Annotated in this window: 100 protein-coding genes, 2 tRNA genes and 1 riboswitch (2 of these 103 cut by a window edge); of the genes, 58 read left to right on the plus strand and 44 right to left on the minus strand. The window is 70.4% G+C overall.

What is annotated here, in order from left to right; translation table 11 throughout:
- Window positions 1-13 carry the end of a bifunctional DNA primase/polymerase gene (locus EV562_RS29665; protein ID WP_133889934.1) on the plus strand. It extends 914 nt beyond the left edge of the window, so 13 of the gene's 927 nt are visible here — the last part of the coding sequence; its start codon lies beyond the left edge, outside the window; its stop codon occupies window positions 11-13.
- A 203-nt stretch (window positions 14-216) separates the two neighbouring features.
- The gene (locus EV562_RS29670; protein ID WP_133890061.1) at window positions 217-660 is read left to right on the plus strand and encodes a hypothetical protein; all 444 of its coding nucleotides are present in this window, start codon (window positions 217-219) and stop codon (window positions 658-660) included.
- Window positions 661-1,072: 412 nt separating this feature from the next.
- On the opposite strand, the gene EV562_RS29675 is transcribed toward EV562_RS29670, so the two are convergent.
- Together EV562_RS29675 and EV562_RS29680 are read right to left on the minus strand one after the other, a co-directional pair.
- Window positions 1,073-1,159 (minus strand) — tRNA-Ser (locus EV562_RS29675).
- 63 nt (window positions 1,160-1,222) lie between these two features.
- Entirely contained in the window at window positions 1,223-1,813 is a 591-nt protein-coding gene (locus EV562_RS29680) for a TetR/AcrR family transcriptional regulator (protein ID WP_133889935.1), read from the minus strand.
- A gap of 70 nt (window positions 1,814-1,883) precedes the next feature.
- On the opposite strand from EV562_RS29680, the gene EV562_RS29685 reads away from it, so the two are divergent.
- Complete coding sequence (locus EV562_RS29685; RefSeq protein ID WP_166662061.1) at window positions 1,884-2,777, plus strand: NADP-dependent oxidoreductase; 894 nt, start codon at window positions 1,884-1,886, stop codon at window positions 2,775-2,777.
- Window positions 2,778-3,029: 252 nt separating this feature from the next.
- Here EV562_RS29685 and EV562_RS29690 read toward each other — a convergent pair whose 3' ends face one another.
- Entirely contained in the window at window positions 3,030-4,556 is a 1,527-nt protein-coding gene (locus tag EV562_RS29690) for a trypsin-like peptidase domain-containing protein (RefSeq protein ID WP_133889936.1), read from the minus strand.
- 263 nt (window positions 4,557-4,819) lie between these two features.
- On the opposite strand from EV562_RS29690, the gene EV562_RS29695 reads away from it, so the two are divergent.
- The 3 genes from EV562_RS29695 to EV562_RS29705 all read left to right on the plus strand — a co-directional run bounded on the left by EV562_RS29695 (window position 4,820) and on the right by EV562_RS29705 (window position 7,714).
- Window positions 4,820-5,647: a glycerophosphodiester phosphodiesterase gene (locus EV562_RS29695; protein ID WP_133889937.1), complete on the plus strand. Its 828-nt coding sequence runs from the start codon at window positions 4,820-4,822 to the stop codon at window positions 5,645-5,647.
- A 127-nt stretch (window positions 5,648-5,774) separates the two neighbouring features.
- On the plus strand, window positions 5,775-6,413 hold the full coding sequence (locus tag EV562_RS29700; RefSeq protein ID WP_133889938.1) for an ATP-binding protein: 639 nt from the start codon (window positions 5,775-5,777) through the stop codon (window positions 6,411-6,413).
- 335 nt (window positions 6,414-6,748) lie between these two features.
- Window positions 6,749-7,714, plus strand: a complete 966-nt coding sequence (locus tag EV562_RS29705) for a DUF5926 family protein (RefSeq protein WP_133889939.1) — start codon at window positions 6,749-6,751, stop codon at window positions 7,712-7,714.
- 244 nt (window positions 7,715-7,958) lie between these two features.
- Here EV562_RS29705 and EV562_RS29710 read toward each other — a convergent pair whose 3' ends face one another.
- Window positions 7,959-8,798, minus strand: a complete 840-nt coding sequence (locus tag EV562_RS29710) for a hypothetical protein (protein ID WP_243860249.1) — start codon at window positions 8,796-8,798, stop codon at window positions 7,959-7,961.
- 56 nt (window positions 8,799-8,854) lie between these two features.
- Entirely contained in the window at window positions 8,855-9,520 is a 666-nt protein-coding gene (locus tag EV562_RS29715; RefSeq protein WP_133889940.1) for a bifunctional DNA primase/polymerase, read from the minus strand.
- Window positions 9,521-10,176: 656 nt separating this feature from the next.
- Here EV562_RS29715 and EV562_RS29720 point away from each other — a divergent pair.
- Window positions 10,177-11,613 carry a PP2C family protein-serine/threonine phosphatase gene (locus EV562_RS29720; protein WP_133889941.1) on the plus strand — a complete coding sequence of 479 codons (1,437 nt, stop codon included), beginning with the start codon at window positions 10,177-10,179 and terminating at the stop codon, window positions 11,611-11,613.
- A 143-nt stretch (window positions 11,614-11,756) separates the two neighbouring features.
- Complete coding sequence (locus EV562_RS29725) at window positions 11,757-13,232, plus strand: aminopeptidase P family protein (RefSeq protein ID WP_133889942.1); 1,476 nt, start codon at window positions 11,757-11,759, stop codon at window positions 13,230-13,232.
- 101 nt (window positions 13,233-13,333) lie between these two features.
- Here EV562_RS29725 and EV562_RS29730 read toward each other — a convergent pair whose 3' ends face one another.
- A complete protein-coding gene (locus EV562_RS29730; RefSeq protein WP_133889943.1) occupies window positions 13,334-13,798 on the minus strand; it encodes an ATP-binding protein in 465 nt (154 codons plus the stop codon).
- Window positions 13,799-14,038: 240 nt separating this feature from the next.
- Between EV562_RS29730 and EV562_RS29740 the strand changes: the two genes are divergently transcribed.
- The 9 genes from EV562_RS29740 to EV562_RS29780 all read left to right on the plus strand — a co-directional run bounded on the left by EV562_RS29740 (window position 14,039) and on the right by EV562_RS29780 (window position 24,213).
- The gene (locus EV562_RS29740) at window positions 14,039-14,881 is read left to right on the plus strand and encodes a hypothetical protein (RefSeq protein ID WP_133889944.1); all 843 of its coding nucleotides are present in this window, start codon (window positions 14,039-14,041) and stop codon (window positions 14,879-14,881) included.
- Between the two features lie 128 nt (window positions 14,882-15,009).
- The gene (locus EV562_RS29745) at window positions 15,010-15,771 is read left to right on the plus strand and encodes a YcnI family protein (RefSeq protein ID WP_133889945.1); all 762 of its coding nucleotides are present in this window, start codon (window positions 15,010-15,012) and stop codon (window positions 15,769-15,771) included.
- Between the two features lie 134 nt (window positions 15,772-15,905).
- Window positions 15,906-16,556 carry an SCO family protein gene (locus tag EV562_RS29750; protein ID WP_133889946.1) on the plus strand — a complete coding sequence of 217 codons (651 nt, stop codon included), beginning with the start codon at window positions 15,906-15,908 and terminating at the stop codon, window positions 16,554-16,556.
- Window positions 16,553-17,074 (plus strand): copper chaperone PCu(A)C, encoded by a 522-nt coding sequence (locus EV562_RS29755; RefSeq protein WP_133889947.1) that lies wholly within the window; start codon window positions 16,553-16,555, stop codon window positions 17,072-17,074. Before EV562_RS29750 ends, EV562_RS29755 begins: the two co-directional genes overlap by 4 nt.
- 13 nt (window positions 17,075-17,087) lie before the next feature.
- Window positions 17,088-19,226, plus strand: coding sequence for a copper resistance protein CopC (locus tag EV562_RS29760; RefSeq protein ID WP_133889948.1), 2,139 nt, complete (start codon window positions 17,088-17,090; stop codon window positions 19,224-19,226).
- 8 nt (window positions 19,227-19,234) lie between these two features.
- The gene (gene efeB / locus EV562_RS29765) at window positions 19,235-20,575 is read left to right on the plus strand and encodes an iron uptake transporter deferrochelatase/peroxidase subunit (protein ID WP_133889949.1); all 1,341 of its coding nucleotides are present in this window, start codon (window positions 19,235-19,237) and stop codon (window positions 20,573-20,575) included.
- Between the two features lie 80 nt (window positions 20,576-20,655).
- Window positions 20,656-21,588, plus strand: coding sequence for a prephenate dehydratase (gene pheA / locus EV562_RS29770; protein ID WP_133889950.1), 933 nt, complete (start codon window positions 20,656-20,658; stop codon window positions 21,586-21,588).
- Window positions 21,589-22,096: 508 nt separating this feature from the next.
- Window positions 22,097-23,374 (plus strand): serine--tRNA ligase, encoded by a 1,278-nt coding sequence (serS, locus tag EV562_RS29775; protein WP_133889951.1) that lies wholly within the window; start codon window positions 22,097-22,099, stop codon window positions 23,372-23,374.
- Entirely contained in the window at window positions 23,371-24,213 is an 843-nt protein-coding gene (locus EV562_RS29780) for an HAD family hydrolase (RefSeq protein ID WP_133889952.1), read from the plus strand. Before serS ends, EV562_RS29780 begins: the two co-directional genes overlap by 4 nt.
- 333 nt (window positions 24,214-24,546) lie before the next feature.
- Here EV562_RS29780 and EV562_RS29785 read toward each other — a convergent pair whose 3' ends face one another.
- From EV562_RS29785 to EV562_RS29800, 4 genes are read right to left on the minus strand one after another with little or no spacing between them, the layout of a single operon-like run.
- The gene (locus tag EV562_RS29785) at window positions 24,547-25,266 is read right to left on the minus strand and encodes an ABC transporter permease (protein WP_133889953.1); all 720 of its coding nucleotides are present in this window, start codon (window positions 25,264-25,266) and stop codon (window positions 24,547-24,549) included.
- Window positions 25,267-25,277: 11 nt separating this feature from the next.
- Window positions 25,278-26,189: an ABC transporter ATP-binding protein gene (locus tag EV562_RS29790; RefSeq protein WP_133889954.1), complete on the minus strand. Its 912-nt coding sequence runs from the start codon at window positions 26,187-26,189 to the stop codon at window positions 25,278-25,280.
- Window positions 26,186-27,094 carry an ABC transporter permease gene (locus EV562_RS29795; RefSeq protein WP_133889955.1) on the minus strand — a complete coding sequence of 303 codons (909 nt, stop codon included), beginning with the start codon at window positions 27,092-27,094 and terminating at the stop codon, window positions 26,186-26,188. Before EV562_RS29795 ends, EV562_RS29790 begins: the two co-directional genes overlap by 4 nt.
- A complete protein-coding gene (locus EV562_RS29800) occupies window positions 27,084-28,046 on the minus strand; it encodes an ABC transporter ATP-binding protein (protein ID WP_133889956.1) in 963 nt (320 codons plus the stop codon). Before EV562_RS29800 ends, EV562_RS29795 begins: the two co-directional genes overlap by 11 nt.
- 398 nt (window positions 28,047-28,444) lie before the next feature.
- Here EV562_RS29800 and EV562_RS29805 point away from each other — a divergent pair, with 398 nt between their 5' ends.
- From EV562_RS29805 to EV562_RS29825, 5 genes are all read left to right on the plus strand, one after another.
- Window positions 28,445-30,202 carry an SDR family oxidoreductase gene (locus EV562_RS29805; RefSeq protein ID WP_133889957.1) on the plus strand — a complete coding sequence of 586 codons (1,758 nt, stop codon included), beginning with the start codon at window positions 28,445-28,447 and terminating at the stop codon, window positions 30,200-30,202.
- A gap of 111 nt (window positions 30,203-30,313) precedes the next feature.
- Complete coding sequence (locus EV562_RS29810; protein ID WP_133889958.1) at window positions 30,314-30,901, plus strand: RNA 2'-phosphotransferase; 588 nt, start codon at window positions 30,314-30,316, stop codon at window positions 30,899-30,901.
- A gap of 6 nt (window positions 30,902-30,907) precedes the next feature.
- Window positions 30,908-31,366, plus strand: coding sequence for a hypothetical protein (locus EV562_RS29815; RefSeq protein ID WP_133889959.1), 459 nt, complete (start codon window positions 30,908-30,910; stop codon window positions 31,364-31,366).
- A 52-nt stretch (window positions 31,367-31,418) separates the two neighbouring features.
- Window positions 31,419-32,324 carry an LLM class flavin-dependent oxidoreductase gene (locus EV562_RS29820; RefSeq protein WP_133889960.1) on the plus strand — a complete coding sequence of 302 codons (906 nt, stop codon included), beginning with the start codon at window positions 31,419-31,421 and terminating at the stop codon, window positions 32,322-32,324.
- A gap of 75 nt (window positions 32,325-32,399) precedes the next feature.
- Window positions 32,400-33,287, plus strand: coding sequence for an HAD family hydrolase (locus EV562_RS29825; protein ID WP_166662063.1), 888 nt, complete (start codon window positions 32,400-32,402; stop codon window positions 33,285-33,287).
- Window positions 33,288-33,315: 28 nt separating this feature from the next.
- Here EV562_RS29825 and EV562_RS29830 read toward each other — a convergent pair whose 3' ends face one another.
- The 5 genes from EV562_RS29830 to EV562_RS29850 all read right to left on the minus strand — a co-directional run bounded on the left by EV562_RS29830 (window position 33,316) and on the right by EV562_RS29850 (window position 42,341).
- On the minus strand, window positions 33,316-34,368 hold the full coding sequence (locus EV562_RS29830; protein WP_133889962.1) for a M23 family metallopeptidase: 1,053 nt from the start codon (window positions 34,366-34,368) through the stop codon (window positions 33,316-33,318).
- Window positions 34,369-34,489: 121 nt separating this feature from the next.
- The gene (locus tag EV562_RS29835; protein WP_133889963.1) at window positions 34,490-36,172 is read right to left on the minus strand and encodes a GAF domain-containing protein; all 1,683 of its coding nucleotides are present in this window, start codon (window positions 36,170-36,172) and stop codon (window positions 34,490-34,492) included.
- A gap of 76 nt (window positions 36,173-36,248) precedes the next feature.
- A complete protein-coding gene (gene cydD / locus EV562_RS29840; RefSeq protein ID WP_133889964.1) occupies window positions 36,249-39,752 on the minus strand; it encodes a thiol reductant ABC exporter subunit CydD in 3,504 nt (1,167 codons plus the stop codon).
- Between the two features lie 58 nt (window positions 39,753-39,810).
- Window positions 39,811-40,815, minus strand: coding sequence for a cytochrome d ubiquinol oxidase subunit II (gene cydB, locus EV562_RS29845; protein ID WP_133889965.1), 1,005 nt, complete (start codon window positions 40,813-40,815; stop codon window positions 39,811-39,813).
- Window positions 40,816-40,835: 20 nt separating this feature from the next.
- On the minus strand, window positions 40,836-42,341 hold the full coding sequence (locus EV562_RS29850; RefSeq protein ID WP_133889966.1) for a cytochrome ubiquinol oxidase subunit I: 1,506 nt from the start codon (window positions 42,339-42,341) through the stop codon (window positions 40,836-40,838).
- A gap of 211 nt (window positions 42,342-42,552) precedes the next feature.
- On the opposite strand from EV562_RS29850, the gene EV562_RS29855 reads away from it, so the two are divergent.
- Window positions 42,553-42,927, plus strand: a complete 375-nt coding sequence (locus tag EV562_RS29855) for a cyclophilin-like fold protein (protein WP_133889967.1) — start codon at window positions 42,553-42,555, stop codon at window positions 42,925-42,927.
- An 18-nt stretch (window positions 42,928-42,945) separates the two neighbouring features.
- On the opposite strand, the gene hisC is transcribed toward EV562_RS29855, so the two are convergent.
- Window positions 42,946-44,025: a histidinol-phosphate transaminase gene (gene hisC, locus EV562_RS29860; RefSeq protein WP_133889968.1), complete on the minus strand. Its 1,080-nt coding sequence runs from the start codon at window positions 44,023-44,025 to the stop codon at window positions 42,946-42,948.
- A gap of 421 nt (window positions 44,026-44,446) precedes the next feature.
- Between hisC and EV562_RS29865 the strand changes: the two genes are divergently transcribed.
- From EV562_RS29865 to EV562_RS29875, 3 genes are all read left to right on the plus strand, one after another.
- Window positions 44,447-45,559, plus strand: coding sequence for a LacI family DNA-binding transcriptional regulator (locus EV562_RS29865; protein WP_133889969.1), 1,113 nt, complete (start codon window positions 44,447-44,449; stop codon window positions 45,557-45,559).
- 660 nt (window positions 45,560-46,219) lie between these two features.
- On the plus strand, window positions 46,220-47,326 hold the full coding sequence (sppA, locus tag EV562_RS29870; RefSeq protein WP_133889970.1) for a Ser/Thr/Tyr protein phosphatase SppA: 1,107 nt from the start codon (window positions 46,220-46,222) through the stop codon (window positions 47,324-47,326).
- Window positions 47,327-47,508: 182 nt separating this feature from the next.
- Entirely contained in the window at window positions 47,509-48,378 is an 870-nt protein-coding gene (locus EV562_RS29875; protein WP_133889971.1) for a hypothetical protein, read from the plus strand.
- A 24-nt stretch (window positions 48,379-48,402) separates the two neighbouring features.
- On the opposite strand, the gene EV562_RS29880 is transcribed toward EV562_RS29875, so the two are convergent.
- On the minus strand, window positions 48,403-49,896 hold the full coding sequence (locus EV562_RS29880; RefSeq protein ID WP_133889972.1) for a VWA domain-containing protein: 1,494 nt from the start codon (window positions 49,894-49,896) through the stop codon (window positions 48,403-48,405).
- Between the two features lie 78 nt (window positions 49,897-49,974).
- On the minus strand, window positions 49,975-51,801 hold the full coding sequence (gene thiC / locus EV562_RS29885; protein WP_133889973.1) for a phosphomethylpyrimidine synthase ThiC: 1,827 nt from the start codon (window positions 51,799-51,801) through the stop codon (window positions 49,975-49,977).
- A riboswitch (TPP riboswitch) is annotated at window positions 51,794-51,983 on the minus strand. (Overlaps the previous gene by 8 nt.)
- 71 nt (window positions 51,984-52,054) lie before the next feature.
- Between thiC and EV562_RS29890 the strand changes: the two genes are divergently transcribed.
- Entirely contained in the window at window positions 52,055-53,596 is a 1,542-nt protein-coding gene (locus EV562_RS29890; RefSeq protein ID WP_133889974.1) for a YibE/F family protein, read from the plus strand.
- A 48-nt stretch (window positions 53,597-53,644) separates the two neighbouring features.
- Here EV562_RS29890 and EV562_RS29895 read toward each other — a convergent pair whose 3' ends face one another.
- The 4 genes from EV562_RS29895 to EV562_RS29910 all read right to left on the minus strand — a co-directional run bounded on the left by EV562_RS29895 (window position 53,645) and on the right by EV562_RS29910 (window position 55,899).
- Window positions 53,645-54,082: an SsgA family sporulation/cell division regulator gene (locus tag EV562_RS29895; protein ID WP_133889975.1), complete on the minus strand. Its 438-nt coding sequence runs from the start codon at window positions 54,080-54,082 to the stop codon at window positions 53,645-53,647.
- A 101-nt stretch (window positions 54,083-54,183) separates the two neighbouring features.
- Window positions 54,184-54,921, minus strand: coding sequence for a helix-turn-helix domain-containing protein (locus tag EV562_RS29900; protein WP_279588519.1), 738 nt, complete (start codon window positions 54,919-54,921; stop codon window positions 54,184-54,186).
- A 306-nt stretch (window positions 54,922-55,227) separates the two neighbouring features.
- The gene (locus tag EV562_RS29905) at window positions 55,228-55,440 is read right to left on the minus strand and encodes a DUF5326 family protein (RefSeq protein ID WP_133889977.1); all 213 of its coding nucleotides are present in this window, start codon (window positions 55,438-55,440) and stop codon (window positions 55,228-55,230) included.
- A 141-nt stretch (window positions 55,441-55,581) separates the two neighbouring features.
- Window positions 55,582-55,899 (minus strand): cupin domain-containing protein, encoded by a 318-nt coding sequence (locus EV562_RS29910; RefSeq protein WP_043382483.1) that lies wholly within the window; start codon window positions 55,897-55,899, stop codon window positions 55,582-55,584.
- 59 nt (window positions 55,900-55,958) lie between these two features.
- On the opposite strand from EV562_RS29910, the gene EV562_RS29915 reads away from it, so the two are divergent.
- The 5 genes from EV562_RS29915 (at window position 55,959) to EV562_RS29935 (ending at window position 59,722) form a co-directional block, all read left to right on the plus strand.
- Complete coding sequence (locus EV562_RS29915; protein WP_133889978.1) at window positions 55,959-56,336, plus strand: phage holin family protein; 378 nt, start codon at window positions 55,959-55,961, stop codon at window positions 56,334-56,336.
- A gap of 5 nt (window positions 56,337-56,341) precedes the next feature.
- On the plus strand, window positions 56,342-56,836 hold the full coding sequence (locus EV562_RS29920) for a low molecular weight protein-tyrosine-phosphatase (protein WP_133889979.1): 495 nt from the start codon (window positions 56,342-56,344) through the stop codon (window positions 56,834-56,836).
- Window positions 56,833-58,011 carry a cystathionine gamma-lyase gene (locus EV562_RS29925; protein ID WP_133889980.1) on the plus strand — a complete coding sequence of 393 codons (1,179 nt, stop codon included), beginning with the start codon at window positions 56,833-56,835 and terminating at the stop codon, window positions 58,009-58,011. Before EV562_RS29920 ends, EV562_RS29925 begins: the two co-directional genes overlap by 4 nt.
- A 278-nt stretch (window positions 58,012-58,289) precedes the next feature.
- A complete protein-coding gene (locus EV562_RS29930; RefSeq protein ID WP_133889981.1) occupies window positions 58,290-58,772 on the plus strand; it encodes an NUDIX hydrolase in 483 nt (160 codons plus the stop codon).
- An 83-nt stretch (window positions 58,773-58,855) separates the two neighbouring features.
- Window positions 58,856-59,722, plus strand: a complete 867-nt coding sequence (locus EV562_RS29935; RefSeq protein WP_133889982.1) for a GNAT family N-acetyltransferase — start codon at window positions 58,856-58,858, stop codon at window positions 59,720-59,722.
- 87 nt (window positions 59,723-59,809) lie between these two features.
- Here the strand turns inward: EV562_RS29935 and EV562_RS29940 are convergent, their stop codons facing one another.
- Both EV562_RS29940 and EV562_RS29945 read right to left on the minus strand, forming a co-directional pair.
- Window positions 59,810-60,229 (minus strand): heme-binding protein, encoded by a 420-nt coding sequence (locus tag EV562_RS29940; RefSeq protein WP_133889983.1) that lies wholly within the window; start codon window positions 60,227-60,229, stop codon window positions 59,810-59,812.
- A 122-nt stretch (window positions 60,230-60,351) separates the two neighbouring features.
- A complete protein-coding gene (locus EV562_RS29945; RefSeq protein ID WP_133889984.1) occupies window positions 60,352-61,563 on the minus strand; it encodes an MFS transporter in 1,212 nt (403 codons plus the stop codon).
- A gap of 140 nt (window positions 61,564-61,703) precedes the next feature.
- On the opposite strand from EV562_RS29945, the gene EV562_RS29950 reads away from it, so the two are divergent.
- Window positions 61,704-62,168 carry a MarR family transcriptional regulator gene (locus EV562_RS29950; protein ID WP_133889985.1) on the plus strand — a complete coding sequence of 155 codons (465 nt, stop codon included), beginning with the start codon at window positions 61,704-61,706 and terminating at the stop codon, window positions 62,166-62,168.
- Between the two features lie 20 nt (window positions 62,169-62,188).
- On the plus strand, window positions 62,189-62,641 hold the full coding sequence (locus EV562_RS29955) for a GNAT family N-acetyltransferase (protein WP_133889986.1): 453 nt from the start codon (window positions 62,189-62,191) through the stop codon (window positions 62,639-62,641).
- Between the two features lie 80 nt (window positions 62,642-62,721).
- Here the strand turns inward: EV562_RS29955 and EV562_RS29960 are convergent, their stop codons facing one another.
- On the minus strand, window positions 62,722-64,107 hold the full coding sequence (locus EV562_RS29960) for a serine hydrolase domain-containing protein (protein ID WP_133889987.1): 1,386 nt from the start codon (window positions 64,105-64,107) through the stop codon (window positions 62,722-62,724).
- Window positions 64,108-64,309: 202 nt separating this feature from the next.
- On the minus strand, window positions 64,310-65,788 hold the full coding sequence (gene dnaB, locus EV562_RS29965) for a replicative DNA helicase (protein ID WP_133889988.1): 1,479 nt from the start codon (window positions 65,786-65,788) through the stop codon (window positions 64,310-64,312).
- 459 nt (window positions 65,789-66,247) lie between these two features.
- On the opposite strand from dnaB, the gene EV562_RS29970 reads away from it, so the two are divergent.
- Window positions 66,248-67,585 (plus strand): MATE family efflux transporter, encoded by a 1,338-nt coding sequence (locus EV562_RS29970; protein WP_133889989.1) that lies wholly within the window; start codon window positions 66,248-66,250, stop codon window positions 67,583-67,585.
- Between the two features lie 118 nt (window positions 67,586-67,703).
- Here the strand turns inward: EV562_RS29970 and rplI are convergent, their stop codons facing one another.
- The 4 genes from rplI to rpsF all read right to left on the minus strand — a co-directional run bounded on the left by rplI (window position 67,704) and on the right by rpsF (window position 69,415).
- Window positions 67,704-68,150, minus strand: coding sequence for a 50S ribosomal protein L9 (gene rplI / locus EV562_RS29975; RefSeq protein ID WP_003975023.1), 447 nt, complete (start codon window positions 68,148-68,150; stop codon window positions 67,704-67,706).
- An 18-nt stretch (window positions 68,151-68,168) separates the two neighbouring features.
- Complete coding sequence (rpsR, locus tag EV562_RS29980; RefSeq protein WP_003949403.1) at window positions 68,169-68,405, minus strand: 30S ribosomal protein S18; 237 nt, start codon at window positions 68,403-68,405, stop codon at window positions 68,169-68,171.
- Between the two features lie 42 nt (window positions 68,406-68,447).
- Window positions 68,448-69,044, minus strand: coding sequence for a single-stranded DNA-binding protein (locus tag EV562_RS29985; RefSeq protein WP_133889990.1), 597 nt, complete (start codon window positions 69,042-69,044; stop codon window positions 68,448-68,450).
- Window positions 69,045-69,124: 80 nt separating this feature from the next.
- The gene (gene rpsF, locus EV562_RS29990) at window positions 69,125-69,415 is read right to left on the minus strand and encodes a 30S ribosomal protein S6 (RefSeq protein ID WP_019324683.1); all 291 of its coding nucleotides are present in this window, start codon (window positions 69,413-69,415) and stop codon (window positions 69,125-69,127) included.
- Between the two features lie 276 nt (window positions 69,416-69,691).
- On the opposite strand from rpsF, the gene EV562_RS29995 reads away from it, so the two are divergent.
- The 3 genes from EV562_RS29995 (at window position 69,692) to EV562_RS30005 (ending at window position 72,347) form a co-directional block, all read left to right on the plus strand.
- Window positions 69,692-69,997, plus strand: coding sequence for a hypothetical protein (locus EV562_RS29995; protein WP_133889991.1), 306 nt, complete (start codon window positions 69,692-69,694; stop codon window positions 69,995-69,997).
- Window positions 69,998-70,133: 136 nt separating this feature from the next.
- Window positions 70,134-71,255, plus strand: coding sequence for a peptidoglycan bridge formation glycyltransferase FemX (femX, locus tag EV562_RS30000; RefSeq protein ID WP_003975027.1), 1,122 nt, complete (start codon window positions 70,134-70,136; stop codon window positions 71,253-71,255).
- A gap of 60 nt (window positions 71,256-71,315) precedes the next feature.
- Window positions 71,316-72,347, plus strand: coding sequence for an alanine racemase (locus EV562_RS30005; RefSeq protein ID WP_030180845.1), 1,032 nt, complete (start codon window positions 71,316-71,318; stop codon window positions 72,345-72,347).
- Between the two features lie 74 nt (window positions 72,348-72,421).
- On the opposite strand, the gene EV562_RS30010 is transcribed toward EV562_RS30005, so the two are convergent.
- Window positions 72,422-73,930: a glycosyltransferase 87 family protein gene (locus EV562_RS30010; RefSeq protein ID WP_133889992.1), complete on the minus strand. Its 1,509-nt coding sequence runs from the start codon at window positions 73,928-73,930 to the stop codon at window positions 72,422-72,424.
- Window positions 73,931-74,051: 121 nt separating this feature from the next.
- On the minus strand, window positions 74,052-76,439 hold the full coding sequence (locus EV562_RS30015; RefSeq protein ID WP_133889993.1) for a transglycosylase domain-containing protein: 2,388 nt from the start codon (window positions 76,437-76,439) through the stop codon (window positions 74,052-74,054).
- A gap of 664 nt (window positions 76,440-77,103) precedes the next feature.
- Between EV562_RS30015 and EV562_RS30020 the strand changes: the two genes are divergently transcribed.
- The 4 genes from EV562_RS30020 to EV562_RS30035 all read left to right on the plus strand — a co-directional run bounded on the left by EV562_RS30020 (window position 77,104) and on the right by EV562_RS30035 (window position 80,890).
- Entirely contained in the window at window positions 77,104-77,781 is a 678-nt protein-coding gene (locus EV562_RS30020) for a PadR family transcriptional regulator (protein WP_133889994.1), read from the plus strand.
- A 44-nt stretch (window positions 77,782-77,825) separates the two neighbouring features.
- Entirely contained in the window at window positions 77,826-78,908 is a 1,083-nt protein-coding gene (locus EV562_RS30025; protein ID WP_133889995.1) for an inositol-3-phosphate synthase, read from the plus strand.
- 79 nt (window positions 78,909-78,987) lie between these two features.
- The gene (locus tag EV562_RS30030; protein WP_133889996.1) at window positions 78,988-80,265 is read left to right on the plus strand and encodes an MFS transporter; all 1,278 of its coding nucleotides are present in this window, start codon (window positions 78,988-78,990) and stop codon (window positions 80,263-80,265) included.
- Between the two features lie 31 nt (window positions 80,266-80,296).
- Window positions 80,297-80,890 carry a hypothetical protein gene (locus EV562_RS30035; RefSeq protein ID WP_133889997.1) on the plus strand — a complete coding sequence of 198 codons (594 nt, stop codon included), beginning with the start codon at window positions 80,297-80,299 and terminating at the stop codon, window positions 80,888-80,890.
- Window positions 80,891-80,987: 97 nt separating this feature from the next.
- Here the strand turns inward: EV562_RS30035 and EV562_RS30040 are convergent, their stop codons facing one another.
- Window positions 80,988-82,439: a CCA tRNA nucleotidyltransferase gene (locus EV562_RS30040; RefSeq protein WP_133889998.1), complete on the minus strand. Its 1,452-nt coding sequence runs from the start codon at window positions 82,437-82,439 to the stop codon at window positions 80,988-80,990.
- Window positions 82,440-82,664: 225 nt separating this feature from the next.
- Between EV562_RS30040 and EV562_RS30045 the strand changes: the two genes are divergently transcribed.
- From EV562_RS30045 to trxA, 7 genes are all read left to right on the plus strand, one after another.
- Window positions 82,665-85,079, plus strand: coding sequence for a DUF6049 family protein (locus tag EV562_RS30045; RefSeq protein ID WP_133889999.1), 2,415 nt, complete (start codon window positions 82,665-82,667; stop codon window positions 85,077-85,079).
- 44 nt (window positions 85,080-85,123) lie between these two features.
- A complete protein-coding gene (gene murJ / locus EV562_RS30050; RefSeq protein WP_133890000.1) occupies window positions 85,124-87,562 on the plus strand; it encodes a murein biosynthesis integral membrane protein MurJ in 2,439 nt (812 codons plus the stop codon).
- 138 nt (window positions 87,563-87,700) lie between these two features.
- Window positions 87,701-89,392, plus strand: a complete 1,692-nt coding sequence (locus tag EV562_RS30055) for a protein kinase family protein (RefSeq protein WP_133890001.1) — start codon at window positions 87,701-87,703, stop codon at window positions 89,390-89,392.
- Between the two features lie 28 nt (window positions 89,393-89,420).
- On the plus strand, window positions 89,421-90,146 hold the full coding sequence (gene sigM / locus EV562_RS30060; protein ID WP_133890002.1) for an RNA polymerase sigma factor SigM: 726 nt from the start codon (window positions 89,421-89,423) through the stop codon (window positions 90,144-90,146).
- A gap of 17 nt (window positions 90,147-90,163) precedes the next feature.
- Complete coding sequence (locus EV562_RS30065; RefSeq protein ID WP_133890063.1) at window positions 90,164-91,009, plus strand: zf-HC2 domain-containing protein; 846 nt, start codon at window positions 90,164-90,166, stop codon at window positions 91,007-91,009.
- Window positions 91,010-91,168: 159 nt separating this feature from the next.
- The gene (gene trxB / locus EV562_RS30070) at window positions 91,169-92,137 is read left to right on the plus strand and encodes a thioredoxin-disulfide reductase (RefSeq protein WP_133890003.1); all 969 of its coding nucleotides are present in this window, start codon (window positions 91,169-91,171) and stop codon (window positions 92,135-92,137) included.
- A gap of 38 nt (window positions 92,138-92,175) precedes the next feature.
- The gene (gene trxA / locus EV562_RS30075; RefSeq protein ID WP_003975042.1) at window positions 92,176-92,508 is read left to right on the plus strand and encodes a thioredoxin; all 333 of its coding nucleotides are present in this window, start codon (window positions 92,176-92,178) and stop codon (window positions 92,506-92,508) included.
- An 88-nt stretch (window positions 92,509-92,596) separates the two neighbouring features.
- On the opposite strand, the gene EV562_RS30080 is transcribed toward trxA, so the two are convergent.
- The 9 genes from EV562_RS30080 to rpmH all read right to left on the minus strand — a co-directional run bounded on the left by EV562_RS30080 (window position 92,597) and on the right by rpmH (window position 99,582).
- The gene (locus tag EV562_RS30080; RefSeq protein WP_133890004.1) at window positions 92,597-93,214 is read right to left on the minus strand and encodes a GNAT family N-acetyltransferase; all 618 of its coding nucleotides are present in this window, start codon (window positions 93,212-93,214) and stop codon (window positions 92,597-92,599) included.
- 326 nt (window positions 93,215-93,540) lie between these two features.
- Window positions 93,541-94,641: a ParB/RepB/Spo0J family partition protein gene (locus EV562_RS30085; protein ID WP_133890005.1), complete on the minus strand. Its 1,101-nt coding sequence runs from the start codon at window positions 94,639-94,641 to the stop codon at window positions 93,541-93,543.
- Window positions 94,638-95,711 (minus strand): ParA family protein, encoded by a 1,074-nt coding sequence (locus tag EV562_RS30090; protein ID WP_166662072.1) that lies wholly within the window; start codon window positions 95,709-95,711, stop codon window positions 94,638-94,640. Before EV562_RS30090 ends, EV562_RS30085 begins: the two co-directional genes overlap by 4 nt.
- 284 nt (window positions 95,712-95,995) lie before the next feature.
- Window positions 95,996-96,715 carry a 16S rRNA (guanine(527)-N(7))-methyltransferase RsmG gene (gene rsmG / locus EV562_RS30095; protein ID WP_133890006.1) on the minus strand — a complete coding sequence of 240 codons (720 nt, stop codon included), beginning with the start codon at window positions 96,713-96,715 and terminating at the stop codon, window positions 95,996-95,998.
- Window positions 96,716-96,845: 130 nt separating this feature from the next.
- Window positions 96,846-97,358 (minus strand): R3H domain-containing nucleic acid-binding protein, encoded by a 513-nt coding sequence (locus tag EV562_RS30100; protein WP_133890007.1) that lies wholly within the window; start codon window positions 97,356-97,358, stop codon window positions 96,846-96,848.
- Window positions 97,359-97,372: 14 nt separating this feature from the next.
- On the minus strand, window positions 97,373-98,677 hold the full coding sequence (yidC, locus tag EV562_RS30105) for a membrane protein insertase YidC (RefSeq protein WP_133890008.1): 1,305 nt from the start codon (window positions 98,675-98,677) through the stop codon (window positions 97,373-97,375).
- A 3-nt stretch (window positions 98,678-98,680) separates the two neighbouring features.
- Entirely contained in the window at window positions 98,681-99,055 is a 375-nt protein-coding gene (gene yidD, locus EV562_RS30110; RefSeq protein WP_133890009.1) for a membrane protein insertion efficiency factor YidD, read from the minus strand.
- Window positions 99,052-99,423, minus strand: a complete 372-nt coding sequence (gene rnpA / locus EV562_RS30115) for a ribonuclease P protein component (RefSeq protein WP_037922188.1) — start codon at window positions 99,421-99,423, stop codon at window positions 99,052-99,054. Before rnpA ends, yidD begins: the two co-directional genes overlap by 4 nt.
- A 21-nt stretch (window positions 99,424-99,444) precedes the next feature.
- Window positions 99,445-99,582, minus strand: a complete 138-nt coding sequence (gene rpmH / locus EV562_RS30120) for a 50S ribosomal protein L34 (protein ID WP_003975051.1) — start codon at window positions 99,580-99,582, stop codon at window positions 99,445-99,447.
- Window positions 99,583-99,959: 377 nt separating this feature from the next.
- Between rpmH and dnaA the strand changes: the two genes are divergently transcribed.
- The 9 genes from dnaA (at window position 99,960) to EV562_RS30170 (ending at window position 112,902) form a co-directional block, all read left to right on the plus strand.
- Window positions 99,960-101,951 (plus strand): chromosomal replication initiator protein DnaA, encoded by a 1,992-nt coding sequence (dnaA, locus tag EV562_RS30125; RefSeq protein WP_133890010.1) that lies wholly within the window; start codon window positions 99,960-99,962, stop codon window positions 101,949-101,951.
- 905 nt (window positions 101,952-102,856) lie between these two features.
- Window positions 102,857-103,987, plus strand: coding sequence for a DNA polymerase III subunit beta (gene dnaN, locus EV562_RS30135; protein ID WP_003975054.1), 1,131 nt, complete (start codon window positions 102,857-102,859; stop codon window positions 103,985-103,987).
- A gap of 208 nt (window positions 103,988-104,195) precedes the next feature.
- Entirely contained in the window at window positions 104,196-105,071 is an 876-nt protein-coding gene (gnd, locus tag EV562_RS30140) for a phosphogluconate dehydrogenase (NAD(+)-dependent, decarboxylating) (RefSeq protein WP_133890011.1), read from the plus strand.
- Between the two features lie 58 nt (window positions 105,072-105,129).
- Window positions 105,130-106,251, plus strand: a complete 1,122-nt coding sequence (gene recF, locus EV562_RS30145; RefSeq protein WP_133890012.1) for a DNA replication/repair protein RecF — start codon at window positions 105,130-105,132, stop codon at window positions 106,249-106,251.
- The gene (locus tag EV562_RS30150) at window positions 106,248-106,838 is read left to right on the plus strand and encodes a DUF721 domain-containing protein (RefSeq protein ID WP_133890013.1); all 591 of its coding nucleotides are present in this window, start codon (window positions 106,248-106,250) and stop codon (window positions 106,836-106,838) included. Before recF ends, EV562_RS30150 begins: the two co-directional genes overlap by 4 nt.
- A 434-nt stretch (window positions 106,839-107,272) precedes the next feature.
- Window positions 107,273-109,333, plus strand: coding sequence for a DNA topoisomerase (ATP-hydrolyzing) subunit B (gene gyrB / locus EV562_RS30155; protein ID WP_208298453.1), 2,061 nt, complete (start codon window positions 107,273-107,275; stop codon window positions 109,331-109,333).
- A gap of 42 nt (window positions 109,334-109,375) precedes the next feature.
- Window positions 109,376-111,970 carry a DNA gyrase subunit A gene (gyrA, locus tag EV562_RS30160; protein ID WP_133890015.1) on the plus strand — a complete coding sequence of 865 codons (2,595 nt, stop codon included), beginning with the start codon at window positions 109,376-109,378 and terminating at the stop codon, window positions 111,968-111,970.
- An 18-nt stretch (window positions 111,971-111,988) separates the two neighbouring features.
- Window positions 111,989-112,714, plus strand: coding sequence for a DUF3566 domain-containing protein (locus EV562_RS30165; protein WP_166662066.1), 726 nt, complete (start codon window positions 111,989-111,991; stop codon window positions 112,712-112,714).
- A gap of 111 nt (window positions 112,715-112,825) precedes the next feature.
- A tRNA-Ile gene (locus EV562_RS30170) sits at window positions 112,826-112,902 on the plus strand.
- A gap of 63 nt (window positions 112,903-112,965) precedes the next feature.
- Here EV562_RS30170 and EV562_RS30175 read toward each other — a convergent pair.
- Both EV562_RS30175 and EV562_RS30180 read right to left on the minus strand, forming a co-directional pair.
- On the minus strand, window positions 112,966-113,385 hold the full coding sequence (locus EV562_RS30175) for a hypothetical protein (RefSeq protein WP_133890017.1): 420 nt from the start codon (window positions 113,383-113,385) through the stop codon (window positions 112,966-112,968).
- A gap of 306 nt (window positions 113,386-113,691) precedes the next feature.
- Window positions 113,692-115,343 carry the final stretch of a hypothetical protein gene (locus EV562_RS30180; RefSeq protein WP_133890018.1) on the minus strand. The gene runs 2,551 nt beyond the window's last position, so the window shows 1,652 of its 4,203 coding nt (coding positions 2,552-4,203); its start codon lies beyond the right edge, outside the window — the gene reads right to left on this strand; its stop codon occupies window positions 113,692-113,694.

Below are 115,343 nucleotides of genomic sequence, written 5' to 3' on the forward strand. Positions count from 1 at the left end.
CCACCACCCCTGACACCTCCCTGACGGGGCGCCGTTTCCGGCCACCCTCACGCACCCTCCCCCCTCCACACCCCTCCACGCGGCCCTCCCCGCGGCACGACCGGAAAGCCCCCGATGCACGACCGCCCCCACCAGCACTCCTACGACCGCCGGCTCGACCGGCCCCAGGCGGCCCGGCCCCACAACCGCCTCAGCGACCGTTTCCGCGAGCCGGCCATGTCGCTGGCCAGGATCGTCCTGACCTCCGGTCGCAGCGTCGACCTGGCCGAACTGCGCCTCACGGCCACCTACGGCGGCGGCATGCCGGAGGGCTACCCGTGCCGCCCCGTCAACGACCTGCGCATCGCGGAACTCCTGCGCACCGCCGCCCGGATGTCCCCACCCACACCGGTGCACCTGGTCCCGCCCCCGCGCGCGTACCCGGACCAGTACGCGGGCGCCTTCGGCCCCGTCGAGACACTCCCGCGCGTGGCCTGCGTGGGCCGCTTCTCCTCCGCGCCCGTGACCCCGGCCAGCGACCCGTTCGCCTACCGCTCCGCCCTGACCGTCATCTGGTTCCAGCCCACGCCCCGCGCCCCCGACGCGTACGACTCGGACCCGGCCCTGCGGGACGTCGACTGGTCGTCCCTGGCACGGGACTACGCACTCAGGGAGCCGTAGCCGGTCCGCCCCGCGCGGCCGACGAGTCCGCGCCCGCGCGGGAGTCCGTACCACAGAACGACGACGACCCCGGACCATCGTGCCTGGTCAGGGGCCGCTCAAGAGAAAAGGGCCCCCACCAGGACCGCGCCGTAGTGCACGCATTGGTGCCATCGCTTGCAGTAGCGCTTCGCCCGCCACCTGGAACGCCGCGTGAATTGCCTGTCGCACCACACGCACTTACGGGTCTTCCGGTCCCCCATGCTCACGACCCTACCGATCGATCTCAACGCTGCCGCGGCATGTCCCAGCCGTGCCCTCGCCGTGCCCGCGACCGGGCCCGGACGTCGCGGGGAGCAGCGGGTGTTCGGCGGTCAGCGCGCACGGCGACGGCCCCCGACCGTAACGCCTGGTCAGGGGCCGTCAACAACTGCGGTGGGTGTGGGATTTGAACCCACGGTGACATCGCTGCCACGACGGTTTTCAAGACCGTTCCCTTAGGCCGCTCGGGCAACCCACCCCTGCACCGTCCCGCCCGGGACGGAGCGGGTACAGCCTACCGGCACGGTTCGTCGTGCGGGGCTCACGTGTGGCGGGGAGGGCGGGCTGCCTGCCAGGCGGCCTCGATCATCGGGAAGATCTCGTCCAGGGCGGCCTCCGGATCGGGCGCCTCGCGGGCCAGTGAGTAGGCGTCGACCGCGAAGCGCGCGAGGGTGCGGGCGGCGGTTTCGCTGCGGGTCAGGCCGGGCTCGGCGGCGATGGCGCGGGCCAGGGCGTCCGCATGGCGCAGGCGCATCGACTCGTCGTACCTGCGCAGGGCGTCGGACGCGTCGATCATGCGCCAGACGGGAGCGGCGCTGTCCGCGGTGCAGTGCCGCACCAGGGCCAGGATCTCGCGGCGCAGCGCGGGGACGATCGGCTCGTCCGGCGCCCGGTCGGTGACCGCACGGGTGAGGCGTTGCTCGAAGTCCTCGTCCTGCTCGAAGACCAGGGCCTCCTTCGAGGCGAAGTGGGAGAAGACCGTGGTGACGGCCACGTCGGCCTCGGCGGCCACGTCGCGGATGCCCACCGCCTCGTATCCGCGCTCCAGGAAGAGCCGGAGCGCGGTGTCGGCGATCTTCTGGCGGGTCGCGGCCTTCTTGCGCTCACGACGTCCGGACTGCTGCACGGTCATGACGGAAGGCTAGCAGGTACGAGATTGAAGTTGTTAGGAAACACTAACGGTTAGTGCTACGGTCGGCCGCATGAAGAAAGTGAGCTTCGCCGAGTTCGGCGGTCCCGATGTCCTGCGCCTCGTCGACGCCGAGGAGCCCCACGCGGGGCCCGGCCGCATACGCATCGCCGTGCGGGCAGCCGGCGTGAATCCCGTCGACTGGCGGATCAGGGAAGGGCAGGTGCTGGGGGCCCATCCGGTCACGCTGCCCTCGGGGGTCGGGCTCGACGCCGCCGGGATCGTGGACGAGGTCGGAGAGGGGGTCGAGGACGTCGAGGTCGGTGACCGGGTGTTCGGCGAGGGCACCGACACCTACGCCGAGTTCGCCGTGCTCGGGGCCTGGGCCCGGATGCCCGAGGGCCTGACGTTCGAAGAGGCGGCCGGGTACCCGTCGGTGATGGAGACCGCGCTGCGCGTCGTCCGGGAAGTCGGGGTGCGGCCCGGCCAGACCCTCCTGGTCAGCGGCGCGTCCGGCGGTGTCGGATCGGCGGTGCTGCAGATCGCCCGCGACCGCGGCATCAGGGTGATCGGTACGGCCGGTGCCGCCAACCAGGAGTACCTGCGGGGTCTCGGTGCAGTCGCCACGACGTACGGCGAGGGCTGGGTGGAGCGGGTGCGGCGGCTCGGCGGAGTCGACGCGGCGCTCGACCTGGCGGGCTCGGGTGTGCTTCGCGAACTCGTCGAGCTGACCGGGGATCCGGAGAGGGTCGTCACCATCGCCGATCTCGGCGCACCCGAATTCGGCGTGCGGTTCTCCGGCGTGGCCGGAAGCGTGCCGGCTGCGCTCGCCGAGACCGTCGACCTCATCGCGCGCGGCAGACTCCACATCCCGGTCGAGAAGACGTACTCGCTCGCCGAGGCCGCGGCGGCGCACGTCGACAGCCAGGCCGGCCACACGCGCGGACGCCGGGTCATCATCGTGTGATTCGAGATGAGTCGAGATGACTTGAGTTGAGTTGAGGTGAGGTGAGGTGAGGTGAGGTGCCTGGGTGCCTCGGCCTCAAGGCCGCCTCGGTTCCAAGGCCGCCTCGGCCTCGAGGCCGCTCGGGTCGCCTCCGCCCCGGGTTCGCCCGGGGCGCCGGGCATGTGGGTTTCCGGCTGACGCACTTCGCCACCGGGGCGAATGCGGCCCGGTGGCGAAGTGGGTGGGTCTCGGTGGGTCGTGGTGGGACGGCTGTCAGTCGTCGCCGACCTTCGAGCCCAGGGTGACCTCGGTCGTGTGCTGCTTGCCGCCGCGCTCGTAGGTGACCGTGACCTCGTCGCCGGGCGCGTGGGTCCAGATCTCGCCGATCAGGGTCGGGCCGCTGTCGATCACGCGGTCGTCGAGCTTGGTGATGACGTCACCGGGCTTGAGGCCCGCGTCGTCGGCCGGGCCGCCCTTCTCGACGGGGTCGGCTCCGCCCACGCCCTGCTCGGTGAGCTTGGCGCCGCCCGTCGCCTCCTCCAGGGAGACGGAGGCACCGATCTTCGCGTACACCGGCTTGCCGTTCTTGATCAGCTGCTGGGCGACGAACTCGGCCTGGTTGATGGGGATCGCGAAGCCCAGGCCGATGGAGCCGGCCTGGCCGGTGCCGAAGCTGCCGTTGCTGGACGACTGGATCGCGGAGTTGATGCCGATGACGTTGCCCTGCGCGTCCAGCAGCGGGCCACCGGAGTTGCCCGGGTTGATCGACGCGTCGGTCTGCAGGGCACTCATGTAGGAGGCCTTGCTGTCGGCGCTGCCGTCGCTGGAGGCCACGGGGCGGTTCTTGGCGCTGATGATGCCCGTGGTCACCGTGTTGGACAGGCCGAAGGGGGCGCCGATGGCGATTGTCGAGTCGCCCACGGCGACCTTGTCGGAGTCGCCCAGGGGGAGCGGGTTCAGGTCCGACGGGGCGTTCTCCAGCTTGACAACCGCGACGTCGTAGCCCTGGGCGTGGCCGACCACCTCGGCGTCGTACTTCTTGCCGTCGGGGAAGGTCGCGCTGAGCTTGCCGCCGTCGACCGCCTCCGCCACCACGTGGTTGTTGGTGACGATGTGGCCTTCCTTGTCGAAGACGAACCCGGTGCCGGTGCCGCCCTCGCCGTTGCTCCCCTCGGCCTGGATGGTGACCGTGCTGGGCAGCGCCTTGGCGGCCACGCCGGCCACGGTGCCCGCGTCGCGCTTGACGGAGCCGCCGGTGTCGGAGGCGGAGACCGTGGTGGAGCCGTTCCCGTCGTTGTTCTTGGCGAGGGTGTAGCCGAGACCGCCGCCCAGGCCGCCCGCGACCAGCGCGGCGATCAGGACGCCGGCCACCAGACCGCCACGGCCGCGCCCGGGCTTCGGCGCGGGCTGCTGGTACGAGGCACCCCAGCCGCCGGCGCCGCCGCCGGTCCCGTCGCCGAAACCGCCTCCGTAGCCGCTGTCGCCGCCTCCGCCGTACGCCGGGGTGTGGGCCCCGGTGCCCGGCGGCGGGGGCGGGGGCCACGCGGCGTCGGGAGCCGAGTGGCCCTGCGGGACCTCGCCGCCCTGCGGCCCCGTCTGCGCCTGGGGTGCCCGGTGGTCCCCGGGCACCCCGGCCGGGGCAGGGGCGGGGGGAGCCGCCGGAGCCTCCGGGGTGATGGTGCGGTCCTGGTGGGGGGCGGGCGGCGCGGGAGGCTGGGCGGAGGCAGCGGGAGCATCCACCGGCACGGGAGGTGCGGACGGGGCCGGGGGTACCGCGGTGCCCTCGTTCTCGGTGCTCACAGCTTCTCTCCTCGTTCCACGGCTGTTGGTCGCTCACCCTGGTCGCGCTCAGCCACGCTCACGCGCTGCTCCACGGTCCGGCGCGGTGGGGGTGTGCCGGTGATTCTGTATGCCATCAGCTTTTCCCACGGGCCGTCAGAGCACCATAAGCCGTAGCTGTGGGTCCCCGACTGTCCTTTACAACGGTCATCCAAGACTAAACGGACGGGTTGCCGATTCCGCCCGGTGGCACGTCTACCCGCCCGCGGTGGCACCATGACGCGGTGACCCACGCACGACAGCACCGGATTCAGGTCGTCGCCCACCGTGGCGCCTCCGAGGATGCACCCGAGCACACGCTGGCCGCGTACCGGAAGGCGATCGAGGACGGGGCGGACGCCCTGGAGTGCGATGTACGCCTGACCGCCGACGGCCACCTCGTCTGCGTCCACGACTGGCGCGTCAACCGTACGTCCAACGGCCGCGGCGCGGTCTCCGCGCTGGAGCTCGCCGATCTCGCGGCCCTGGACTTCGGCACCCGGCGGACCCGGGAGTTCTGGCGCACGCGCGACGAGCAGCCCGACTGGGAGCACCGGCCCGAGGACCGGGAGGAGACGTCCGTCCTGACCCTGGAACGGCTGCTGCAGCTGGTCGCCGACTCGGGACGGCGCGTGGAACTGGCCATCGAGACCAAGCACCCCACCCGCTGGGCGGGCCAGGTGGAGGAGCGGCTGCTGCAGCTCCTGAAGCGTTTCGGGCTCGACGCCCCGGCCTCGGCCGAGGAGTCGCCGGTGCGGGTGATGAGCTTCTCGGCCCGCTCGCTGCACCGGGTGCGGGCCGCGTCGCCGACGCTGCCGACGGTCTCCCTCATGCAGTTCGTCTCACCCCGGCTGCGCGACGGGCGGCTGCCCGCGGGTGTCCGGATCGCCGGCCCCTCCATCCGGATCGTGCGCAACCACCCCGCGTACATCGAGCGTCTGAAGGCGGCCGGTCACCAGGTGCACGTATGGACGGTGAACGAGACCGCCGACGTGGACCACTGCGTCGACCTGGGCGTCGACGCCATCATCACCAACCGGCCGCGCGCGGTCCTGGACCACCTGGGCCGCTGATTCGGCCGTACCTCTTGACCGGGCGGCTCGGCTGCCCCATTCTCCGATCTCGGCCACACCGGCGAAATCCGGCCACGCGACTACGGGGAGTGCTCCGGCGCGTTCGGTGCGTGTTCGACCGTGTCGAATGCGTCACCGTGCGGCGATCGGCCGGTTTCCGGCTCAGAGCGATGGGGCATCCACTCGGTGGCGTGGGGCGAAGGAGGTCTCGGGGGTGGCGTTGGTGGTGGCACAGGAGGTGCCCACGTCGTCGAGCATGGCCGTGCCCCATGGCCCTGCGGGCGTGGGGGAAGCAAGGCACCGCATGCGTGATCAGTTGCGCAGGGGCGGTGTAGCGGATTCGGTCATCGACGACGCCGTACTGATCCTTTCCGAACTGTTGAGCAATGCCTGCAAGCACGGTCGGCCGCTGGGCGACGCCTTGGCCGGGGACGGCGACGTCCGTGCCGCGTGGCAGGTGGACGCGCGCGGACGGCTGCTGGTGGAGGTCACGGACGGGGGCGGTCCGACCCGCCCGGCTCCGGCGACCCCGTCGGTCACCGCGCACGGTGGACGCGGGCTGAACATCATCACGGCGCTCGCCGACGACTGGGGCGTGCGGGACAGCGCGTGCGGAGAGGTCACCGTCTGGGTCGTCGTCCACGACGACGTGCGCGCCCCGGGTGCCGGAAACCGGCGCGAGGACTTCGCCACCCGCATCTCGGCTCCGGCGGTGTCCGAGATCCCCGGCCTGGACTTCGCGGAAGCCTTCGACGACCTGGCCTGACCCCGTCCCTCGCCACGGCCGCTCTCCGAGCCGCGGTCCGAACCGGGTCGCCCGAGGCCTGGACCGAGTCGCACGAGGCCCGGACCAAGTCGCACGAGGACTTGGGCCGGTCCCTCCGAGGCATGGCCCGGGGCCCGCACTATGCCGGGCGCGAGTCGCGCGAGGACCCGGGCGAGCCGTACGGCGGCTTGAACCGGCCCGTCGGTCGCGTGGACGCGGCTGCGGCCGGGGCGAGTTGTCCACAGGCGGTCCGTTGTCCACAGGTCCCGTCCGGCGGGGCGGGAACGGCTAGGCTCGCGCCGTACGAGTAGAGCCGTAACCGGGAGACACCCACGATGGCCAAGAAGCGACCCCAGACGAAGGCCAAGCGGCCCCAGCTCGACGATGCCGAGGTCCCGGTCGTCGGTGCCCGCGAGCCCTGCCCCTGCGGCAGCGGCCGCCGGTACAAGGCCTGCCACGGCCGGACCGCCGCGCAGGCCACGACCGCGCTGGTGCAGCGCCCGTTCGAGGGGCTGCCCGGCGAGTGCGACTGGGTGGCGCTGCGGGAGCTGGTGCCGGCCGCCACGGTCGGGCTGACCCTGCGCGACGGCCTGCCCGAGGGCGTCCCGTCGGTCACGCTGGCCACGGTGCTGCCGATGGCCTGGCCCGCCCTGCGCCGCGACGACGGCTCGGTCCTGCTCGGCCTGCAGAACGACACGGCGTCGGGCGACATCAGCCGCGACCTCGCCGACACCCTCGCGCGGGCGCTGACCGCCGCGCCGGGCACCCCGGTGCAGGGCCGCCGCGCGCCGGCCGACGGTCCGCGGCTGCAGGACCTGCTCGCGCCCGAGGGCGCGTTCGAGCCGGAGGTGCACTCGGGCTTCGAGTTCTGGGTGCCGGACCCGGAGAACGCCACGCCGGACGTCACCGCGTCCCTGGAGCGGGCCAACGCCGCGGCCATCCCGACCGTCCGGCTGGCGGGCGTCGACGCCGCCTACTGGTGCGAGACGCCGGACAAGAACCACCTGCGCTGGGTCATGCCGCACGAGGAGGAGCGGCTTCTGGACGCTCTCGCCCGGCTGCACGCCGCGGGCCGTTCGTCGCTCGGCGAGGGCACCCGGCTCGTCGGCTCCTTCCGTGCCCACGGCCTCACCGTGCCGGTGTGGGACCTGCCGAGCGAGATCACCGCGCAGGACATCGAGAAGCCGGCCGCGGAGTTCGCCGAGCGGCTCGCCGAGGCCCTGGCCACGGACGCTCCGCTCACGCACGACGAGCGCCGGGCGCGCGGCGGCCTGACCAACCGACAGGTCACGCTCAGCTGACGCACAACCGCGCGGGCCGCCCCCGGCTGACCGACCGGTCAGCCGGAGCGGCGGCTCCCCGGCGGTCGCACCAGTCATAACTCCCGGTGCGGACAAGCCAGTCGGTGACCGGAAACCAAGAGATCGAATTTGCTAACAGCCGATCTCTTGTTACCGTTCGAGTAGCCCGGTTGCTGGTGCATCCCCCGTCGCCAGCAACCGGGTCTTTCCTTGCGCGAGTCCGCACCCGCCCGCCGATCGGCCGTCAACCACCCGATCCCGCCGGTGCGTCGCCGTCGCTCTCACGGTCGCTTCCGTCATTGCTCTCGCGGTCGCCGTCCTTGCTCTCGCCGTCGCTTCCGCCGCTGCTCCCGGCGCGCAGCAGGAGCGGCCCGTACCCGGCCCGGCTCGCGAACTCCGCGATCGCGCTGTACCCCGCCAGTCCGCCCCGGGCGGCATCGCTGGAGTGGTCCGGGGGCGTCTCACAGGTGCCCGGCGCATCGTCGGCGCTCACCGCGCAGTGCGTCCGCACACTGCGGCCGTCGGGCCCCAAGAGGCTCAGCATGGACTCGACCGGGCCGCCGGTGGCGTTGCGGTAGTAGGTGCGCGCCCAGGTCTCCGCCCCCCGGGTCAGGACACAGGTCTGCGCCTCGACGCCCGCGGGCGAGGTGAGTTCGGGGCCGCAGCGCGCGGCCAGCGCGGGACCGGGCGGCAGCGGCGAACGGGCGGGCGCGTCCCCCGCGTCCCCCGCGTCCCCCGCCTCGGCGCGCTCGGCTCCTCCGGCCCCCGGTTCGGCCCGGGACCCGGCCCAGGAATCGAATCCGGCCCCTGTTCCCGGCCCGGCCCCGGACGCGGTCCTCGGCTCCGCCCCGGAAGCGGGCACCTCGCCGTCACCGCCCCGCGCGAGGAGCGGCACGGTCACCGGGGCCTTGCCGTCCCCGTCGTCCGGGGGCCCCGCGGACGCCACGGCGAACGGCAGTACGACCGCGCACACCACGACGGCCGCGAGCCCGTACAGACGGATCCGCCGGCGGTCCGGCCCGCCAGGGTGTGACCCGGTGCGGTACGGCCCGACGGCGCGGTGCTCCCCTGCATGAAGCGGCATGGGGCGGACGATAACGACCGACGGCGGGCGCGGACCGGGCGCGCGCCGGGACACCCCTACAACTCGGGCGCGCTCACACCCGTACGAGTGAGGGCGTCGACCACCGCGTCCACCACGGCCTCCACGTCGGGCACCCAGGGCGCGGCGGAGCCGGGCAGCGGCGCCCGCTCCCAGCGGACGGCGCCGGCACCGGTCTCGGACGGGGGCAGCGGGAGATAGCCGCCCTCTCCGTGGAAGCGCAGGGAGCCGGGCACGAAGTCCTTGGCGTAGAGCAGCTCGCCCAGCTGCTCCATGGAGTACGGCCGGACCAGCAGCGCCCAGCGGGCGGGCGAGGCGACGACCGGGCCGACCCGCAGCCCGGCGCGGTCGAGCGCGGCGAGGGCGTGGGCGGCCGGGAGTGCGGGCAGGGAGACGGCGCACGGGGCGCTTCCCCCGGTGGCCAGGACGATCGGGGCGGTCGGCCGGTTCGTCCACCACCAGCGCACCATGCGGGCGTCCGTGGTCGCGGTGAGGAGCCCGGGGTCGAAGGGATGCGCGCCCGGCACCGCGCACTCGGGGTCGGGGCAGGTGCAGCGTGACCGCGCCCGCGGGTCCGCCGCCGCGCCCGGGAGTACGGGCCACCGCCATCGTGCCGCGTAGGTCAGGGCCGCGCCGATCAGCTCAGGCTGCCCGTCGTCGTGCGGGGACAGGAGCCTGCGTCGCCTTCCGAGGATCTCGCGCATGAGCGCTCGTTCCTTTCCGTTGCACGCCTGGCAACACCGTGGTCACTTCACACCATGTGTCGATCACTTCGCTGTGCGTTGCTGGTGGCGCATCACACCCCCGCCGGGGGACGTCCACGGGACTACCCGGGAACGCCTCCGCCAAGGGCAAGGGAAACCCCTGTGGGTCGAGCACTGACTGCGTCCGTGACGGTTCCGACCACTGCGTCTGGCAAAAGCATGGGCGTGGCGCGGGGGTGGCGAAGTCTGGCGTTTTGCCGTCGCGCGTATTTCTCTCCGCCTCCGCCACGGGAGGATGGGGCACGGTCGTCGGTGGATAGGACGCCCGGGTCCGTCGCCAGGTTCCAGGTGGTCCCCAACCACCCCTGGTCTTCTCCGAGTACGTACCCATCACGACCGCTGTGACGCTCCGTGAAGCAGCCCCAGTCGACCGCAACAAGGCGTCCTCCGGGGCAGTTTCAAGCCAAATTCGCTTTTCCGCAAGGGGTCGGGAAGGAGGTCGCTCGCACCCCGTGGACACCAGGAATCCCGGCAGGACAATGCTGGACATCTCCTTACGAGTGCGTGTACATGTGGAGACACTGCTGGCGGCGCAGAATGACATGGGGGTTTGCGATGCTTTTGAGCAGTAAGCGCCGGTCCAAAGGCCGGACGCCATGAACGCCCCGCACCCAGCGAAAGTGGCTGGAATCGATTCAACGGTTCCGTCCCCCGCACACACTGTCGCGTCCGCAGCCGCGGGCACCTCCCCGGTGGCCGCGTCCCCCACGACGGACGCCGCGGCCGCCGCGGGCACCGCGTGTACCCCCGGGGCCCTGCTCCAGGACCGGCTGGCCGGCTGGGTCTCGGACCTCACGACCCTGCACGAACTGACCGAACGCCTGGTGCGGACGGACACCCTCTCCGACGGCCTCCGGGAACTGCTGCACGCCGGAGCCGCCCTGGTCGGCGCCCGGCGCGGCCTGGTCGTGCTGGAACCGGCCGACGGGCTCGGCCCCGACACCACCGTCGGCCTCGGCCTCGGCCGTGCCGATCTCGGCCACATCGAGACCGTGCCGCGCAGTTCCGTGCCGTACGGGCGGATCCTGGACGGGCTGCCGGTCGACGAGGACGGCGTCGCCGAGCCCGATCTGCCGGCCGAGAAGAGCCTCGACCCCCGCCACCGCGAGGTCGCCGCCCGCCTCGGTTACGCCGCGAGTTACACCCTCCCCCTGTGCACCGGGCCGTCCGAGGTGCGCACCGGGCGCCTCGGCGCCGCCGTGTGGCTCTACGACGAGCCCGCCGAGCCGGGTGAGCGGCAGCGCCACCTCGCCGGCCTGTACGTCCGCTACGCCGCGCAGCACCTGTCCCGCCTCGTGGAGGTCGAGCGCACCCGCGCCACCATGGCGACGATGGCCGAGGAACTGCTGCCCTCCCGTCTTCCCCGGGTGCCCGGCGTGCAGCTCGCCGCCCGGCACCGCACCGGCCCGCGCGGCGGCGGCGACTGGTACGACGCGCTGCCGCTGCCGGACGCGGCCCTCGGTCTCGCCGTCGGGTCCGTCACCGGGTCCGGTCCCAGCGCGGTCGCGGCGATGGGGCGGCTGCGCGCCTCGCTGCGGGCGTACGCCGTGATGGAGGGCGAGGATCCGGTCGCCGTCCTGTCCGACCTGGAGCTGCTGCTGCGGCTCACCGAGCCGGCCCGCTCGGCCACCGCCCTGTTCGGCTACTGCGAGCCCGCGCTGCGCCGGATCACCCTCGCCGGCGCCGGGCACAGTCCGCCCCTGCTGATCGGGGAGCGGCGCACGGAGTTCGTCGAGACCTCCGTGTCCGCCCCGCTCGGCATGCTGGCCTGCTGGGAGGCGCCCAGCGTGGAGCTGCAGGCCGAGCCCGGAGAGACGGTTCTGCTCTACACCGACGGACTGCTGCACCGCACCGGCGACCCGGCCGACCGCGCCTTCGCCCGGCTGCACGCGGCGGCGGCCGGGGTCCCCCGGGCCGCGCGCCACGACCCGGACGCGGTCGTCGAGCACGTCCTGCGCACCGCGCTGCCCGGCGGAAAGGCGGACGAGGACTCCGCGGAGGACGTCGTCCTGCTGGCGGTCAGGTTCGAATAACGGACACCAGGAGCGCTCTGACGCCCCGCACGTCCCGCATAACGGACGGTAGCGCCGCCGCGTAACAGGCCCTTCGGCCCTGGGCCCCCTTCCGAACGACCGTACGATGGGGGTGGTCCAGTGCCGTACCTAGGAGGATGACCGTGGCGGAGGAGCTCACCCCGGAGAACCCGGAGACCCCGGAGAACCCGGACGAGACCGAGGAGCCGATCAAGCAGCGCAAGAACGGCCTGTACCCGGCCGTGTCCGACGAGCTGGCCGAGAACATGAAGTCCGGCTGGGCCGACACGGAGCTGCACGACCTGGAGCCCGTCGCCCAGGCCGCCGAGACCGCCGCCCGCCGTGCCGCGCTGTCCGCCCGCTTCCCCGGCGAGCGCCTCGTCATCCCCGCGGGCAACCTCAAGACCCGCTCCAACGACACGGAGTACTCCTTCCGCGCCTCGGTCGAGTACGCCTACCTGACCGGCAACCAGACCGAGGACGGCGTCCTGGTCCTGGAGCCCGAGGGCGACGGGCACACCGCGACGATCTACCTCCTGCCCCGCTCCGACCGTGAGAACGGCGAGTTCTGGCTGAGCGGCCAGGGCGAGCTGTGGGTCGGCCGCCGCCACTCCCTCACCGAGGCCGGCAAGCTGTACGGCATCCCCGCCTCCGACGTCCGCGAACTCGCCGACAGCCTGCGCGAGGCCACCGGCCCGGTGCGCGTCGTGCGCGGCCACGACGCCGGCATCGAGGCGGCCCTCACCGACAAGGTCACCGCCGAGCGCGACGAGGAACTGCGCGTCTTCCTGTCCGAGGCCCGCCTGGTCAAGGACGAGTTCGAGATCGGCGAGCTGCAGAAGGCCGTCGACTCCACCGTGCGCGGCTTCGAGGACGTCGTGAAGGTGCTCGACAAGGCCGAGGCGACCAGCGAGCGCTACATCGAGGGGACCTTCTTCCTCCGCGCCCGCGTGGAGGGCAACGACATCGGCTACGGCTCCATCTGCGCCGCCGGCCCGCACGCCTGCACCCTGCACTGGGTCCGCAACGACGGCCCGGTGCGCTCCGGCGACCTGCTGCTGCTCGACGCGGGCGTGGAGACGCACACGTACTACACGGCCGACGTCACCCGCACGCTGCCGATCAACGGCCGCTACAGCGAGTTGCAGAAGAAGATCTACGACGCCGTGTACGACGCCCAGGAGGCGGGCATCGCGGCGGTCAAGCCGGGCGCCGCGTACCGCGACTTCCACGACGCCTCCCAGCGGGTGCTGGCCGAGCGGCTCGTCGAGTGGGGTCTGGTCGAGGGCCCGGTCGAGCGGGTGCTGGAGCTGGGCCTGCAGCGCCGCTGGACGCTGCACGGCACCGGTCACATGCTCGGCATGGACGTCCACGACTGCGCCGTCGCGCGCGTGGAGACGTACGTCGACGGCACGCTGGAGCCCGGCATGGTGCTCACCGTCGAGCCGGGCCTGTACTTCCAGGCCGACGACCTGACCGTGCCGGAGGAGTACCGGGGCATCGGCGTGCGCATCGAGGACGACATCCTCGTCACCGCCGACGGCAACCGGAACCTGTCCGCCGGGCTGCCGCGCCGGTCGGACGAGGTCGAGGAGTGGATGGCCGCGCTCAAGGGCTGACCCGCCGTACGACGGCCGGGCACCCCGTGCGGGGTGCCCGGCCGTCGCTGTGCTTACGGGATGTTCCCCAGGAGTGCTCCGCGGAGTTCAGGTGTGCTCCGTCAGACCGCCACCAGCGGGGCGTTCTCCCGCCACTTGAGGATCTTGTCGAAGCTCACCACGGCACCGGCGCGCCCCGGCGTGTGGCCGATGTGGACGTGGTCGGCGAGCTCCCGGATGAGGCACAGACCGCGGCCGCTCTCCGCCTCCACCGGCACCTGCCGGGCCGTGCCGTGCGGTCCGCCCGGAGCGGCGGCGGGGAAGCCGGGCCCGGTGTCGGAGACCTCGATGCGGCACAGTTCGCCGTCCAGGTAGGCCGTCACGCGGTACGCCTCGCCGGGGCCGCCGGGCCCCATGTCCCCGCCGTGCTCGACGGCGTTGGCGCAGGCCTCGCTCAGCGCGACGGAGAGGTCGAAGGAGATGTCGGGGTCGACGCCCGCGGTCTCCATGGTGCCGATCAGCAGGCGGCGGGCCAGGGGCACGCTCGCAGCCTCGCGCCGCAAATGGAGTGACCACCAGATGCTCATGCTCCAGCCTCCCGGCCGCGGCTCGACATACCGATACGTATTGCCCCTCACACCCCTGCGTAAGCGCCCCGCGGCCGAGTGACCGCCCGTCTGGCGGATGCGGGGCCGCCGCCGACGGGTGTATGCGGGCCGCCCGCGACAGAAGGTGATCTTCACTACCGTTCCCGACCTTCCGGTCGTACGGCATCTTGTGGACCTGCCGTACGGCGCGTGGGCCGTGGGTGCGATGATGAGGCCGCCATGACTGCCCCCCACCCGCCAACGGCGCGCTCCGGGAACGATCTCCGGATTCTGCGGGCCGCGGTGTTCGCCGCGGTCTGCGTCGTGCTGGCCGCGGCGGGGCACACCCTCGCCTCCTGCGCCACCGTGCCGCTGTGGTCGCTGGGCGCGGGTTTCCTCGGGGCGGTCCTGGTGGCCGTGCCGCTCGCCGGGCGCCTGCGTTCGCTGGCCGGCATCGCGATACTGCTCGCCGTCGGACAGACCGCGCTGCACACCCTGTTCGGGCTCGGCCAGCACGGCACCACCATGGCCACCGCCCCGGCCCCGGCGTCCGGCGGCGGTGCGGGTGCGCTGTCCGACGCCTCACTGGTCCAGCAGGCCGCCCGGCTGGTCTGCGGGACCACCGCGGCGGCGATCAGCCCGGCCCAGGCCCAGCGCATCCTCACCGACGCGCGGGTTCCCTCCGACGCCTCCACCGGTGCGGCGCACCACCCGGCCGACGCCCTGTCCACCGCCGGTACGTCCGCCTCGCTGCTGCCGTCCCTGCCGATGCTGCTCGGTCACGTCCTCGCGGCCCTGGCCGCCGGCTGGCTGCTGCGGCGCGGGGACCTCGCCCTGGCCCGGCTCGTCGAACTGTCGGCGCACTCCGCCCACTCCATGGCCGAGGCGGCGTTCGTACGCGCCCTGCGCGCCGCGCTCTCCCTGGTGCGCGCCCTGCACGCCGGGCTCGCCGGCGCGCCCGGTACCGGCCCGCGTCCGCCGCGCCCCGCCCGGTGGGTGGCGCCGCGGCCCCGTACCACCGCGCTCCAGCACACGGTCATCAGGCGCGGTCCGCCGACGGACGCGTTCGCCCTCGCCGCCTGACACGACGCGACCACCGTCCCGCTTCCCGGGAGGGGCCGCCGTCGTGCGGCACGCGCGCGTGCGCGCACCCCTCCTGTCACCGGCACCGGCTCAGCTCCGGTGTCCACACGAAGCGGAGTACTCCGTCCATGAAGGCTTCCCGTATCGCCGCCGTCGGCGCCGTGTCCGGCATCGCCGTCCTCGCCCTGTCCGCCCCCGCCTTCGCGCACGTCAGCGTGCAGCCGGAGGGCGCGGCCGCCAAGGGCGGGTACGCGGTCGTCGACTTCAAGGTCCCCAACGAACGCGACGACGCCTCCACCACCAAGCTGGAGGTCAGCTTCCCCGCCGACCACCCGCTGGCGTCCGTGATGCCGCAGCCGATCCCGGGCTGGAAGGCCGACGTCACCAAGTCCAAGCCGGCCAAGCCGCTGGAGTCGCACGGCAAGCAGATCACCGAGGTCGTCACCAAGGTGACCTGGACCGCCGACGGCAAGGGCGTCGAGCCCGGCTACTTCCAGAAGTTCCCCCTCTCCATCGGCGCGCTGCCCGAGGACGCCGACGAGCTGGTGTTCAAGGCGATCCAGACGTACTCCAACAAGGAGGTCGTGCGCTGGATCGAGGTGCCGCAGGAGGGCCAGGACGAGCCCGACACCCCGGCGCCCGTGCTCAAGCTGTCCGCTGCCGAGGAGGACGCCCACGGCGCGGCGGGCGCCTCGGACGCCAAGGGCGACGACGCCGGGGCGGACGCACGGAACACCGCCGCCGACACCTCCTCGTCGGACTCCGGCTCCGGCGACGGCAGCGACACCACCGCCCGCGTCCTCGGCATCGTCGGCATCGTCGTCGGTGCGGCGGGTGTCGCGTACGGCGTGCTGGCCGGCCGCCGGCGCAACTCCGGCGCGGCGGCGTAACAGCACCCGTGCCGGTGCGTCGGCACCACCTCGCCGGCGCATCCTCTCGTCCGGTGCGCGCCGGGTACGGTCCGTCGGTTCGTCCGACGGGCCCCGGCGCGCACCGGAGCACCTCACATCTGGGACATTTCGCTATGCACAAGAAGAAGTTCGCCATGGCCGCCCTGCTGGCCGCCGCCTGTCTGACCCTGTCCGCCTGCGGCAGCGGCGGCGACAGCGACAAGCCCGTGACCATGGTCTCCGAGGACAACAGCCGGCAGGCCGCCACCGTTCTCGACAAGCCCTTCGAGAAGCCCGACCTGGTCCTCACCGACACCCAGGGCAAGAAGTACGACCTGCGCCGCCAGACCGCCGGCAAGCCCACCCTGATCTACTTCGGCTACACCCACTGCCCCGACGTCTGCCCGCTGACCATGAACAACATCGCCGTGGCGAAGAAGCAGCTCTCCCAGGCGCAGCAGGACGAGCTGCGCGTCGTGTTCGTCAGCACCGACCCCGAGCGGGACACCCCGGCCGCGCTCGGCGAGTGGCTCAAGGGCATCGACCCGCAGATCGTCGGCCTGACCGGCGACTTCGACACCATCCAGGCCGGCGCCCGCACCCTCGGCATCTCGATCGACCCGCCCACCAAGGACAAGGACGGCAAGGTCGTCTCGACCCACGGCACCCAGGTCCTCGCCTTCTCCCCGAAGTCCGACGCTGGCTACGTCCTCTACGGCGAGGACGCGACGGTCGACGACTACACCAAGGACCTCCCCGAGCTCATCAAGGGGGAGAACCCGTGAGGCGCCCCGCGGGAGGGTCCTCGCGGCACCGCCCCGGCCTCGCCGCCGTCGCGGTGATCGGCGCCCTGGCCCTCGCGGGCTGCGGCGGCCCGGACTCCGACTCGGACGCCGCGGCCTCCGGCACCGAACTCTCCGTCGGCGCCGCCTACATACCGCAGCCCGTCTCCGACTCGATGGCGGCCGGTTTCCTCACGATCACCAACGAGGGCGACGCCGCGGACGAACTGACCTCCGTCACCAGCGGGGCCGGCGAGGTCACCGTGCACGAGACCGTCGGCGGGACCATGAAGGAGGTCGACCGCCTCGAGGTCCCCGCCCACGGTCGACTCGTGTTCAAGAGCGGCGGAAACCATCTGATGTTCGAGAAGCTGAAGCAGCGGCCGAAGCAAGGTCAGTCGGTCGCCGTCGAACTGCACTTCGCCCACTCCGACCCCGTCACGGTCGAGCTGCCCGTGAAGGCGGCCACCTACCAGCCCACCGATGGACACTCCGGCCACTCCGAAGAGTCCGGACACTGAGGGAGGGACCACCTTGACGCAGACCATCGCCCCGCGCGTCCGGACCCTGGTGCTGCTGCTCCTGGCCGCGGCCTGCGCGCTGCTGGCCGGTGCCGGACCGGTCTCCGCGCACGCCGCGCTGACCGGCAGCGACCCCCGGGAGGGGGCGGTGGTCGACAGGGCTCCGGCCCAGGTGTCGCTCACCTTCTCCGAGTCGGTCTCCATGGACGACGACTCACTGCGCGTCCTCGATCCCAAGGGCAAGCGGGTCGACGACGGAAAGCCCGCCGGCACCGGTGGCACGACGTACTCCGTGAAACTGCACGCCGGGCTGCCCGACGGCACGTACACGGTGTCCTACCAGGTCGTCTCCGCCGACAGCCACCCGATCGCCGGCGCCTACACCTTCTCCGTCGGCGCCCCCTCCGACACCTCGGTCTCCGTCTCCGGCCAGGAGGCGGGCGGCGGATTCGTCGGCGGGCTGTACGGCGTCGGGCGGTACGTGTCGTACGCCGCCTTCGCCGTCCTGGTGGGCGGCGCCGCCTTCGTGCTCGCCTGCTGGCCGCGCGGCTCCGGGGTGCGAATCCTCCAGCGGTTCGTCGTCTCCGGCTGGCTCGCGCTGACCGCCGCCACCTTGCTGCTCCTGCTGCTGCGCGGCTCCTACACCGGCTCCGGGAAGGCCGCCGACGTCTTCGACCTGAGCCTGCTGGGCGAGGTGCTGCAGACCAAGGCGGGCGCCGCACTGGTCTCCCGGCTGCTGCTGCTCGCGGCGGCCGCGCTGTTCATCGCCGTGCTCTTCGGCGCGTACGACAAACGGGAGGACGAGGAGAGGCGGGACCTCACCTTCGGGCTCGCGATCGGCGGGAGCGTCGTGGCGGCGGGCCTCGCGGCGACCTGGGCGATGTCCGAGCACGCCTCCGTCGGCCTCCAGGCCGGTCTCGCCATGCCGGTCGACATCGTCCACCTGACCGCCGTCGCCACCTGGCTCGGCGGACTCACCGCGCTGCTCGTGGCCCTGTACCGCGGCCCGGCGGACACACCGGTCCCCTCCGAGGCCGTACGCCGGTTCTCGCGCGTCGCCTTCGGCAGCGTCGTCGCGCTGGTGGCGACCGGCACCTACCAGGCATGGCGCCAGCTCGGCTCGTGGACGGCCTTCACCGACACCCGGTACGGGCAGCTGCTCCTGGTCAAGATCGGGCTCGTGGCGGTGCTCGTCGGCGTCGCCTACTTCTCCCGACGGTGGACGGCGCAGCTGGCGCAGTCGGCGACCGCCGTCCCCGGGCAGCGGGACAAGGAACGCGTGGCCGCGTCGGGCGGCCGGAAGAACGGCGGGGCGAACGGCACGGATAAGGCCGGGGCCGCGGGGTCGGCGGCTGCGGAGTCGCCGGCTGCGGAGCGGGGCGGGGTTGCAAAGGACGGGGCCTCGGGAGAAGCCGAGGTCACGGCGAAGATCGAGACCGCGAAGACCGCAGCCGTGGGGAAGACCGCGGCCTCGGGGGAAGAGGTCGCGGGGAAGGCCGGGGCCGCGAAGACCGGGGCCGCGAAGACCGGGGCCGCAGGGAAGGCTTCCGGCGTGGGGAAGGGCTCCGGCGGTACCCAGCGTGCCGCCCAGCTCGCCCGGCAGCGCGCGGCCGTCGACGCCGCCCGGCAGAAACGGCAACGGGACGCCGACCCGCACCGCTTCGGTCTGCGCCGCTCCGTGCTCGCCGAGGCGGGCGTCGCCGTCGTCCTGCTCGCGGTGACCACCGTCCTGACCCAGACCGAGCCGGGGCGCACCGAGGAGGAGGCCAAGGCCGCCGGCGCGTCCTCCGCCGCCTCCGTCCCCGCCACCGGCGCGGTGACGCTGGACATGCCCTTCGACACCGGCGGCCAGAACGGCAAGGGCGTCCTCCGGATCGAACTCGACCCGGCCCGGGTCGGCGCCAACGACATGCACCTCTACGTCGAGCGCTCGGACGGGACCGCCTTCGACGTCCCGGAGGTGAAGGTGGCCCTCACCCAGAAGGCCAAGGACATCGGGCCCCTGCCCGTCGCCCCCGAACACATCACCACCGGCCACTGGTCGGCGAGCGGAGTGCAGGTCCCGATGGCCGGCGACTGGGAAGTCGCCGTGACCATACGGACCTCCGACATCGACCAGGTCACCCTCTCCAAGAACGCGCAGATCGGCTGAACCGCACCATGGCTGACCAGTCCATCCCGGAGACCCGCAGCTCCGAGGCCACGCGCCGGGCTCCCGGCGCCCCCGGGCCGCTCGCCTCCCGGAACTCCGGGGACGTTCCCGGGGGCATCTCACGCCGACGACTGCTCGGCACCGCCGGCGCCACCGGGCTCGCCCTCGGCGCGGCGGGGGCCGCTGCGGGCTATGCCGCCGCGCCCTCCGCCGCCGCCACCCCCCTCACCTCGCTCGGCAGCGAGCAGGCGATGTTTCACGGGAAACATCAGCCCGGCATCACCACCCCGATGCAGGCCTGCGGGCACCTCGTCGCCTTCGACCTCGCCGCGGGCGCGGGCCGCAAGGAGGCCGCCGCGCTGCTGCGCCGCTGGTCCGACACGGCCCGGCGGCTGATGGCGGGCGAGCCGGCCGGTACCCGTGACACCGACGTGGCCCGGGACGCCGGACCCTCCTCGCTGACCGTCACCTTCGGGTTCGGCCACAGCTTCTTCGGCCGCACCGGTCTGGACGCGCAGCGTCCGGACGCCCTCGACCCGCTCCCCGACTTCTCCTCCGACCACCTCGACAAGAACCGCAGCAACGGCGACCTGTGGGTCCAGATCGGCGCCGACGACGCCCTGGTGGCCTTCCACGCCCTGCGCGCGATCCAGCGGGACGCCGGGACGGCCGCCCGCGTCCGCTGGCAGATGAACGGCTTCAACCGCTCGCCGGGCGCCACCGACCGCCCCATGACGACCCGCAACCTCATGGGCCAGGTCGACGGCACCCGCAACCCGAAACCCGCCGAGGCCGACTTCGACCAGCGGATCTTCGTCCCGGAGTCGGCCGCCTCCGCGACGGCCGGTCCGGCCTGGATGGCGAACGGCTCCTACGTCGTCGTACGCCGCATCCGCATGCTGCTCGACGACTGGGAGCAGCTGTCCCCCAAGGCCCAGGAGGACGTCATCGGGCGCCGCAAGTCCGACGGGGCGCCCCTGTCCGGGGGCGATGAGGCCACCGAGACGACCGAGATGGACCTGGAGAAGACGGACGGCTCCGGAAAACTCGTCGTCCCGATCAACGCCCACGCCCGGATCACCCGCCCCGACCAGAACGGCGGCGCGGCCATGCTCCGCCGTCCCTTCTCGTACCACGACGGCTTCGACGCCGACGGAGTCCCGGACGCCGGACTGCTCTTCGTCTGCTGGCAGGCCGACCCCCTGCGGGGCTTCGTGCCCGTGCAGCGCAAGCTGGACCGGGGCGACGCGCTGTCGCGGTTCATCCGGCACGAGGCGAGCGGCCTGTTCGCGGTGCCGGGCGGGGCGGCGGAGGGAGAGTACGTGGGGCAGCGGCTGCTCGAAGGGTGAACCGGCGGCGCATCACCCCGGTGAGGGGGAGGGGCGAGATGCGTGAACCGGGTCTCGCCCGGGCGCATTAGGGTGAGGACATGCCAGCCAGTTACGCGTATCTCGGCCCTGAAGGCACCTTCACCGAAGTCGCCCTGCGCACCCTTCCGGAGACGGCGACCCGGGAACTGGTCCCGTACGTCTCCGTCCAGTCCGCGCTCGACGCGGTGCGCACCGGCGAGGCCGAGGCCGCGTTCGTGCCGATCGAGAACTCCGTCGAGGGCGGCATCACCACCACCCTCGACGAGCTGGTCGCCGGCCAGCCCTTGATGATCTACCGCGAGGTGCTGCTGTCCATCACCTTCGCGCTGCTGGTCCGTCCCGGCACGAAGCTGTCGGACATCAAGACGGTCACCGCCCACCCGGCCGCCCAGCCCCAGGTCCGCAACTGGCTCAAGGCGCACCTCCCGGACGTCGCCTGGGAGTCGGCCGCCTCCAACGCGGACGGCGCCCGCCTGGTGCAGGAGGGGCGGTACGACGCGGCCTTCGCGGGTGAGTTCGCCGCCGAGCGGTACGGCCTGGAGGTCCTGGAAGCCGACATCCACGACGCGGAGAACGCCCAGACGCGCTTCGTGCTGGTGGGCCGCCCGGCCCGGCCCGCGGCACCGACCGGCGCGGACAAGACGTCCGTCGTGCTCTGGCAGCGCGACGACCACCCCGGCGGCCTGCGCGACCTGCTGGGCGAGTTCGCCACCCGGGGCGTCAACCTGATGCTGCTCCAGTCCCGGCCGACGGGGGCCGGGATCGGCAACTACTGCTTCTGCATCGACGCCGAGGGGCACATCTCCGACCGCCGGGTGGCCGACGCGCTGATGGGTCTGAAGCGGTCCTGCCTCCAGGTGCGCTACCTCGGGTCCTACCCGCGTGCCGAGGTCGATCCCGCGGACGTGGACGCACTGCGGCCGGGGACATCGGACGAGGCGTTCGTGGCGGCGGCGGACTGGGTGGCGCGGTGCCAGGACGGCCGGTTCTGACCGCCGGTCCTACCTGCTGATTTTCGTTGTCCACAGAAGTTATCCACAGGTCCTCTTCTCGACCTGGGGACAAGTCGACAACGAAGGGGCATTCAGTCGACATATCCCCCTACGGCCGACCCCTTCACCCACAGGGACTCAAGCCACCCTTCGTCCACCTGTTTCCCGCCCCCCATTCTCCGGAGTGACACCCAGCGCCCGGTTTCCACTCGAAAGTGGGGGCGGGGAAGGTTTGACCAGTCCGCACCCAGGATTTTGGAATGATCGCCTCCGTGAGTCCACAGATCTTTCGCACAGCCTGTGGATAACTTTTCCGGACTGTGGATTCCTGTGGACAGACACCTCCCAACTCCCGTTCTCCACAGGCAAATCCGGTCAACTCCTCAGCCGTACGGCACCCCGTTCCAGGGATGTCGCGCCTCTTCATTGACCAGAGGAACCACGGGCGGGACCCCTTCCGGCAATAGTGGGTCGAGACCCGGCCTCGCACACCGGTAGCCTTGACCTCGTGATTGACCTTCGCCTGCTCCGTGAGGACCCCGACCGTGTGCGCGCCTCGCAGCGCGCCCGTGGAGAGGACGTCGCGCTCGTCGACTCCCTCCTGTCCGCCGACGAACGGCGCAGGTCGTCCGGCGTCCGCTTCGACGAGCTGCGTGCCGAGCAGAAGGGCCTCGGCAAGCTGATCGGCAAGGCATCCGGGGACGAGAAGGCGGAGCTGCTCAAGCGGGCCGAGCAGCTGAAGACCGACGTCAAGGCCGCCGACACCGAACGCGACGCGGCCGACACCGAGACCCAGGAGCTGCTCCAGCGCCTCGGCAACCTCGTCCACCCCGACGTGCCCGTCGGCGGTGAGGAGGACTTCGTCACGCTGGAGACGCACGGCACGCACCGCGACTTCGCCGCCGAGGGCTTCGAGCCCCGGGACCACCTGGAGCTGGGCCAGCTGCTCGGCGCCATCGACGTGGAGCGCGGCGCCAAGGTCTCCGGGTCACGCTTCTACTTCCTGACCGGCGTGGGCGCCCTCCTGGAGCTCGCCCTGGTCAACGCGGCGATCGCGCAGGCCACCGCGGCCGGCTTCACGCCGATGCTGACCCCGGCGCTGGTGCGCCCGCAGTCGATGGCCGGCACGGGCTTCCTCGGCCAGGCCGCCCAGGACGTCTACCACCTGGACAAGGACGACCTCTACCTGGTCGGCACGTCCGAGGTGCCGCTCGCGGCGTACCACATGGACGAGATCCTGGACGCCGACCGACTGCCGCTGCGCTACGCCGGCTTCTCGCCCTGCTTCCGCCGCGAGGCGGGCTCGCACGGCAAGGACACCCGGGGCATCTTCCGCGTGCACCAGTTCGACAAGGTCGAGATGTTCTCCTACGTCCTCCCCGAGGACTCGCAGGCCGAGCACCAGCGCCTGCTGGAGTGGGAGAAGCAGTGGCTGACGTCGCTGGAGCTGCCGTTCCGGGTGATCGACGTGGCCTCGGCCGACCTGGGCTCCTCGGCCGCGCGCAAGTACGACTGCGAGGCGTGGATCCCGACCCAGGGCAAGTACCGCGAGCTGACCTCGACCTCGGACTGCACCGAGTTCCAGTCCCGCCGGCTGTCGATCCGCGTCCGCGAGGGCAAGAAGGTGCGCCCGCTGGCCACGCTCAACGGCACGCTGTGCGCCGTACCGCGCACGATCGTGGCGATCCTGGAGAACCACCAGCAGGCCGACGGCTCGGTCCGCGTGCCCGAGGTGCTGCGCCCTTACCTGGGCGGCCGGGAGGTCCTGGAGCCGGTGGCCAAGTGACGGACACCGGCACCGCCACGATCCCCGGCACCGGCACCGCCGGTGGCTTCCCGTACCGGCTGATCGCGACCGACCTCGACGGCACGCTGCTGCGCGGCGACGACACGATCTCGCAGCGCACCCGTGACGCGCTCCGTGCGGCCACCGCGGCGGGCGCGGCCCACATCGTGGTCACCGGGCGGGCGGTGCCGTGGACCCGGCACATCCTGGACGACCTCGGTTACGACGGGCTGGCCGTCTGCGGTCAGGGCGCGCAGGTCTACCACGCCGGGGAGCACCGGCTGCTGACCTCCGTGACCCTGGACCGGCAGCTGGCCGGGGTGGCGCTGGCCAAGATCGAGGCGGAGACCGGTCCGCTGTACCTGGCGGCGAGCCGGGACGGCCTGGAGGGCGACGTGCTGGTCGGCCCGGGCTACGCGGTCGGGGGCGACCTGCCGGCCGTGCCGTTCACCGACGCCTCGGATCTGTGGTCGGCGCCGCTGAACAAGATCTACATCCAGCATCCGACCCTCTCGGACGACGAGCTGGCCGAGGTGGCCCGGCACGCCGCGGGCGGCTTCGTCACGGTCGTCATGGCCGGCGCCGGAGTCGTCGAGCTGCTCCCCCTCGGCCTGTCCAAGGCGACCGGCCTGTCGCTGGCGGCACGCCGGCTCGGTCTCAAGGCCGCGGACACGATCGCGTTCGGCGACATGCCCAACGACGTGCCGATGTTCGGCTGGGCGGCCAGGGGCGTGGCGATGGCCAACGCCCACGAGGAGCTGAAGGCGGTGGCCGACGAGGTGACGTCCTCCAACGACGAGGACGGCATCGCGGTGGTGCTGGAGCGTCTGGCGGGCTGATCCCCGCCCTGCGGCCGGAGCGTCCGGCGGGCCGGTCCCGGCCCCCGGGGCTGTGACACGACCGTGCGCACGGTCCGGACGGCGTCGGCGTCCCCGTCGGTCGGCCCACGCGAGGCATCCCCGCGTGCTCGAAGCGGCCTCCCGCTGCGCCGGCGCCGTCCGGCCTCGTGCATCCCCCACAGTGCCGCGACGGAAAGCCGGGCGCCACCGATTAAATGCGGACGTACACGTACACCGAGGGTGTGCGGCCCGCACCGGCTCCCGGAGTGCGTCGCACGGCCCCGTCACCCGCATGTGGGCGGTACCGGGGCCGACGGACGCTCACCGCGTCGGTCACTCCTCCCCTGCGAGCGTCAGCGACCGCAGTTTCTGGCCCGCGTACCAGGTGGCGAGCACGGTCACCCCGGCCAGCAGCACCGTCGCGGTGGGCAGGCCGACGTCGGAGGTCACCAGGTTGCCGTCGGCGACTTTCTGGGCCACGGCCAGCGACCACTGCTGGACGCTCAGCGTGCGGGCGCCCGGCACCAGGGAACCGAACAGGGCCTCCCACACGAGGGCGTAGACGAGGCCGAAGACCACCGCGTGCCGGGACACCGTGCCCAGCAGCAGGAACAGAGCGGCGTAGGCGATGGAGGCGACCAGCGCGGCGATCGTGTAGGCGACGGCCACCTGCTGGCCGTTGCCGTTGAGGATCAGGCCGGCGAGCAGCGTGGGCACGGCGGAGAAGACCATCGTCACGGCTATGGCGACGATCAGCTTGGTGAAGATGATCGTCGGTCGCTTGATCGGCTTGGACAGCAGGTACACCACCGAGCCGTCGTCGATCTCGGGACCGATGGCGCCGGTGCCGGCGATGACACCGATGATCGGCACCATGGTGGCGAGGGCGAATCCGCCCAGCACGTCCGTCGTGGTCTGGTCGTCGGCTCCGGCGAGTGCGCGCACCGCGACGGCGATCACGAGCAGCAGCAGCGGGAGCGCGCCGAGGATGAGGGCCCGGCGGCGGCCGAGCAGGGCCCGGTAGGTGAGCCGGGCGACTGTGGGGTCGTACATTCTTGGGCCTCCTACGCCGCGACGAGATACGAGAAGACGGACTCGAGGGACTCGTCGGACGGCGAGACCGTGAGCAGCCGGATGCCCTGGTCGCGGGCGACCTTCGGCAACAGCGCCGTGAAGCGGCCGAAGTCCACGGCCTGGATGCGCAACGCGCCCTCGGCCAGGTCGACCTCGATGCCGGACGTCGACGGGTCGGCGATCAGCGCCGCCGCCAGGGCCCGGTCGTCGCTGGAGCGCACCAGGTAGCGGTGCGGCCGGTCGGTCATCAGGCGACGGATCTTGCGGAAGTCGCCGCTGGCCGCGTGGCGTCCGGCGACGATGACCTCGATGTGCCAGGCGAGCTGTTCGACCTCCTCGAGGATGTGCGAGGAGAACAGCACCGTGCGGCCCTCGTCGCCCATGCGCCGCAGCAGGTCCATCAACTGCATGCGCTGGCGCGGATCCATGCCGTTGAACGGCTCGTCGAGCAGGAGCAGTGAGGGCTGGTGCACCAGGGCGGAGGCCATCTTCACGCGCTGGCGCATGCCCTTGGAGTACGTGGCGATCTTCCGGTCCTGGGCGTAGGCCATCTCCACGGTGGCGAGCGCCTCGTCGGCCGCCCTGGCGCCCAGGCCGTGCAGCTCGGCGTTGGCGAGGACGAACTCGCGGCCGGTGAGGAAGTCGTACATCGCCTCACGCTCGGGGACGACGCCGATGTGTTGGTAGATGTTCTCGTTGCGCCAGACCGGCTGGCCGTCGAGGGTGACGCTGCCGGTGGAGGGGGCGAGGAAGCCGCCCATCATGTTGATGAGGGTCGACTTCCCCGCGCCGTTCGGGCCGAGCAGGCCGGTGACGCCGGGGCCGATCGTCATGGTGATGTCGTTGACGGCGACCACGTTGCCGAACCAGCGGGAGACGTGGTCGATGTTCAGCGTGGTCACAGTCCCACCTTCTTGTAGCGGCGCATCAGCAGCCCGTACGCGCCGGCGATCAGGCCCAGGGTGACGAGGACGTAGACCGCGCCCTCGCCGTTGCTCGGGCCGATCCCGCCCGGGGAGGCCGAGGTGGCGCCCAGGAAGGCGGACTGCACTCCGTCGATGAGGGTGATCGGCGAGAACAGGCCTATCCAGGCGACGGCCCCGGAGCTGCCCTGGACGTCCGCGATGGCCTGGAGGGTGGAGACCGCGCCGTAGGTGATGGTCAGGACGGCGATGACGGCGGCGATGCCGAAGCCGCGTCGCGGGGTGACCGAGGCGACGACCAGGCCGAGGCCGGCGAAGAGCAGGGAGAGCAGTGCCACGGAGACCAGTCCCTGCGCGAACCCCTTGGTCTGGTCCGCGAAGTCGAGTTTGGCGAGCAGCGCGCCCACGTAGAGCACCAGCAGGGGCGCGGCGGTGAGGATGAAGAGGGCCGAGGCCAGCGAGGCGTACTTGGCGCGGACGTAGTCGGAGGTCTCGATCGGCCGGGAGAAGTACAGCGGCACGGTCTTGAAGCGCAGGTCGCGCGAGACGGACTGCGGGGCCTGGGCAGCGACGTAGAGGCTGATGACGGCCTGCAGGACGATCGCGTAGCGCGTGTACTCCACGGGCAGGTCGTCGGCCTTGGTGGCGACGGCGACGGCGACCATGATGGCCGCCGGCAGGCACATCACCACGAACAGCAGCATCGGCAGCACCTTGGACTTGGCCGAGCGGCCGAGACCGTAGGCACCGCGCAGGGACTGCGAGTACAGCGAGCGGCGGGCGTAGGCACGGCCGAGGCGGGGGCCGTCGTAGGTGCGGTACCCGATGTTGTGGATGCGGGTCTGGTCGCCCGGGACCGTGGCTGTGGGCTGCTCAGCTGCCATGGCCGACCGCCTCCTTCCTTGCTGCGTCGCTGTCGGTGAAGACCTCCGAGATGTGGTGCCGGCGCTGCTCCATGCGGACCAGGCCGAGTCCGAGGTCGGTTATGACGTCGCGGACCAGGTCGTAGGTCTCCTCGCCCGCCGAGGTGAGCAGCAGGACGCGCCCGGCGCCGGGCAGGCCGCTGCCGTCCTGGACGCTCACCCCGCGCGCGTCCAGCGCGTCGCGCACCGCGCGGGTGCCGTCGGGGTGCTCGTCGGTGTCCGTGACCTCGATCGCGAGGGTCGTGGTGGTCTGGGTGAAGTCCGTGGTGGAGCTGGAGCGCAGCAGCTTGCCGCCGTCCACGACGACGACGTGGTCGCAGGTGCGTTCCAGCTCGCCCAGCAGGTGCGAGGTGACCAGGACGGAGATGCCGAAGTCGGTGTGGATGCGACGGATCAGGCCGAGCATCTCGTCACGGCCGACCGGGTCGAGGCCGTTGGTCGGCTCGTCGAGGAAGACCAGCTGAGGGTCGTGGACGAGTGCCTGCGCGAGCTTGACGCGCTGCTTCATGCCCGTCGAGTAACCGCCTATCGGGCGGTAGCGCTCCTCGTACAGTCCGACGTGGCGCAGGGTGTCGGCGGTGCGCTCGCGGGCGGCGGTGGGCGGGAGGCCGGACATGCGCGCCATGTGGACGACGAACTCGGTGGCCGAGACGTCGGGTGGCAGGCAGTCGTGCTCCGGCATGTAGCCGACCCGCTCACGGATGTCGGCGCCCTTGGTGGCGACATCGAGTCCGAGCACTTCGGCCCGGCCCTCGGTGGCGGGAGACAGACCCAGCAGGATCTTGATCAGAGTGGACTTGCCGGCGCCGTTGGCACCGACGAGTCCGGTCACACCGGGTCCGACATCCACGGAGAGCCGGTCGAGCGCGGTCACCCGGGGGAACCGCTTGCTCAGGCTTTCGGTCGCGATCACAGTCACATCCACGACAGTAGTGACGGGCGCCACCGCGGTCGTCAGACCGCAGAGCCGTCTTCGCGTCAGACTCCAGTAGTACGGGCCCGTAGGGGTTGCCGTACCTGAGAGCCACGGCGCGGCTGTCCCGAGGCCGCGCACCCACCCTATTGACGACTGGTCTAACAACTGGGAGATTCGGCGTCGTCACGTTACGGGCCGGTAGCACGGGCGGCGCGGGCCGCGCCCAGACGGGGGAACGGGGGCGGCAAGGCGACGGCGAGGGCCGACCCGGCGGCGCCCCGCGGACCGGTCCCGCGTGAAGGCCGGTCCCCGTCCAGGGCGCCGTACCGCTTGGACGAGGACACCTTCCGACTGCACGACGATCTGCCGCACGTGCGGCGCTGGGCGGAGGAGGAATGACGGTGCTGGACGGTGCGCGCGAGCGCTGGGTGAGCACGGGCGGGGTCGAGCTGTGCGTGACGGAACTGGGCGATCCGCGGCAGCCCACGGTCGTCCTGGTGCACGGCTACCCGGACAGCAAGGAGGTCTGGTCCGAGGTAGCCGCCCGCCTGGCCGGCCGCTTCCACGTGGTCCTCTACGACGTCCGCGGCCACGGCCGCTCCACCGCGCCGAGGCCGCTGCGGGGCGGGTTCACCCTGGCGAAGCTGACGGACGACTTCCTGGCCGTGGCCGACGCGGTCAGTCCGGACCGTCCGGTGCACCTGGTGGGACACGACTGGGGCTCCGTGCAGTCCTGGGAGTTCGTCACCGTCAGGCGTACCGAGGGCCGTATCGCCTCCTTCACCTCGATGTCCGGCCCGTCCCTCGACCACTTCGGACACTGGATCAACAAACGCCTCAGGCGGCCCACCCCGCGCCGCATCGGGCAGCTGCTCGGCCAGGGTGCCAAGTCCTGGTACGTCTATCTGCTGCACACCCCCGTGCTCCCCGAACTGGCCTGGCGCGGCCCGCTCGGCAAGCGCTGGCCGGGCATCCTGGAGCGCGTCGAGAAGGTGCCCGGCGGCGACTATCCGACCGCGTCCCTGCCGTCGGACGCGGCCCACGGGGCGTGGCTGTACCGGGACAACGTCCGGCCGCGGCTGCGCAGGCCGCGCGAGGACGCCTACGCGCACGCTCCCGTGCAGCTGATCACTCCGCTGGGTGACGCGTTCCTGTCGGAGCGGCTCTACGACGAGTTGGAGCTGTGGGCGCCTCGGCTCACCCGGCGCACCCTGCCCGCGAAGCACTGGGTGCCGCGCACCCGGCCCGACCGGCTGGCGGACTGGATCACGGAGTTCGTCACCGCCGTCGAGGACGGGCGGACCGAGCCGGCGGCGAACGGGAAGCACGCCGACCGCTTCGGCGGACAGCTGGTCCTGGTCACCGGTGCGGGAAACGGCATCGGGCGGGCGACGGCGCTGGCGTTCGCCGAGGCCGGTGCGCGCGTCGTGGCCGTCGACCGGGACCCCGAGTCCGCTGCCCGCACCGCGGAGCTGTCGCGGCTGATCGGTGCGCCGGCCGCCTGGGCGGAGACCGTCGACGTGTCCGACGGGCAGGCCATGGAGAAGCTGGCGGTGAAGGTCGCCGCCGAGTACGGCGTGGTGGACGTGCTCGTGAACAACGCCGGGATCGGACTGTCGGGTTCCTTCTTCGACACCACGCCGGAGGACTGGAAGAAGGTTCTCGACGTCAACCTGTGGGGCGTGATCCACGGCTGCCGTCTGTTCGGCCGGCAGATGGCCGAGCGCGGGCAGGGCGGTCACATCGTCAACACCGCGTCCGCGGCGGCCTTCCAGCCCTCCCGGGCGCTGCCCGCCTACGGCACCTCGAAGGCGGCCGTGCTGATGCTGAGCGAGTGCCTGCGCGCCGAACTGGCTGATCAGGGGATCGGCGTCACGGCGATCTGCCCCGGCCTCGTCAACACCGGCATCACGTCCACGGCGCACTTCGCCGGTGTCGACACGGAGGAGGAGAAGCGGCGACAGCAGCGCACCGCCCGCCTCTACGCGATGCGCAACTACCCGCCGGAGAAGGTGGCCGGCGCCGTGCTGGAGGCGGTCGTGCACAACAAGGCGGTGGTCCCGGTGACGCCGGAGGCGCGAGGCGCTCACTTCATGTCCCGCTTCGCCCCTCGGGTGCTGAGGCGCCTCGCTCGGGTCCAACCACCTCTGTAGTGTCCACAGAAGACCCCAACCAGCCTGTGGATAACCCGACTTGGCTGTGGATCAAACCTGCGGTGGGTAAATCGATCGCGTGACGCGCATCTCACCGGGCAGGCTGGCGCCATGCACCAGGAACGTACAGACGACAGAGACGAAGGCGCACACGACGACAGACGCACAGTGAAGGTGTCCAAGTATCTGTCGAAGCACCTGCGCCACCAGCCGGAAAGGATCGGGCTCACGCTCGACGCGGGCGGCTGGGTCGAGATCGACACACTGATCTCCGCGGCGGCCGCGCACGGCTTCCGTTTCACCCGTGCGGAGCTCGACCACGTCGTCGCCACCAACGACAAGCGGCGCTTCGCCGTCGAGGGCAGCCGTGTCCGCGCCAGCCAGGGCCACAGCGTCGGTGTGGATCTCGGTCTCCCCCCGGTGACCCCGCCGCCGTACCTCTACCACGGGACCGTCTCCCGGCATCTGGAGGCCATTCGTGCCGAGGGCCTGCGGCCGATGAACCGGCACGACGTGCACCTCTCGCCGGACCGCGACACCGCGACCCGGGTCGGAGCCCGCCGCGGCCGGCCGGTCGTGCTCTCGGTGGACGCCGCCGCCATGCACCGCGACGGCCACATCTTCCACGTCAGCGCCAACGGTGTCTGGCTGACGAAGCACGTACCGGCCCGCTACCTGCGCTTTCCCGCCGCGCGCTGACCCAGCATGATCGAAGGCATGGAGCACCTTCCCACCACCCAGTCCGCCGTCACCGCCCTCCGCGCCATCGCCGAGGAGTACGCGCTGGAGATCGAGGTCACCGACGACATCGGCGCCGACCGGACCTCCCGCCGCAGCGCCGCGGGCGTGGGGGTGACGACCGACTCCGACGGCTCCCTTCCGCACGAGGCCTTCGTCGAGTTCGGCGGCGTCCCCCGGGTGACCGTCCGGCTCTTTCCCGAGGACGATGCCCTGATCACCGTGGAGAACGTGGAGTGCCCCGACATCCCGCGCGACGAGGTGCCCGCGTTCCTCCGCTCCGTCTTCGGTGGCCGCGCCTTCGTCAAGGGGCGTCGTTTCCCGCCCGGGTACCACCTGATCGTGCCCCTGCCCGGAGACCGCACCCACCGGGAGTACGTCCCGATGATCTTCCTCAGCCCGTGGCTGAGCAGCCGCGTGCAGTGACGCCGATCGCTGTTTCACGTGAAACAGCGATCGGCCGCATAGGCTCGGAGGTATGAGTCTGCACCTGAGCACCGTGATCCTCCCGTACCGCCGCTGGCACGAAGGCGGCCGTTCGACCTGGACACGGGCCGAGCAGCTCGGCTTCCACACGGCGTACACCTACGATCACCTCTCCTGGCGGAGCTTCCGGGACGGCCCCTGGTTCGGTGCCGTGCCGACCCTCACCGCCGCCGCGGCCGTCACCGAGCGGTTGCGTCTGGGCACCCTGGTCACCTCGCCGAACTTCCGGCATCCGGTGACACTCGCCAAGGAGCTGATCTCCCTCGACGACATTTCCGGCGGCCGGATCACGCTCGGCATAGGAGCGGGCGGCACCGGCTTCGACGCCACGGCGCTGGGTCAGGAGCCGTGGACGCCGCGTGAGCGGGCGGACCGGCTCGGAGAATTCCTGCCGTTGCTCGACCGGTTGCTGACCGAGGACGCCGTGTCGTACGAGGGCGACTTCTACTCGGCGCACGAGGCGCGCAACATCCCGGGCTGCGTACAGCGGCCCCGGCTGCCCTTCGCGGTGGCGGCGACCGGCCCGCGGGGACTGACGCTCGCCGCGCGGCACGGGCAGGCGTGGGTGACCACCGGCGACCCGAAGCTGTTCGAGAGCGGCACCGCCGAGCAGTCGGACCGGGCGCTGCGGCAGCAGAGCGACCGGCTGGCCGACGCCTGTGCCGCCATCGGCCGCGATGCGGGTGAGCTGGACCGGGTCCTGCTCACCGGCTTCACCCCGGAGCGCAGCCGTCCACTGGAGTCCGTGGACGCGTTCGTGGACTTCGCCGGACGCCACCGGGACCTGGGCTTCACCGAGCTCGTCGTCCACTGGCCGATCGCCGACTCGGACTTCGCCGCGGACGAGAAGGTCTTCGAGCGGATCGCGATGGAGGCACCGGCGCAGTTGAAGGACTGACAGCGGGGAAGCGAGGTCCAGGCATGGGAGCCGTAGCTCACATATGTGCGCACCGGCGCACGGGCGTGCACGCACATGCGTGACAATGACCGGGTGACCTCAGCGACCCGACAGCCCGAGCCCCCGGCCGCCGCCACTCGCCCGCGGCTCATCGCCACCGACCTCGACGGCACCCTGCTGCGGGACGACAAGTCGGTCTCCCCGCGCACGGTCACCGCGCTGGCCGCCGCGGAGGAGGCCGGCATCGAGGTCTTCTTCGTCACCGGCCGCCCCGCCCGCTGGATGGACGTCGTCAGCGCCCACGTCCACGGTCACGGGCTCGCCATCTGCGGCAACGGCGCCGCCGTCGTGGACCTGCACGGCGGCCCCGGCAAGCACCGCTTCGTCAAGGTCCGCGAGCTGCCGCAGGAGAACGCGCTGGACGCCGTACGGCTGCTGCGCGAGGCGGCTCCCGGCACGGTGTACGCGGTCGAGCAGACGTACGGGTTCCATCAGGAGCCGGCGTACCCGAAGCTCCACATGGAGGTGCCCGACGGCCTCGTGCCCGCCGAGGAGATCCTGGCGCCGGGCGGTCGCGCCGCCGCCGAGCCCGTCCTCAAGATCCTGGCCTTCCACCCGGAGCTGGACCCCGACGGCTTCCTCACGCTGGCCCGCCTCGCCATCGGCGACCGCGCCAACGTCACCCGTTCCAGCCCCAGCGCCCTGCTGGAGATCAGCGGCCCGGAGGTCTCCAAGGCCAGCACACTCGCTCTGTGCTGCGCCGAGCGCGGCATCTCCCACGAGGAGGTCGTCGCCTTCGGTGACATGCCGAACGACGTGGAGATGCTCACCTGGGCGGGACGTTCCTACGCGATGGGCAACGCGCACCCGGACGTGATCGCCGCGGCCTCGGGGCGGACGGTCGCCAACAACGACGACGGCGTGGCGGTCGTGATCGAGCGGATGCTGGCCGACCTGCACTGACGTCCGCCCCGCAGGACGCCCGGTGCCGTCACCGCAGCGGCACCCCGCGCTGTGACAGCCACGGCACCGGATCCACCGCCGAGCCCGTCTCCGGGGTGACCCGTACCTCGAAGTGCAGGTGGGGGCCGGTGGAGTTGCCGGTACTGCCGGACTGACCGATCCACTGCCCGGCCTCGACCCGGTCGCCCTGGTCGACGGCCACGGCGGCGAGATGGGCGTACTGCGTGTAGTAGCCGTCCGCGTGCTGGACGACGAGCTGGATGCCGAAGGCCCCGCCACAGGTCACCTTCAGGACCCGGCCCGTGCCGACCGAGCGGACCGGTGTCCCGACCGGCACCGCGAAGTCCTGGCCGGTGTGCCGGTTCGCCCATCTCGATCCGCCGCTGCCGAAGGACGCCGACAGCTCGTAGGTCTCGACCGGGGCCACCCAGGACGCTCCGACGCCGGCGTCCTGCTGGTCGAGGCGGACCGCACCGGGGCACGCCCCGGCCGCGACCGAGGAGTCGGCCTGGCCCTCCAGTCGTGACCGCGCGGCCTCCAGCCTGTCCTCGATCTTCTTCTTCAGCTCCACCAGGTCGGTGTCGCGTTTCTCGAGCACCTGCCAGGCCGCCTGTGCCTTGGCCTCGTCGGCGGCGAGCCGGGCCTCGGCCCGCAGGTTCCGGCCGATGGCCCGGTCGACGGCCAGGTTCGCTCGCGCGACCGCCCGCTGACCGCGCATCAGCCCGTCGGGATCGTCGGCGAGCAGCATGCGGGCGGTGAGCGGGAGCCCACCGCCGTCGCGGTACTGGGCGCGGGCGATGCGGCCCAGGTCCTCGTGCATGGCGTCGATCTTCTGCCGCTGTCCGTCGAGCAGTCGCTCGTAGTCCTGAGCTCGCACCCGTTGCGCCTCGGCGGCCCGCCGGCCCTCCTCGTACTGCCGGGTGGCCGTCGCCGCTTCCTCGTACAGTCGCGTCACCTGCGGGCCGAGTGCGGCCCCGGACCCGCCGTCCCCGTCCATGCCGTCGACGGGTCGGGCCGCGAGCAGCGAGAGTGCGCACAGCAGCACCGCAACGAGCAACGGGAGCCGACGGGATGAGCGCATGTCAGCGATCGTGGACCGCCGCAGGGGCCGCAGTCTCGTTCGGGTCGTGCATGTGGGGGACCCGTTGCTGCACTCGGCTCAATGCCGCTGCTGCACACGGGTCAGCACTCTGCGGCGGCGCTCAGTACGGTGCTTCCCACAGCACCGTCGTACCGGCGCCACCCGCCCCGATGCCCGGTCCGATCCGGCTGGCGCCGCCCACGGTCTCGGCGCGGCGCTCCAGGTTGTGCAGGCCGCTGCGCCGTCCGCCCTCGGGGATGCCGATCCCGTCGTCCGCGACGGTCAGACGCACGCCCGGCCGGCCGTCCGGCAGGGTCGCCGTCGCGTCCACGACCACCTCGATCCGGTCGGCGTGAGCGTGCCGGAAGGCGTTGGACAGGGTCTCGCGCAGCGCGGCGATGAGGTTCTTGCCCGTCACGTCGCCGACGGCGGTGTCCACCGGGCCGACGAAGCGGTGCGCGGGCGTGAAGCCCAGCGGAACCGCGGCCATCCCGATCTCGCGCAGGACTCGGGTGCGCAGCCCCGCCGGCGCGTCGGCAGGCTGCTGGAGCGCGAAGATCGCGGAGCGGATCTCCTGAATGGTGACGTCGAGCTCGTCGACGGCCCCGCCGACCCCGTCGCGCACTTCGGGCACGACCGTTCTGCGCTGGGCGTCCTCCAGCATCATCCCGGTGGCGAACAGCCGCTGGATGACGAGATCGTGCAGGTCCCGGGCGATCCGGTCCCGGTCCTCGTACACGGCGAGCCGTTCCCGGTCGCGCTGAGCCTCGGCCATCGTGAGCGCCAGTGCCGCCTGCGAGGCGAACCGGTCGCCCAGCGCCCGCTCCGTCCTGGTGAACGGGCGCTCCCCCCGCGCACGGGGCATGACGAGACCCCCGAGGATGTTCCCGTCCCTGCTCAGCGGCAACAGCATGACCGGCCCGTAGGAACGTGCCGGCCCGGCCGCCAGGCGTGGGTCGGTGGCGGCATCGTCCACGAACACGGGCCGCCCGGTGAGGAGTTCCGCCACGATGCCGTTCTCCGGCGGGATGACCGCTCCGAGGATGTTCGTGGGGTGCGGCGCGTCGACGGCCACGATCTCCAGGCCGCCCCCGTCGGCCGGCAGCAGCACGATCCCCGCGGCCGCTCCGGACAGGCGGCGGGCCTGCTCGGCGACGATCTGCAGGGCGTCGTCGGTGTCGCCGCCGGCCAGCAGGGCGGTGGTGACGGCGACCGATCCGTCGATCCAGCGCTCCCGCTGCTGGGCGGCCTCGTGCAGCCGCGCGTTGCCGATGGCGATGCCGGCCTCGGTGGCCAGAACCCGGACCATCGCGAGGTCGTGGTCACCGAAGGGCTCACCCCCGTGCTTGTCGGTCAGGTAGAGGTTGCCGAAGATCTCGCCCTGCACACGGATGGGTACTCCCAGGAAGCTGCGCATCGGGGGATGGTGCTCGGGGAAGCCGCACGCGCGCGGGTCCTGGGCCAGGTCGGTCAGCCGGACCGGCTCGGGGTGGCTGACGAGCGCGCCGAGCAGGCCCTTGCGACCGTCGGGGAGGCGGCCGACGCGCCGGACGGTCGCCTCGTCGAGGCCGTGGTGCACGAAGTCGGCGAGGCCGTAGCCGTCCTCGTCGACGACGCCGAGGGCCGCGTACCGGGCCTGTGCCAGGTCGGCGGCCGTCTCGCAGATCCGGTGCAGCGTGGAGTGCAGCTCCAGCCCGCTGCCGACGGACCGCATCGCGTCCAGCAGCTTCGGCACCCGCGCCAGTAGTTCGGCCGAGGCTTCCCGAGGGGACGGTGGGAAGCGGGGAGGTGGTGCTGGGGACATGCCCCGAGCCTAATGAGACTGTTTTGTTCAGGAAAGTCGGATTCCTGGAAACTTGGCGAAACTACCGGCCGGCCGGTCACCGCGCCGACACCAGCAGTTCCGCCGCCGCCTCCCGTCCGGCCATCTCCCGCAGTGGCCCCGGCACCGCGGCCAGCTCCGCGTACGGGCCGCGCTGCACGACCCGGCCCCGGTCCAGGACGATGACCTCGTCCACGGCCCGCAGCCCCGCGAGCCGGTGCGTGATCAGCAGGGTGGTACGGCCCTCGGTGGCGGCCAGCAGATCAGCGGTGAGCGCGTCGGCGGTCGGCAGGTCGAGGTGCTCGGCGGGCTCGTCGAGCACGAGCACGGGGAAGTCGGCGAGCAGTGCCCGGGCCAGGGCGAGCCGCTGACGCTGGCCACCGGACAGCCGGGCCCCGTGCTCACCGACCAGCGTGTCCAGACCGTCGGGCAGGGTCTCGGCCCACTCCAGCAGCCGGGCTCGCGACAGCGCGTCCCGCAGCTCCTCCTCGGTGGCGTCCTTCCTGGCCAGCAGCAGGTTCTCGCGGACCGAGCTGTCGAAGAGGTGTGCGTCCTGGGCGCACAGCCCGACCAGCCGCCGTACGTCGTCGCCTGCCAGGGCGTAGGCGTCGACACCGGCGAGCGTGAAGGAGCCCGCGTCCGCGTCGAGGAAGCGCAGCAGGACGTGGGCCAGGGTCGTCTTGCCGGACCCGGACGGCCCGACCACGGCGACACGGCGCCCTTCCGTCAGCGTCAGGCCGACCGCCGTCAGCGCGTCCCGGTCCTGCCCGGCGTGGCGCGCGGCCAGCCCCTTGAGGACCACCGGGAACGGCGAGGCGGGCGCCGGCCGCGGCACCTCCGGCTCCCGCACCGGCTCCGGGGCGTCGAGCACCTCGTGCACGCGCTCGGCGCTCCTGCGCACACGCTGCCGGTACCGCACGGCGAGCGGCATCCCGAGCACGGCCTCGAAAGCGGCCAGCGGGGTGAGTACGACGACGGCCACGGCGACTCCGGCGAGCCGGCCGTCGGCGGCGGCCTGGACCCCGACGAGGGCGGCGCCCGCGACGGTCAGACCGGAGACGAGCGCGGTGAGTCCGTCACCCAGTGCCGTGGCGGTGGCGGCGCGCGAGGCGATCCGCGTGAGGGTGGCGTCGGCCCTCCGCGCCTCGGTGGTCCGCCCGGCCAGGGCGCCGGCGACGGTCAGCTCGGCGGTGCCGGTCAGCAGGTCCGTCACCCGGGTGGCGAGCACGCCCCGGGCGGGGGCGAGCCTGCGCTCGGCGCGGCGAGCCACGCTCGCCGTGACCAGTGGGACGCCGGCACCGGCCGCGAGCAGGCCGACCGCGAGGACCAGGCCCGCCTCCGGCAGCAGCCAGGCCGTGAACCCCACCGACGCGGCGGAGACGACCAGCGCGCTGCCGGCGGGCAGCAGCCAGCGCAGCCAGTAGTCCTGCAGGGCGTCGACGTCGGAGACGAGCCGGGACAGCAGGTCGCCCCGACGGCTGTGCCGCAGGCCCGCGGGCGCCAGCCGCTCCAGCCTCCGGTACACGGCGACCCGCGTGTCCGCCAGCATCCGCAGCACGGCGTCGTGCGACACGAGCCGCTCCGCGTAGCGGAACACGGCCCGCCCGATGCCGAAGGCGCGCGTGGCCGTCACCGGCACCATCAGGTACAGCACCGGGGGCTGCTCCGAAGCCCGCGAGATGAGGTACCCGGAGGTCGCCATCAGGCCCACGGCGCTGCCGAGCGCCAGGCTGCCGAGCAGCAGTGCCAGACCTAGCCGCCCGCGCCGGGCGCCGGACAGGGCACGGACCCTGGCGAGGACACCGTGACGGGCGTCCGCGGCAGGCCCGGCAGGCTCCGGGACCTCGAACGAGGCCGGGACCGAGGGACGAGGGCTTCCTTCCGGCGGGCCCGGCAGCCGACGGGTGCCGTCAAGAGCGGCGGCCGCTGCCGGCTCGTCCAGCCGTACCACCCGGTCGGCCACCTCCAGCAGCGCCGGGCGGTGGACGACCAGCAGGACCGTCCGCCCCGCCGACAGTCTGCGTACGGCGTCCACGACCTCGGCCTCGGTGGCCCCGTCCAGGGCCGCCGTCGGCTCGTCGAGCAGCAGCACCGGCCGGTCCGCGAGAAACGCCCGGGCCAGCGCGAGCCGCTGCCGCTGTCCGGCGGACAGCCCGGCCCCGTCCTCCCCGAGGACGGTCGCCGTGCCCTCGGGCAGCGCGTCCACGAACTCCAGCGCCCCCGCGTCCCGCAGTGCCCGCCGTACCGCGACGTCGTCCGCGTCGGGCCGGGCCAGCCGTACGTTCTCGGCGATGGTGCCGGCGTACAGGTGGGGGCGCTGCGGCACCCAGGAGACGCGAGCGTGCCACTCGGCCACGTCGAGGGTGGCGAGGTCGGCTCCCCCGACCCGGAGGTGTCCCCGGGTGGGAGAGACGAAGCCGAGGAGGGCGTGGAGAAGCGTCGACTTGCCCGCTCCGCTGGGGCCGACGAGCGCGACCGTCTCCCCGGGTTGAACCGTGAGGTTCACGCCCGTGACGGCGTCCGTGCCGCGTCCGGGGTAGCGGACCGTCACGTCCTCGAAGGTCAGGGCACCGTCCGCCGGAACCGGGCCGGTCCCCGACGGCGGTACGGGGCGTTCCAGCACCGAGAAGATGTCCTCGGCGGCGGCCAGTCCCTCGGCCGCCGCGTGGTACTGCGCCCCCACCTGTCGCAACGGCAGATAGGCCTCGGGCGCGAGGACCAGCACGACCAGGCCGTCGTACAGGGCCATGTCACCGTGGACCAGGCGCATCCCGATGGTGACGGCGACGAGCGCCACGGACAGCGTGGCCAGCAGTTCCAGCGCGAAGGACGACAGGAAGGCGATCCGCAGCGTCCGCATGGTCGCCTGGCGGTACTCGCCGGTGATGCGTCTGATCGACTCGGCCTGCGCCCTGGCCCGGCCGAAGACCTTCAGTGTGGGCAGGCCGGCGACCACGTCGAGGAAGTGTCCGGACAGGCGCGACAGCAGCCGCCACTGGCGGTCCATCCGGGACTGGGTGGCCCAGCCGATCAGCATCATGAAGATCGGGATGAGCGGCAGGGTGCCGACGATGATGACCGCCGAGACCCAGTCCTCGGTGACGATGCGGGCCAGCACCGCCACGGGCACGACCACCGCGAGGCCCAGCTGTGGCAGATAGCGCGAGAAGTAGTCGTCGAGGGCGTCGACCCCCCGGGTGGCCAGAGCGACCAGCGAGCCGGTGCGCTGACCGCTCAGCCAGCCGGGTCCGAGCGCACCGGCACGGTCCAGCAGCCGGCCCCGCAGCTCCGACTTCACCGCCGCGCTCGCCCGGTGCGCTGCCAGTTCGGTGAGCCAGCCGACCAGGGCCCGCCCGCAGGCCACGGCTACCAGCAGCAGCAGCGGAGTACGCAGACCGGTGACCGGCGTGCCGTGCTGGAAGGCGCCCACTACCACCTCGGCGATCAGCATCGCCTGCGCGACGAGCAGACCGGCCCCGACGGCGCCCAGGGCGACGACCGCCGCCAGGAACAAGCGGGTGGCGCGCGCGTACCTCAGAAGACGTGGGTCGATGGGTTTCACGTGAAACAGGCCTCCCTGCCCCAGAGGTGCGTTTCACGTGAAACGCACCCCGACGGACTCAGTGCGCGACGTCGGCGAGGTGCTGGGTGCCGATGCGCTTGCGGAACACCCAGTACGTCCAGCCCTGGTAGAGCAGGACGACCGGCGTGGCGATCACGGCCAGCCAGGTCATGATCTTCAGCGTGTAGGCACTGGACGAGGCGTTGGTGACGGTGAGGCTCCAGTCCGCGTTCAGCGTGGAGGGCATGACGTTCGGGAAGAGCGTCAGGAAGAGCATCGCCACCGCGGCCACGATGGTGACGCCGGACAGCGCGAACGCCCAGCCCTCTCGCCCGGCCTGGTTCGCCGTCAGCGCGGCGACCAGAGCGGCGACGGCCACCACGAGGGCGACCAGGCTCTTGGCGTCTCCGCTGTCCGCCTGCGTCCAGATCAGGAAGGCCAGGGCCAGCACGGCCGTGACCAGGCCGACCCGCAGCGCCAGGGTCCGGGCGCGCTCACGGATCTCGCCGACGGTCTTGAGCGCGGTGAACACCGTGCCGTGGAAGGTGAACAGCGTCAGCGTCACCAGGCCGCCGAGGAGGGCGTACGGGTTGAGCAGGTCCCAGAGCGAACCGACGTACTCCAGGTCCCGGTCGATCTTCACCCCGTGGACGATGTTGCCGAAGACGACGCCCCACAGGAACGCGGGGATCAGCGAGGTCCAGAAGATCGCTGTCTCCCAGTTGCGCTGCCACCTCTCCTCGGGCCGCTTCACGCGGTACTCGAAGGCGACCCCCCGGACGATCAGGCAGACCAGGATGACCAGCAGGGGCAGGTAGAACCCGGAGAAGAGGGTGGCGTACCACTCGGGGAAGGCGGCGAAGGTGGCGCCACCGGCCGTGAGCAGCCAGACCTCGTTGCCGTCCCACACGGGGCCGATGGTGTTGATCAGCACCCGCTTCTCGGCGCGGTCGCGGGCGAGCAGCTTGGTGAGCACACCGACCCCGAAGTCGAAGCCCTCCAGGAAGAAGTAGCCGGTCCACAGGACGGCGATCAGGACGAACCAGACGTCGTGCAGTTCCATGACTGTGCAGCTCCCTCGGCCTAGTACGAGAAGGCCATCGGCTTGTCGGCGTCACTGCGATCGCCGCCGACCTTCGTGGGCGGATTGAGGTCGGCCTCGGTCAGCTCGGGCGGTCCCGCCTTCACGTACTTCGCGAGGAGCCGGACCTCGATGACGGCCAGGACGGCGTACAGCAGGGTGAAGACGGACATCGAGATGACGACCTCGGCGGTGGAGACACCGGGGGAGACCGCGTCTCGGGTCTGCATCACGCCGTAGACCACCCAGGGCTGGCGGCCCATCTCCGTGAAGATCCAGCCCCACGAGTTGGCGATCAGCGGGAACGCCATCGTCCACACCGCCAGCAGCCAGTACATCCGGGAGAGCCTCGACCCGAGCGGCTTCTTCAGCAGCACCAGACGCGGGACCTCGTCCTCCCCGGTGCGCAGCGCCGGTGGCAGCAGGAACCTCTTCCGTGTCAGCCACAGGCCCAGCAGACCCAGCGAGAAGGACGCCATGCCGAAGCCGATCATCCAGCGGAAGCCCCAGTAGGCGACGGGGACGATGGGCTTGTAGTCGCCGGGCCCGAACTTCTCCTGGAGCGCCTTGTTGGTGTCGTGGATACCGGGCACGTAGGACTCGAAGTCGCTGTGCGCGAGGAAGGACAGCAGGCCGGGGATCTCCAGGGCGACCGTGTTGTGCCCCTTGTCCACGTCCCCGTAGGCGAAGACGGAGAACGGCGCCGGCTGCTCGCCGTCCCACAGGGCCTCGGCGGCGGCCATCTTCATCGGCTGCTGCTCGTACATGACCTTGCCGAGGGTGTCTCCGCTGACCGCGGTGAGCAGTCCGCCGACCGCCAGGGTCACCAGGCCGAGCCGGAGCGAGGTCCGCATCACCGTGATGTGCCGCTTGCGCATCAGGTGGAAGGCGGCGATGCCGACCATGAAGGCGCCGCCCGTGAGGAAGGCCGCCGAGAAGCTGTGGAAGACCTGGTTGAGCGTGGTGTTCTGGGTGAGGACCTGCCAGAAGTCGGTGAGTTCGGCGCGGCCCTTGTCCTCGTTGATCCGGTAGCCGACGGGGTGCTGCATCCAGGAGTTGGCCGCGAGGATGAAGTACGCGGACAGCAGGGTGCCGATCGAGACCATCCATATGCAGGCCAGGTGGATCTTCTTGGGCAGCTTGTCCCAGCCGAAGATCCACAGACCGATGAAGGTGGACTCGAAGAAGAAGGCGATCAGCGCCTCGAAGGCGAGCGGAGCGCCGAAGACGTCACCGACGAAGCGGGAGTAGTCCGACCAGTTCATGCCGAACTGGAACTCCTGCACGATGCCGGTGACGACACCCATCGCGATGTTGATCAGGAAGAGCTTGCCCCAGAACTTGGTCGCCTTGAGGTACTTCTCCTTCTCCGTGCGGACCCAGGCGGTCTGCAGTCCGGCCGTGAGGGCGGCCAGCGAAATCGTCAACGGGACGAACAGGAAGTGGTAGACGGTCGTGATGCCGAACTGCCATCGCGCCAGCGTCTCCGGCGCCAGAGCCAGGTCCACGTCGTCACTCTCCTTACCCTCGCCACATCGCCGTGGTCAGCGGCGCTTTGAGCGTGTTTGTCACACCCATCGTGGGCGCAACCGGGACACGCTTGTGAACGCGTTCACATTCACAAGCAATTATGACCTACTGCTTTTCGACACCGGAAGGGGGGTCCCCTGTGACGTCAACCCCTTGGCATGGTCTTCAACATATTGTTGAATCCACGGCATGCGGATACGGATCTCATGGCACGCGGGACACCTCACCGCGGCACTCGACGACACCCCGACCACACAGATGCTGCTCAAGGCGCTGCCACTCACTGCCTCCGCCCACACCTGGGGCGAGGAGGTGTACTTCGACACAGGCGTGTCCGTTCCACGTGAAACGGACGCCCGTCAGGTCGTCGAACCGGGCACGGTCGCCTTCTGGACCGACGGGGACGCCCTGGCCCTCCCCTACGGCCCGACGCCGATCTCGCGGGGCGACGAGTGCCGCCTCGCGAGTCCGTGCAACGTCATGGGCCGTCTCGAAGGCGAGCCGCGTCTCCTGGCGACGGTGCGCGACGGCGACCCGGTCCGCGTCGAACGCGTCGACGGCTGACCACGGCTCCTTGCCGGCCTACAGCTCCTTGCGGAACTCCTCCGACACCTTCAGGAAGATGTCGTTCGCCTCGCTCTCGCCGATCGTCACGCGTACGCCCTCACCCGCGAAGGGCCGGACGACCACGCCGGCCTGTTCGCAGACGTTCGCGAAGGCGAGCGTGCGCTCCCCCAGCCGCAGCCAGACGAAGTTGGCCTGGCTCTCCGGCACGGTCCAGCCCTGCGCACCCAGCGCGTCGGCCACCCGGGTGCGCTCGCACACCAGTGAGCCGACCCGCCCGATCAGCTCGTCCTCGGCACGCAGCGAGGCGATCGCCGCCTCCTGGGCGATCTGACTGACCCCGAAGGGCACCGCCGTCTTGCGCAACGCCGCAGCCACCGGTTCGTGCGCGATCGCGAACCCGACGCGCAGGCCGGCCAGCCCGTAGGCCTTGGAGAAGGTGCGCAGCACGCAGACGTTGGGCCGCTCACGGTAGAACTCGACGCCGTCCGGGACCTCGGGGTCGCGGATGAACTCGCGGTAGGCCTCGTCCAGGACCACCAGCACATCGCTCGGCACCCGGTCCAGGAACCGCTCCAGCTCGGCCCGCCGTACCACCGTGCCCGTCGGGTTGTTGGGGTTGCAGACGAAGATCAGCCGGGTCCGGTCGGTGATCGCGTCCGCCATCGCGTCCAGGTCGTGCACCTCGCCCGGCGTCAGCGGCACCTGCACGGACGTCGCACCGCTGATCTGCGTGATGATCGGGTACGCCTCGAAGGAGCGCCAGGCGTAGATCACCTCGTCGCCGGGGCCCGAGGTCGCCTGGATCAGCTGCTGGGCCACTCCGACCGAACCGGTACCGGTGGCCAGGTGGGACAGCGGCACGCCGAAGCGGTCCGACAGCTCGGCCATCAGCGCCGTGCAGGCCATGTCGGGATACCGGTTGAAGGAGGAGGCGGCGGCCGTCACCGTCTCCATCACCCCCGGCAGGGGCGGATACGGATTCTCGTTGGAGGACAGCTTGTAGGCCACCGGACCGTCGGCCGCGGCGGGCTTGCCCGGCCTGTAGGTGGGAATCCCCTCCAGCTCGGCGCGCAGCCTGGGGTTCTTCTCGCTCACCGCAGTCCTCCTCGTGACCACCACCGGCATCGAATACTCCTCACCTTAAGAGGATTCGCCGCCGCTGCGTATAGGTGGACCGGACCTCGTCCGGGTGCGACCAGGTCTCGTCCGTCACACGGGCATCAGGGGCATCAGAGCACGAAGGCGCACGATTCGGGGGGCGCGCCGCACATATATCTACGCGCCGGTGGCTCGCGCCGTGGCGCGCGTCCCTCGTGCAGGTGAGTTGAGACCTCTTCGCAACATCCGCCACCCCGCAGGCCCTCACTGGTCAACACGTCAGCTAATGGGATGAGAACCACCAACTAGCTTTCATTCCAAGGGCGTTCGCGCTTAATGATCATGCAAAAACGTGACTGTCAACGCGTGCATATGCGTCCGCGCTACCCCACCCGATGAGCCCTACTATCGGCTCGCCATGACAGCAGCAGGGAAGCACCAGGTGAGCCGCGCGGAAACCTCACGTCGAGGCAACCGGCCGGGTCGGGCGGGCATCAGGGACGTGGCCGCCGCCGCCGGAGTATCCATCACTACCGTCTCCGACGCCCTCAACGGCAAGGGCCGACTCCCGGATGCCACCCGGCGCCATGTGCGCGAGGTCGCCGACCGTCTGGGCTACCGGCCCTCGGCCGCCGCCCGCACGCTCCGCACCGGCAAGTCCGGGCTGATCGGCCTGACCGTGACGACGTACGGGGATGAACCTTTCACCTTCACCGAGTTCGCGTACTTCGCGGAGATGGCGCGCGCCGCCACGTCCGCCGCGCTCGCCCGCGGGTACGCCCTCGTCATCCTCCCGGCGACCTCCCGTCACGACGTGTGGTCCAACGTCGCGCTCGACGGCACGGTCGTCATCGACCCCTCGGACCACGATCCGGTCGTCAGCGAACTGGTCCGCCAGGGGCTGCCCGTCGTGTCCGACGGCCGCCCGGGCGGCTCGCTGCCGGTCACCGCTTGGGTCGACAACGACCACGAGGCGGCGGTGCTCGGCATCCTCGACCACCTCGCCGACGCCGGCGCCCGCAGGATCGGCCTGCTCACCGGCACCACGACCGACACGTACACCCACCTGTCGACCACCGCCTACCTGCGCTGGTGCGAGCGGGTCGGCCAGGATCCGGTCTACGAGGCCTATCCGGCGCACGATCCGTGCGCCGGCGCGGTCGCCGCCGACCGGCTGCTCGCCCGGCCCGACCGGCCCGACGCCGTCTACGGCCTGTTCGACCCGAACGGCACCGACCTGCTCGCCGCCGCCCGCCGATACGGGCTGCGCGTCCCCGAGGACCTGCTGCTGGTCTGCTGCAGCGAGTCCACCGGGTACGCGAGTACGGAGCCGCCGATCACCACCCTGTCGCTGAAACCCCGCCGCATCGGCACCGCCGTGATCCAGGTCCTCATCGACGCGATCGAGGGGCTGCACTCCGACCAGCCGGTCGAGCAGGTGATACCGACCGAACTGATCGTGCGTACGTCGTCGCAGCGACGGCCACCGCGTACGACGGTCAGCCCTCCGCGGTCGCCGGAGGGCGAGTAGGGCCGCCCGGTCCCGCGGCACGCACGGCGGCCGGGTCACCGGCCGGGTGGGACGCGGCCGCGCGGCCGCGCGGACTCCGGGACTCCGGGACTCCGGGACTCCGGGACTCCGGGACTCCGGGACTCCGGGACTCCGGGACGAGTATCGATCGCCGGGGTGCGAGAGGCGAGGAGCGGGACGCGAGGCCGGCGGCCGACAGCGGCGCCGTGCGCTCGGCCCCGCCCGGCCGAGGCACCCCTGGGCCGGCCGCGAACCGCGCACGGCGTGGCCCGACCGGAACGGCACGTACCGAAGGACGCCATGCACGAACAGGCGGCCGGCGCGGAGTGACGGCACGCGCGGAGTGACGGCACGGCCGGAGTGACGGCCCCAGGCGGACGGTGACGGCGCGGGCGGACGGTGACGGCCTAGGACGGGCGAGGCATAGGACGGCGAAACAGGGCGGCGAAGGCCACACCCGACACGTCCGTCACGGCATTGGACCGTGGTGACGGACGGGCGAAGCCAGGCCCAAACGGGGCGAAAGCCGCGGCGAAACGGAGTCCTGTCCTGATTCACCACCCCTGGGTCATCACACAGCGCGATCCGCATTCCTATGATGGGCCCACACACCGCGGGCCGCTGCGACCAGGCAGTCCGAAGCGGTGCAGATGCGGCGCGATGGTGGAGGGGTCGATGACTCAGGGGGCCGGTCAGGGACCCGAGGTGGAGCGGACGGCGACGGTGCGCGACTTCCGGGTGCCCGCGTACGTCCACGAGACCGCTCCGTACGCTGCCCCCGGCATGCACACGGGCGAGTCCGCCCCACCCTCCGAGGAGCGGCTCGAAGCTGCCGTGCCCGAGGGTTACACGCCCACGCAGCGCGATCTGCCCGTCATCCGCCGGGGCGACACGGTCCAGGTCGCGGTCGATCCCGAGCCGATCACGGTGCAGCCGCCGGCCACCCGCCAGGGCCCCCTGTTCGTCGTCGGCGACGTGCACGGCTACCTCGACGAGCTGTTGGCCGCCCTGCGGGAGAAGGGCCTCGTCGACGACGCCGGCCAGTGGTGCGCGGGCACCTCCCGGCTGTGGTTCCTCGGCGACTTCACCGACCGCGGCCCGGACGGCATCGGCGTCATCGACCTGGTGATGCGGCTGTCCGCGGAGGCCGCCGCGGCCGGCGGCTACTGCAAGGCCCTGATGGGCAACCACGAGCTGCTGCTGCTCGGCGCCAAGCGGTTCGGCGACACCCCCGTCAACTCCGGTGCGGGCACCGCCACCTTCCAGGCCGCCTGGCTGCTGAACGGCGGGCAGAAGACCGACATGGACCGCCTTCAGGATCACCACCTGCAGTGGATGGCCCGTCTCGACGCCATGGAAGAGGTCGACGACCACCTGCTGGTCCACTCGGACGCCACCACCTACCTCGACTACGGCCGCTCCATCGAAGAGGTGAACGACACCGTTCGCGAGACGCTCACGCGCAACGACGCGGAGGAGGTGTGGGACCTGTTCCGCAAGCTCACCAAGCGCTTCTCCTTCCGGGACGAGGGCGGCGCCGACGCCGTGCGCTCACTGCTGGATACGTACGGCGGCACCCGGATCGTTCACGGCCACAGCCCCATCCCCTACCTGCTGGGCGAAGTCGGCTCCGAGGACGGCGAGGACGACACCCGCACGGTGGTCGAGGGACCGCACGTCTACGCGGACGGCCTGGCCATCGCGATGGACGGCGGCGTCACCATGGCCGGAAAGCTGCTGGTCCAGCAACTTCCACTGGGCGCCTGACCGTTCGTCCGACGGGCTCTTGGGCTGCGCCGTCCGTACAGAGCGGCACCCAATTTCCGGAAACCCCCTGTCACCCTCCACCGTCACCGCTCTACCATCGGCTTATCCGTAGCAGGCTCCCCTCCGTTTCTGCCCGACGGCTCGTTGGCATGCGAGCCCCAAGCCCTACGGAGCATCGGGGGATGCACATGAACAGCGTTCCGCAGCATCTGTCGAACGAGGACCGCCAAGAGTACGTGCGGGTCCTCGACGAGGCGCTGCGCTCCGCACCACACCGCCCGGAGCTGGCCGCCGTCGGTCAGCGGCTCAACTCCGAACAACTGCGCACCATGGCCCTCAACGCCACTGCCCTCATCACGGCGGCGGCCACGACCGAGTACCAGCACTACGTGAAGGTCCGCGAGGAGCTGCGCCGCCCGGCGCCCGCGGACGCTGCGTCCGCCCCGCACGAACCCGGCTCCGAGGAGCAGGACTCGGGAGCGGTGGGACTCGCCGCCACCGTGGGCGAGATGGCCGAGGCGACCGGTGCGGGGGCCGTCGCCGTCGTCGCCGTCCTGGCACCGGTCCTGGCCGGCACCGCCGCGGCGATCTTCCTGCTGGTCGGATACATCCTGAGGGTGCTCGACCCGGAGCAGGCCTTCGCCCGGACCATGCTCACCACGGGATGGGTGTTCGGCGCCGTCACCGCGGTGGCGATCCTGGTCGCCGCGGTGGGGCTCCTGCTCACCGCGCTGCGCAACCGCCCCTCCGCCGAGTCCGGTTTCTACACCGCGCGCGACGAGGAGGTGGCCCGGGCCAGGGCCGCCTGGCACGAGGCTCTGCTGGAGCGCGGCATCCTGCCGTTCCTGCAGGAGGCACTCGCCGACCCGGGAGCGGCGGCCCTGGATCGAGCCGGTCCGGCCGCTCCGCGCAGCCGCATGCCGCACCTCGGCTACGGCCGACCCGGGTTCACCAGCCCCGACGGCGGCCCCGACGCGGGTCCGCGTCCGAGCTACTCGAGTCCGGACTACAGCAGTCCGGACTTCGGCGGCCCGGACCACCGGCCCGAGTAGCCACCGGCACGGGCGGGCAGCGGTTCAGAGGATGCCCGCCCGGCCGGCGGCAGTGATCCAGGACGGGAACTCGGACAGCAGCCGGTCGTACAGCTCCGGGTCCGGTACGGTGCCGATGTCGTCGACGGCGAAGAAGCCCGCGTTGTCGACGCGACGGCCCGGCAGGGTGTCGAACCGCTCCAGCACCCCGTAGTTGGAGCGCCCGAGCCCCACGAACTGCCAGAAGACGGGTTCCTCCACGGCCTCCCGCAGCTCCCGCTCGATCTCGGCGTCGCGGTAGACACCGCCGTCGGAGAAGAACAGCACCAGCGTCGGGACCGGCGCCGGATGCTCCCGGACGAAGGCGCGGACCTCGGCGATCACCTTCTGCTCCTCGTTCTGGATGCCGACCGCCCGCATGTCCACCTGCTCGGGGTGCAGCCCCTTCTTCCTGCCCCGGCGGAACAGGCTGATCTCCCCCACCCGCACGTGCAGCCGCAGCCACTCGGGCAGCTCGCCCAGGCGCAGGTCGGGCAGCCGGGCCGGGTTCGAGGCGAAGGTCCACGCCTGCATCTCCCCGTCGTCGTCCAACTGCGCGGCGACGGCGGCCATCCGCTCCACCACGTCCGCGACGACGCCCTTGGAGTAGAGGAACGACATGGAGCCGGAGGCGTCCAGGACGAGGACGACCCGCGCGGTGGCACCGGCCGCCCCGTGCTTGCTCAGGCTGACCGCGACCTGCTCCTTGCGCAGGGACAGCCGCTTGCGCATGTCCACGGGAAGCCGGTCCTCGCCCTTGGTGAAACGAGGGCCGGCGGAAGCCGGCGCCGCGGCCTGCGGCACGAGCGGCGGTACGGCCGGCGGTACGGGCGGCCGCGACGGAACGGGGGGTGGTACGGGCGTGGCGGGTGGCGTCGACGGCAGGGGAGCCGGCGGGACCGAGGCCGGAGCCGGGGTCGGGGCGGCGGCCGGGGCGGAGCCCGCCGCCGGGGGAGCGTCGTCCACGGTGATGCCGAAGTCGGTGGCCAGCCCCGCGAGCCCGGCGGCGTACCCCTGCCCGACCGCGCGGAACTTCCACGCCCCCTGGCGCCGGTACAGCTCCCCGGCGACCAGTGCGATCTCCGGCCCGGCGGTGATGTCGAACCGGGCCAGCTCGGTGCCCGTCCCTGCGTCCAGCAGCCGCAGCGACAGCCCGGGGACCCGGCCGAACGTCCCGCCGTCCGCCGAGGCGCACAGGACGATGCGCTCGACGGCCATCTCCACCGCGCGCAGGTTCACCTCCACGGCGTCGCCCGTGGTCCCCGCAACCGCGCCGGGGACGCCGTGCCTGCCCAGGTGCCGCACGGAGCCGGACGTGTGACGGGGCTGGTTGTAGAAGACGAAGTCCCCGTCGTCCCGCACCCGTCCGGCCGAGGTGAGCAGCAATGCGGAGGCGTCGACCTCGGGTACGCCCGCCCCGGCGGACCACACCAGTTCGACGCGCACCGCGGGGGAGTCGACGGCGACGTTGGCACCCTTGCTCAGTGAGGTGGCTGTCATGCGTCCAGTCTGCCGAGCGGGACCCCTCGACGGGGAGAGGGCCGGCCCTGCCGTCTGCCCCCTCCCCGCGCCCGTGGGTCAGTCCGCGATCGGCAGGTACACGCGGTTGCCCGCCGCCGCGAACTCCTTCGACTTCTGTTCCATGCCCTCCTCGATCTCGCCCCGGCTGCTCCCGTGCTCCCGGCGAATGTCCTGCGAGATCTTCATCGAACAGAACTTGGGCCCGCACATCGAGCAGAAATGGGCCGTCTTCGCGGGCTCGGCCGGCAGCGTCTCGTCGTGGAACTCCCGTGCCGTGTCCGGGTCGAGGGCCAGGTTGAACTGGTCCTCCCACCGGAACTCGAACCGGGCGTCGGACAGCGCGTCGTCCCACTCCTGTGCACCTGGGTGACCCTTGGCGAGGTCGGCGGCATGGGCGGCGATCTTGTAGGTGATGACGCCGGTCTTGACGTCGTCACGGTTGGGCAGGCCCAGGTGTTCCTTGGGCGTGACGTAGCAGAGCATGGCCGTGCCCCACCAGGCGATCATCGCGGCACCGATGCCGGAGGTGATGTGGTCGTACGCCGGCGCGACGTCCGTCGTCAGCGGGCCGAGCGTATAGAACGGAGCTTCATCGCAGATCTCCTGCTGAAGGTCGATGTTCTCCTTGATCTTGTGCATCGGGACATGTCCCGGGCCCTCGATCATGGTCTGTACGTTGCAACGCTTGGCGATCCGGTTGAGTTCCCCGAGGGTGCGCAACTCGGCGAACTGCGCTTCGTCGTTGGCGTCGGCGATCGACCCCGGACGCAGGCCGTCGCCGAGGGAGTACGTGACGTCGTACGCGGCGAGGATCTCGCAGAGTTCCTCGAAGTTCTCGTACAGGAAGGACTCCTTGTGGTGCGCCAGGCACCACGCCGCCATGATCGACCCGCCGCGCGAGACGATGCCGGTCTTGCGGTTCGCGGTCAGGGGTACGTACGGCAGGCGCACGCCCGCGTGGACCGTCATGTAGTCCACGCCCTGCTCGGCCTGTTCGATCACGGTGTCCTTGTAGATCTCCCAGGTCAGCTCCTCGGCCCGGCCGTCGACCTTCTCCAGGGCCTGGTAGAGCGGCACGGTCCCGATCGGGACGGGGGAGTTGCGCAGGACCCACTCGCGGGTGGTGTGGATGTTGCGGCCGGTGGAGAGGTCCATGACCGTGTCGGCTCCCCACCGGGTCGCCCAGGTCATCTTGTCGACCTCCTCTTCGATGGAGGAGGTCACCGCCGAGTTGCCGATGTTGGCGTTCACCTTCACCAGGAACCGCTTGCCGATGATCATCGGCTCGATCTCGGGGTGGTTGACGTTGGCGGGCAGTACGGCACGTCCCGCGGCGATCTCCTCGCGCACCACTTCGGGCGACACGTTCTCCCGGACGGCCACGTACTCCATCTCCGGGGTGATCTCGCCCCGTCGTGCGTACGCGAGCTGCGTCACGGCGCTGCCGTCCCGGCCCCGACGCGGCTGACGCGGGCGGCCGGGGAAGACGGCGTCGAGGTTGCGCAGGCCGCCGCGGGGCGACGTGTGCTTGATCCCGTCGTCCTCGGGACGTACGGGACGGCCCGCGTACTCCTCGGTGTCGCCGCGGGCGATGATCCAGTTCTCCCGCAGCGGCGCCAGTCCCCTGCGGACATCGGTGTCGACGAGTGGGTCGGTGTACGGGCCCGAGGTGTCGTACAACGTGACCGACTGTCCGTTGGTGAGGTGCACCTGACGGACCGGCACCCGCAGGTCGGGGCGCGAGCCCTCGACGTACGCCTTGTGCCAGCCGATGGACTTCCCGGCCTCCGTGGTCTCCACGGCGTCCTTCTGGACGGAATTCTGCGTGGAGTTCTGCGTGGAGCTCTGTGCGGAGGCAGGCGTGCGTGCGTCCTTGATGGTCATGAGACCTACTCCCTACGCCGGCATTACCCGGTAACAGGTTCGGCGGTCGACGCAGCGGCTTCCGTCTGTCGACGTTCCGTGGGACACGTCACCCGGCTTCGGTGACGTTTCCCGTGAAACATCGCTGGGACGGAGGTCAGCGCCCTCTCAGCCCGGTGCTCCGAGCTCCCGCGTGTACAAAGGTGCCCCCACGCTAGCGCCCATCCGGGCGCGGTGAACAGAGGGCCCCCCTCGTTCTTGCGATGATCGGGCGGTGACCACACCGCAGCGACCCCCCTTTCCGCCGCGCCGGCCCCGCCGCGGACCGAACGCCGCAGAGGGCGACGGCCAGGCAACCGGGCCCGTCCCCGTCGCCACCCACGCCGCGAACGACGGCAGACAGGTCGCCGGTCAGGGGCATGGGCCCGGGCAGGCACATGGGCACGAGGCTGAGGACAGCGACCACGGTTCTGGTGGCCACGGCGCGGGCGGTGGACACGGCGCCGGTGGTGGGCACGGGCACTCGCACGCGCACAGTCATGGACCCGCGGCGCCCGTCTCGCGGCACCTGCGCAAGGTCATCGCCGCGATCCTGATTCCCTTCGCCGCCGCCGTACTGGTCGGGCTCGCGGTGCTGTGGCCGGGCGGCGCGCCGGCCCACGAGCGCACGGGGGTCGGTTTCGACCGGCAGACGCAGCAGGCCACCGTCACCAAGGTGGTCGAACTGAGCTGCCAGTCCGCCAACGCTCCGGGCGGCACCCCGACCGGCGACACATCCACCGCCGAGGGTTCCTCGGCGGTGCAGCAGGCGAAGGGCGAGTGCAAGCGGGCGACCGTCCGTGTCGACACCGGCGACGACAAGGGCCGTACGTTCGAGGAGATCGTGCAGCCGGACCAGACACGGCAGTTGCACGAGGGCCAGGAGGTGGTGGTCGCCTACGAACCCTCCGCGCCCAAGGATCTGCAGTACTCGGTGACGGACGTCAACCGCCGTCTCCCCCTGGCACTGCTCGCCGGCATCTTCGCGCTCGCCGTCGTGGCCGTCGGACGGATGCGCGGCCTCATGGCGCTGGTCTCGCTGGCCATCAGCTTCCTCCTGCTGAACTTCTTCATCCTGCCCGCCGTCCTCCAGGGCTCGAACCCCTTGGTCGTGGCGGTGATCGGATCCAGCGCGATCATGCTGATCGCGCTCTACCTGTGCCACGGGCTGTCGGCCCGCACGTCGGTGGCGGTGCTGGGCACCCTGATCTCGCTGCTGCTCATCGGCATGCTCGGCTCCCTGTTCATCGGCTGGGCCGCGCTCACCGGCAACACGGACGACAACACCGGCCTCATCCACGGCCTGTACCCGTCGATCGACATGAGCGGCCTGCTGCTGGCCGGGGTCATCATCGGATCGCTCGGCGTCCTCGACGACGTGACGGTCACCCAGACGTCCGCGGTCTGGGAACTGCACGAAGCCAACCCGGCCATGGGATGGCGCGGCCTGTACCGCGCGGGCATCCGCATCGGCCGCGACCACATCGCCTCGGTGGTGAACACGCTCGTCCTCGCCTACGCCGGCGCCGCGCTGCCCCTGCTGCTGCTGTTCTCGATCGCGCAGAGCGGGGTGGGGACCGTCGCCAACAGCGAGCTGGTCGCCGAGGAGATCGTGCGGACGCTGGTCGGCTCGATCGGCCTGGTGGCGTCCGTGCCGGTCACCACGGCCCTCGCCGCCCTGGTCGTGGCGGCGGACCGGCCGGCCCGGGCGGCGGTGGCGGGAGCGGGCGGTAGTGCACCGGTGCGGGGCGGGCGGGGCCGTCGTCGTAAGCGCTGACCCGCCCGGTGAAGCGTTACGCCACCGCCGCGGGGTTGCGGTAACGGTTCAGCCCGCGCTCTGTTCCTCGGCCAGGATGCGGTCCAGGGCCTCGTCGAGGTGACTGTCGAAGTCGGCGAGCGCCCCTTCCTGTCCCAGCGGCACCAGCTTGTCGGTGCGGTCGAGGAAGGCCACGAGGGGCGCGGCCGAGGAACGGAACAGGGCCTGGTCGCTGCCGACCTGAAGCCGGATCAGCACCTCGGCCAGCGGTTCCGGATCGACCGGCGCGATGCGCACGTCCCCGTCACCGCACGGTCGGCCCACCCCGTCGACCAGCAACTCCCGGCCGAAGGCCCAGGTCACCGGTGCGTCACCGGGCAGATGGAAGGTCAGGCGCACGGCATAGGGATCATGGCTCTCGTAGCGCAGCTCCACCGGAATGCGGAAAGAGAGCTCCTCGGACACGAGAAAGCTCATCATGACCTCTGCCTGTACGGACTCGCCCATTCGCCTACCCCGTCATTCGCCGTCGACCTGTCCGGGAATCAAACCTCTAACACTGGTGGCATCTTGCTCAACGTACACACCAGATCACAAGGAGTGAGTTTTCAGATACTGATAGAGAGGGCGAGCGAGCCCAGACGCCGGCCCACCTCGGTCTGCAGCCGCTGTGCCGCGGGCAGCAGCCGGTCGGCCTGCTGAAGGGGCAGTGAGATGGCCATCGTCGCGGCCGTGGTGCCGACGGTGATCGGGATCGCCGCGCAGACCGTCCCCAGCGCGTACTCCTGGCGCTCGGTCACCGGCGTCATCCGGCGCATGCGCTCCAGCCGCCTCAGCAGGCTGTGGCTGTCGCGCACCGTGTACGGCGTGAGCGGCTGCACCGGGTAGCGGTCCAGGTGGTCGCGGCGTGCGTCCTCGTCGAGCTGGGAGAGCAGACACTGCCCGATGGCGTGCGCGTGTCCCGTCTCGCGGAAGTCCGCCCACTCCTCGACCGCCGGATTGCCCGGGGTGTCGGAGACGCACATGACGTCGATCTCGCCGTCCCGGTACATGGCGTAGTACACGGGGACGCCGATCGCGTCGCGCCAGTGCGCCATGGTGTCGACCACTGTGCTGCGACGTTTCTGCTCGGCGCCGCTGCCGCTCAGCCGCTCGGCGGCCTCGCCGAGGAAGAACAGCCCCTTCTCCCGGCGCAGATAGCCCTCGTGCACCAGGGTCCGCAGAAGGTGGTAGGCCGTGGGCAGCGCCAGTCCCGTCTCGCGGGCCAGTTGTTTGGCGGGGGCTCCGTACGGGTGCTCGGCGACGCACTCGAGCAGGCGCATCGCTCGCTGAACGGAGCCGATCAGAGTCACGGAAGGCGGGTCGGCCGAGGACGGCGCGGGGGATGTCCGTGGCGTCGATCGGGGCTGCACGGGGAGGGCGTGCAGCTGAGCGAATGCGGTGTCAGCCGTGGCCAAGGGTCACTTCCGGGACGCGAGGTGGCGGTCCGTGCGGAGAACACGGGTGGGGGTGTACGCCGTTCGCGGGGTCGCCCCCGCGTGGAGTTCCGGACTCTAATCGCCGGTCACCGCTCACCGACGGCCCGCCCGGGAAACTTCCCTCGCCCGAGGGAACCGGTGGTTTCTGTTACCGCCACCGGTGCCCCACCTCGCTCACCAGTCGCTGCGCGACGAGGAGCTGGACATGAACTTGCGTACGACGTAGATCAGTCCGCCGACGAGCGCGACGAAGATCAGCAGCTTGAACAGCAGACCGATCACGAATCCGACCACGCTGGCGATCAGCCCGCCGAACACGACCAGGGCGATGACCGGCACCGCGACCCACTTCACCCACCACGGCAGTCCCGTGAAGATCTCTCGCATCGCCGTTGCCCTTACCTTTCGGGGAATCCTGGGAGTCCTCTGACGTCCTGCACCCGATGCTAGGGCCGCGGGCGCCACAGCAGGGGCCTCGCATCCCTTGTCTCCCCCTGACCGATCCCCTAGGGAACCCCGAGGTCGTCCTCAGCTCTCCGGCGGAGAGAAGACCACCAGAACCCGCAGGTCCTCGCTGATGTGATGGAACTTGTGGGCCACCCCGGCCGGCACGTAGACCACGCTGCCGCGGGCGACCTGGGTGGTCTCCATGCCCACGGTGATCGCGGCCCGTCCGCTCACCACGAAGTACACCTCGTCCTGTGCGTGCGGCTGCTGCGGATCGCTCGTCCCCGCGTCGAGGGCGTACAGGCCGACCGACATGTTCCGCTCCCGCAGGAACTGCAGGTAGGCACCGTCGTTGGCGGCGCGCTCCGCCTCCAGTTCGTCCAGCCGGAATGCCTTCATCGCCTCGTCCGCCCCTGCCTCACCGTTCGGGTCCGATCACGTCTGTCACGATCAGACACATGAAGAATTTCCTAGTCAAGACGATCGCCAACGCGGGCGCCCTCGCGGTCGCCGTGTGGCTGCTCGACAAGATCACCCTCACCGGGGGCAGCACCGGCGAGAAGGCCGTCACCCTGATCGTGGTCGCTCTGGTCTTCGGCCTGGTCAACATGGTGGTGAAGCCGATCGTGCAGGTGCTGACCTTCCCGCTGTTCATCCTGACCCTCGGTCTGTTCACCCTCGTGGTCAACGCGCTGATGCTGTTGCTCACGTCCTGGGTGGCGGACAAGCTCGACCTGAGTTTCCACGTCGACGGGTTCTGGACCGCCGTCCTGGGCGCACTGATCATCTCGATCGTCTCCTGGGCCCTCAACGCTTTCCTGCCCGACGGGGACTGATCCGGATGACCTACCGCGTCTGCTTCGTCTGCACGGGCAACATCTGCCGGTCCCCGATGGCCGAAGCCGTCTTCCGCGCGCGCGTGGCGGACGCGGGACTCGACGACCTGGTCGAGGCCGACAGCGCCGGTACCGGGGGCTGGCACGAGGGTGAGGGCGCCGACCCGCGCACCGTGGCCGTCCTGGCCGAGAACGGCTACGGTCTCGACCACACGGCACGCCAGTTCCAGCAGTCCTGGTTCTCCCGCCTCGACCTCGTCGTCGCCCTCGACGCCGGACACCTGAGGGCCCTGCGGCGGCTCGCCCCCACCGAGCAGGACGCGGCCAAGGTGCGTCTGCTGCGGTCGTACGACCCCGCCGCCGACGGTGGTGACCTCGACGTTCCGGACCCGTACTACGGGGGTCAGGACGGTTTCGAGGAATGCCTTGAGATGGTGGAGGCGGCGAGCGACGGGCTGCTCGCCGCGGTACGCGAACAAGTGGAAGGACGGGCGGCATGAGCGATTCCGCCACGAACGACAGCACCGGCACGGGCAGGACGGGCCCCGCCTCCGGCCCCGGTGACGGCACGCGCGCGGTGCGGGCCGGGCTGCCCGAACCCGTCAAGCACGAGCCCACCCTGCCCGGTCCGGTGTTCGCCGCCCACTTCCACCTCCCGGGCGACCCGACCGGCCCGTACACCTACGGCCGCGACGAGAACCCGACCTGGACCCACCTCGAGCGCGCCATCGGCGAGCTGGAGGATTCGGGACAGGACGGGGTCGAGACCCTCGTCTTCGCCTCGGGCATGGCCGCGATCTCCTCGGTGCTCTTCTCGCAGCTGCGCGCCGGTGACACGGTCGTCCTGCCCGACGACGGCTACCAGGTGCTGCCGCTGGCCCGCACACAGCTGGAGGCGTACGGCATCGAGGTGCGCACCGCGCCGACCGTCGGGGACGCCCAGCTCGACGTCCTGGACGGGGCGAAGCTGCTGTGGCTGGAGACGCCTTCCAATCCGGGGCTCGACGTGTGCGACGTGCGGCGGCTGGTCGAGGCGGCACACGCGTGCGGCGCCCTGGTAGCCGTCGACAACACGCTCGCCTCACCGCTGGGGCAGCGCCCGCTGGAGCTCGGCGCCGACTTCTCAGTGGCCAGTGGCACCAAGCAGCTCACCGGCCACGGTGACGTCCTCCTGGGCTACGTGGCCGGGCGGGACCCCGCCGCGATGGCCGCCGTACGGCGCTGGCGCAAGATCGTCGGCGCGATTCCCGGGCCCATGGAAGCCTGGCTGGCGCACCGCTCGATCGCCACGCTCCAACTCCGCGTGGACCGGCAGAACGCCACCGCGCTCAGGGTGGCCGAGGCGCTGCGGGCCCGGCCCGAGATCACCGGGCTGCGGTACCCCGGACTTCCCGACGACCCGTCCCACAAGGTCGCCTCTCAGCAGATGCTGCGCTACGGCTGTGTCGTCTCGTTCACGCTGCCCTCGCGCGCGCGTGCCGACCGTTTCCTCGAGGCGCTGCGCCTGGTCGAGGGTGCGACGAGCTTCGGCGGGGTGCGGTCCACCGCGGAACGGCGCGGGCGCTGGGGTGGCGATGCGGTACCGGAGGGCTTCATCCGGCTCTCGGTCGGCGCGGAGGACCCCGAGGACCTGGTGGCGGACCTGCTGCGGGCACTGGACGAGACGGCGGACTGACGACGCCGAGCCGTCCCTCCGTACTCTCGCCGGCCGGTCCTTCACCCCGGAGGCCCGGGAAGGGCCGGCCGCCGGACATCCGGATCCGGCCATCCACCGGTTCCGCCGGTGCGGACGTTCTTCCTGTGGGTGCGCAGCGGCACGCAGACGATGCCGCCCATGGCCGGGCTCGCGCGTGTCGCTGCATGCGGCCACCGGCTGGGACGGAGTCGGCGGGCTCACGAACCGGGCGCGCGTCACGATGTTTCACGTGGAACCAGCCGGGCCACATTTCTCCCATGACCGTCCGACCCGTGGTCAAGCGCACCGCTCGCGCCGTCCTGCTGGACGGCGACCACCTGATCCTGATCAAGCGGACCAAGCCCGGCGTCGACCCCTACTGGGTCACTCCCGGCGGTGGGGTCGAGCCGGACGACACCACCGTCGTGGACGCCCTGCACCGCGAGGTGTACGAGGAACTCGGCGCCAAGATCAGTGATGTGGTGCCCTGCTTCGTGGACACCGTGGAGCACATCGGCGAGGACGGTGGCGCGACCGGTGTGAAGGTGCAGCACTTCTTCGTCTGCCACCTGGAATCCATGGACCCCTCCCTGCGGCACGGCCCCGAGGTCGACGAGCCCGCCGGTGAGTACGAGATCGTCAGAGTGCCGTTCACCCGGGTCGGGATCGCCTCGGTCCACCTCGTACCGCTGTCGTTGCGGCACTACCTGGACGGCAACATCGAGGGTGTGCGAGCCATGCACGCCCCCGACCTCGGCTGAACGAGGTCGACGTGACCGAAAGCTCGTGTGATCTGCCGGAAAGCGGTGGACGCGGACGACCGCCGTCGGACAGCCTGACCTGCGTGCCGACACCTTTCCTCGCCTCCGCTCCGATCCGCCGTCTGACGCTCCGCGACCTCACTGCCTGCGCCGACCTCTCCGAGAACCGGGGATGGCTCCGCGAGGAGCACAAATGGGGGTTCCTCCTCACGGCCGGAAAGGGGTACGGCATCGACGACCCCGACGGCGGTCTCGTCGCCGCCTGCACCGTCACCGAGTACGGACCTCCGGAGCGTCCCACCCTCGCCGCCATCGGCATGGTGCTGGTCGCCGAGCGGCACGCCCGCCAGGGCGTGGGCCGCCGGCTGATGCGCCACGTCGTCTCCGCTCTGGGCACCGTTCCGCTGACTCTGCACGCGACCCCGTACGGCCGACCGCTCTACGAGGAGCTCGGCTTCAAGGTGACCGGCGGGGCGGAGATGGTGCGTGGCCGTTTCGTGCCCGGCGGGCCGGCACCGAGGACTGCCACTCGCGCGGCCACCGCTGAGGACCTCGGCGCGATCCTCCGGCTCGACGAGGAGGTCTTCGGCGCCGATCGCACCCACATCATCGCGCGGCTGCCCGCGTTCGCCGACCAACTGCGCGTCGCCGAGGCGGCCGGCCGGGTCGTCGGGTACGCCGCGGCCTGGCCGAACATGGACACCCATGTCGTGGGTCCGCTGATCGCCCGTGACACCGAGACGGCCAAGGCTCTGATCGGCTCCCTCGCCGCCGGTACCGACCGGCCCCTGCGCACGGACATCGACGTGCGGCACGAGGAGTTGCTGGCGTGGGTGAAGGAGCGTGGCCTCTCCACGGTCGCGCCCAACGCGGTCATGACGTACGGAATCACCGAGTTGCCCGGGGACTGGGCTCGGCGGTTCGCGCCGCTGACGGTGGCGGCGGGCTGACTTCGGCGCCCATGCGGCACGGCGATCGCCGGCCCCGGGCGGCCCGGGACCGACGATCGGACGGGTGGCTGCCGCATGCCGCTGTCGTCAGGCGATGCTCTGCAGTGCGGCCGAGGCGAAGGAATGGTCCTGCTCGGGTGCGCCGCCACCCACCCCGATCGCCCCGATCAGCCGTCCCTCGCGGTGCACGGGCACGCCGCCGGCGATGAACAGCAGCGGCCGGTCGAGCGCCGTGGGCAGGGTGTGGAAGGGGCCCCCGGGCTGCACGGCGTCGACGAGGTCCGCGGTGGGAGCGTTCAGCTGGAGCGCCGTGTAGGCCTTGCGGCCGCTGGTCTCTCCGGAGATCAGCACGGCACGGTCGTCCCGCCGGAAGGCCAGCAGGTGACCGCCGGCATCGAGGACCGTGACGCTGACGGTGACACCGGCCGCCTCGGCGGCGTCGTGAGCGGCGGTGACGAGGGCTTCGGCGTCGTGGATCGTCAGCGGGGCGACGGCGGTGGTGCTCATGGGTCTTTCTCCTTGGTTGTGCTGAGTGGTGCGGTGCCTCGGTGGTCGCCGAGGCGTCAGTGGGCCAGAGCAAGGGGTGAGGGACGGGCTCTGATCCCGCCCCTGGGCCTTGGCGGGTTCTTTCAGTGGTGGACGGCGGGGGCTCGCTGCTCGGCGGGCACGGAACCGGCGACGACCGAGCCGGGTGTGCTCCCGCGCCGCTCCAGAGCGGCGGAGAAGACAGCGAGGACGAGGGCGGCGAAGGCGAGCGCGGCGCCGACCCAGTTGGGGGCGGTGTAGCCGAAGCCTGCGGCGATGACGACGCCCCCGAGCCAGGCGGAGAGCGCGTTGCCGAGGTTGAAGGCACCGATGTTCACCGCGGAGGCCAGCGTCGGGGCACCGTGTGCGTGGTCCAGGACGCGCTTCTGCAGCGGCGGGACGGTGGCGAAGCCCAGGGCGCCGATCAGGACGACGGTCACGGCGGACGCGATCTTGTCGTGCGCGGTGAGCGTGAAGAGGGCGAGGACGACGGCCAGCGCACCCAGGGAGATGTACAGCATGGGCATCAGGGCGCGGTCGGCGAACCTGCCGCCGACGAGGTTGCCGCCGACCATGCCGAGGCCGAAGAGGACGAGCAGCCAGGTGACCGAGCCGTCGGCGAAGCCCGCGACGTGGGTCATCATCGGCGCGATGTAGGTGATGGCCGCGAAGACTCCGCCGAAGCCGAGAACGGTCATGGCCATCGCGAGCAGGACCTGGGCGTTCTTGAACGCCGCCATTTCGTCCCGCAGCCGTACTCCCTCGGCCCTGGGCACGTCGGGGACCAGCTTGGCGACTCCGGCCAGGCCGACGACCCCGAGCGCGGCGACGACCGCGAAGGTGACGCGCCAGCCGGCGGACTGCCCGATCAGCGTTCCCAGCGGGACTCCGACGACATTGGCGACGGTCAGGCCGGTGAACATCATCGCGATCGCGCCGGCCTTCTTGTGCGGGGCGACCAGACCGGCCGCGACGACGGAACCGATGCCGAAGAAGGCGCCGTGGGCGAGTGAGGCGACCACGCGGCCGATCAGCATGACGGAGAACACGGGGGCGACGGCGGAGAGCAGGTTGCCGACGATGAACAGACCCATCAGCAGCATCAGCATCCGCTTGCGGGGGACCTTGGTGCCGAGCACGGTCATCAGCGGGGCGCCGGCCATCACGCCGAGCGCGTAGCCGGTCACCAGATAGCCGGCGGTGGGGATGGAGACCCCGTAGTCGCTCGCGACCTCGGGCAGCAGGCCCATGATCACGAATTCCGTCGTTCCGATCCCGAAGGCCCCGATCGCGAGGGCCAGAAGCGCGAGAGGCATGGAGGGTGACACCTTCCCAGAAGATTGCAGGAGCGCTTTGCGTTCGCCCACAATAGTTGCACACGCGGGCTACTTGCAAACGAGGGCAATTGCGCAGTTGGTCTACCCTGGTCTGAGGCGCTCCTGGACGGAGGAATCACATGACAGCGACGGATCCCGCACTCACCGCTCTCTCCCAGGGCTGGTGCGCCCTCTCCCTGCTGCACGGGAGGATCGAGGCGCACATCGAGCGCGCGCTGCAGACCGGGCACGACCTGAGCGTCCGTGAGTACTCGCTGCTCGACGTGCTCAGCCGGCAGCACGACGGCGACGGGGGACATCTGCAGATGAAGCAGGTCGCCGATGCCGTCGTCCTCAGCCAGAGCGCGACCACCAGGCTGGTCACCCGGCTCGAAGACCGGGGCCTGCTGGAGCGCTACCTGTGCCCCACCGACCGGCGCGGCATCTACACCAACGTCACCGTGGCGGGCCTGCAGCTGCTGAACGAGGCACGGCCCACCAACGACGCCGCGCTGCGCGAGGCTCTCGACGCGGCCGCCGTGAACCCCGACCTGGCCCCGCTGGTCCGAGCCGTGGAGACCCTGAAGGCGCCGGTGCCCGCCTGAGCACGTTCTAGAGTGCGGCCATGGAAGATCTTGAAATACGGCCCACCACCGTCGAGGACATCCCGGCGGTCGTCGCGATGCTCGCCGACGACCCGCTGGGCGCACAGCGTGAGTCACCGGATGATCTGACCCCGTACCGGACCGCTTTCGAACGCCTCAGGTCCGACCCGAACCAGCACCTGGTGGTGGCCGTCCGCGCGGGCCGTGTCGTCGGGACGCTCCAGCTGACGATCGTCCCCGGACTGTCCCGGCGCGGCGCGACCCGTTCGATCATCGAGGGCGTACGTATCCACGGCGACGAACGCGGCAGTGGACTGGGCACGCAGCTCATCGAGTGGGCGGTCGACGAGTCCCGGCGGCAGGGATGCCACCTGGTGCAGCTCACGTCCGACAAGACCCGTACCGACGCCCACCGCTTCTACGAGCGCCTGGGCTTCTCGGCCTCGCACACGGGCTTCAAGCTCCAGCTCTGAGGAACGGCTCCCTGGCACGGTGGCAACGGGCACGTGGCCCTGTTTCACGTGAAACAGGGCCACGTGCGGCCTGAGGACCGTCAGCCGATCCCCCGCCAGCCCTCCGGGTGCACTCCGCCGGGCACCGCGTCGCCCTCCTCGTACGGCTGGCGCGTGAACACGAAGGACCCGAGGTCCAGGTGGCTCACCGTTCCGTCGGGACGCCTCACCGCTCGCAGCAGCTCACCTGCGTAATACCCCTCCAGGCCTGTCCAGGTGCCGTCCCCGTTCACCCGGAAACGTGACCGGCGGCCCTGGCCCGACAGTGGTCCCAGCGAGACCCCGCCGTCCGACGTCAGCCGCAGGGCGAAGGCCTGCGTGCCCCAGTACCACTGCCCCGCCAGCTCCAGTACCGACGGGTCGGCCTCGGGCAGCGGACGCCACGGTGCGGGGATCCGGGGTTCCGCCTCGGCGACGATCCGCACCAGGTCGGCCCCGAGCCCGCCGATCAGTGGCCCCGACGTGCAGTTGGTCAGCACCACCGCGGCCACGTCGTCCTCCACGCCGATGGTGAGGTTGGCCAGGAAGCCCGGCAGTGACCCGGAGTGCCCCACGAGCAGCCGCCCGTCCCGGTGCTGGAGCTGCAGCCCCAGCCCGTACGCCGCACCGTCCACGACGTCCGAGGCCTCGGCCGGTGCGGCGGGCGCCCGCATCTCCCGCACGGTCTCCGCGCCGAGCACCCTGTCGTCTCCCTGCGTCAGAAAGACGGCGAACCGCGCCAGGTCCCCGGTGGTCGACCAGAGCTGACCGGCCGGAGCCATCCTGCCGAGATCCTCCACGGGCTCGGCCAGCATCACATCGGCCCATGGATGCACCGCCCAGCCTCCGGCGTGCGGGGCGCTGGCTTTTGCGGCCGTACGCTCCAGCCCCAGCGGTTCCAGCACCTCCCGCCGCAGGACGTCCTCCCACGCCGCACCGCGCAACTTCTCGATCAGCGCGCCGAGCAGGGTGTAACCGGGGTTGGAGTAGTGGTGCCGGCGGCCCACCGGGTGCAGGAGCGGCCGCTCACCCAGTACGTCGGCCAGCTCGGGCCGCAGCGAGCCCGGTGTCCGCTCCCACCAGGGCCCGGGCGACTCGGCCGCCAGCCCGCCCGCGTGCGCGAGCAGTTGGGCGATCGTGGCCTCCCCCGCCCCGGTGCCCGGCAGGTGCTTCTCCAGCGGGTCCCCGAGGTCGAGCACGCCCTCGTCGCGCAACCGCAGGACGAGGACGGCGGTGAACGTCTTGGTGATCGAGCCGATCCGGTACTGCACGTTCTCGTCCGGGCCCTGTCCGTCGACCGAGCTCCGAGCACCGTGCCACACGGTCCGCCCGCCCCGGACCACCGCCGCGACGAGCGACGGGGTCCGCCCCTCGGCCTGGGCCACGGCGATCCGGTGCGTCAGCGCCCGGCGGGTGCCGGGCAGCAGCTCTTCCTGAGGTGTCGTCATGCGCCCAGTCCACCGGCCGGGACAGCTCCCGTCGAGCCGATTTCCCCGTGGCGCCCCACCGGTTCAGCGAGTCTTGACCGTGCCTCCGTCGATGACGTGGTCGGTGCCCGTGATGTTCCCCGCGACGTCGGAGAGGAGGAACACGAAGCTGGACACCTTGTCCCGCCCGGCGTCCGCGGGTGAGAGCCGGTCCGGCCGACCGTCAGGTCTGTGCCATGTCGACGAAGCGCGAGTAGTGGCCCTGGAAGGCGACCGTGATCGTCGCCGTCGGACCGTTACGGTGCTTGGCCACGATCAGGTCCGCCTCGCCCGCGCGCGGCGACTCCTTCTCGTAGGCGTCCTCGCGGTGCAGCAGGATGACCATGTCGGCGTCCTGCTCGATCGAACCGGACTCACGCAGGTCGGAGACCATGGGCTTCTTGTCGGTGCGCTGTTCGGGGCCTCGGTTCAGCTGGGAGAGCGCGATGACCGGGATCTCCAGCTCCTTCGCGAGGAGCTTGAGGTTACGGGACATGTCCGAGACCTCCTGCTGCCGGCTCTCGGCGCGCTTGGACCCGCCGGACTGCATCAGCTGGAGGTAGTCGATGACGACCAGCTTGAGGTCGTTGCGCTGCTTGAGGCGGCGGCACTTGGCACGGATCTCCATCATCGACAGGTTCGGGGAGTCGTCGATGTAGAGCGGGGCGGCCGACACGTCGGGCATCCGGCGGGCGAGCCGGGTCCAGTCGTCGTCCGTCATCGTGCCCGACCGCATGTGGTGCAACGCGACACGGGCCTCGGCGGACAGCAGACGCATCGCGATCTCGTTGCGGCCCATCTCGAGCGAGAAGATGACGCTGGGCAGATTGTTCTTGATCGACGCGGCCCGTGCGAAGTCGAGCGCGAGAGTCGACTTGCCCATCGCGGGGCGGGCGGCGATGACGACCATCTGGCCGGGGTGCAGTCCGTTGGTCAGCGAATCGAAGTCCGTGAAACCCGTCGGCACACCGGTCATCTCGCCGCTGCGCGACCCGATCGCCTCGATCTCGTCGAGGGCGCCCTCCATGATGTCGCCGAGCGGCAGGTAGTCCTCACTGGTGCGCTGCTCGGTGACGGCGTAGATCTCGGCCTGGGCGCGGTTGACGATCTCGTCGACGTCGTCGTCGGCCGCGTATCCCATCTGGGTGATCCGGGTGCCGGCTTCCACCAGGCGGCGCAGGACTGCCCGCTCGTGCACGATCTCCGCGTAGTAGGCGGCGTTCGCGGCCGTCGGCACGGTCTGGACGAGCGTGTGCAGGTACGAGGCACCGCCGACCTTGTTGATCTCACCGCGTTTGGTGAGTTCGGCGGCGATCGTGATGGGGTCGGCGGGCTCGCCCTTGGCGTAGACGTCGAGGATGGCCTGGTAGACCGTCTCGTGGGCCGGCTTGTAGAAGTCGTGGCCCTTGAGGATCTCGACGACGTCGGCGATGGCGTCCTTGGACAGGAGCATGCCGCCGAGGACCGACTGCTCGGCATCCAGGTCCTGGGGCGGCACCCGCTCGAACGACGGGCCGCCGCCGTCCCACCCACCGCTGTCGGATCCGCGTTCGTGCTGCTCGTCGCGGCTGCGGCCCCCCTCGCCGCGGCGGCGGGAAGCAGGCAGACGATCACTTGGGCCGCTGTCGGCCCACGGGTCGTCCAAGGGCTCGGAAATGCTCACCGAGCCACCTCCTCCCGTCCGCCCGGCGGACCTCGCCGTGCCTCTCATTTCTACGGCACGGCACTGACAAATAGGACGCCCAACTCCGGTTCTGGCGCGCCGGTTTTGTGATGGTTCACCAGCCGACGGACGGAGTGGGCGCCGGACAACCGTAGGCCCGCGGGCACCGTCAGCCAATCTGGTTATCCACAGGGCATGTGGACGACCGGCCAGATGCTGTGGAGAACCGCGCCAAACCTGTGCACGACTCGGTGGACAGCCCTGTGAACAAGCCCGCAGAATCCCTCAGGGAACTAGCCTGAGCTGCGCCTTTACCGTCCACTGCCTGTGCAGAAGAAAAACTTGGCCGGTCAGACCAAGATCGAGGCGACCCCTGCCCAGAAGTGCACGGGGTGAGACAGATCGTAAGGGTTACAAAGGCTTTGCATCTCTTACCTGTGGAAGATTAGATTGGTGCTCATGACACAGGCCCCTGCGCGTACGCGGACCGCCCGGCGCCGGCACGACCGAGAGATCGTCGCGCTGGCCGTCCCGGCCTTCGGCGCGCTCGTCGCCGAGCCGCTGTTCGTCATGGCCGACAGTGCCATCGTCGGCCATCTCGGAACCGCTCAGCTCGCCGGACTCGGCATCGCCTCGGCCCTGCTCACGACGGCCGTCAGCATCTTCGTCTTCCTCGCCTACGCCACCACGGCCGCCGTCTCCCGGCACGTCGGCGCGGGCGATCCGCAGGCGGCGATCCGCCAGGGCATGGACGGTATCTGGCTGGCCCTGCTGCTCGGCGCGGCCGTCATAGCGGCCGTTCTGCCCACGGCTCCCTCTCTCGTGGAACTCTTCGGCGCCTCCGACACCGCGGCTCCCTTCGCCACCACCTATCTGCGCATTTCGTCTCTCGGTATCCCCGCCATGCTCGTCGTGCTGGCCTCGACCGGTGTCCTGCGGGGTCTGCAGAACACCAGGACCCCGCTCTACGTGGCCGTGGCCGGTTTCGTCGCCAACGCCGTACTCAATGTCGTGCTCGTCTACGGTGCCGGACTCGGCATCGCGGGCTCCGCCTGGGGCACCGTCGTCGCCCAGTGCGGCATGGCCGCGGTCTACCTGTGGGTGGTCATTCGCGGAGCCCGCCGACACGGCGCCTCCCTGCGGCCGGACCTGGCCGGCATCAGGGCCTCCGCTCAGGCCGGCATGCCGCTGCTCGTGCGCACGCTTTCCCTGCGCGCGATCCTCATGATCGCGACGGCGGTGGCGGCCCGCCTCGGCGATGCCGACATCGCGGCACATCAGATCATCCTGTCCCTGTGGAGCCTGCTGGCCTTCGCTCTCGATGCCATCGCGATCGCCGGGCAGGCCATCATCGGCCGGTATCTCGGAGCGAACGACACCCAGGGGGCACGCGACGCCTGTCGCAGGATGGTGGAGTGGGGCGTCGCGGTCGGGGTCGTACTGGGTCTGCTCGTGGTGCTGTCCCGGCCGGTTTTCCTTCCCCTGTTCACCGGCGACGCCGTGGTCAAGGACACGGCACTGCCCGCGCTGGTGATCGTGGCCGTCGCCCAGCCGATCTGCGGAGTGGTCTATGTCCTGGACGGTGTCCTCATGGGTGCGGGCGACGGCCCATACCTGGCCTGGGCCATGCTGCTGACCCTGGCGATCTACACACCCGCGGCCCTGCTCGTCCCTGCGCTCGGCGGTGGGCTCACCGCCCTGTGGGCGGCGATGACGCTGATGATGATGATGCGTCTGGCGACGCTGTGGCTGCGTACGCGATCGGGACGCTGGATCGTGACGGGCGCGACGCGCTGACCGTTTCACGTGAAACACGACGTTCCGCGTTGCGTACGGCTTCGAGGACGGACACGAAGAGGGGCCGCATTCCCTTTCGGGAATGCGGCCCCTCTCATCGCTTCAGCGAGAGCAATGCTCAGGCAGCGACAACCTCGATGCTGACCTTGGCGTCAACCTCGGGGTGCAGACGCACGGACGTCTCGTGGGCGCCCAGGGTCTTGATCGGCGAGCCCAGCTCGATGCGGCGCTTGTCGACCTCGGGGCCACCGGCGGCCTTGATCGCCGAAGCGACGTCGGCCGGGGTGACGGAGCCGAAGAGACGACCGGCGTCGCCGGAGCGAACGGCCAGACGGACCTTCACACCCTCAAGCTGGGCCTTCACCTGGTTGGCCTGCTCGATGGTCTGGATCTCGTGGATCTTGCGAGCACGACGGATCTGCTCGACGTCCTTCTCGCCACCCTTGGTCCAGCGGATCGCGAACTTCCGCGGGATCAGGTAGTTGCGAGCGTAGCCGTCCTTGACGTCGACGACGTCGCCCGCGGCACCGAGGCCGGAGACCTCGTGGGTGAGGATGATCTTCATGTTTCGGTCACCCTTCCCTTATCGCGCGGTGGAGGTGTAGGGCAGCAGCGCCATCTCACGGCTGTTCTTCACGGCCGTGGCGACGTCACGCTGGTGCTGAGTGCAGTTGCCGGTCACGCGGCGGGCACGGATCTTGCCGCGGTCGGAAATGAATTTCCGCAGCATGTTCGTGTCCTTGTAGTCCACGTACGTGACCTTGTCCTTGCAGAATGCGCAGACCTTCTTCTTCGGCTTGCGCACAGGCGGCTTAGCCATGATGTTTCTCCTGTGTGATCAAGAAGTGTGGGTGGAGCCCGCCTAGAAGGGGGGCTCGTCCGAGTAGCCGCCACCGCCGCCGGAGCCGCCGCCCCAGCCGCCGCCCTGCTGGCCGCCGCCCTGCTGGCCACCGGCGGGAGCACCGGTCGCCCAGGGGTCGTCGGCGGGAGCGCCGCCGCCCTGCTGGCCGCCGCCGGAGCCGCCGCCCCAGCCGCCGCCACCCTGGCCGCCACCGCCACCGCCGCCGTAGCCGCCCTGGCCTCCGCGGCCCTGGCCCGAGGTCTTGGTGACCTTGGCCGTGGCGCTGCGAAGGCTGGCGCCGACCTCGTCGACGTCCAGCTCGTAGACCGTGCGCTTGACGCCCTCACGGTCCTCGTAGGACCGCTGCTTCAGCCGGCCCTGCACGATGACGCGCATGCCTCGCTGGAGCGACTCGGCGACGTTCTCCGCCGCCTGGCGCCAGACCGAGCAGGTGAGGAACAGGCTCTCGCCGTCCTTCCACTCGTTGGTCTGGCGGTCGAAGGTGCGGGGAGTCGACGCGACGCGGAACTTCGCGACGGCCGCACCGGACGGGGTGAAGCGCAGCTCGGGGTCGTCGACAAGATTGCCGACGACCGTGATGACGGTCTCGCCTGCCATGGGGAACCTCTCGGCGGGTTTGCTGCTCTGGCTGCTTGGTTGCTGCTACTCGAATCCCGGTATCAGCTGAGCGGGAAGGCTCAGTGGGTCTCGGGACGGAGGACCTTGGTCCGGAGGACCGACTCGTTCAGGTTCATCTGGCGGTCGAGCTCCTTGACGACCGCAGGCTCGGCCTGCAGGTCGATGACCGAGTAGATGCCCTCGGGCTTCTTCTTGATCTCGTACGAGAGACGACGACGGCCCCAGGTGTCGACCTTCTCGACCTTTCCGCCGCCGTCACGGACGACAGAGAGGAAGTTCTCGATCAGCGGGGAGACAGAGCGCTCCTCGAGATCGGGGTCGAGGATGACCATCACCTCGTAGTGACGCATGTGGAACCCACCTCCTTTGGACTCAGCGGCCACGGTCGTTCCGTGGCAGGAGGGTTGCGATGCGTTCGCACCGGCATCAACGAGTAAACCAGGACCCACTGACAATCGGACCGCCTCCAGGGAGGAGGCCCGGCCGTGGACGGCAGAAGACACCAGTGCAGAAGGTACAGAGTACCCGGCGACCGGCTTGCGGTTGAAATCCGGCTGTGAGGGGACACAATCGATACTCAGCGGATGTGAGGGCGACGACACACTGCCTTCGGCAGGAGGTTCCCCATGGCACAGATCATGCGACCCGCCAAGCCCCGGACCGGTCTGCTGGCCACCGACGGCAAATCGCACCCCCTCCAGGACACCCTGCTGGCCGTGACGCTGGTGCTCGGGGTGCTCGCCCTCGCCACCGCGAGTTTCCGGGGGCTGCACGTCCTGACCTCCTGGGCGGGCCTGCTCGGTGTGCTGACCGGCGGATACGGCCAGTACGTCTCCGTGACGACCCGAGAGCGCTTCGGCCTGGTGCTGGGTCTCGGAGCCTGCGCGCTCGGTCTGTTCTTCGGCATCTACCACGGTGGGCTCGTCGGCTGAACCCGCCCGGCGACCGCCCGCCGGACACCCCTTGCGGCCGTACGCCGGACGGGGCGCTCACAGGGCGCAGTAGGCTTCGCGCGAGAGCCGGAGCCCCTGTACCCATGGGGACACACCAGCCCGAGGAGCGCCCCGAATGAGCCTGACCCTGAGGACCATCAGCCGCGAGCAGCATCTGGCCTACATCCAGAGCCTGCCGGCGGCCAGTCACATGCAGGTCCCGGCGTGGGCGGACGTGAAGGCGGAATGGCGCTCGGAGAACCTCGGCTGGTTCGACGACCGGACCGGTGAGCTGGTCGGCGTGGGTCTCGTCCTCTACCGGCAGCTGCCCAAGATCAAGCGCTACCTCGCCTACCTCCCCGAGGGCCCGGTCATCAACTGGTTCGCGCCGAACCTCCAGGACTGGATGGAGCCGATGCTGGCGCACCTGAAGCAGCAGGGCGCCTTCTCGGTGAAGATGGGCCCGCCGGTGATCATCCGGCGTTGGGACGCGACGTCCATCAAGAAGGGCATCCAGGACCCCGACGTCAAGCGCCTGCGGGACATAGAGGCGGACCACATCGAGCCGCGCGCCTTCGAGGTGGCCGACAAGCTGCGCCGGATGGGCTGGCAGCAGGGCGAGGACGGCGGCGCCGGCTTCGGTGACGTGCAGCCCCGTTACGTCTTCCAGGTGCCGCTGGCCAACCGCTCCCTGGAAGAGGTCCACAAGAACTTCAACCAGCTGTGGCGCCGCAACATCAAGAAGGCCGAGAAGGCCGGTGTCGAGGTCGTCCAGGGCGGCTACCACGACCTCGAGGAGTGGCAGCGCCTGTACGAGATCACGGCCGTGCGCGACCACTTCCGGCCGCGCCCGCTGTCGTACTTCCAGCGCATGTGGGCCGCCCTCAACAACGAGGACCCCAACCGCATGCGGCTGTACTTCGCCCGGCACAACGGGGTGAACCTGTCGGCGGCGACCATGCTGGTCGTCGGCGGGCACGTCTGGTACTCCTACGGCGCCTCCGACAACATCGGCCGCGAGGTCCGGCCGTCGAACGCCATGCAGTGGGCCATGCTCCGCGACTCCTACGCGCTGGGCGCCACCGTCTACGACCTGCGCGGCATCTCCGACTCGCTGGACGAGAGCGACCACCTCTTCGGGCTGATTCAGTTCAAGGTGGGTACGGGCGGTCAGGCGGCCGAATACCTCGGCGAGTGGGACTTCCCCCTGAACAAGCTGCTCCACAAGGCGCTCGACATCTACATGTCGCGCCGCTGACCGACAGTCCCTCCCCGATCCGCACCTCTGACAGCCACGAGAAAGGTTCCAGGTCCGGCCATGGCGCTCACGCTCTACGTCGACACCGCGCGCTGGCGGGCGCACCACAAGCACGTGCAGGAGCAGTTCCCCGGGCTGGTCCCGGTCTGCAAGGGCAACGGCTACGGATTCGGTCACGAGCGGCTGGCGGAGGAGGCCACACGGCTGGGCTCGGACGTACTGGCCGTCGGCACCACCTACGAAGCCGCTCGCATCAAGGACTTCTTCGGGGGTGACCTGCTGGTCCTCACCCCGTACCGCCGCGGTGAGGAACCCGTTCCGCTGCCCGACCGGGTGGTGCGTTCGGTGTCGTCCATCGACGGCGTGTACGGCCTGGTGGGCGCGCGCGTGGTCATCGAGGTGATGTCCTCGATGAAGCGGCACGGCATCAGCGAGCAGGACCTGCCGCAGCTGCACGCCGCCATAGAGAACGTCCGGCTGGAGGGCTTCGCCATCCACCTGCCGCTGGACCGCACCGACGGCTCGGACGCCGTCGAGGAGGTCATCGGCTGGATGGACCGGCTGCGGGCGGCCCGGCTCCCGCTGCACACCATGTTCGTCAGCCATCTCAAGGCCGACGAACTGGCCCGGCTCCAGCAGCAGTTCCCGCAGACCCGCTTCCGCGCCCGGATCGGCACCCGGCTGTGGTTGGGGGATCACGAGGCCACCGAGTACCGCGGCGCCGTCCTGGACGTCACGCGCGTCGCCAAGGGAGAGCGTTTCGGCTACCGGCAGCAGAAGGCGGCCTCCGACGGCTTCCTGGTGGTCGTGGCGGGCGGTACGTCGCACGGGGTGGGGCTGGAGGCACCGAAGGCGCTGCACGGTGTCATGCCGCGCGCCAAGGGCGTCGCCCGGGCCGGCCTCGCCACGGTCAACCGCAACCTCTCCCCGTTCGTCTGGAGCGGCAAGCAGCGCTGGTTCGCGGAGCCGCCGCACATGCAGGTGTCGATCCTGTTCGTTCCCTCGGACGCGGCGGAGCCCAAGGTGGGGGACGAGCTGGTGGCGCATCTGCGGCACACCACCACGCAGTTCGACCGCATCCTCGACCGCTAGCGAGCGGCCGCAGGACGTGAAAGGCCGTTCCCGGGGTCCTGGTGGCCCTCGGGTACGGGCTTTCACGCGTTCACTCAGTGCGAACTGCCCGGCTGCCGGCTCCTGCCCCAGTGCACCCGTGTCTCCTCGTAGTGGGCCGCGGGCGGCTCGGCACGAGCCGCCGGACCCAGGACGAAGACATCCTCCGCGCCGTCCAGCACCCCGCCCGACGGGTCGTCGTCGCCCGTCCGCCGCACCGGGTCCCGGTCCGGCCTCAGGATGTCGCGCACGACCATGGCACAGAGGAACAGCGTCCCCAGCAGGTGCAGGCCGATGGCCCAGTGGTAGCCGTCCGTCGGCAGTCCCTTGTGGGCGTCGCCGCTGGTGGTGTAGGCGAGATACATCCAGATGCCGAGGAAGTAGGCCACTTCGCACGCCTGCCAGATCAGGAAGTCCCGCCACTTGGGCCGGGCCAGGGCGGCGAGCGGCACCAGCCAGAGCACGTACTGCGGTGAGTAGACCTTGTTGGTGAGGATGAACGCCGCGACGATCAGGAAGGCGAGCTGCGCGAGCCGCGGCCGCCGCGGAGCGGCCAGCGTCAGCGCCGCGACGGCGCCGCAGCTCAGCAGCATCAGAAGCGTGGCGAGGGTGTTGACGGTCTCGGTGCTGAGGGGGTTGTCGGAGTTCTGGGCCAGGATCAGCCAAAGGGACCCGAAGTCCACGCCCCTCTCCTGGCTGAACGTGTAGAACTTCGACCAGCCGTCGAAGGCGAAGAGCATCACCGGCAGATTCACGACGAGCCAGGCGACGACCGCGCCTCCCAGTGCCGTTCCGAACGCCCGCCACTTGCCCGCACGCCAGCACAGGACGAGAAGGGGGCCGAGGATCAAGAAGGGGTAGAGCTTGGCGGCCGTGGCCAGGCCCAGCAGCACGCCGAAGGCCAGCGGGCGCTCCCGGGACCACATCAGGAGGGCGGCTGCCGTCAGGGCGACCGCCAGCAGGTCCCAGTTGACGGTGGCAGTCAGCGCGAAGGCGGGCGCCAAGGCGACCAGCAGACCGTCCCAGGGGCGCCGGGTGTGCGTACGGGCCACGCAGACGGCGATGACGACCGCACAAACCATGAGCATCCCGGCATTGACCATCCAGTACCACTGCTCCTGGTCCTGGATGGTGCCGCTGCCCGGCGTGAGCCAGGACGCGACCTCCATGAACAGGCCGGTCAGCACGGGGTACTCCAGGTACTCCATGTCGCCGGGGAGCTTGTCGAAGTACGGCACGAGCCCGTCGACGAATCCGCGTCCCTGGTAGAGGTGCGGGATGTCCGAGTAGCACGCGTGCGTGTACTGGGAGCTGGCGCCGAAGAACCAGGCACCGTTGTAACACGGGGCCTTCTGGACCAGTCCGAGGACGAACATGCCGATCGCCACGAGTGCGATCACCCGCACGGGGGTCCACCAGGACGTACCCAGCAGGGCACGCCGACCCACCGGGCCGCCGATCAGCTCGCTGCCGGCCGCGGCGACCGTGTCCTCCCTGGTCGGCCGCACCGGGTCCGGCTCGTGCACGCTCGCTGGCGTCGATTCTGCACTGGGCATGGGGCACATCCTGCCGTACGCACCTGGGGACAGGGCGGGGCCGCCGCACCCTCATGGATGCGGCGGCCCCTGTTTTCACGTGAAACTTGCGGGTGTTTCACGTGAAACACCCCTGCTTGCGGCGGTGCGGCTATCCGTTCGCGCCCCAGATGCTGTTTCCGCGACTGGTTCCGCTGTCGCCCTCTTCCCCTGTCTCACTGGTTGTGGGTGAAGGTGATCCGCTGCCCTCCGAGCCGCCTGGGCCGTTGCCCCCGTTGCCGTTGCCGGCGTTGTCGCCGTCGTCGCAGTTCCACTCGAAGACCCCGCACGTATTGGTCGGCGTGGAAGGCGAGGGAGCGGTCTGCGTGTCGCTGGGCGACGGGGTCGGCGACGGGCTGGTCTCTTCGGTCTCGGAGGCCGAGGGGGAGGGGGAGGGCGTGGGAGTCGGCGACGGGGTGTCGTTGATGACCTCACCGATGGGCTCCGGCTTCGGGAACTTCTCCGCCTTCATGCCCTTCATCGCGTCCGACATGTAGTCCTGCCAGATCGTGGACGGGAAGGAGGCGCCGTGGATCTTGTCCTCACCACCCGTTCCGTACATCTCCAGGAACGTGCGGTTCTTGATGGTCTCGTCGTCCGGGTACCGATACATGCTGATCGCGGTCGACAGCTGCGGGGTGTAACCGACGAACCAGGCGGACTTGTTGCCGTCCGTGGTACCGGTCTTGCCCGCCACCTCTCGGCCGGGCAGCTGGGCGTTGGTGCCCGTTCCCTTCTCGACGACGGTCTTCAGGACGTCCGTGACGTTGTCGGCGACCTTCGCGGTGAAGGCCTGCTTCTCCTCGACCTTGTGCGTGTAGACCGTGCCGTCCTTGTTGGTCACCTTCGTGACGGAGTACGGCTCACGCTGCTTGCCGCTGTCCGCGAAGGTGGCGTACGCGCCCGCCATGCGGATGGCACTCGGGTCGGAGACACCGATGGAGAAGGACGGGTAACCGGACCCCGCCAGGCTGTCCTCCAGGAGACCCGCGTCGACGGCGGCCTCCTTCACCTTGTCCAGACCGACATCCATGCCGAGCTGCACGAAGGCGGAGTTCACCGACTCCCGCATCGCCTCACGGAGGTCGATCTTGTAGTCCGGCGGGGAACCGACGTTGTCCTTGCCGTCATTCTCCTGACGCCACTGCTCGCCCTTCTCGTTCTGCCAGATCGATCCGTCATAGTTGTTGATCTTGAGGTTGTTCTTGCCGCTGTAGAGGCTCTTCGGCGAGACGACGGTGCGCTCGTCCTGGGCCTGGACCTCACCGAGGTCCGGGTCCCGCACACCCCACTTCATCGCCGCCGCGAGCACGAACGGCTTGAACGTCGAACCGACCTGGGCGCCGGTGACATCGGCGTTGTTGGTGAAGTGCTTGGTGGCGTCCTCACCGCCGTAGATGGCCTTGATCGCCCCGGTCTTGGTGTCGATGGACGCCCCGCCGAACTGGACGTGCGTGTCCTTCTCGGGACGCTTCTTGGGGTCGATCTTGTCCTTGTAGACCTTCTGCACCGACTTCTCGAGCTCGTCGACCTTCTTCTTGTCGAAGGTCGTGTAGATCGAGTAGCCGCCCTTCTCCAGCTGCTGCTCCGACACCTCGCCGCTCTTGAGCACGGAGGCCTTGGCGAGCCTGACGAGGTAGCCGATCTGGCCGCCCAGCTTGGCGTTCGACTGCGGGTTCTGCGTGCTGGGGAGTTCGGTGTACTTGGCCCGTTCCGTCTGGCTCAGATGCCCGTACTCCACCATCTTGTCGAGGGTGTCCTGCATCTGGGAGTGGGCCCGCTTCTGGTTGGCCTGAGGCGTGGCCCCCACCGGGTCGATCGAGACCGAACCCGCCGGGTCGAAGTAGGTGGCGCCCTTGAGCATCGCCGAGAGGAAGGCGCACTGCCCCGGGTTGAGGTCGACGGCGTCGACGTTGAAGTACGCGCGTGCGGCGGCCTGGATGCCGTAGGCGCCGCGGCCGTAGTAGGCGGAGTTCAGGTAGCCCGCGAGGATCTTGTCCTTCGGCTCCTCGGCCCCGACCTTGATCGAGACGAAGATCTCCTTGACCTTGCGGGAGACCGTCTGCGACTGGTCGTTCAGCATCGCGTTCTTCACGTACTGCTGGGTGATGGTGGACCCACCCTGGGTCTCACCTCCCTTGGCCATGTTGAACACGGCGCGGGCGATGCCCTTGGGGTCGATGCCGCTGTCCGAGTAGAACGTCTTGTTCTCCTGGGAGATGACGGCGTAACGCATCTCCTTGGGGATCTGCGAGAGGTTGACGTTCTGGCGGTTGCGGTCACCGCCGGTGGCCACCATCTGGGTGTTGTCGGCCCAGTAGTAGACGTTGTTCTGCGCGACGGCGGAATCGTCGACGACGGGGACGCTCACCATGGCGTACGCGAGGCCCGCGGCGCCGACCAGGCAACCGAAGAACGCGATGCACAGTCCGGAAACGAGCCTCCAGGAGGGCACCCAGCGGTGCCACCCGTCCTTGCCGTGGCGCGGGTAGTCGATCATCCGCTTCTTGCCGGGCGCGGCCGCCCGGCCCCGCCCCGGCCCCGCCGCGCCTCCGGGGGCCCCTCGCCGGCCACCGCGGCCCGGTTCGGCCGCTCTACGACGGCTGCCCCCGCTGCGCTGTGCCGCGCGCCTGGCCTCGGCGCGGCTGCCGTACGGACGCTCCTCGTCCTGCGCACCGTAGGAGGCGGACGGAGACTCTGTGGCGCCTCGCGGTGCCGCACGGCGGCCGGAGGACGAACCGGACTGACCGCGTCGGGCCGCGGCACGTCCGCCTCCCTGCGGCGGCGGCGGTTTGCGACGGTGCTCGCTCATCGAACGACTACTCCTCGGGCAGGCGCACCTTTGCGCGCCTGGTAAAGGCGGCTGGTTTCCGGTCCCCCCGAAGTACGGATGCGGCCCCTTCCGCATTCACCCGTACTGCACCGGGGACAGGGACGCTCCCAGACGTCACTCGGTTCCCGGTGGTTCGCATGGCGCACACACTACGCACCGTCAAAACCCCCGAGGCCCGAAGTTCACCTCAAATCAGGCAACTTGCTCGCGATGAATCCCTGATGTGATCCCGTTCACCAGTTCACCTCTTGTCGCACGCCGAAGCTCGTTCTATCGTGCTGATGTATCGACTCGATACATCAGCGCGGCATAAGGGCGAGAGGAGGCGACGATGAGCCGGAGATCCGGCATCCTCGAGTTCGCCGTACTCGGCCTGCTCCGCGAGTCCCCGATGCACGGCTACGAGCTGCGTAAACGGCTCAACACGTCACTGGGAGTGTTCCGGGCGTTCAGCTACGGGACGCTCTACCCCTGCCTCAAGACGCTGGTCACCAACGGCTGGTTGATCGAGGAGCCCGGGAACGTCGACGAGGCCGCCGCGTCCCTCACAGGACGCCGCGCCAAGATCGTCTACCGGCTGACGGCCGACGGTAAGGAACATTTCGAGCAGCTCCTCTCCCAGACGGGCCCGGACGCGTACGACGACGAGACCTTCGCCGCTCGGTTCGCGTTCTTCGGGCAGACGTCGCGTGACGTACGCATGCGCGTGCTCGAGGGCCGGCGCAGCCGGCTGGAGGAGCGCCTGGAGAAGATGCGAGCCTCCCTGGCCCGCACCCGGGAGCGTCTCGACGACTACACGCTTGAGCTCCAGCGCCACGGAATGGAGTCCGTGGAGCGCGAAGTGCGCTGGCTGAACGAGCTCATCGAGAGTGAGCGGGCGGGACGGGACCTGAGGGGTTCCGCCGCCGAGGGGACCGCTCAACAGGACACGACATCTGGAGCGACGGGCGGCCTGCCCCGGCTGGGAGACGACTCCCGGCCGGATACGCCCGGCGACACCGCCACGTGAGCGCCCAGTCAGGGCCTCACTCGTACACACAGGGAGCAACCGGAATGGGTTCGGTTCGCGTAGCCATCGTCGGTGTGGGCAACTGCGCCGCATCGCTGGTGCAGGGCGTCGAGTACTACAAGGACGCCGACCCGGCGGCCAAGGTCCCCGGCCTGATGCACGTCCAGTTCGGCGACTACCACGTCAGCGACATCGAGTTCGTCGCCGCCTTCGACGTGGACGCCAAGAAGGTCGGTCTGGACCTGGCGGACGCCATCGGCGCCTCCGAGAACAACACCATCAAGATCTGCGACGTGCCGAACAGCGGCGTCCAGGTCCAGCGCGGCCACACGTACGACGGTCTCGGCAAGTACTACCGCCAGACCATCGAGGAGTCCGCCGAGGCGCCGGTCGACATCGTCCAGATCCTCAAGGACAAGCAGGTCGACGTCCTCGTCTGCTACCTGCCCGTCGGTTCCGAGGACGCGGCGAAGTACTACGCCCAGTGCGCCATCGACGCCAAGGTCGCCTTCGTCAACGCCCTCCCGGTCTTCATCGCCGGCACCAAGGAGTGGGCGGACAAGTTCACCGAGGCGGGCGTCCCGATCGTCGGTGACGACATCAAGTCGCAGGTCGGCGCCACCATCACGCACCGCGTCATGGCGAAGCTGTTCGAGGACCGCGGCGTCGTCCTGGACCGCACGATGCAGCTGAACGTCGGCGGCAACATGGACTTCAAGAACATGCTCGAGCGCGAGCGCCTGGAGTCCAAGAAGATCTCCAAGACGCAGGCCGTGACCTCCCAGATCCCCGACCGCGATCTGGGTGCGGACAACGTCCACATCGGCCCGTCCGACTACGTCGCCTGGCTGGACGACCGCAAGTGGGCCTACGTCCGCCTCGAGGGCCGCGCCTTCGGTGACGTCCCGCTGAACCTGGAGTACAAGCTCGAGGTCTGGGACTCCCCGAACTCGGCCGGTGTCATCATCGACGCCCTGCGCGCCGCGAAGATCGCCAAGGACCGCGGCATCGGCGGCCCGATCCTGTCGGCGTCGAGCTACTTCATGAAGTCCCCGCCGGTCCAGTACTTCGACGACGAGGCCCGCGCCAACGTCGAGAAGTTCATCGCGGGCGAGGTCGAGCGCTGAGAAGCCGCTGACCCCGGTCTGCCGAGGGTCCCCGGGTCGCATGACCCGGGGACCCTTCCCGTATGTGAGGCTGTGCCCCATGGCCGTCGTCCGTGACCTGCGCGTCCTCCTGCGCCTGAAGGGGTTCCGGCGCCTGCTCGCCGTTCGCCTGCTCTCCCAGGGGGCCGACGGGGTTTACCAGGTCGCGCTCGCCACCTACGTCGTCTTCTCCCCGGAGAAGCAGACCTCGGCCGCCGCGATCGCCTCCGCGATGGCGGTCCTGCTGCTCCCGTACTCCCTGGTGGGCCCCTTCGCCGGTGTCCTCCTGGACCGCTGGCGCCGCCGCCAGGTCTTCCTGTACGGCAATCTGCTGCGCGCCGTGCTGGCCTCGGTGACGGCGGCGCTGATGATCGCCTCCGTCCCCGACTGGCTCTTCTACGTCTCGGCGCTCTGCGTCACGGCCGTCAACCGCTTCGTTCTCGCGGGGCTCTCCGCCGCCCTGCCCCGGGTCGTCGACGCCGAGCGTCTGGTGATCGCCAACTCGCTCTCCCCGACGGCCGGCACCCTGGCCGCCACGGCCGGCGGTGGTCTCGCGTTCGTCGTCCGTCTCGTGGTCTCGGACTCCGACGCCGCCGTGGTCCTGCTCGGCGCCGGCCTCTACCTGTGCGGGGCGCTGGCGTCGCTGCGCATCGCCGTGGAACTGCTGGGCCCCGACCTGGCACTCGTACGGCCGAGGCTGAGTTCGGCGCTCACCGGCACCGCCCGGGACCTGGTGGCGGGCGTACGCCATCTCGCCGCACCGGCCCGCCGCGAAGCGGCCTGGGCGCTCGCGGGCATGACACTGATGCGGTTCTGCTACGGCGCCCTGCTGGTCATGCTGCTGATGCTGTGCCGGTACTCCCTGAGTTCGGACACGGACGAGGGTCTCGCCCTGCTGGGACTGGCGCTCGGGGTCTCCGGGGCGGGCTTCTTCGCGGCCGCGGTGGTCACGCCCTGGGCGGCGGGAGGGCTGGGCCCCGGTCGCTGGATGGCCGTCTGCGCGGCGGTCGCCACCGTGCTGGTGCCCGCCCTGGGGCTGCCGTTCGCCACGGCCCCCCTGCTCGCCGCCGCGTTCGTGCTGGGCCTGACCACACAGGGGGCGAAGATCGCCACCGACACGGTCGTGCAGTCCTCGGTCGAGGACACCTACCGCGGCCGGATCTTCTCCGTCTACGACGTGCTCTTCAACGTGGCCTTCGTCGGCGCGGCGGGGGTGGCCGCGCTCATGCTGCCGCCGGACGGCCGGTCGGTGCCGCTGGTGGTGACGGTGTCCCTCGTCTACGGAGGGGTTGCGGCAGCTATGGCCCGGTTTGAGAGCCGGTCAGTGTCACATCAGTGACACAGAGCCCTACCGGGCTACAGAGTTGTCAGTGCGACCCGGTAGCTTACGTGCGTCTTATCTCGCGCCATGTTCGCGACACGCACCTATTTCAGGGGGACCCCCAGTGACCACCCAGCCGCCGCCTCAGGGCAATCCGTTCGCGCAGAACCAGCCGCAGGCTCCGCAGCAGCCCCAGGGGCAGAACCCCTACGCCCAGGGGCAGCAGGGGTTCCCGCAGCAGGCCGGCCAGCCCGGTCAGCCCGGTTTCCCGCAGCAGGGTGTGCCCTACGCCCCGGTCCCGCCGCAGCCGGCCCGTCGCAAGATGAGCTTCAAGACGATCAAGAACATCGTCATCGCGGTGGTCGTGGTGGGTGTGGCGGTCGGCGGTTACATCGCCAGCCGGGACGACGCCGACCAGGCCGGCGTGGGCGACTGCCTGAAGTCCGCGTCGTCGTCGTCGGACCGCATGGAGGTCGTGGACTGCTCCGCCACGGACGCCGAGGGCAAGGTCCTGTCCAAGGTGAAGGGCCACTTCACGTCGGTGACCGCCGAGACGGAGTGCCGGAAGGTCGACGGAGCCACCGGTTTCTACGCCGAGACCGGTGACGGCGAGGAGTTCCTGCTCTGCCTCGGTGACGTCTGAGCGGGATCATCCCCTCCGCGTTTGCCGCATGGGTCATGTTTCACGTGAAACATGACCCGACGGGCGGCACGTTTCACGTGAAACGTGCCGCCCGTTCTCATGCGTTCTCCGGGTGCCGGGCCCACCACTCCCGCAGAGCCGACACCGCCGCGTCGTGTTCCATCGGCCCGTTCTCCAGGCGAAGCTCCAGAAGGTGCTTGTACGCCTGCCCGACGGCCGGGCCGGGCCGGACCCCGAGGATTTCCATGATCTGGTTGCCGTCCAGATCCGGCCGGATGGCGTCCAGCTCCTCCTGCTCCTGAAGCTGCGCGATCCGCTCCTCCAGGCCGTCATAGGCACGGGAGAGAGCCGACGCCTTGCGCTTGTTGCGCGTCGTGCAGTCCGACCGCGTCAGCTTGTGGAGCCGGTCGAGCAGCGGTCCGGCGTCCCGGACATAGCGGCGGACGGCGGAGTCCGTCCACTCGCCCGTGCCGTAACCGTGGAAACGCAGGTGCAGCTCGACCAGGCGTGAGACGTCCCTCACCAGATCGTTGGAGTACTTGAGCGCGATCATGCGCTTCTTCGTCATCTTGGCCCCGACCACCTCGTGGTGGTGGAAGGAGACCCTGCCGTCCTGCTCGAAGCGACGAGTGCGCGGCTTGCCGATGTCGTGCAACAGGGCGGCCAGGCGGAGGGTCAGGTCGGGCCCCTCCTCTTCCAGGGCCATGGCCTGCTCCAGGACGATGAGCGTGTGGTCGTAGACATCCTTGTGCCGGTGGTGCTCGTCACGCTCCAGCCGCAGGGCCGGCAGCTCGGGCAGGACCCGCTCAGCGAGGCCGGTCTCCACCAGCAGCGTCAGTCCCTTGCGCGGATGTGAGGACAGGACGAGCTTGTTCAGCTCGTCCCTGACCCGCTCGGCCGAGACGATGTCGATGCGCCCGGCCATGTCCTGCATGGCCTTGACCACCTCAGGAGCCACCTCGAAGTCGAGCTGCGCGGCGAAGCGTGCCGCCCTCATCATCCGGAGGGGATCGTCCGAGAAGGAGTCCTCAGGAGTCCCCGGAGTGCGCAGCACACCGGCCGCGAGGTCGTCGAGCCCGCCGTGCGGGTCGATGAACACCTTCTCCGGGAGTGCTACGGCCATCGCGTTCACCGTGAAGTCACGGCGGACGAGATCCTCCTCGATGGAGTCGCCGTAGGACACCTCGGGCTTGCGCGAGGTGCGGTCGTACGCCTCCGACCGGTAGGTGGTCACCTCGATCTGCCAGCCGTCCTTCTGCCCTCCGACCGTGCCGAAGGCGATCCCGACCTCCCAGATCGCGTCCGCCCAGGGACGCATGATCTTCAGTACGTCCTGAGGGCGGGCGTCCGTCGTGAAGTCCAGGTCGTTTCCGAGCCGCCCGAGCAAGGCGTCCCGGACCGAGCCGCCGACCAGGGCGAGCGAGAACCCGGCCTCCTGGAATCGGCGGGCGAGATCGTCGGCGGCAGGGGCGATCCGCAGCGGCTCACTCACCGCGCGGTGCTGCTCCTGACGCAGGACACTGGGGCTGGCTTCGTTGGCGTTCGGCACAACAGAACAGGGTACGTGGCCCGGGCGGAGACAGGCGCCTCCATTGATCACGCACCGAATCCCCCACTTCCGCCCCGCTCCCTCTATAGGCGCACATACGGGGAAGCCCGGTCCTGTCGCGGATCTTGTGGCGTACACCGCGGCACTTCCCCTCGGCGCGCATCGTTACCATGCGTGGACGCACATTCCGACGACCACTGATCACGACGAGGGACGGGCGAGCGCGTGGCCGAGGCGGCAGACTTCCAGGGGACCAGTGCCTCACCTGCCCGCCGGTGGCTCCGGCGCACCACGGCACTGCTCGCCGGGGCGCCGCTGCTGGCCGGCGTGGTCCAGCTGCCCGCTGCCGGTACGGCGCACGCGGAGGAAGCCGCCACCGCCCGGGCCGACACCGGCGCGGGCTCGGTGGCCGTGGCCGTCGACTCGCTCACCCCGTCTGCGCCCACGGACGGCGACACGGTGACCGTGTCGGGCACCGTGACCAACAACGGCCGGCAGGCCGTCACGGACGCGCACGTGGGTCTGCGGGTGGGCCCGCAGATGGACACCCGCTCCTCCGTCGACGCGATCGCCAAGGACAGCGACGATCTCCAGGGGTCCGTCTCCCCGGAGATCGACGACAAGTACACCGAGAAGTTCTCCAAGCTCACTCCGGGCGTCGCCGAGCACTTCAACATCTCCGTCCCGGTCGACGACCTGAACCTCGGCGACGACGGCGTCTACGAATTCGCCGTCTCGTTGTCCGGGGAGACCTCCGCACAGCCCTGGGAGCGGATGCTCGGCATCCAGCGGACCTTCCTGCCGTGGCGGCCCGACGAGGCCGGCACCAAGACCAGGACCACGGCACTGTGGCCGCTCGTGTCGACGACGCACATGGCCGCCGAGACGGGGCCGAACGAGGAGCAGACGCCGGTCTTCCTCAACGACGACCTGGCGAAGGAGATCTCCCCCGGCGGTCGCCTGAACCAGATGGTGACGCTCGGAAAGGACCTCGACGTCACCTGGGTGGTCGATCCGGACCTGCTGGCCTCGGTCGACGCGATGACGGGCAGCTACCGCGTCCGGGACGGGGACCGGACCACCGCGGGCACCCACCAGGCGATCGCGAAGCAGTGGCTGGCCGACCTGCAGGACGCGGTCGCCGACAAGGAGGTCGTCGCCCTTCCCTTCGCCGACCCCGACGTGGCTTCCCTGGCCCACAACGGCACGGACGTCGCCGGGTCGCTGAGCCAGCTCAAGGAGGCGACGGACGTCGTCGACAACACCGTCGAGACGATCCTCCACGTGAAGCCGAACACCGACTTCGCCTGGCCCGTCGAAGGCGCCGTCGACCGCTCGATCGTCAAGGTCGCCACCTCCGCGGGTGCCGACAAGGTGATCGCGCGCAGCGACAGCCTCCAGGAGACCAACGGTCTGCCCTACACGCCGTCCGCCGCCCGCCCCATCGGGGGCGGCACCACGGCCGTCGTGGCGGACGACCGGCTGTCGACGGCGTTCGAGGGCGACCTGACGACGGCGTCCGCCTCCACCCTCGCCGTGCAGCGCTTCCTCGCCCAGAGCCTCGGCCTGGAACTCCAGACCGACAAGCAGCGTAGTGTCGTCATCGCTCCCCAGCGCATGCCCTCCGGCAGTCAGGCCCGTGCGATGGCCGAGGCGCTGCGGGCCCTCCAGGGCGGCACCTGGTCCGATTCCCAGAAGCTGACGGCGGCCTCCGCCGCCAAGCCGGACCCGGACGCCGCCACGACGGTTCCCGGAACCTCCTCCTACCCGTCGGCCCTGCGCAGGAAGGAACTGCCCCGGTCGGCCTTCGTGGAGAGCACGCGGACGCAGGACGCCCTGGACAGCTTCAAGGTCGTGCTCTCGGACCCGTCCCGGGTGGTGACCCCGTTCGGACGCGCCCTGAACCGGGAGATGTCCGTGTCGTGGCGGGGCCGGGCCGCCGAGGCGAAGTCCTTCCGCGACGGAGTGAAGACCTACCTCGACGGGCTGTCCGGCCGGGTCCGGCTGATCGACAAGTCGGAGACGAAACTCTCCGGCCGCAGCGCCACGATCCCGGTGACGGTGCAGAACAACCTGGTGCAGGACGTCGGCCCCCTGGTCCTGCGGCTCTCCTCCACGAACCCGACGCGGCTCGAGATCGACGGCGCGGACTACGAGGAGCAGCCGATCTCCGTCTCCGGCGGTCACAGCCAGTCGGTGAAGTTCACCACGTCGGCGAAGGCCAACGGCCGGGCGACGGTGATCGCCCAGCTGTACACGAAGGACGGGCGGCCGTACGGCCAACCCGTCACCTTCGACGTGAAGGTCACCGAGATCACGGCCACCGTGATGCTCGTCATCGGTGGTGGCGTCCTGCTGCTCGTCCTCGCCGGTTTCCGGATGTACACGCAGCGCAAGCGCGCCGCGGCGCGTGCCGCCGAGCAGGCCGAGGCGGGCGAGGAGAGCGACTCCGGGGAGTCGGAGGCGTCCGGGAACTCCGAGGACGACCCCGAGAACCCCGAAGCCCCCGAAGGACGTCTCACCCAGGAGTCCGGGGCACAGGCCCGGACAGGCGACCCGGAGCAGCCGAGTGACCCGACACCGGACACCGCAGCGGAAAGCGCCGACCCGTCCGGCACGGGTGAGAGAGTGGACCGTTGAGGATGTCGTGGCCGGTCGGCCCGGGACGATGAGGTGGGGTAACCATGAACGCGCCGTACGACGGTGACCGCGGTCAGGCCGTGGACGGCTCGGGTCACCCCGAGGGTCCGCCGCCGGACCCCGACCGGACGCCGCCGCAGCCACCCGCGGACATGTACCTCCAGGACGCCTACGACCAGGACCCCTACCGGTCGCAGGACCTCTCCGCCCAGGACCCGGTCTCCGAGGCGCTCTACGACCGCGCCGCGCACCCCCCTCCGCCTCCGGGGACGTACCCGCCGCAGCAGCCGCTGTACTCCCAGCCCGCGCAGTCGCCCTACGCCCCCGACCCCCGCATCTGGGCCCAGACCCCGGCCCCCGAGCCGGAGGGCCCGACGCAGTACCTGCCGTACGGCGACGATCCCCGGACCACCCAGTTCGTCGGCGTGGACGACCTGGTCGGCCAGGCCGGTGACCAGCGTCACGAGCCGGACGCGTTCGCCCACCTGTTCCGCGACCAGCAGCAGGGCGGGGGCCACCCCTCCTACGACGACCAGGCGGCCGTGCCCGCCCCGGCGCCCGGCCCGTACGGCCAGGCGGCGGCGGGACCGGACCAGTACGGCACGCCACCGGCTCCGGGACAGTACGGCACGCCACCGGCTCCGGGACAGTACGGCGGCCATCAGGGACCCCACCCGTACGGGAACGCTCAGGCACCCGGCCCGTACGGAAGTCCCGCGCCGGCGCCCGGACCGTATGCGGCGCCCGCACCTGGCCAGTACGCGGTGGCACCCACCCCCGAAGCGGCGGAGGCACCGGTCCAGGAGCCCGAGCCGGCCCCTGCGGCCCCGTCGGCCGCCGCGCCCAAGAAGGGCGGGCGCGCGGGGGGCCTGCTGAAGTCGAGCGCCGTGATGGCGGCGGGCACGATGGTGTCGCGGCTGACCGGGTTCGTCCGCTCGGCGCTGATCGTCTCGGCATTGGGTGTCGGCCTGCTCGGCGACACGTTCCAGGTCGCCTACCAGCTGCCCACGATGATCTACATCCTCACCGTCGGCGGCGGTCTCAACTCGGTGTTCGTACCGCAGCTCGTACGCGCCATGAAGGACGACGAGGACGGTGGCGAGGCGTACGCCAACCGCCTGCTGACCCTCGTCATGGTGGCGCTGGGCGCGCTGACGTTGATCACGGTCCTGGCCGCACCCCTGCTGATCCGGCTGCTGTCCAACCCCGTCGCCAGTGACCCCGCGGCGAACGAGGTCGGGATCACCTTCGTCCGCTACTTCCTGCCGTCCATCTTCTTCATGGGTCTGCACGTGGTGATGGGGCAGGTCCTCAACGCCCGCGGCCGGTTCGGCGCGATGATGTGGACCCCGGTCCTGAACAACATCGTCATCATCGTGACCCTGGGCATGTTCATCTGGGTCTACGGCACCGCGGAAAGCTCGGGGATGAAGGTCACGAGCATCCCCCCGGAGGGCGAGCGCCTGCTCGGCATCGGGGTGCTGCTCGGACTCATCGTGCAGTCGCTGGCCATGATTCCGTACCTGCGGGAGACGGGTTTCCGGCTTCGGCTGCGTTTCGACTGGAGAGGTCACGGCCTCGGCAAGGCCATCACTCTCGCCAAGTGGACGGTCCTGTTCGTCCTCGCCAACCAGGCGGGCGCCATGATCGTCATCCAGCTGTCGACCGCGGCGGGCAAGGCATCACCCGTCGACGGCACAGGCTTCGCCGCCTACGCCAATGCCCAGCTCATCTGGGGTCTGCCACAGGCCATCATCACCGTCTCCCTGATGGCCGCCCTGCTGCCTCGCATTTCCCGCTCGGCCGCCGAGGAGGACGGGGGAGCGGTCCGGGACGACATCTCCCAGGGGCTGCGCACCACTGCCGTGGCCATCGTTCCCGTGTCCTTCGCGTTCGTCGCGCTCGGCATCCCGATGTGCACGCTCATGTTCGGCTCCTCCGGCACCAGCGAGGCCACCAACATGGGCTACATGCTGATGGCCTTCGGCCTCGGTCTCATCCCGTACTCCGTGCAGTACGTCGTCCTGCGCGCGTTCTACGCCTACGAGGACACCCGGACGCCCTTCTACAACACCGTCATCGTGGCCGTGGTCAATGCCGCCGCCTCGGGCCTGTGTTACCTCCTGCTTCCGTCCCGCTGGGCCGTCGTCGGCATGGCGGCCTCCTACGGTCTGGCCTACGTGATCGGCGTGGGTGTCGCCTGGCGCAGGCTGCGTAAGCGGCTGGGCGGTGACCTGGACGGTGCCCGGGTGCTGCGCACGTACGCCCGGCTGTGCATCGCGTCCGTACCGGCCGCCCTGGTCGGCGGCGCCGCCTGCTACGCGATCAGCCGCACGCTCGGCCAGGGCGTCGTGGGATCGTTCGCCGCGCTGCTGGCCGGCGGGTTCCTCCTGTTCGGTGTCTTCTTCGTAGCCGCCCGTCGCATGCGGATCGAGGAGGTCAACTCTCTGGTCGGCATGGTGCGCGGACGCCTGGGACGCTGAGACCCGGGGTAGGCGCACAACCATCGCCCGCTGCCGTGTGTCGTGCATAGCGGCGGACTGTGGGCACAATTGGGTTCGGCGTCGGACGCGCGGATCGGGGTCGGCCGACGCGCACGGATTGGGGAGGCAGGAACGACGGTGGCGGAACGGAGCACAGCTGCCGTCGACGTGGCAGACAACAGCGGTGAAGAGCCGCTGACCGCGGAGGCGGACCAGTCCACGGCCGACGGGGTGGCCAACAACCGGGAGCGGGACACGGACAGCGACGAGGCACAGGGGAGCCCCACGAGCGAGGAAGCCGGCACGACCTCGCCTCCCGAACTGCACAGCGGGCACAAGCTCGCCGGACGCTACCGCCTCGAGGAGTGCGTCACCCGCCTGGACGGTTTCAGCAGTTGGCGGGCCGTGGACGAGAAGCTGCGCCGGGCCGTGGGAGTCCACCTCCTCCCGGCGAACCACCCGCGGGCCCGTTCCGTTCTGGCCTCGGCACGCTCCTCCGCCCTGCTCGGAGACCCCCGGTTCGTCCAGGTCCTGGACGCCGTCGAGGACAACGACCTCGTCTACGTCGTGCACGAATGGCTCCCCGACGCCACCGAGCTGACCGCGCTCCTCGCCTCCGGGCCGCTGGAGGTCTACGACGCCTACCAGATGGTCAGCCAGGTCGCCTCGGCGATGGCTGCCGCCCACCGCGAGGGCCTCGCGCATCTGCGCCTGAACCCCAACGCGGTACTGCGTACGTCCACGGGCCAGTGGCGGATCCGCGGGCTCGCCGTGAACGCCGCGCTGCGCGGCATCAGTTCCGACACTCCGCAGCGCACCGACACCGAGGCCATCGGCGCGCTTCTGTACGCCACGCTCACCCAGCGCTGGCCGTACGAGAGCGACGCCCACGGCCTGGCCGGGCTGCCCAAGGACATCGGGCTGATCCCGCCGGACCAGGTACGTGCCGGCGTCCACCGCGGCCTGTCCGAGCTGGCGATGCGGGCGCTCGCCAACGACGGCGCCACCGCGTCCCGTCACGAGTCCCCGTGCACCACGCCGGAGGAACTGGTGAAGGCGATCGGCGAGATGCCGCGCATCCGCCCGCCGGAGCCGTCGTACACCGCCCCGCCCCAGTACCAGCGCACGGCCTACCAGCAGGGCGCGTACGGGCGGCCGGCCCCGCATCCCGGTGTCACCCAGCCCGTGCCCGCTCCGCCGCCCCCGTTGCAGAGCCGTACCGGCAAGGCCCTCAAGTGGAGCGTCTCGGCTCTGCTGATCGCCGCCCTCGGTCTCGGCAGCTGGCAGCTCGCGGACGCCCTCATGGAGCGCGGCGGCAAGGCGGACGACCCGAACCAGACCCAGACGGTGGACGGAGACAACGACAAGGGTCCGAAGAAGCCGGCCAGCCGGCCGATCGCCATCGCGGGGGCGCACGACTTCGACCCGTTCGGTTCCGACGGGTCCGAATACCCGGAGAACGTCGGCAAGGCCTACGACGGTGACCCCGGCACCTACTGGCAGACGAGCCACTACGCGAGCGCCGACTTCGGGCGGCTGAAGCAGGGTGTGGGACTCGTGGTCGACCTGGGCAAGGTCCAGCAGGTCGGCAAGGTCACCGTCACGTTCGGCGGGGACACGTCGGTGGAGCTCCGTTCCGGCGGGGCCTCGGGCCCGGAACCGCAGTCCTTCGAGGGCTACACGAAGGTCGCCGACGGAAACGGCACGACCGTGGAGCTCAAGCCGGACAAGGAGCTGCGGACCCGCTACCTTCTGGTCTGGTTGACCGAGCTTCCGCTGACGGAGGGCCAGTTCCGCGGGCGCGTCGCCGACATCAAGGTGACCAGCTGAGGTCGTCTGGCGCAGAGGGGAGGATCCGATGGCGGAGGGCGCCGGGTACGACGGAGTGACCGACCAGGACCTCCTCGCCCGCCACGTCGCGGGTGACCCCGATGCCTTCGGCGAGCTCGTGCGGCGTCACCGCGACCGGCTCTGGGCAGTGGCCCTGCGGACGCTGGGGGACCGTGAAGAGGCCGCCGACGCCGTCCAGGACGCACTCGTCTCCGCCTACCGGGCCGCCCACACCTTCCGCGGCCAGGCAGCCGTCACGACCTGGCTGCACCGGATCACGGTGAACGCCTGCCTGGACCGTGCCCGCAAGGCCGCCTCACGCAAGACCGCGCCCGTCGACGACACCGAGCGCCTGGAGCAACTGCTGGAGCCGCACGAGTCGGCCTCCGCTCCCGCCGAGCGCAACGATCTGCACCGCCAGCTCCTGGATGCCCTGGACACCCTGCCTGCCGACCAGCGGGCCGCTCTCGTGCTGGTGGACATGCAGGGCTACCCCGTCGCGGAGGCCGCCCGCGTCCTCGACGTACCGGCCGGAACGATCAAGAGCAGGTGCGCCCGGGGCCGAGCCAGGCTCCTGCCGCTGCTCACCCACCTCCGGCCCGACGGCGGCGTGAGAAAGGCAGAGGCGGCCGCGGGGCGGAACCGGACGCCGGGGGCATCCGTCCCACCCGCAGCGGGACCGCAGCGAGCGGGTCCGCCGGAGCCAGGACCGAGCGATCCAGCCGTAGTGAAGGGCGGAGGTGGACGAACGTGACGTCGTCGACGACAGACATGACCGGGCACCCGGACGTCGCGGAGATCTCCGACCTCGCCGAGGGCGTCCTGCCGTCCACCCGGGCCTCGGACGTACGACGGCATCTGGAAACCTGCGCGTCCTGCGCGGACGTCCGCGCTTCGCTGGAGGAGATCCACAGTCTGCTCGGCGCCCTGCCCGCACCGGGCCCCATGCCGGACGATGTGGTCGCCCGTATCGAGGCCGCCCTGGCAGCCGAGTCCGTAGCCGGCCCCGCCGATGGCACGCCTGTTTCACGTGAAACATCGGCCCCGGCCGACCGGCCTGCCGGACACGCCCGGTCCTCCTCCACCGGTCCCGGTCGCAAGGACCGCCGTCGAGGCGGACGACGAAGGATCGCCCTACTCGGGGCCGTGGCTGCCGCCGCCATCGGGCTCGGGTCGGTCGTCGTGTCCTCCCTGGCTGGGGGGAGTCCGTCCGACGACACGGCTCACGAGCAGCAGACCGCGCTCGCGGACACCTTTTCCGAGGGGCAGCTCAAGGCGAAGGTCACCGGTCTCGTCGAGGACGGCGGCGCTCAGAACGGGTCCCGTACGCCGCGCACCTTCGGCCTGGAGTCCGAGAACGGTGGCGAGACCCCCGAGAACCACGTCTTCAAGCAGCCGACCGTCCCCGAGTGCATCCAGCGGGGCATCGGCCGCGACGACGTGGCGATCGCCACGGAGCCGGGCGTGTACCAGGGCAAGGAAGCGATGCTGGTGGTCCTGCCCGACGCCGCCGACGCCACCAAGGTCACCGCCTACATCGTCGATTCGGCGTGCGTGGAGGACTCTTCGGTAGGCAAGGCCAAGATCCTCCTGAAGCACTCCTACGCGCGTTCGTAATGGCCCTGCCTTCTCCCCTGCCAGGCGGAGCGGCCGCGGCCCCGTGTGCCCGGGCACAGTGGGAATGCGAGCCCCGTAGGATCCGTTAGGTGGGGTGAGAGTTCCGAGTGCAGCTCCACCCGGCCTTGAAGAAGCAGTCCAGAGACGAGGAATGAAGCCGTGAGCGACGTCCGTAACGTGATCATCATCGGCTCCGGGCCCGCCGGCTACACGGCGGCGCTCTACACCGCGCGAGCGTCGCTGAAGCCGCTGGTGTTCGAGGGTGCCGTCACCGCGGGCGGAGCCCTGATGAACACCACCGAGGTGGAGAACTTCCCCGGCTTCCAGGACGGCATCATGGGCCCCGAGCTCATGGACAACATGCGAGCCCAGGCCGAGCGCTTCGGTGCCGAGCTGATCCCGGACGACGTCGTCGCCGTCGACCTCGCCGGCGAGATCAAGACCGTCACCGATACCGCGGGAACGGTCCACCGGGCCAAGGCCGTCATCGTCACCACGGGATCCCAGCACCGCAAGCTCGGGCTCCCCAACGAGGACGCCCTGTCCGGCCGCGGTGTCTCCTGGTGCGCGACCTGTGACGGTTTCTTCTTCAAGGACCAGGACATCGCCGTGATCGGCGGCGGCGACACCGCGATGGAGGAGGCGACGTTCCTCTCCCGCTTCGCGAAGTCCGTGACGATCGTCCACCGTCGGGACACCTTGCGGGCTTCGAAGGCGATGCAGGAGCGCGCCTTCGCCGACCCCAAGATCACGTTCGTCTGGGACAGCGAGGTCGCCGAGGTCCAGGGTGATCAGAAGCTCGCCGGTCTGAAGCTGCGCAACGTGAAGACCGGCGAACTCTCGGATCTGCCGGTGACCGGCCTGTTCATCGCGATCGGCCACGACCCGCGTACCGAGCTCTTCAAGGGGCAGCTCGACCTGGACCCGGAGGGCTACCTGAAGGTCGAGGCGCCCTCGACCCGCACCAACCTGACGGGAGTCTTCGGCGCCGGTGACGTGGTCGACCACACCTACCGCCAGGCGATCACCGCCGCGGGCACCGGCTGCTCCGCCGCGCTCGACGCCGAGCGCTTCCTCGCCGCACTCAGCGACGAGGACAAGGCGGAGCCCGAGAAGACCGCCGTCTGACCATCCATCCCCCGCACCAACCAGTTAAGGAGCCCGCCGTGGCCGGCACCCTGAAGCATGTGACCGACGACTCCTTCGAGCAGGACGTCCTCAAGAACGACAAGCCCGTCCTGGTGGACTTCTGGGCCGCCTGGTGCGGTCCGTGCCGCCAGATCGCGCCGTCCCTCGAGGCGATCGCCGCCGAGTACGGCGACAAGATCGAGATCGTCAAGCTGAACATCGACGAGAACCCGGGTACGGCTGCCAAGTACGGCGTCATGTCCATCCCGACCCTGAACGTCTACCAGGGTGGCGAGGTCGCCAAGACCATCGTCGGCGCCAAGCCGAAGGCCGCGATCGTCCGCGACCTCGAGGACTTCATCGCCGACTGACGAGCGTGACTGACGTTTCACGTGAAACACGAATGGGCCGACCCGAACGGGTCGGCCCATTCGTGTGCGCACCGCCTCGGGTCCGCCGTTACAGCGGACGCAACACCGGTTCTTTCTGCACCGCGCCGAGCAAGCGGTCCAGTGCCATCTCCACGTCTTCCTTCCAGGACAGCGTGGAACGGAGATCCAGTCTCAGGCGCGGATGCCTGGGATGCGGCCGGACCGTCTTGAAGCCCACCGCCAGCAGATGCTCCGCCGGCAGAACGCAGGCGGGCTCTTTCCAGCGGGCGTCCCCGAACGCCTCGATCGCCTTGAAACCTCGCCTCAGCAGATCCTTGGCGACCGTCTGGACCATCACCCGGCCCAGGCCCTGACCCTGGTACCCCGGCATCACCATCGCGGTCATCAGCTGGACCGCGTCCGGTGAGACCGGGCTGGTGGGGAAAGCCGTCGAACGCGGCACATACGCGGGCGGGGCGTAAAGCACAAAGCCCACCGGCACGTCGTCGACGTAGACCACCCGGCCGCACGACCCCCAGTCCAGCAGGACGGCGGAGATCCAGGACTCCTTCTCCAGAGCGGGCCTGCCCGCCTCTACCGCGGCCTCCCCGCTGACGGGGTCCAGTTCCCAGAAGACGCACGAGCGACAGCGCTGGGGAAGGTCCTGAAGGTTGTCCAGCGTGAGCGGTACGAGCCGGCGCCCCATGAAGGCTGTTCCTCGCTTCCTTCGCCTGCCGCATCTCGGGCGGCTGTCAGAGCGCTCCGTTCCCTGAGCAGGCTGCCGATGAAGCCGCCGACCGCGCCCAGCCCCAAGCCGGCGCTCACCAGTTCGGTGCGGCTCATCGTGCGCATGGCCCCTGCCTTCCTCTCAGAGGTACTGCCAGGTGACAAAGCCTGACCGCATCGTATCCACGATGCCGTGGCCTAGACACCGGCGCAAAGCAAAGGGCGGGCCGTGTTCCGGTAAGCACCGGAACACGGCCCGCCCCTGGAGGGAGCCGAAGCCCACCCCGAGGTTTCGCTAGCTGAGCATCAGGACGCGGTGTCCTCGTCTTCGTCCTCGACGAGGCTCTTCTGCAGCACGGGGCCCTCGCCGGGGGCGAGGCTGCCGAGGATCCGCTCCAGGTCCTCCATGGAGGCGAACTCCACGGTGATCTTGCCCTTCTTCTGTCCCAGATCGACCTTCACCCGTGTCTCGAAGCGGTCCGAGAGTCGGGTCGCAAGGTCCGACAGCGCCGGGGAGACCAGCGATCCGGCTCGCGGCCCCTTGGCTCGCTGCGGCTTCTGAGGCCGGGAACCCATCAGGGTCACGATCTCCTCGACCGACCGCACCGAGAGCCCTTCGGCCACGATGCGATGGGCCAGCCGGTCCTGCTCCTCCGGGTCGTCCACGGACAGCAGCGCCCGCGCGTGCCCCGCGGAGAGCACTCCCGCCGCCACGCGGTTCTGCACCTTCGGGGAGAGCTTCAGCAGCCGCAGCGTGTTGGACACCTGCGGACGGGAGCGACCGATGCGGTCCGCCAGCTGGTCGTGCGTGCAGTTGAAGTCCTTCAGCAGCTGGTCGTAGGCGAATGCCTCCTCCAGCGGGTTCAACTGGGCGCGGTGCAGGTTCTCCAGGAGTGCGTCCAGGAGGAGCTTCTCGTCCTCCGTCGCCCGCACGATCGCCGGAATGACGTCCAGCTCCAGCTCCCGGCAGGCACGGAAGCGGCGCTCACCCATGATGAGCTCATAGCGCCCGGGTTCAGTCGGCCGCACGACAACCGGCTGGAGGAGGCCGACCTCTCTGATGGAGGTGACAAGCTCGGCCAGTGCGTCGTCGTCGAAGTCCTTGCGCGGCTGCTTCGGGTTCGGCGTGATGGCGTCGAGAGGAACTTCGGCGAAGTGCGCCCCCATGGGGGGTCGAAGCCCCTCCGTACCGTGAGAGGTCGCCGACGCTTCTGTTTCACGTGAAACATGCGGCAGCGTGGCCACCTTCGCGGCGGCCACTCCACGCTCGCTCGGCAACAGGGGCACTGCCGCCGTGGACGCGGCGGCAGCACTTCCCAAGGCCGCCGAGGCAACCGACTTCTCGGTCGGGGCGTTGGGGATCAGTGCGCCCAGCCCACGGCCCAGCCCCCTCCGTCGCTCACTCACTGGATCCCCTCCACCATGCTCGGATCATTCTGAGCGCCGATATGGGCATGGGTCGCGTCATAGGCGACGCCCACGCCCTTCAGCGCGATCTCACGGGCCGCCTCCAGGTAGGAGAGGGCTCCACTTGATCCTGGATCGTAGGTCAGTACTGTCTGCCCGTAACTCGGGGCCTCGGAGATACGGACGGAGCGAGGAATGCTCGTCCGCAGCACCTCCTCGCCGAAGTGGCTGCGCACCTCGTCCGCGACCTGGGACGCGAGCCGCGTCCGGCCGTCGTACATGGTGAGCAGGATCGTCGAAACGTGCAGCGTGGGGTTGAGGTGTCCCCGAACCAGGTCGACGTTGCGCAGCAGCTGTCCCAGTCCTTCCAGCGCGTAGTACTCACACTGGATCGGGATCAGTACCTCCTGGCCCGCGACGAGCGCGTTGACCGTCAGCAGACCGAGAGAGGGCGGGCAGTCGATGAGGATGTAGTCCAGCGGCTGTTCATATGCCGTGATCGCCCGCTGGAGCCGGCTCTCGCGTGCCACCAGAGAGACCAGCTCGATCTCCGCACCGGCGAGATCGATCGTGGCGGGCGCGCAGAACAGTCCCTCGACGTCGGGAACCGGCTGGACCACTTCAGAGAGCGGGCGACTTTCGACCAGCACGTCGTAGATGGAGGGAACATCGGCGTGATGGTCGATACCGAGAGCGGTGGAGGCGTTGCCCTGCGGGTCGAGGTCGACGACCAGGACTCTCGCACCGTGCAGGGCGAGTGACGCGGCAAGGTTGACGGTCGTCGTCGTCTTGCCTACTCCGCCCTTCTGGTTGGCTACGACCATGACCCGGGTCTGCTCCGGCCGCGGTAGCCCCTCACCGGCGCGGCCCAGAGCCTCTACCGCCAGTTGAGCAGCACGACCGATCGGAGTGTCGTCCATCGGAGGCGGTGTTTCACGTGAAACATCCGCCCCCATCGACTCGGTACGGGGGCCGGGGACCGGATCGGTCATCGGCCCCGCGATATTGGCGTCGGACCGCAAGGATTCACTCTCCTCGACTTCAGGCTCGCTATGAACAGAGCCTCCCATGCCTTCGGGGTCATGAACCAGTGAGGCCTGGTCTTCTGTGGAGAAATCCACCTCTGTGGACAACTCCGTTCCCTCTCCGAGCGACCCGAGAGGCTTTCGGTCGCGGGGATCGGCCGCGGCGCGGCCGCGGCTGATGATGCCGTGCAGCAGTGAGCGACGTTTCACGTGAAACACGATGCACAGCAGCCTATGCCGAACTGCCGCGACACTCCGGCACGCACAGGCAGGGCAGCTTGTGTGGAGTACGGCGGACCATCACAGCCACCGTCAACCGTCTCGAGCCGCTATCCGCGACGCCGGCGCGTCCGTCCGGTCCGCGCGGCCTTGGCCCGCTTGGCGGCGAAGCGCACGCCACCGGGGCTTTCGCCGACCTCGACCCGCACCACAGTGGACATGGGGTCCACCACACCCTCCCCGACGTGGAGGATGGACGTCTCCTCGGCCCCGAGCTTGCTCAGCGCCGCGGTCGCGCCCTTCAGCTCTTCCTCGGCCGCGTCACCCTTGAGTGCGAGCATCTCCCCGTACGGGCGCAGCAGCGGGATGCCCCAGGTGGCGAGACGGTCCAGCGGCGCGACGGCGCGCGCCGTCACCACGTGCACCGGTGGCAGCTTGCCCATGACCTCCTCGGCCCGGCCGCGCACCACGGTGACGTGGTCCAGGCCCAGCAGCTCCACGACCTCGGTCAGGAAATTGGTGCGGCGCAGCAGCGGCTCAAGGAGAGTGATCTTCAGGTCTTCCCGCACCAACGCGAGCGGGATGCCGGGCAGGCCGGCTCCCGAACCGACGTCGCACACCGTCACTCCCTCGGGCACGACCTCCGAGAGCACCGCGCAGTTCAGCAGGTGCCGCTCCCAGAGCCGGGGCACTTCGCGCGGGCCGATCAGACCGCGCTTCACCCCCGCATCGGCGAGCAGTTCCGCATAGCGGACCGCGTCCGCGTAGCGATCACCGAACACATCACGCGCCTGCTCGGGTACAGGGGGGAGCTCCGCTGCCTCCGACACGGGGGGGACCGTCCTTCCGTACGGCGCCGGCGCACCGGGCGCCGGTACCAGAACCACCAGAACTATCAGGCTGACAAAAACTCGGCCCCGCCTGCGCAACAGACGGGGCCGGAGAACGAGAGGGGACCGATCAGGCGGGAAGTACGACGACGAAGCGCTCCGGCTCCTCGCCCTCGGACTCGCTGCGCAGTCCCGCGGCCTTGACCGCGTCGTGCACGACCTTGCGCTCGAAGGGCGTCATGGGCTTCAGGCGCACGGACTCGCCGCTGCTCCTGACCTCGGCCGCGGCCTTGGCGCCCAGCTCCGACAGCTCGGCGCGCTTGCTCGCCCGGTAACCCGCGATGTCGAGCATCAGCCGACTGCGGTCGCCGGTCTCCCGGTGCACGGCCAGGCGCGTGAGCTCCTGCAGAGCCTCCAGCACCTCACCGTCCCGGCCGACCAGCTTCTGCAGGTCCCTGCTCTTGCTGTCGCTGATGATCGAGACGGAGGCACGGTCGGCCTCGACGTCCATGTCGATATCGCCGTCGAGGTCGGCGATGTCGAGCAGACCCTCCAGGTAGTCCGCGGCGATCTCGCCCTCCTGCTCGAGGCGGGTGAGGGTGTCTGCACCCTCGGCAGCGGCGGAGGTGGTGCCTTCCGTCACGGGATGGACTCCTTCTACTTCTTCGACGGGGACTTGGGCCGCTGCGGGCCCTTGCGCTGTCCGGACTGGGCCTTGCTGCGGCCGCCGCCACCGGACTTCTGAGCCGGCTTCTTGGCACCGGCGGCAGGCTTGGTGTCCTGCTTGCCGGCCGGTTTGGCGTCGTCCGGCTCATCCGGCTCGTCCGACTTGGTCAGCGACGTCTTCGGCTCGGCCTCACCCGCGGGCTTGGCCTGGCGCTGGGACTTGCTCTGCCGCTTCGGCTGCTGGCGCTTGGGCTGACCCGTGGTCGTCACGGTCGAGCCGTCCGCACTCTGGGCGGCGACAGCGGCGTCGTTCTTGACCACGGTGCCGTCGGGCTGCGCCGCCATGCCCGCCTTGTTCAGACCGTTGATGAACTTGCGCTCGGCCTCGTTGCGGTCCCGGCCCTTGGCGACGATGGCCTTCACGATGGCCTTCTCGCCCCGGCGGCGGGTCCCGCCGTGCTCGGTGACGCTCTTGTGCAGCCGCTCCAGGTAGGCGGCCTGCGCCTTGGAGCCGGGCGTCGGGTTGTTCCGGATGACGTACATCTGCTGGCCCATGGTCCACACGTTCGTGGTCAGCCAGTAGACGAGGACACCGACGGGGAAGTTCACACCGAAGACGGCGAACATGACGGGGAAGACGTACATCAGCATCTTCTGCTGCTGCATGAACGGCGTCTTCACCGTGGTGTCGACGTTCTTCGTCATCAGCTGGCGCTGGGTGAAGAACTGCGAGGCCGACATCAGCACGATCATGATCGCGGTGACGACCCGGACGTCGGTCAGGGAGGCGCTGAGGGCGGCGACCTCGCTCTCGCTGCTGAAGAACTTGGAGGCCAGCGGGGCCCCGAAGATGTGCGCCTTCTGGGCGCTCTCCAGCAGGTCCTGGTTGACCGCGCCGATGGTGTCGCCGGAGGCGATGCCGTTGAGCACGTGGTACAGGGCGAAGAAGAACGGGGACTGCGCCAGGATGGGAAGGCACGAGGAGAGCGGGTTGGTACCCGTCTCCTTGTACAGCTTCATCATCTCTTCGGACTGACGCTGCTTGTCGTTCTTGTAGCGCTCCTGGATCTTCTTCATCTCCGGCTGGAGCGTCTGCATCCCGCGCGTCGCCTTGATCTGCTTCACGAAGAGCGGGATCAGGCAGATACGGATGAGGATCACCAGGGACACGATGGACAGGCCCCAGGCCCATCCGGTGTCAGGTCCGAAGATCGCCCCGTACACCGTGTGGAACTGGACGATGACCCAGGAGACGGGCCAGGTGATGAAGCTGAAGAGGCTGGCAATCGTGTCCACTAATCATGCTCCTTGGGCATGGGGCGAGGTCTCTGCGGCCGGGCCCGAAGGCTCGGACGGGCTCGGATGAGCAGGCCGTCCTTCGGTGGCCGGTTCGGCGGCGGAGGTCCCGCCCTTGCGTGCCCGCCAGGCGGCCCGCAGCATTTCGTGCCACCGCGGGCGCTTGCGCGGCGGAACATGGTCCACACCGCCCAGCGACCACGGATTGCACCGCAGGATGCGCCAGGCGGTGAGTGCCGTGCCCTTGATGGCTCCGTGCCGGTCGATGGCCGTGTAGCCGTAGTGGGAACACGACGGGTAGTACTTGCACACCGGCCCCAGCAGCGGACTGATCGTCCACTGGTAGAGCTTGATCAGAGCCAGCAGCGGGTACTTCATCGCGCGCCCCCTCCCAGTAGCCGCGCCAGGGCGGCGTCCAGGTCTCGGGCCAGCTGTGCATGGTCGGCGTCACCCGCACCGGGCAGCGCTCGTACGACTACCAGGCTACCGGGGGGCAACAGGTCGATCCGGTCGCGCATCAGGTGACGAAGCCTGCGCTTCACCTTGTTGCGCACGACCGCGCCACCTACGGCTTTGCTCACGACGAAACCCGCACGTGTCCGGGGAGCGCTCTCCCCAGGCGCGTGCGGGTCCGTGGCACCGCTTCGAAGATGGACGACGAGAGCCGGGCGGCCTGCCCGGCGGCCCCGTCGTACCGCGGTCGCGAAGTCCTCGCGCCGCCTCAGCCGGTTCTCGGTGGGCAGCACGATGTCATGACCTGACCGGGATCAGGCGGACAGACGGGCGCGACCCTTGCTGCGGCGGGTCGCGAGAATCGCGCGGCCGGCACGGGTACGCATACGCAGCCGGAAGCCGTGGGTCTTCGCGCGGCGACGGTTGTTCGGCTGGAAGGTGCGCTTGCTCACTCGGGGGCTCCAGAAAGATTCGGGTGTTGGCGGGGTGCCGTCCTGGCTGTCACCGTGCGCCCACGAGTAGCTCGCGTTACGCCCGAGTGCACCGCTTTTCGATCACCTTGGACGTGACCTGTGCCCATCGGAGGCAGGCGGCAGCAGCCATCGACAACTCGACCTGGTTACGGTACGTGCGACTGCGCCATTCGGTCAAACCAGCGGTGACCGGGAGACACTTGTCCACAGGCTGGGGACAACAACTTGAACCCTACCCGTCGCGCTGACTACCGTGACTGGACTCCGATTCGTTCCCTTATCCCTGCCCCACCCGAGTTTCATCCCGACCCGTCCCCGAATCACACCTTCGAGGGACTCGTGAGAGAGCGTGCCCTGTGGCTGACGTACCTGCCGATCTTGCCGCAGTGTGGCCACGCGTACTGGAGCAACTCCTCGGAGACGGACGCGGGCAGGGCGTCGAGTCGAAGGACGAGCACTGGATCCGCCGCTGCCAGCCGCTCGCGCTGGTCGCCGACACCGCCCTGCTCGCCGTACCGAACGAATTTGCGAAGGGCGTACTGGAGGGCCGTCTCGCCCCCGTCGTCAGCGAGACCCTGAGCCGCGAATGCGGCCGCCCGATCCGCATCGCGATCACCGTCGACGACACCGTGGGCGAACCCTCGGGACCCGCTCCGCAGACACCCCAGACGCCGCCCTCCCGCCCCCAGCCCCGCTACGAGGAGCCCGAGCACCCCGCCCAGGGCCAGGGACAGGGCGGCCGCGAGGAGTACCGCGACGAGTACGAGGGGTACGGCCGCAACCGCGGCGACCAGCTCCCCACCGCCCGGCCCGCCTACCCGCAGGAGTACCAGCGCCCCGAGCCCGGCTCCTGGCCCCGTCCCCCGCAGCAGCAGGACGACTACGGCTGGCAGCAGCAGCGCCTCGGCTTCCCGGAACGGGACCCCTACGCCTCGCCGGCGCAGGAGCCGTACGGCCAGGAGTCCTCGCCGTACCCCCATGAGTCGCACAGCGCGTACCAGCAGGACTACCGGCCGAAGCCTCCGGAACGCCCGTCGTACGAGCCCCCGCGCGGGGACTACGACCAGCAGCGGAACGACTACGAGCAGCAGCGCGGTGACTACGACCCGCCACGCGGCGAGTACGACCAGCAGCGGGGCGACTACGACCAGCAGCGCGGGGAGTACGAGCAGCGCGGCCCCCGCCGCGAGCTGCCCGAGCCGCCGTCCGGATCCGGGCACGTCCACCGCGGCGGTCCCGTGGGTCCCGGGCCCGCCACCGGAGCGCCCGGCCCGCTGGCCGCACAGCCCGCGCCGGCCACCGGCCCCGGCGAGCCGACCGCGCGCCTGAACCCGAAGTACCTCTTCGACACCTTCGTCATCGGCGCCTCGAACCGCTTCGCCCACGCGGCGGCCGTCGCCGTCGCCGAGGCGCCCGCGAAGGCCTACAACCCCCTGTTCATCTACGGGGAGTCGGGACTGGGCAAGACCCACCTGCTGCACGCCATCGGGCACTACGCGCGCAGTCTCTACCCGGGCACCCGGGTGCGCTACGTGAGCTCGGAGGAGTTCACCAACGAGTTCATCAACTCCATCCGCGACGGCAAGGGCGACAGCTTCCGCAAGCGGTACCGCGAGATGGACATCCTGCTCGTCGACGACATCCAGTTCCTCGCGGACAAGGAGTCGACGCAGGAGGAGTTCTTCCACACCTTCAACACCCTCCACAACGCCAACAAGCAGATCGTGCTCTCCAGCGACCGGCCGCCCAAGCAGCTGGTGACGCTGGAGGACCGGCTCCGCAACCGCTTCGAGTGGGGGCTGATCACCGACGTCCAGCCGCCGGAGCTGGAGACGCGCATCGCGATCCTGCGCAAGAAGGCGGTACAGGAACAGCTCAACGCCCCGCCCGAGGTGCTGGAGTTCATCGCCTCGCGGATCTCCCGCAACATCCGCGAGCTGGAGGGGGCGCTGATCCGGGTGACGGCGTTCGCGTCGCTCAACCGGCAGCCGGTCGACCTGGGCCTGACCGAGATCGTCCTGAAGGACCTGATCCCGGGCGGCGAGGACTCGGCTCCCGAGATCACGTCCACGGCCATCATGGGCGCGACCGCCGACTACTTCGGCCTCACCGTCGAGGACCTGTGCGGCACCTCGCGCGGGCGGGCGCTGGTCACGGCCCGGCAGATCGCCATGTACCTCTGCCGCGAGCTGACGGACCTCTCGCTGCCGAAGATCGGCGCGCTGTTCGGCGGCCGGGACCACACCACGGTGATGCACGCCGACCGCAAGATCCGCAATCTGATGGCCGAGCGGCGGTCCATCTACAACCAGGTGACCGAGCTGACCAACCGCATCAAGAACGGCTGAGCAACCGCATCAGGAGCGGCCGACCGCCGCCGGCCACGAGGCGCCTCCGGACTCCCCGGGGGCGCCTTTCGCATGGCCTCGCGGGTTCACACCCGATCCCTGGCTCGTACGGCTGTCCTGGCCGATGTTCGAATACCTGCCGGGTTACGGGCTTCCTCCACAGATTCGACGGATTTTTTCCGTCCACACCTTGGGGACTGGGAAGTTGTCCCGATCCTGTCCACAGGCCAGGCTGGTGAGGGATCATCAGGGCAGGTCAGCTCCCTGTGGATTCGTGGACGAACGATCTCCACAGGCTGTGGACGAAAAAATGATCCACAGGCTGTGCACGCAGTTGTCCACGGGCAACCCACAGGCTGGAGGCGGTTGTCCCCAGTGATCCCCAGCTTCTCCACATGCCTGTCCACTGTTCGGCAACGTGACGCGCCCTGTCACCGCGTCGAGTGAAAGGCGTCACACCGGGCTGCCTGGTGGGGCTGTGGGAAACGGGGCCAAAGCTGGGGACGGCTCTGGGGAGAAGTCGCCTCTCCCTGTGCACGGTGTGTGCAGAACTTTCTGTTCTCCACAGATACGCCCGGTTGTCCACCGGCTCCGCCCACAGGACCCGTGGACAAAATTCCTGCTCTGACCTGGGCAAACGAGGTTATCCACGGTATCCACAGGCCCTACTACTACTGACGACTAGAGAGAGAGCGGAATCCGTTTCGAAGTGGGTCCTGTGCACAACTCGGCCTCTCGAGCCCGACCGCACCTCGTCGCGACTTGACCCCGAACGGCACCTACTGTCAGTGGGGTGCGTCAGACTGGTCCCCGGTGTTCTGCCCCCCACAGCGGCACACGACACCGGTCAGACGACGAAGGCGAAGCAGGGCGAGCAGCGCCGGCAACAGCAGGAGGCGGCAACAGTGAAGATCCGGGTGGAACGCGACGTACTCGCGGAGGCAGTGGCCTGGGCGGCCCGCAGCCTCCCGGCCCGTCCGCCGGCGCCGGTCCTCGCGGGCCTGCTGCTGAAGGCCGAGGAGGGGCAGCTGAGCCTGTCCAGCTTCGACTACGAGGTCTCGGCGCGGGTGTCCGTGGAGGCGGAGATCGAGGAGGAGGGCACCGTCCTCGTCTCGGGCCGTCTGCTCGCCGACATCTCCCGCGCCCTCCCCAACCGGCCGGTGGAGATTTCCACAGACGGTGTACGGGCGACGGTGGTCTGTGGATCCTCGCGGTTCACCCTGCACACCCTGCCGGTGGAGGAGTACCCGGCGCTCCCGCAGATGCCGGAGGCCACCGGCACGGTCCCCGGCGAGGTCTTCGCCTCGGCCGTGCAGCAGGTGGCGATCGCCGCGGGCCGCGACGACACGCTGCCCGTGCTGACCGGTGTGCGCATCGAGATCGAGGGCGACTCGGTGACGCTGGCGTCCACCGACCGCTACCGCTTCGCGGTCCGCGAGTTCCTGTGGAAGCCGGAGAACCCGGACATCTCCGCGGTCGCCCTGGTGCCCGCCAAGACGCTCCAGGACACCGCCAAGGCGCTGACCAGCGGTGACCAGGTGATCCTGGCGCTGTCCGGTTCGGGCGCCGGCGAGGGCCTGATCGGCTTCGAGGGCGCGGGCCGCCGGACGACGACGCGTCTGCTGGAGGGCGACCTCCCGAAGTACAAGACGCTGTTCCCGACCGAGTTCAACAGCGTCGCCGTGATCGAGACCGCTCCCTTCGTGGAGGCCGTCAAGCGCGTTGCCCTGGTCGCCGAGCGGAACACCCCGGTGCGGCTCAGCTTCGAGCAGGGCGTGCTGATCCTGGAGGCCGGCTCCAGCGACGACGCACAGGCTGTGGAGAGGGTCGACGCCCAGCTGGAGGGTGACGACATCTCGATCGCCTTCAACCCGACCTTCCTGCTGGACGGTCTGAGCGCCATCGACTCCCCGGTCGCCCAGCTGTCCTTCACGACGTCCACGAAGCCGGCGCTGCTCAGCGGCAGGCCCGCGGTGGACGCCGAGGCGGACGAGGCGTACAAGTACCTGATCATGCCGGTGCGACTGAGCGGCTGAGCCGGGCGTCCGGTGGTGGCGGAGTCGGTGGCCGTCCACAGGCTGGGGACGAATGTGCAGGTGGGGGCGTACGTCTGAGCGCGTATGCCCACAGCTGTGCGCGGCCGTCCGGGTTTAGGCTCGGCTCGGGTACGAAAGTGCCGCGGCACGCATCCGGCGGGTACGGAGGTGCCGCCTTGCCACCTCGCACACCTAAGGAACGCAACTGATGGAGCTCGGTCTCGTCGGCCTCGGCAAGATGGGCGGCAACATGCGCGAGCGGATCCGCCGCGCGGGCCACACCGTCGTCGGATACGACCGCAATCCGGACCTCGCCGACGTCCACAGCCTGGAAGAGCTTGTGGGCAAGCTCAGCGCACCGCGCGTGGTGTGGGTGATGGTCCCGGCCGGCGAGGCCACCCAGGCCACCGTCGACCGGCTCGGCGAGCTGCTGGAGCCCGGTGACGTCGTCGTGGACGGCGGCAACTCCCGCTGGACGGACGACGAGAAGCACGCCGGGGAGCTGGCCGCCAAGGGCATAGGCTTCGTGGACTGCGGCGTCTCCGGCGGCGTGTGGGGCCTGGAGAACGGCTACGCGCTGATGTACGGCGGCGACGCGGACGACGTCGCCAAGGTGCAGCCGGTCTTCGACGCCCTCAAGCCGGAGGGCGACTTCGGTGCCGTGCACGCCGGCAAGGTGGGCGCGGGCCACTTCGCGAAGATGGTCCACAACGGCATCGAGTACGCGATGATGCAGGCCTACGCCGAGGGCTGGGAGCTGCTGGAGAAGGTCGACTCCGTGGAGAACGTCCGCGAGGTCTTCCGGTCCTGGCAGGAGGGCACGGTGATCCGTTCCTGGCTGCTCGACCTGGCGGTCAACGCGCTCGACGACGACGAGCACCTGGACGGGCTCCGGGGTTATGCACAGGACTCCGGTGAGGGACGCTGGACTGTGGAGGCGGCGATCGACAACGCGGTGCCGCTGCCCGCGATCACGGCCTCCCTCTTCGCGCGGTTCGCGTCCCGCCAGGACGACTCGCCGCAGATGAAGATGATCGCCGCGCTGCGCAACCAGTTCGGCGGACACGCGGTCGAGAAGAAGTAGGCAGTACCCGAGGGCCGGGCGCCCGAGGGACGAACACCCGGAAGGTCGGCGCACGATCATGCACGTCACGCATCTGTCGCTGGCCGACTTCCGCTCGTACGCCCGGGTCGAGGTGCCCCTCGACCCGGGCGTCACCGCCTTCGTCGGCCCCAACGGGCAGGGGAAGACCAACCTCGTCGAGGCGGTCGGCTACCTGGCCACCCTCGGCAGCCACCGGGTCTCCTCGGACGCCCCCCTGGTGCGCATGGGCGCCGAGCGCGCCGTGATCCGCGCCCAGGTGAGGCAGGGCGAGCGGCAGCAGCTGATCGAGCTCGAGCTGAACCCGGGCAAGGCCAACCGCGCCCGCATCAACAGGTCCTCCCAGGTCAGACCACGTGACGTGCTCGGCATCGTGCGCACCGTGCTGTTCGCTCCCGAGGACCTCGCGCTGGTGAAGGGCGACCCCGGTGAGCGGCGCCGCTTCCTGGACGAGCTGATCACCGCCCGCTCCCCGCGGATGGCCGGGGTGCGCTCCGACTACGACCGGGTGCTCAAGCAGCGCAACACCCTGCTGAAGTCGGCCGCGCTCGCCCGCCGGCACGGCGGCCGGACGATGGACCTGTCCACGCTCGACGTCTGGGACCAGCACCTCGCGCGCGCGGGCGCCGAGCTGCTCGCCCAGCGCCTGGACCTGATCGCGGCCGTGCAGCCGCTGGCCGACAAGGCGTACGAGCAGCTGGCCCCGGGCGGTGGCCCCGTGGCCCTGGAGTACAAGCCGTCGGCGCCCGGTGAGGCGCACCGGCGTGAGGACCTGTACGAGCAGCTGATGGCGGCGCTCGCCGAGGCGCGCAAGCAGGAGATCGAGCGGGGCGTCACCCTGGTGGGCCCGCACCGGGACGACCTGCTGCTCAAGCTCGGCTCGCTGCCCGCCAAGGGGTACGCCTCGCACGGCGAGTCCTGGTCGTACGCGCTGGCGCTGCGGCTGGCCTCGTTCGACCTGCTGCGGGCGGAGGGCAACGAGCCGGTGCTGGTCCTGGACGACGTCTTCGCCGAGCTGGACGCGCGGCGCCGGGAGCGGCTGGCCGAACTGGTGGCGCCCGGTGAGCAGGTGCTGGTGACGGCCGCCGTCGACGACGACGTGCCGCACGTGCTGGCGGGGGCGCGGTACGCGGTCGCGGAGGGCGCGGTGGAGCGCGTATGAGCGCCGAAGGGCCGGCCACCGGGGGTCCTTCGGGCGATCGCGACAAGGACCACGACGGGAACCGCGGGAAGAGCGGCCCGGAGCCGTCCGGCGTCGACCTCGCGCGCGTGGCCCTCAGGGCGGCGCGGGAGGCGGCACGCGCGCGGGGGGACGCGGCCCAGCAGAAGAAGCAGGCGCGTCGCGGGGGCCTGCGCTCCGGGGCGCGGGCCGACGGCCGCGATCCCATGGCGCTGGGCTCGGCGATCAACCGGCTGATCACCGAGCGAGGCTGGGAGACCCCGGCCGCGGTGGGCGGGGTGATGGGCCGCTGGCCGGAGATCGTCGGCGAGGACGTGGCGAAGCACTGCGTACCGGAGCGGTACGACGAGGACGAGCGGGTGCTGGTCGTGCGCTGCGACTCGACGGCCTGGGCGACGAACCTGCGGTTGCTCGCCCCGACGCTGGTGGCCCGTCTCAACGAGGACCTGGGGCACGGGTCGGTTCGGATGATCAAGGTTCTCGGACCCGGCGGCCCGGCCGGTCAGGGGCGGCGCTACGGGCCGCTGCGGGCGCCCGGCAGCCAGGGCCCGGGTGACACCTACGGGTGACCGGCGGACGGTCTGGCAGCCCGTCAGGCATGCGTGATGTACCTCACAAAAATCGGTGCCGACGGTCGGCGTGAACCGTTGGCGCACGCTGCGGCGCGCCCCCGGAAGCGGGCGCGCCGCGGGTTCTGACTGCCAAGTAGCAAAGGGTTGACGCCTCGAAGCGCTGAGTGCCGTTGTGAGCCTCTTGAAGCCCCCTTCCGTATATCGGGAGTCGGGCAAGGCTCGTTCAGGGCGGCACATGCGGACTCAGGTACCGGCAAACCCCCATCAGTGTCAGTGGTACCGGTAGAATGAGAGAGAATCCCGCCCCGAACGTGGGGACCGTCCGGGACTAGCTGAGCAACGCTGATCAAGGCTTACCAACGCAACATGCCGCAGCCGCTCCGGCAACCTGCCGACGAGCCCGGCTCGTGCTGTGCCAGAAAGGGCGCTTCGTGGCCGATTCCGGCAACCCCAACGAGAACAACCCGTCCACCGACACCGGCGTGAACGACGCGGTGAGCACCTCGCCCGGCGAGGCTCCCACCTCGTACGACGCCAGTGCCATCACCGTCCTCGAGGGTCTGGACGCGGTCCGCAAGCGACCCGGTATGTACATCGGCTCGACCGGTGAACGAGGCCTGCACCACCTGGTGCAGGAGGTCGTGGACAACTCCGTCGACGAGGCGCTGGCCGGCCACGCGGACACGATCGACGTCACGATCCTCGCCGACGGCGGTGTCCGGGTCGTCGACAACGGCCGTGGCATCCCGGTGGGCATCGTCCCCTCCGAGGGGAAGCCCGCCGTCGAGGTCGTGCTGACCGTGCTGCACGCGGGCGGCAAGTTCGGCGGCGGCGGCTACGCGGTCTCCGGTGGTCTGCACGGTGTGGGTGTCTCCGTCGTCAACGCCCTTTCCACGAGGGTCGCGGTGGAGGTCAAGACGGACGGCCACCGCTGGACGCAGGAGTACAAGCTGGGCGTCCCCACGGCGCCGCTCGCCCGGCACGAGGCCACCGAGGAGACCGGCACCTCGGTCACCTTCTGGGCCGACGGCGACATCTTCGAGACCACCGACTACTCCTTCGAGACGCTCTCCCGGCGCTTCCAGGAGATGGCCTTCCTCAACAAGGGCCTGCGGATCAACCTCACCGACGAGCGCGAGTCGGCGAAGGCCACGGCCGGCGCGGACGAGGCGGGCGAGGACGAGAAGCACGAGGTCAAGAGCGTCTCGTACCACTACGAGGGCGGCATCGTCGACTTCGTGAAGTACCTCAACTCCCGCAAGGGAGAGCTGGTGCACCCCACCGTGATCGACCTCGAGGCCGAGGACAAGGACAAGAACCTGTCCCTCGAGGTCGCCATGCAGTGGAACGGCGGCTACACCGAGGGCGTGTACTCGTTCGCCAACATCATCCACACGCACGAGGGCGGCACGCACGAGGAGGGCTTCCGCGCGGCGCTCACCTCACTGATCAACAAGTACGCGCGCGACAAGAAGCTGCTGCGCGAGAAGGACGACAACCTCACGGGTGACGACATCCGCGAGGGTCTGACCGCGATCATCTCGGTGAAGCTGAGCGAGCCGCAGTTCGAGGGCCAGACCAAGACGAAGCTGGGCAACACCGAGGTGAAGACCTTCGTCCAGAAGGTCGTCTACGAGCACCTGACCGACTGGCTCGACCGCAATCCGAACGAGGCCGCGGACATCATCCGCAAGGGCATCCAGGCGGCCCACGCGCGCGTGGCGGCCCGCAAGGCCCGTGACCTGACCCGGCGCAAGGGCCTGCTGGAGTCGGCCTCGCTGCCGGGCAAGCTGTCGGACTGCCAGTCGAACGACCCGACCAAGTGCGAGATCTTCATCGTTGAGGGTGACTCCGCCGGCGGTTCGGCCAAGTCCGGCCGCAACCCGCAGTACCAGGCGATCCTCCCGATCCGGGGCAAGATCCTCAACGTCGAGAAGGCGCGCATCGACCGGATCCTGCAGAACCAGGAGATCCAGGCGATGATCTCCGCGTTCGGCACCGGTGTGCACGAGGACTTCGACATCGAGAAGCTCCGCTATCACAAGATCATCCTGATGGCGGACGCCGACGTCGACGGCCAGCACATCAACACCCTGCTGCTGACCTTCCTGTTCCGCTTCATGCGGCCGCTGGTGGAGTCCGGCCACGTGTACCTCTCCCGTCCGCCGCTGTACAAGATCAAGTGGGGCCGGGACGACTTCGAGTACGCGTACTCCGACCGCGAGCGCGACGCGCTGATCGAGATGGGCCGCAACGCCGGCAAGCGCATCCGCGAGGACTCGGTCCAGCGCTTCAAGGGTCTCGGCGAGATGAACGCCGAGGAGCTGCGCATCACGACCATGGACCAGGAGCACCGCGTGCTCGGCCAGGTCACGCTCGACGACGCCGCGCAGGCCGACGACCTGTTCTCGGTGCTGATGGGCGAGGACGTCGAGGCCCGGCGCGCGTTCATCCAGCGCAACGCCAAGGACGTCCGCTTCCTCGACATCTGAGTCGGTCTCAGCTGACCGCACCAGGAAGGATCTTCACCAGCAATGACCGACGAGAACACTCCTGTGACGGCGTCCGAGGACGACGCCCTGGCGATGCGTGTCGAGCCCGTCGGGCTCGAGACGGAGATGCAGCGCTCGTACCTCGACTACGCGATGTCCGTCATCGTCTCGCGCGCGCTGCCCGACGTCCGCGACGGCCTCAAGCCCGTGCACCGGCGCGTGCTGTACGCCATGTACGACGGCGGCTACCGCCCCGAGCGCGGCTTCTACAAGTGCGCCCGCGTCGTCGGCGACGTCATGGGCAACTACCACCCGCACGGCGACAGCTCCATCTACGACGCCCTGGTCCGCCTCGCCCAGCCCTGGTCGATGCGCATGCCGCTCGTCGACTCCAACGGCAACTTCGGTTCGCCGGGCAACGACCCGGCGGCGGCCATGCGCTACACCGAGTGCAAGATGGCGCCGCTGTCGATGGAGATGGTCCGCGACATCGACGAGGAGACCGTCGACTTCACGGACAACTACGACGGCCGCTCCCAGGAGCCGACCGTCCTGCCCGCCCGCTTCCCGAACCTGCTGATCAACGGCTCGGCGGGCATCGCGGTCGGCATGGCGACCAACATCCCGCCGCACAACCTGCGCGAGGTCGCGGCCGGCGCCCAGTGGTACCTGGAGAACTACGAGGCCTCGCACGAGGAGCTGCTCGACGCGCTCATCGAGCGCATTAAGGGCCCCGACTTCCCGACCGGCGCCCTGGTGGTGGGCCGCAAGGGCATCGAGGAGGCGTACCGCACCGGGCGCGGCTCGATCACCATGCGCGCGGTCGTCGAGGTCGAGGAGATCCAGAACCGCCAGTGCCTGGTGGTCACGGAGCTGCCCTACCAGGTCAACCCGGACAACCTGGCGCAGAAGATCGCCGACCTGGTGAAGGACGGCAAGATCGGCGGAATCGCCGACGTCCGCGACGAGACGTCGTCCCGCACCGGCCAGCGCCTGGTGATCGTCCTCAAGCGGGACGCGGTCGCCAAGGTCGTCCTGAACAACCTGTACAAGCACACCGACCTGCAGACCAACTTCGGCGCCAACATGCTGGCCCTGGTCGACGGCGTGCCGCGCACCCTGTCCCTGGACGCGTTCATCCGCCACTGGGTGAACCACCAGATCGAGGTCATCGTCCGCCGTACGCGCTTCCGGCTGCGCAAGGCCGAGGAGCGGGCGCACATCCTGCGCGGTCTGCTCAAGGCGCTGGACGCCATCGACGAGGTCATCGCGCTGATCCGGCGCAGCGAGACCGTCGAGATCGCGCGCGGGGGCCTGATGGACCTCCTGGAGATCGACGAGATCCAGGCCAACGCGATCCTGGAGATGCAGCTGCGCCGCCTCGCGGCCCTGGAGCGCCAGAAGATCGTCCGGGAGCACGACGACCTGCAGGCGAAGATCAACGAGTACAACGGGATCCTCGCCTCCCCGGTCCGTCAGCGCGGGATCGTCAGCGAGGAGCTGACCGCGATCGTCGAGAAGTACGGCGACGACCGCAAGACGAAGCTGATCCCCTACGAGGGCGACATGTCCATCGAGGACCTGATCGCCGAGGAGGACATCGTCGTCACGGTCACGCGGGGCGGCTACATCAAGCGCACCAAGACCGATGACTACCGGGCGCAGAAGCGCGGCGGCAAGGGCGTGCGCGGCGCGAAGCTCAAGGAAGACGACATCGTCAACCACTTCTTCGTGTCCACCACGCACCACTGGCTGCTGTTCTTCACCAACAAGGGCCGGGTCTACCGGGCCAAGGCCTACGAGCTGCCGGACGCCGGCCGGGACGCGCGCGGCCAGCACGTGGCGAACCTGCTGGCCTTCCAGCCGGACGAGACGATCGCCCAGATCCGCGCGATCCGCGACTACGAGGCGGTTCCCTACCTGGTCCTGGCCACCAAGGCCGGCCTGGTGAAGAAGACGCCGCTGAAGGACTACGACTCGCCGCGTTCGGGCGGTGTCATCGCCATCAACCTGCGGGAGCAGGCGGACGGCAGCGACGACGAGCTGATCGGGGCCGAACTCGTCTCGGCCGAGGACGATCTGCTGCTGATCAGCAAGAAGGCGCAGTCGATCAGGTTCACGGCGTCGGACGACACGCTGCGTCCGATGGGACGTGCCACCTCGGGCGTCAAGGGCATGAGTTTCCGCGAAGGGGACGAGCTGCTCTCGATGAATGTTGTTCGAGCCGGTACGTTCGTGTTCACTGCCACCGACGGCGGTTACGCGAAGCGGACCTCCGTCGACGAGTACCGCGTCCAGGGTCGCGGTGGCCTCGGCATCAAGGCCGCCAAGATCGTCGAGGACCGCGGGTCGCTCGTGGGTGCGCTGGTGGTCGAGGAGCACGACGAGATCCTCGCCATCACGCTCTCGGGCGGTGTGATTCGTACGCGAGTCAACGGGGTCAGGGAGACCGGCCGTGACACCATGGGCGTTCAACTGATCAACCTGGGCAAGCGCGATGCCGTCGTCGGCATCGCACGCAACGCCGAGGCGGGACGCGAGGCGGAGGAGGTCGACGGCGACGTGGCCGTCGACGAGACCGCCGAGGGTGCCGCGACCAGCGGCACGGACGAGGGTGAGGCGCCCTCGGCCGAGTAGCACGAGGAGAGAGTCATCGTGAGCGGAGCCACGGGCGCCGGATCGGCCGGTACCCCTTCGGGTACGGAAACGGGCGGCGGCGGCCGTGGCTCCGCCGCGCGTGCGACGGATTCGCACACGACTCAGCTGCGCAGGATCGACGACGGAGCGACCGACTCGCACTCGGGGAGCTCGTCCACAACGCATGGATCCCAGGGGGGAACTGTGACGGACACCCGAGGCCAGCAGACGCAGGCGGCGGCCTCGCCGCTGCCGGGGGAACGGCGGCCCCAGCAGCCCGGCGGGCCCTACCACCCGCCGCAGGCCTACCAGGCCCAGGGCGGCACCGCGGCCGCCGTCCGCCGCCCGCGCACCGGCGCCCGCACCACTCCCCGGGTGCGCAAGGCGCGCCTGCGGGTGTCGAAGGCCGACCCGTGGTCGGTGATGAAGGTCAGCTTCCTGCTCTCCATCGCGCTCGGCATCTGCACCATCGTGGCCTCCGCCGTGCTGTGGATGGTCATGGACGCCATGGGGGTCTTCTCGACCGTCGGCGGCACGATCTCCGAGGCCACCGGCTCCAACGAGTCCAACGGCTTCGACCTGCAGTCCTTCCTGTCGCTGCCCAACGTGCTGATGTTCACGACGATCATCGCGGTCATCGACGTCGTCCTCGCGACGGCCCTGGCGACGCTCGGCGCGTTCATCTACAACCTGTCCGCCGGCTTCGTCGGCGGCGTGGAGCTGACGCTCGCCGAGGACGAGTGATCCGCGGGGCGTCCGCGCTCCCGGACCGCGCGCCAACCGATTTTGGGACTGCCCGCCTCGTGCGCTAATCTTCAGGGGTCAGCGCGCGGGACATACACCGCAGAGCGCGGCGGGGCTATAGCTCAGTTGGTTAGAGCGCATCCCTGATAAGGATGAGGCCACAGGTTCAAATCCTGTTAGCCCCACCAGCACGAAGACCCCCAGCCGGTACGGCTGGGGGTCTTCGGCGTCCGCGGTCCGGTCCGCTTCGCTCATGTGTGGGCGAGCCGGGCCATGCCCCACAGGATGATCAGGTCGAGCGCCATCACGCTGATCGACCACAGGGGGTAGTAGGGGATGAACATGAACTGGGTCACCAGGCTGATCGCGGCGGTCGTCACCGCGGCCGCGCGGCCCCAGGACATGGTCCGCAGCACTCCCGCGCCGACGACGACCAGCGCGACGCCGACGACCAGGTGGATCCAGCCCCAGCTGGTGAGGTCGAACCGGTACTCGTAGTGTCGCGGGGCGACGAACAGGCGGTCCGTGGCGATGCCCGCGATGCCTTGCAGGATGCTCAGGACTCCGCTGACGAGGAGCGGCACACCGAAGTACCTCAGCGGTCCGGCCGGCCCGCCGTCGTTCCGGCCGCCCCCGGTCTCCCGCCGTGCTCCCTGCGGCATGTCCGCCATGGCCTGTCGCCCCTTCGTCCTGGCGCGGTCGTCACTCCACCTCGCGGCGCGACGGAGGCGAGCGCGTCCGTCACGGTCACAGCGTCACCCCGGAGTCGTGGCGCGGCGACCGCACCGGGGCATACGGGTCTGCCCGCCTCGGAAGGAGGCCCGGGGGCGAGGGTGCGAAAAAACCCGACCGCTGGCGACGGGGGATGCGCCAGCGGTCGGGCTGTGGCCAAGGCTAACAAGCCCGGGCGCCCGGTGGGTGCCGACTGGTCGGTCGGGCGCGAGTGATGTGACGCGGATCACGTTCGGCCGGAGTGGTCAGTGGTCGCACGGTGACTCGTAGTCCAGGCGCGGCAGATACTCGTGCCACTTCTCCTCGGTCAGCACGCCCCGGGTGGCGGAGCAGATGCGGTCGATGGCGTCGTCCACGCCGAGGCTCCACAGGCGGACGGTGTCCGTGCCGCTGGAGACCCCGAGCATGCGCCGTACGGGGCTGAAGGAGAGGAAGCTGCCGGTCTTCGCGTTGGGACTCATCGCCTGGCCGACGGGGGTGGCCTCGGCGGGGCCGGTGACGTGCCACAGGCGGACCGTGTTGTCGTTGGCGCCGCTGGCCAGGGTGGAGCCGTCCTGGCCGAACGTCAGCGACGTCACCGAGTCGGTGTGCCCGGCGAGCGTGGTCGCGGCCCCGGACGTCCCGCCGGGCTCGGTGACGTTCCACAGCCGGACGGTGCCGTCGTCGCTGCCGCTGGCCAGGGTGCGGCCGTCGGGGCTGTAGGCGAGGACGTTGACCGGCCCGAGGTGCCCGGTGCGGGGCGCGCCGAGCCGGGTGGCGTGCGCCGGGTCGGTGACGTCCCAGAGGCGTACGGCGTCGTCCGCGCCGCCGCTGGCGAGGGTGCGGCCGTCCGGGCTGAAGGCGAGGGTGTTGACGTAGCCCGTGTGGCCGGTGAGCGGCCGGCCCAGGCGGCGCGGGCTGGAGGGGTCGTCGGTGTTCCACAACTGGACGGTGCGGTCGTCGTACGCCGTGGCCAGGGTGCGGCCGTCGGGGCTGAACGCCAGGGTGTCGGGGCCCGCGTAGCGGGTGTTCAGCGCCACCGGCGGTCCGTGGGCGGTGGGCCGGGCCGGGTCCGTGACGTCCCACAACCGCAGCGCGTCCGCCTCGAGAACCGCGAGTGTGCCGCCGTCCGGCGAGAACACCAGCGAGCGGAGGTCGCTCTCCCCCGGGCCCCCCGGCGCGAAGGGGGCGCTCAGCGACACCGGCCGGGCGGGGTCCGTCACGTTCCACAGCCGGACCCTGCCGTCGCGGGCCGCCGTGGCCAGGACGTGTCCGTCCGGGCGGAAGGCGCCGATGCGGCCGATCACGTCCGACGTCGGCAGCGACCACAGGCGGACCTTGCTGTCGCCGCTGCCGGTGGCGAGGGTGTGGCCGTCGGGGCTGAAGCCCAGGGCGTACATCTCCCCGCTGCCCCCGGCGAGGGGCACGCCGACCTGGGAGGGGTACGAGGGGTCGCTGACGTTCCACAGGCTCGCCGTGCTGTCCGCGCTGCTCACGGCGAGCATGGACCCGTCGGGACTGAAGGCCACCGCCCAGACGGGACCGGTGTGGCCGGTGAGCGGGGCGCCGACGGATTTCGCCCGGGCGGGGTCGGTGACGTCCCAGAGCCGGACGGTGTCGTCCGCGCTGCCGCTGGCGAGGGTGCGGCCGTCGGGGCTGAAGGCCACGGAGTGCACCAGGCCGCTGTGGCCGGTGAGCGGTTCACCGACGGCGGTCGGCCGCACGGGGTCGGTGACGTCCCAGAGCCGGACCTTGTCGTCGTCGCCGCCGGCCGCGAGCGTGTGTCCGTCGGGGCTGAAGGCGACCGAGCGCACCGCGGCGGTGGAGCCGGTCAGGGTGTCGAGCGCCTTGGGGGCGCGCGGGTCGGCCACGTCCCACAGGCGCACGGCGTGGTCGTCGTGGGCGGAGGCGAGGGTGT

It is taken from the genome of Streptomyces sp. BK208 (assembly GCF_004364245.1).
In the GTDB taxonomy this organism is placed as follows: domain Bacteria; phylum Actinomycetota; class Actinomycetes; order Streptomycetales; family Streptomycetaceae; genus Streptomyces.

Coding starts and splice junctions, on each gene's coding strand:
- EV562_RS29805 (WP_133889957.1), top strand. CDS start 28,445: ATGACGGTGCTGGACGGTGCGCGCGAGCGCTGGGTGAGCACGGGCGGG.
- EV562_RS30020 (WP_133889994.1), top strand. CDS start 77,104: ATGAGCCGGAGATCCGGCATCCTCGAGTTCGCCGTACTCGGCCTGCTC.
- EV562_RS29865 (WP_133889969.1), top strand. CDS start 44,447: ATGACAGCAGCAGGGAAGCACCAGGTGAGCCGCGCGGAAACCTCACGT.
- EV562_RS29970 (WP_133889989.1), top strand. CDS start 66,248: ATGACACAGGCCCCTGCGCGTACGCGGACCGCCCGGCGCCGGCACGAC.
- pheA (WP_133889950.1), top strand. CDS start 20,656: ATGCCAGCCAGTTACGCGTATCTCGGCCCTGAAGGCACCTTCACCGAA.
- EV562_RS29715 (WP_133889940.1), bottom strand. CDS start 9,520: ATGCGCGAGATCCTCGGAAGGCGACGCAGGCTCCTGTCCCCGCACGAC.
- efeB (WP_133889949.1), top strand. CDS start 19,235: ATGGCTGACCAGTCCATCCCGGAGACCCGCAGCTCCGAGGCCACGCGC.
- EV562_RS29820 (WP_133889960.1), top strand. CDS start 31,419: ATGAGTCTGCACCTGAGCACCGTGATCCTCCCGTACCGCCGCTGGCAC.
- EV562_RS30080 (WP_133890004.1), bottom strand. CDS start 93,214: ATGGGGCGCCGGCTCGTACCGCTCACGCTGGACAACCTTCAGGACCTT.
- EV562_RS29905 (WP_133889977.1), bottom strand. CDS start 55,440: ATGCGAGAGATCTTCACGGGACTGCCGTGGTGGGTGAAGTGGGTCGCG.
- EV562_RS29955 (WP_133889986.1), top strand. CDS start 62,189: ATGGAAGATCTTGAAATACGGCCCACCACCGTCGAGGACATCCCGGCG.
- EV562_RS30025 (WP_133889995.1), top strand. CDS start 77,826: ATGGGTTCGGTTCGCGTAGCCATCGTCGGTGTGGGCAACTGCGCCGCA.
- rpsF (WP_019324683.1), bottom strand. CDS start 69,415: ATGCGTCACTACGAGGTGATGGTCATCCTCGACCCCGATCTCGAGGAG.
- EV562_RS29995 (WP_133889991.1), top strand. CDS start 69,692: ATGGCACAGATCATGCGACCCGCCAAGCCCCGGACCGGTCTGCTGGCC.
- EV562_RS29740 (WP_133889944.1), top strand. CDS start 14,039: ATGACTGCCCCCCACCCGCCAACGGCGCGCTCCGGGAACGATCTCCGG.
- EV562_RS29875 (WP_133889971.1), top strand. CDS start 47,509: ATGCACATGAACAGCGTTCCGCAGCATCTGTCGAACGAGGACCGCCAA.
- EV562_RS29705 (WP_133889939.1), top strand. CDS start 6,749: ATGGCCAAGAAGCGACCCCAGACGAAGGCCAAGCGGCCCCAGCTCGAC.
- EV562_RS29795 (WP_133889955.1), bottom strand. CDS start 27,094: ATGGCAGCTGAGCAGCCCACAGCCACGGTCCCGGGCGACCAGACCCGC.
- femX (WP_003975027.1), top strand. CDS start 70,134: ATGAGCCTGACCCTGAGGACCATCAGCCGCGAGCAGCATCTGGCCTAC.
- EV562_RS29680 (WP_133889935.1), bottom strand. CDS start 1,813: ATGACCGTGCAGCAGTCCGGACGTCGTGAGCGCAAGAAGGCCGCGACC.
- EV562_RS29985 (WP_133889990.1), bottom strand. CDS start 69,044: ATGGCAGGCGAGACCGTCATCACGGTCGTCGGCAATCTTGTCGACGAC.
- EV562_RS29925 (WP_133889980.1), top strand. CDS start 56,833: ATGAGCGATTCCGCCACGAACGACAGCACCGGCACGGGCAGGACGGGC.
- EV562_RS30150 (WP_133890013.1), top strand. CDS start 106,248: ATGAGCGCCGAAGGGCCGGCCACCGGGGGTCCTTCGGGCGATCGCGAC.
- EV562_RS29700 (WP_133889938.1), top strand. CDS start 5,775: ATGCGTCACCGTGCGGCGATCGGCCGGTTTCCGGCTCAGAGCGATGGG.
- EV562_RS29915 (WP_133889978.1), top strand. CDS start 55,959: ATGAAGAATTTCCTAGTCAAGACGATCGCCAACGCGGGCGCCCTCGCG.
- EV562_RS30010 (WP_133889992.1), bottom strand. CDS start 73,930: ATGTGCCCCATGCCCAGTGCAGAATCGACGCCAGCGAGCGTGCACGAG.
- EV562_RS29880 (WP_133889972.1), bottom strand. CDS start 49,896: ATGACAGCCACCTCACTGAGCAAGGGTGCCAACGTCGCCGTCGACTCC.
- EV562_RS29750 (WP_133889946.1), top strand. CDS start 15,906: ATGCACAAGAAGAAGTTCGCCATGGCCGCCCTGCTGGCCGCCGCCTGT.
- EV562_RS29910 (WP_043382483.1), bottom strand. CDS start 55,899: ATGAAGGCATTCCGGCTGGACGAACTGGAGGCGGAGCGCGCCGCCAAC.
- EV562_RS29945 (WP_133889984.1), bottom strand. CDS start 61,563: ATGCCTCTCGCGCTTCTGGCCCTCGCGATCGGGGCCTTCGGGATCGGA.
- sigM (WP_133890002.1), top strand. CDS start 89,421: ATGGCGGAGGGCGCCGGGTACGACGGAGTGACCGACCAGGACCTCCTC.
- EV562_RS29940 (WP_133889983.1), bottom strand. CDS start 60,229: ATGAGCACCACCGCCGTCGCCCCGCTGACGATCCACGACGCCGAAGCC.
- EV562_RS29830 (WP_133889962.1), bottom strand. CDS start 34,368: ATGCGCTCATCCCGTCGGCTCCCGTTGCTCGTTGCGGTGCTGCTGTGC.
- recF (WP_133890012.1), top strand. CDS start 105,130: ATGCACGTCACGCATCTGTCGCTGGCCGACTTCCGCTCGTACGCCCGG.
- EV562_RS29745 (WP_133889945.1), top strand. CDS start 15,010: ATGAAGGCTTCCCGTATCGCCGCCGTCGGCGCCGTGTCCGGCATCGCC.
- cydB (WP_133889965.1), bottom strand. CDS start 40,815: ATGGAACTGCACGACGTCTGGTTCGTCCTGATCGCCGTCCTGTGGACC.
- EV562_RS29895 (WP_133889975.1), bottom strand. CDS start 54,082: ATGGGCGAGTCCGTACAGGCAGAGGTCATGATGAGCTTTCTCGTGTCC.
- EV562_RS29950 (WP_133889985.1), top strand. CDS start 61,704: ATGACAGCGACGGATCCCGCACTCACCGCTCTCTCCCAGGGCTGGTGC.
- EV562_RS30030 (WP_133889996.1), top strand. CDS start 78,988: ATGGCCGTCGTCCGTGACCTGCGCGTCCTCCTGCGCCTGAAGGGGTTC.
- EV562_RS29685 (WP_166662061.1), top strand. CDS start 1,884: ATGAAGAAAGTGAGCTTCGCCGAGTTCGGCGGTCCCGATGTCCTGCGC.
- EV562_RS30005 (WP_030180845.1), top strand. CDS start 71,316: ATGGCGCTCACGCTCTACGTCGACACCGCGCGCTGGCGGGCGCACCAC.
- murJ (WP_133890000.1), top strand. CDS start 85,124: ATGAACGCGCCGTACGACGGTGACCGCGGTCAGGCCGTGGACGGCTCG.
- rplI (WP_003975023.1), bottom strand. CDS start 68,150: ATGAAGATCATCCTCACCCACGAGGTCTCCGGCCTCGGTGCCGCGGGC.
- EV562_RS30015 (WP_133889993.1), bottom strand. CDS start 76,439: ATGATCGACTACCCGCGCCACGGCAAGGACGGGTGGCACCGCTGGGTG.
- sppA (WP_133889970.1), top strand. CDS start 46,220: ATGGTGGAGGGGTCGATGACTCAGGGGGCCGGTCAGGGACCCGAGGTG.
- EV562_RS30065 (WP_133890063.1), top strand. CDS start 90,164: ATGACCGGGCACCCGGACGTCGCGGAGATCTCCGACCTCGCCGAGGGC.
- gnd (WP_133890011.1), top strand. CDS start 104,196: ATGGAGCTCGGTCTCGTCGGCCTCGGCAAGATGGGCGGCAACATGCGC.
- EV562_RS29960 (WP_133889987.1), bottom strand. CDS start 64,107: ATGACGACACCTCAGGAAGAGCTGCTGCCCGGCACCCGCCGGGCGCTG.
- EV562_RS29710 (WP_243860249.1), bottom strand. CDS start 8,798: ATGCCGCTTCATGCAGGGGAGCACCGCGCCGTCGGGCCGTACCGCACC.
- yidD (WP_133890009.1), bottom strand. CDS start 99,055: ATGAAGTACCCGCTGCTGGCTCTGATCAAGCTCTACCAGTGGACGATC.
- EV562_RS29720 (WP_133889941.1), top strand. CDS start 10,177: ATGAACGCCCCGCACCCAGCGAAAGTGGCTGGAATCGATTCAACGGTT.
- EV562_RS29785 (WP_133889953.1), bottom strand. CDS start 25,266: ATGTACGACCCCACAGTCGCCCGGCTCACCTACCGGGCCCTGCTCGGC.
- EV562_RS30175 (WP_133890017.1), bottom strand. CDS start 113,385: ATGGCGGACATGCCGCAGGGAGCACGGCGGGAGACCGGGGGCGGCCGG.
- thiC (WP_133889973.1), bottom strand. CDS start 51,801: ATGACCATCAAGGACGCACGCACGCCTGCCTCCGCACAGAGCTCCACG.
- EV562_RS29855 (WP_133889967.1), top strand. CDS start 42,553: ATGCGGATACGGATCTCATGGCACGCGGGACACCTCACCGCGGCACTC.
- EV562_RS29835 (WP_133889963.1), bottom strand. CDS start 36,172: ATGTCCCCAGCACCACCTCCCCGCTTCCCACCGTCCCCTCGGGAAGCC.
- EV562_RS29920 (WP_133889979.1), top strand. CDS start 56,342: ATGACCTACCGCGTCTGCTTCGTCTGCACGGGCAACATCTGCCGGTCC.
- EV562_RS29930 (WP_133889981.1), top strand. CDS start 58,290: ATGACCGTCCGACCCGTGGTCAAGCGCACCGCTCGCGCCGTCCTGCTG.
- gyrA (WP_133890015.1), top strand. CDS start 109,376: ATGACCGACGAGAACACTCCTGTGACGGCGTCCGAGGACGACGCCCTG.
- EV562_RS30090 (WP_166662072.1), bottom strand. CDS start 95,711: ATGGGAGGCTCTGTTCATAGCGAGCCTGAAGTCGAGGAGAGTGAATCC.
- EV562_RS29670 (WP_133890061.1), top strand. CDS start 217: ATGTCGCTGGCCAGGATCGTCCTGACCTCCGGTCGCAGCGTCGACCTG.
- EV562_RS29810 (WP_133889958.1), top strand. CDS start 30,314: ATGCACCAGGAACGTACAGACGACAGAGACGAAGGCGCACACGACGAC.
- EV562_RS29730 (WP_133889943.1), bottom strand. CDS start 13,798: ATGAGCATCTGGTGGTCACTCCATTTGCGGCGCGAGGCTGCGAGCGTG.
- EV562_RS29815 (WP_133889959.1), top strand. CDS start 30,908: ATGATCGAAGGCATGGAGCACCTTCCCACCACCCAGTCCGCCGTCACC.
- rpsR (WP_003949403.1), bottom strand. CDS start 68,405: ATGGCTAAGCCGCCTGTGCGCAAGCCGAAGAAGAAGGTCTGCGCATTC.
- EV562_RS29825 (WP_166662063.1), top strand. CDS start 32,400: ATGCGTGACAATGACCGGGTGACCTCAGCGACCCGACAGCCCGAGCCC.